The 114,075-nt window shown below is 72.5% G+C and carries 98 protein-coding genes, 2 pseudogenes and 2 riboswitches; of the genes and pseudogenes, 62 read left to right on the forward strand and 38 right to left on the reverse strand.

Translation table 11 applies throughout. From position 1 onward, the window contains the following. The 4 genes from ACSLTV_RS23325 to ACSLTV_RS23340 all read right to left on the reverse strand — a co-directional run. The coding region (locus ACSLTV_RS23325; RefSeq protein WP_435612818.1) for a maltotransferase domain-containing protein at nucleotides 1–861 on the reverse strand (861 nt) is incomplete at its 3' end. A gap of 187 nt (nucleotides 862–1,048) precedes the next feature. Beyond that, on the reverse strand, nucleotides 1,049–2,311 hold the full coding sequence (locus ACSLTV_RS23330; protein ID WP_435612819.1) for a S8 family peptidase: 1,263 nt from the start codon (nucleotides 2,309–2,311) through the stop codon (nucleotides 1,049–1,051). Nucleotides 2,312–2,459: 148 nt separating this feature from the next. After that, nucleotides 2,460–2,948 carry a hypothetical protein gene (locus ACSLTV_RS23335; RefSeq protein WP_432137915.1) on the reverse strand — a complete coding sequence of 163 codons (489 nt, stop codon included), beginning with the start codon at nucleotides 2,946–2,948 and terminating at the stop codon, nucleotides 2,460–2,462. 3 nt (nucleotides 2,949–2,951) lie between these two features. After that, nucleotides 2,952–3,587 (reverse strand): ATP-binding protein, encoded by a 636-nt coding sequence (locus tag ACSLTV_RS23340; protein ID WP_435612820.1) that lies wholly within the window; start codon nucleotides 3,585–3,587, stop codon nucleotides 2,952–2,954. Between ACSLTV_RS23340 and ACSLTV_RS23345 the strand changes: the two genes are divergently transcribed. Then, on the forward strand, nucleotides 3,526–4,869 hold the full coding sequence (locus tag ACSLTV_RS23345) for a hypothetical protein (protein WP_432157268.1): 1,344 nt from the start codon (nucleotides 3,526–3,528) through the stop codon (nucleotides 4,867–4,869). The genes ACSLTV_RS23340 and ACSLTV_RS23345 overlap by 62 nt on opposite strands. A gap of 245 nt (nucleotides 4,870–5,114) precedes the next feature. Further along, nucleotides 5,115–7,757 carry a glycosyltransferase family 1 protein gene (locus tag ACSLTV_RS23350; protein ID WP_435612821.1) on the forward strand — a complete coding sequence of 881 codons (2,643 nt, stop codon included), beginning with the start codon at nucleotides 5,115–5,117 and terminating at the stop codon, nucleotides 7,755–7,757. An 8-nt stretch (nucleotides 7,758–7,765) separates the two neighbouring features. On the opposite strand, the gene ACSLTV_RS23355 is transcribed toward ACSLTV_RS23350, so the two are convergent. From ACSLTV_RS23355 to ACSLTV_RS23370, 4 genes are all read right to left on the reverse strand, one after another. Next, entirely contained in the window at nucleotides 7,766–8,536 is a 771-nt protein-coding gene (locus ACSLTV_RS23355; RefSeq protein ID WP_432157266.1) for a DsbA family protein, read from the reverse strand. An 86-nt stretch (nucleotides 8,537–8,622) separates the two neighbouring features. After that, nucleotides 8,623–9,948 (reverse strand): MAB_1171c family putative transporter, encoded by a 1,326-nt coding sequence (locus tag ACSLTV_RS23360; RefSeq protein WP_435612822.1) that lies wholly within the window; start codon nucleotides 9,946–9,948, stop codon nucleotides 8,623–8,625. After that, nucleotides 9,945–10,547, reverse strand: coding sequence for a hypothetical protein (locus tag ACSLTV_RS23365; protein ID WP_435612823.1), 603 nt, complete (start codon nucleotides 10,545–10,547; stop codon nucleotides 9,945–9,947). The genes ACSLTV_RS23360 and ACSLTV_RS23365 overlap by 4 nt, the downstream gene beginning before the upstream one ends. A 65-nt stretch (nucleotides 10,548–10,612) precedes the next feature. Further along, entirely contained in the window at nucleotides 10,613–11,050 is a 438-nt protein-coding gene (locus tag ACSLTV_RS23370; protein ID WP_432137908.1) for a helix-turn-helix domain-containing protein, read from the reverse strand. 195 nt (nucleotides 11,051–11,245) lie between these two features. Here ACSLTV_RS23370 and ACSLTV_RS23375 point away from each other — a divergent pair, with 195 nt between their 5' ends. Further along, entirely contained in the window at nucleotides 11,246–11,764 is a 519-nt protein-coding gene (locus tag ACSLTV_RS23375; protein ID WP_432137907.1) for a hypothetical protein, read from the forward strand. 38 nt (nucleotides 11,765–11,802) lie between these two features. Then, entirely contained in the window at nucleotides 11,803–13,449 is a 1,647-nt protein-coding gene (locus tag ACSLTV_RS23380) for a S1 family peptidase (protein WP_432157262.1), read from the forward strand. A gap of 67 nt (nucleotides 13,450–13,516) precedes the next feature. On the opposite strand, the gene ACSLTV_RS23385 is transcribed toward ACSLTV_RS23380, so the two are convergent. The 8 genes from ACSLTV_RS23385 to ACSLTV_RS23420 form a co-directional block, all read right to left on the reverse strand. Continuing rightward, nucleotides 13,517–14,026, reverse strand: a complete 510-nt coding sequence (locus tag ACSLTV_RS23385; protein WP_432137905.1) for a DUF1990 family protein — start codon at nucleotides 14,024–14,026, stop codon at nucleotides 13,517–13,519. Between the two features lie 146 nt (nucleotides 14,027–14,172). Beyond that, nucleotides 14,173–16,221, reverse strand: a complete 2,049-nt coding sequence (locus ACSLTV_RS23390) for a M4 family metallopeptidase (protein WP_432137904.1) — start codon at nucleotides 16,219–16,221, stop codon at nucleotides 14,173–14,175. A gap of 317 nt (nucleotides 16,222–16,538) precedes the next feature. Then, nucleotides 16,539–18,404 (reverse strand): ABC transporter ATP-binding protein, encoded by a 1,866-nt coding sequence (locus ACSLTV_RS23395; protein ID WP_432137903.1) that lies wholly within the window; start codon nucleotides 18,402–18,404, stop codon nucleotides 16,539–16,541. Further along, nucleotides 18,401–20,218 carry an ABC transporter ATP-binding protein gene (locus tag ACSLTV_RS23400; RefSeq protein WP_432137902.1) on the reverse strand — a complete coding sequence of 606 codons (1,818 nt, stop codon included), beginning with the start codon at nucleotides 20,216–20,218 and terminating at the stop codon, nucleotides 18,401–18,403. Before ACSLTV_RS23400 ends, ACSLTV_RS23395 begins: the two co-directional genes overlap by 4 nt. 106 nt (nucleotides 20,219–20,324) lie before the next feature. Next, entirely contained in the window at nucleotides 20,325–20,906 is a 582-nt protein-coding gene (locus ACSLTV_RS23405; RefSeq protein WP_432137920.1) for an ATP-binding protein, read from the reverse strand. A 222-nt stretch (nucleotides 20,907–21,128) separates the two neighbouring features. Further along, on the reverse strand, nucleotides 21,129–21,896 hold the full coding sequence (locus ACSLTV_RS23410) for an enoyl-CoA hydratase/isomerase family protein (RefSeq protein WP_432137901.1): 768 nt from the start codon (nucleotides 21,894–21,896) through the stop codon (nucleotides 21,129–21,131). A gap of 77 nt (nucleotides 21,897–21,973) precedes the next feature. Further along, nucleotides 21,974–23,218 carry a L,D-transpeptidase gene (locus ACSLTV_RS23415; RefSeq protein ID WP_432137900.1) on the reverse strand — a complete coding sequence of 415 codons (1,245 nt, stop codon included), beginning with the start codon at nucleotides 23,216–23,218 and terminating at the stop codon, nucleotides 21,974–21,976. Between the two features lie 150 nt (nucleotides 23,219–23,368). Beyond that, nucleotides 23,369–24,598 carry an Ig-like domain-containing protein gene (locus ACSLTV_RS23420; protein ID WP_432137899.1) on the reverse strand — a complete coding sequence of 410 codons (1,230 nt, stop codon included), beginning with the start codon at nucleotides 24,596–24,598 and terminating at the stop codon, nucleotides 23,369–23,371. A gap of 151 nt (nucleotides 24,599–24,749) precedes the next feature. On the opposite strand from ACSLTV_RS23420, the gene glgX reads away from it, so the two are divergent. The 3 genes from glgX to ACSLTV_RS23435 all read left to right on the forward strand — a co-directional run bounded on the left by glgX (nucleotide 24,750) and on the right by ACSLTV_RS23435 (nucleotide 29,141). Next, nucleotides 24,750–27,047, forward strand: a complete 2,298-nt coding sequence (glgX, locus tag ACSLTV_RS23425) for a glycogen debranching protein GlgX (protein WP_432157257.1) — start codon at nucleotides 24,750–24,752, stop codon at nucleotides 27,045–27,047. A 106-nt stretch (nucleotides 27,048–27,153) separates the two neighbouring features. Then, nucleotides 27,154–27,960, forward strand: coding sequence for a polysaccharide deacetylase family protein (locus tag ACSLTV_RS23430; protein ID WP_435612824.1), 807 nt, complete (start codon nucleotides 27,154–27,156; stop codon nucleotides 27,958–27,960). Beyond that, a complete protein-coding gene (locus tag ACSLTV_RS23435; protein ID WP_432137896.1) occupies nucleotides 27,960–29,141 on the forward strand; it encodes a YncE family protein in 1,182 nt (393 codons plus the stop codon). Before ACSLTV_RS23430 ends, ACSLTV_RS23435 begins: the two co-directional genes overlap by 1 nt. Before the next feature lie 20 nt (nucleotides 29,142–29,161). On the opposite strand, the gene ACSLTV_RS23440 is transcribed toward ACSLTV_RS23435, so the two are convergent. Next, nucleotides 29,162–29,797, reverse strand: a complete 636-nt coding sequence (locus tag ACSLTV_RS23440) for an N-acetyltransferase family protein (protein ID WP_432157255.1) — start codon at nucleotides 29,795–29,797, stop codon at nucleotides 29,162–29,164. Between the two features lie 107 nt (nucleotides 29,798–29,904). Between ACSLTV_RS23440 and ACSLTV_RS23445 the strand changes: the two genes are divergently transcribed. Both ACSLTV_RS23445 and ACSLTV_RS23450 read left to right on the forward strand, forming a co-directional pair. Continuing rightward, nucleotides 29,905–30,117, forward strand: coding sequence for an EF-hand domain-containing protein (locus ACSLTV_RS23445; RefSeq protein ID WP_432137894.1), 213 nt, complete (start codon nucleotides 29,905–29,907; stop codon nucleotides 30,115–30,117). A 176-nt stretch (nucleotides 30,118–30,293) separates the two neighbouring features. Then, nucleotides 30,294–30,956, forward strand: a complete 663-nt coding sequence (locus tag ACSLTV_RS23450) for an NADPH-dependent F420 reductase (protein ID WP_435612836.1) — start codon at nucleotides 30,294–30,296, stop codon at nucleotides 30,954–30,956. 98 nt (nucleotides 30,957–31,054) lie between these two features. On the opposite strand, the gene ACSLTV_RS23455 is transcribed toward ACSLTV_RS23450, so the two are convergent. Next, on the reverse strand, nucleotides 31,055–31,963 hold the full coding sequence (locus tag ACSLTV_RS23455) for a PaaX family transcriptional regulator C-terminal domain-containing protein (protein WP_432137893.1): 909 nt from the start codon (nucleotides 31,961–31,963) through the stop codon (nucleotides 31,055–31,057). Further along, nucleotides 31,960–32,613, reverse strand: a complete 654-nt coding sequence (locus tag ACSLTV_RS23460) for an N-acetyltransferase family protein (RefSeq protein ID WP_432137892.1) — start codon at nucleotides 32,611–32,613, stop codon at nucleotides 31,960–31,962. The genes ACSLTV_RS23455 and ACSLTV_RS23460 overlap by 4 nt, the downstream gene beginning before the upstream one ends. Before the next feature lie 128 nt (nucleotides 32,614–32,741). On the opposite strand from ACSLTV_RS23460, the gene ACSLTV_RS23465 reads away from it, so the two are divergent. Then, nucleotides 32,742–33,785, forward strand: a complete 1,044-nt coding sequence (locus tag ACSLTV_RS23465; protein WP_435612825.1) for an alpha/beta hydrolase family protein — start codon at nucleotides 32,742–32,744, stop codon at nucleotides 33,783–33,785. A gap of 97 nt (nucleotides 33,786–33,882) precedes the next feature. On the opposite strand, the gene ACSLTV_RS23470 is transcribed toward ACSLTV_RS23465, so the two are convergent. The 4 genes from ACSLTV_RS23470 to gcvT form a co-directional block, all read right to left on the reverse strand. Beyond that, complete coding sequence (locus ACSLTV_RS23470) at nucleotides 33,883–35,250, reverse strand: L-serine ammonia-lyase (protein WP_432137890.1); 1,368 nt, start codon at nucleotides 35,248–35,250, stop codon at nucleotides 33,883–33,885. Between the two features lie 59 nt (nucleotides 35,251–35,309). Continuing rightward, on the reverse strand, nucleotides 35,310–36,572 hold the full coding sequence (gene glyA, locus ACSLTV_RS23475; protein WP_432137889.1) for a serine hydroxymethyltransferase: 1,263 nt from the start codon (nucleotides 36,570–36,572) through the stop codon (nucleotides 35,310–35,312). Between the two features lie 8 nt (nucleotides 36,573–36,580). Beyond that, on the reverse strand, nucleotides 36,581–36,958 hold the full coding sequence (gene gcvH, locus ACSLTV_RS23480; protein ID WP_432137888.1) for a glycine cleavage system protein GcvH: 378 nt from the start codon (nucleotides 36,956–36,958) through the stop codon (nucleotides 36,581–36,583). A gap of 107 nt (nucleotides 36,959–37,065) precedes the next feature. Further along, nucleotides 37,066–38,208 (reverse strand): glycine cleavage system aminomethyltransferase GcvT, encoded by a 1,143-nt coding sequence (gcvT, locus tag ACSLTV_RS23485; RefSeq protein WP_432137887.1) that lies wholly within the window; start codon nucleotides 38,206–38,208, stop codon nucleotides 37,066–37,068. 39 nt (nucleotides 38,209–38,247) lie between these two features. After that, nucleotides 38,248–38,362: riboswitch (glycine riboswitch) on the reverse strand. Beyond that, a riboswitch (glycine riboswitch) is annotated at nucleotides 38,363–38,456 on the reverse strand. Nucleotides 38,457–38,631: 175 nt separating this feature from the next. Between gcvT and ACSLTV_RS23490 the strand changes: the two genes are divergently transcribed. Then, complete coding sequence (locus ACSLTV_RS23490; protein ID WP_432137886.1) at nucleotides 38,632–39,309, forward strand: AAA family ATPase; 678 nt, start codon at nucleotides 38,632–38,634, stop codon at nucleotides 39,307–39,309. A 216-nt stretch (nucleotides 39,310–39,525) separates the two neighbouring features. On the opposite strand, the gene ACSLTV_RS23495 is transcribed toward ACSLTV_RS23490, so the two are convergent. Continuing rightward, nucleotides 39,526–40,311: an enhanced serine sensitivity protein SseB C-terminal domain-containing protein gene (locus ACSLTV_RS23495; RefSeq protein ID WP_432137885.1), complete on the reverse strand. Its 786-nt coding sequence runs from the start codon at nucleotides 40,309–40,311 to the stop codon at nucleotides 39,526–39,528. 206 nt (nucleotides 40,312–40,517) lie between these two features. Beyond that, nucleotides 40,518–41,285, reverse strand: a complete 768-nt coding sequence (locus ACSLTV_RS23500) for an enhanced serine sensitivity protein SseB (RefSeq protein ID WP_432137884.1) — start codon at nucleotides 41,283–41,285, stop codon at nucleotides 40,518–40,520. Between the two features lie 334 nt (nucleotides 41,286–41,619). Here ACSLTV_RS23500 and ACSLTV_RS23505 point away from each other — a divergent pair, with 334 nt between their 5' ends. From ACSLTV_RS23505 to ACSLTV_RS23530, 6 genes are all read left to right on the forward strand, one after another. Continuing rightward, entirely contained in the window at nucleotides 41,620–42,618 is a 999-nt protein-coding gene (locus ACSLTV_RS23505; protein ID WP_432137883.1) for an ABC transporter permease, read from the forward strand. A gap of 58 nt (nucleotides 42,619–42,676) precedes the next feature. Continuing rightward, nucleotides 42,677–44,431, forward strand: a complete 1,755-nt coding sequence (locus ACSLTV_RS23510; RefSeq protein WP_432137882.1) for an ABC transporter substrate-binding protein — start codon at nucleotides 42,677–42,679, stop codon at nucleotides 44,429–44,431. A gap of 68 nt (nucleotides 44,432–44,499) precedes the next feature. Further along, nucleotides 44,500–45,507 (forward strand): ABC transporter permease, encoded by a 1,008-nt coding sequence (locus tag ACSLTV_RS23515; RefSeq protein ID WP_435612826.1) that lies wholly within the window; start codon nucleotides 44,500–44,502, stop codon nucleotides 45,505–45,507. Beyond that, nucleotides 45,504–46,601: an ABC transporter ATP-binding protein gene (locus ACSLTV_RS23520; RefSeq protein ID WP_432137880.1), complete on the forward strand. Its 1,098-nt coding sequence runs from the start codon at nucleotides 45,504–45,506 to the stop codon at nucleotides 46,599–46,601. Before ACSLTV_RS23515 ends, ACSLTV_RS23520 begins: the two co-directional genes overlap by 4 nt. A gap of 32 nt (nucleotides 46,602–46,633) precedes the next feature. Further along, a complete protein-coding gene (locus ACSLTV_RS23525) occupies nucleotides 46,634–47,857 on the forward strand; it encodes an ABC transporter ATP-binding protein (protein ID WP_432137879.1) in 1,224 nt (407 codons plus the stop codon). A 63-nt stretch (nucleotides 47,858–47,920) separates the two neighbouring features. After that, the gene (locus tag ACSLTV_RS23530) at nucleotides 47,921–48,577 is read left to right on the forward strand and encodes a trimeric intracellular cation channel family protein (RefSeq protein ID WP_432137878.1); all 657 of its coding nucleotides are present in this window, start codon (nucleotides 47,921–47,923) and stop codon (nucleotides 48,575–48,577) included. On the opposite strand, the gene ACSLTV_RS23535 is transcribed toward ACSLTV_RS23530, so the two are convergent. Then, nucleotides 48,486–49,727 carry an alpha/beta hydrolase gene (locus ACSLTV_RS23535; RefSeq protein ID WP_435612827.1) on the reverse strand — a complete coding sequence of 414 codons (1,242 nt, stop codon included), beginning with the start codon at nucleotides 49,725–49,727 and terminating at the stop codon, nucleotides 48,486–48,488. The two genes, ACSLTV_RS23530 and ACSLTV_RS23535, sit on opposite strands and share 92 nt — an antisense overlap. Nucleotides 49,728–49,856: 129 nt before the next feature. On the opposite strand from ACSLTV_RS23535, the gene ACSLTV_RS23540 reads away from it, so the two are divergent. Further along, a complete protein-coding gene (locus ACSLTV_RS23540; RefSeq protein ID WP_432137876.1) occupies nucleotides 49,857–50,738 on the forward strand; it encodes a thioesterase family protein in 882 nt (293 codons plus the stop codon). Here ACSLTV_RS23540 and ACSLTV_RS23545 read toward each other — a convergent pair. Further along, the gene (locus ACSLTV_RS23545) at nucleotides 50,725–51,312 is read right to left on the reverse strand and encodes a TIGR03086 family metal-binding protein (RefSeq protein WP_435612828.1); all 588 of its coding nucleotides are present in this window, start codon (nucleotides 51,310–51,312) and stop codon (nucleotides 50,725–50,727) included. The two genes, ACSLTV_RS23540 and ACSLTV_RS23545, sit on opposite strands and share 14 nt — an antisense overlap. A 157-nt stretch (nucleotides 51,313–51,469) precedes the next feature. Between ACSLTV_RS23545 and ACSLTV_RS23550 the strand changes: the two genes are divergently transcribed. After that, complete coding sequence (locus ACSLTV_RS23550; protein WP_435612829.1) at nucleotides 51,470–52,495, forward strand: helix-turn-helix transcriptional regulator; 1,026 nt, start codon at nucleotides 51,470–51,472, stop codon at nucleotides 52,493–52,495. On the opposite strand, the gene ACSLTV_RS23555 is transcribed toward ACSLTV_RS23550, so the two are convergent. Further along, nucleotides 52,464–53,090: a TetR family transcriptional regulator gene (locus ACSLTV_RS23555; protein WP_432137872.1), complete on the reverse strand. Its 627-nt coding sequence runs from the start codon at nucleotides 53,088–53,090 to the stop codon at nucleotides 52,464–52,466. The two genes, ACSLTV_RS23550 and ACSLTV_RS23555, sit on opposite strands and share 32 nt — an antisense overlap. 160 nt (nucleotides 53,091–53,250) lie before the next feature. Between ACSLTV_RS23555 and ACSLTV_RS23560 the strand changes: the two genes are divergently transcribed. The 3 genes from ACSLTV_RS23560 (at nucleotide 53,251) to ACSLTV_RS23570 (ending at nucleotide 55,026) form a co-directional block, all read left to right on the forward strand. Continuing rightward, nucleotides 53,251–53,415 carry a hypothetical protein gene (locus tag ACSLTV_RS23560; RefSeq protein ID WP_432137871.1) on the forward strand — a complete coding sequence of 55 codons (165 nt, stop codon included), beginning with the start codon at nucleotides 53,251–53,253 and terminating at the stop codon, nucleotides 53,413–53,415. 14 nt (nucleotides 53,416–53,429) lie between these two features. Then, nucleotides 53,430–53,696, forward strand: a complete 267-nt coding sequence (locus tag ACSLTV_RS23565; RefSeq protein ID WP_432137870.1) for a DUF4190 domain-containing protein — start codon at nucleotides 53,430–53,432, stop codon at nucleotides 53,694–53,696. Nucleotides 53,697–53,856: 160 nt separating this feature from the next. Next, on the forward strand, nucleotides 53,857–55,026 hold the full coding sequence (locus ACSLTV_RS23570) for a cysteine desulfurase family protein (protein ID WP_432137869.1): 1,170 nt from the start codon (nucleotides 53,857–53,859) through the stop codon (nucleotides 55,024–55,026). A 98-nt stretch (nucleotides 55,027–55,124) separates the two neighbouring features. On the opposite strand, the gene ACSLTV_RS23575 is transcribed toward ACSLTV_RS23570, so the two are convergent. Next, nucleotides 55,125–55,820 carry an N-acetylmuramoyl-L-alanine amidase gene (locus ACSLTV_RS23575; RefSeq protein ID WP_432137868.1) on the reverse strand — a complete coding sequence of 232 codons (696 nt, stop codon included), beginning with the start codon at nucleotides 55,818–55,820 and terminating at the stop codon, nucleotides 55,125–55,127. An 82-nt stretch (nucleotides 55,821–55,902) separates the two neighbouring features. Between ACSLTV_RS23575 and mnmA the strand changes: the two genes are divergently transcribed. Further along, a complete protein-coding gene (mnmA, locus tag ACSLTV_RS23580; RefSeq protein WP_432137867.1) occupies nucleotides 55,903–57,036 on the forward strand; it encodes a tRNA 2-thiouridine(34) synthase MnmA in 1,134 nt (377 codons plus the stop codon). Nucleotides 57,037–57,297: 261 nt separating this feature from the next. Next, the gene (locus ACSLTV_RS23585) at nucleotides 57,298–57,546 is read left to right on the forward strand and encodes a hypothetical protein (protein ID WP_432137866.1); all 249 of its coding nucleotides are present in this window, start codon (nucleotides 57,298–57,300) and stop codon (nucleotides 57,544–57,546) included. Nucleotides 57,547–57,971: 425 nt separating this feature from the next. Here ACSLTV_RS23585 and ACSLTV_RS23590 read toward each other — a convergent pair whose 3' ends face one another. Next, entirely contained in the window at nucleotides 57,972–58,754 is a 783-nt protein-coding gene (locus ACSLTV_RS23590; RefSeq protein WP_435612830.1) for an alpha/beta fold hydrolase, read from the reverse strand. 38 nt (nucleotides 58,755–58,792) lie between these two features. Then, nucleotides 58,793–59,125, reverse strand: a complete 333-nt coding sequence (locus ACSLTV_RS23595; RefSeq protein WP_432137863.1) for a DUF427 domain-containing protein — start codon at nucleotides 59,123–59,125, stop codon at nucleotides 58,793–58,795. Nucleotides 59,126–59,178: 53 nt separating this feature from the next. Here ACSLTV_RS23595 and ACSLTV_RS23600 point away from each other — a divergent pair, with 53 nt between their 5' ends. From ACSLTV_RS23600 to gatB, 9 genes are all read left to right on the forward strand, one after another. Next, nucleotides 59,179–59,718, forward strand: coding sequence for a TIGR00730 family Rossman fold protein (locus ACSLTV_RS23600; RefSeq protein WP_432137862.1), 540 nt, complete (start codon nucleotides 59,179–59,181; stop codon nucleotides 59,716–59,718). A 7-nt stretch (nucleotides 59,719–59,725) separates the two neighbouring features. Further along, entirely contained in the window at nucleotides 59,726–60,424 is a 699-nt protein-coding gene (locus ACSLTV_RS23605) for an SDR family oxidoreductase (RefSeq protein ID WP_432137861.1), read from the forward strand. A gap of 116 nt (nucleotides 60,425–60,540) precedes the next feature. Continuing rightward, complete coding sequence (locus tag ACSLTV_RS23610) at nucleotides 60,541–61,548, forward strand: methionine synthase (RefSeq protein WP_432157242.1); 1,008 nt, start codon at nucleotides 60,541–60,543, stop codon at nucleotides 61,546–61,548. Nucleotides 61,549–61,563: 15 nt separating this feature from the next. Next, nucleotides 61,564–63,759 carry an NAD-dependent DNA ligase LigA gene (gene ligA / locus ACSLTV_RS23615; RefSeq protein ID WP_435612831.1) on the forward strand — a complete coding sequence of 732 codons (2,196 nt, stop codon included), beginning with the start codon at nucleotides 61,564–61,566 and terminating at the stop codon, nucleotides 63,757–63,759. A 272-nt stretch (nucleotides 63,760–64,031) separates the two neighbouring features. Beyond that, a complete protein-coding gene (locus ACSLTV_RS23620; protein ID WP_432137858.1) occupies nucleotides 64,032–66,299 on the forward strand; it encodes a putative bifunctional diguanylate cyclase/phosphodiesterase in 2,268 nt (755 codons plus the stop codon). A gap of 203 nt (nucleotides 66,300–66,502) precedes the next feature. After that, nucleotides 66,503–66,799 (forward strand): Asp-tRNA(Asn)/Glu-tRNA(Gln) amidotransferase subunit GatC, encoded by a 297-nt coding sequence (gatC, locus tag ACSLTV_RS23625; RefSeq protein ID WP_095936815.1) that lies wholly within the window; start codon nucleotides 66,503–66,505, stop codon nucleotides 66,797–66,799. Between the two features lie 5 nt (nucleotides 66,800–66,804). Further along, entirely contained in the window at nucleotides 66,805–68,298 is a 1,494-nt protein-coding gene (gene gatA, locus ACSLTV_RS23630; protein WP_432137857.1) for an Asp-tRNA(Asn)/Glu-tRNA(Gln) amidotransferase subunit GatA, read from the forward strand. Beyond that, nucleotides 68,295–68,534, forward strand: a complete 240-nt coding sequence (locus ACSLTV_RS23635) for a hypothetical protein (RefSeq protein ID WP_432137856.1) — start codon at nucleotides 68,295–68,297, stop codon at nucleotides 68,532–68,534. The genes gatA and ACSLTV_RS23635 overlap by 4 nt, the downstream gene beginning before the upstream one ends. A 15-nt stretch (nucleotides 68,535–68,549) precedes the next feature. After that, complete coding sequence (gene gatB / locus ACSLTV_RS23640; protein WP_432137855.1) at nucleotides 68,550–70,064, forward strand: Asp-tRNA(Asn)/Glu-tRNA(Gln) amidotransferase subunit GatB; 1,515 nt, start codon at nucleotides 68,550–68,552, stop codon at nucleotides 70,062–70,064. 108 nt (nucleotides 70,065–70,172) lie between these two features. On the opposite strand, the pseudogene ACSLTV_RS23645 reads toward gatB, so the two are convergent. Then, nucleotides 70,173–70,796, reverse strand: a pseudogene (locus ACSLTV_RS23645) (methyltransferase domain-containing protein); the annotation flags it as partial. Between the two features lie 223 nt (nucleotides 70,797–71,019). On the opposite strand from ACSLTV_RS23645, the gene ACSLTV_RS23650 reads away from it, so the two are divergent. The 7 genes from ACSLTV_RS23650 to ACSLTV_RS23680 all read left to right on the forward strand — a co-directional run bounded on the left by ACSLTV_RS23650 (nucleotide 71,020) and on the right by ACSLTV_RS23680 (nucleotide 78,833). Next, nucleotides 71,020–71,376: a hypothetical protein gene (locus ACSLTV_RS23650; RefSeq protein ID WP_432137854.1), complete on the forward strand. Its 357-nt coding sequence runs from the start codon at nucleotides 71,020–71,022 to the stop codon at nucleotides 71,374–71,376. A 227-nt stretch (nucleotides 71,377–71,603) separates the two neighbouring features. Then, nucleotides 71,604–73,841 (forward strand): MMPL family transporter, encoded by a 2,238-nt coding sequence (locus ACSLTV_RS23655; protein ID WP_435612832.1) that lies wholly within the window; start codon nucleotides 71,604–71,606, stop codon nucleotides 73,839–73,841. Next, complete coding sequence (locus ACSLTV_RS23660) at nucleotides 73,819–74,394, forward strand: GNAT family N-acetyltransferase (protein ID WP_432137852.1); 576 nt, start codon at nucleotides 73,819–73,821, stop codon at nucleotides 74,392–74,394. The genes ACSLTV_RS23655 and ACSLTV_RS23660 overlap by 23 nt, the downstream gene beginning before the upstream one ends. Nucleotides 74,395–74,429: 35 nt before the next feature. Further along, the gene (locus ACSLTV_RS23665) at nucleotides 74,430–74,990 is read left to right on the forward strand and encodes a hypothetical protein (protein WP_432137851.1); all 561 of its coding nucleotides are present in this window, start codon (nucleotides 74,430–74,432) and stop codon (nucleotides 74,988–74,990) included. A gap of 188 nt (nucleotides 74,991–75,178) precedes the next feature. Next, nucleotides 75,179–75,352, forward strand: coding sequence for a hypothetical protein (locus ACSLTV_RS23670; protein ID WP_432137850.1), 174 nt, complete (start codon nucleotides 75,179–75,181; stop codon nucleotides 75,350–75,352). Between the two features lie 57 nt (nucleotides 75,353–75,409). Beyond that, on the forward strand, nucleotides 75,410–78,448 hold the full coding sequence (locus ACSLTV_RS23675) for a helix-turn-helix transcriptional regulator (RefSeq protein WP_432157270.1): 3,039 nt from the start codon (nucleotides 75,410–75,412) through the stop codon (nucleotides 78,446–78,448). Between the two features lie 43 nt (nucleotides 78,449–78,491). Further along, complete coding sequence (locus ACSLTV_RS23680; protein WP_435612833.1) at nucleotides 78,492–78,833, forward strand: DUF6191 domain-containing protein; 342 nt, start codon at nucleotides 78,492–78,494, stop codon at nucleotides 78,831–78,833. On the opposite strand, the gene ACSLTV_RS23685 is transcribed toward ACSLTV_RS23680, so the two are convergent. Together ACSLTV_RS23685 and ACSLTV_RS23690 are read right to left on the reverse strand one after the other, a co-directional pair. After that, entirely contained in the window at nucleotides 78,830–80,023 is a 1,194-nt protein-coding gene (locus ACSLTV_RS23685) for a PQQ-dependent sugar dehydrogenase (protein ID WP_432137848.1), read from the reverse strand. The genes ACSLTV_RS23680 and ACSLTV_RS23685 overlap by 4 nt on opposite strands. Nucleotides 80,024–80,097: 74 nt before the next feature. Beyond that, on the reverse strand, nucleotides 80,098–81,099 hold the full coding sequence (locus ACSLTV_RS23690) for an aldo/keto reductase (RefSeq protein WP_432137847.1): 1,002 nt from the start codon (nucleotides 81,097–81,099) through the stop codon (nucleotides 80,098–80,100). Between the two features lie 75 nt (nucleotides 81,100–81,174). Here ACSLTV_RS23690 and ACSLTV_RS23695 point away from each other — a divergent pair, with 75 nt between their 5' ends. The 6 genes from ACSLTV_RS23695 to serA all read left to right on the forward strand — a co-directional run bounded on the left by ACSLTV_RS23695 (nucleotide 81,175) and on the right by serA (nucleotide 91,200). Beyond that, nucleotides 81,175–82,149: a 2-hydroxyacid dehydrogenase gene (locus tag ACSLTV_RS23695; RefSeq protein ID WP_432137846.1), complete on the forward strand. Its 975-nt coding sequence runs from the start codon at nucleotides 81,175–81,177 to the stop codon at nucleotides 82,147–82,149. 373 nt (nucleotides 82,150–82,522) lie between these two features. Further along, nucleotides 82,523–85,621: a putative bifunctional diguanylate cyclase/phosphodiesterase gene (locus tag ACSLTV_RS23700; RefSeq protein ID WP_432137845.1), complete on the forward strand. Its 3,099-nt coding sequence runs from the start codon at nucleotides 82,523–82,525 to the stop codon at nucleotides 85,619–85,621. Between the two features lie 217 nt (nucleotides 85,622–85,838). After that, complete coding sequence (locus ACSLTV_RS23705; RefSeq protein ID WP_432137844.1) at nucleotides 85,839–87,686, forward strand: acetolactate synthase large subunit; 1,848 nt, start codon at nucleotides 85,839–85,841, stop codon at nucleotides 87,684–87,686. An 18-nt stretch (nucleotides 87,687–87,704) separates the two neighbouring features. Next, on the forward strand, nucleotides 87,705–88,229 hold the full coding sequence (gene ilvN, locus ACSLTV_RS23710; RefSeq protein WP_205384320.1) for an acetolactate synthase small subunit: 525 nt from the start codon (nucleotides 87,705–87,707) through the stop codon (nucleotides 88,227–88,229). 119 nt (nucleotides 88,230–88,348) lie between these two features. Then, nucleotides 88,349–89,347 carry a ketol-acid reductoisomerase gene (ilvC, locus tag ACSLTV_RS23715; RefSeq protein ID WP_432137843.1) on the forward strand — a complete coding sequence of 333 codons (999 nt, stop codon included), beginning with the start codon at nucleotides 88,349–88,351 and terminating at the stop codon, nucleotides 89,345–89,347. Between the two features lie 263 nt (nucleotides 89,348–89,610). Further along, the gene (serA, locus tag ACSLTV_RS23720; RefSeq protein WP_432137842.1) at nucleotides 89,611–91,200 is read left to right on the forward strand and encodes a phosphoglycerate dehydrogenase; all 1,590 of its coding nucleotides are present in this window, start codon (nucleotides 89,611–89,613) and stop codon (nucleotides 91,198–91,200) included. Between the two features lie 66 nt (nucleotides 91,201–91,266). Here serA and ACSLTV_RS23725 read toward each other — a convergent pair whose 3' ends face one another. Then, complete coding sequence (locus ACSLTV_RS23725; protein WP_432157235.1) at nucleotides 91,267–92,787, reverse strand: MFS transporter; 1,521 nt, start codon at nucleotides 92,785–92,787, stop codon at nucleotides 91,267–91,269. A gap of 98 nt (nucleotides 92,788–92,885) precedes the next feature. Between ACSLTV_RS23725 and ACSLTV_RS23730 the strand changes: the two genes are divergently transcribed. After that, nucleotides 92,886–93,476, forward strand: coding sequence for a TetR/AcrR family transcriptional regulator (locus ACSLTV_RS23730; RefSeq protein ID WP_432137840.1), 591 nt, complete (start codon nucleotides 92,886–92,888; stop codon nucleotides 93,474–93,476). Between the two features lie 115 nt (nucleotides 93,477–93,591). Here the strand turns inward: ACSLTV_RS23730 and ACSLTV_RS23735 are convergent, their stop codons facing one another. Further along, the gene (locus ACSLTV_RS23735) at nucleotides 93,592–94,776 is read right to left on the reverse strand and encodes a PucR family transcriptional regulator (RefSeq protein WP_435612834.1); all 1,185 of its coding nucleotides are present in this window, start codon (nucleotides 94,774–94,776) and stop codon (nucleotides 93,592–93,594) included. A gap of 164 nt (nucleotides 94,777–94,940) precedes the next feature. On the opposite strand from ACSLTV_RS23735, the gene ACSLTV_RS23740 reads away from it, so the two are divergent. The 6 genes from ACSLTV_RS23740 to ACSLTV_RS23765 all read left to right on the forward strand — a co-directional run bounded on the left by ACSLTV_RS23740 (nucleotide 94,941) and on the right by ACSLTV_RS23765 (nucleotide 101,301). Then, nucleotides 94,941–95,867 (forward strand): proline dehydrogenase family protein, encoded by a 927-nt coding sequence (locus ACSLTV_RS23740; protein WP_432137838.1) that lies wholly within the window; start codon nucleotides 94,941–94,943, stop codon nucleotides 95,865–95,867. 39 nt (nucleotides 95,868–95,906) lie between these two features. After that, nucleotides 95,907–97,538, forward strand: a complete 1,632-nt coding sequence (gene pruA / locus ACSLTV_RS23745) for an L-glutamate gamma-semialdehyde dehydrogenase (RefSeq protein WP_432137837.1) — start codon at nucleotides 95,907–95,909, stop codon at nucleotides 97,536–97,538. 74 nt (nucleotides 97,539–97,612) lie between these two features. After that, the gene (locus ACSLTV_RS23750; protein WP_432137836.1) at nucleotides 97,613–98,500 is read left to right on the forward strand and encodes an alpha/beta fold hydrolase; all 888 of its coding nucleotides are present in this window, start codon (nucleotides 97,613–97,615) and stop codon (nucleotides 98,498–98,500) included. A 178-nt stretch (nucleotides 98,501–98,678) separates the two neighbouring features. Further along, nucleotides 98,679–98,810 (forward strand): hypothetical protein, encoded by a 132-nt coding sequence (locus ACSLTV_RS23755; RefSeq protein WP_432137835.1) that lies wholly within the window; start codon nucleotides 98,679–98,681, stop codon nucleotides 98,808–98,810. A gap of 101 nt (nucleotides 98,811–98,911) precedes the next feature. Next, nucleotides 98,912–99,955 carry a 3-isopropylmalate dehydrogenase gene (locus tag ACSLTV_RS23760; RefSeq protein WP_432137834.1) on the forward strand — a complete coding sequence of 348 codons (1,044 nt, stop codon included), beginning with the start codon at nucleotides 98,912–98,914 and terminating at the stop codon, nucleotides 99,953–99,955. Nucleotides 99,956–100,212: 257 nt separating this feature from the next. Further along, complete coding sequence (locus ACSLTV_RS23765; RefSeq protein WP_435612835.1) at nucleotides 100,213–101,301, forward strand: branched-chain amino acid aminotransferase; 1,089 nt, start codon at nucleotides 100,213–100,215, stop codon at nucleotides 101,299–101,301. A gap of 13 nt (nucleotides 101,302–101,314) precedes the next feature. On the opposite strand, the gene ACSLTV_RS23770 is transcribed toward ACSLTV_RS23765, so the two are convergent. Continuing rightward, nucleotides 101,315–102,754: a cytosine permease gene (locus ACSLTV_RS23770; protein ID WP_432137832.1), complete on the reverse strand. Its 1,440-nt coding sequence runs from the start codon at nucleotides 102,752–102,754 to the stop codon at nucleotides 101,315–101,317. A gap of 157 nt (nucleotides 102,755–102,911) precedes the next feature. Here ACSLTV_RS23770 and ureA point away from each other — a divergent pair, with 157 nt between their 5' ends. The 7 genes and pseudogenes from ureA to ACSLTV_RS23805 all read left to right on the forward strand — a co-directional run. Beyond that, nucleotides 102,912–103,616, forward strand: coding sequence for an urease subunit gamma (ureA, locus tag ACSLTV_RS23775; RefSeq protein ID WP_432137831.1), 705 nt, complete (start codon nucleotides 102,912–102,914; stop codon nucleotides 103,614–103,616). Nucleotides 103,617–103,815: 199 nt separating this feature from the next. Next, nucleotides 103,816–105,528 carry an urease subunit alpha gene (locus ACSLTV_RS23780; protein WP_432137830.1) on the forward strand — a complete coding sequence of 571 codons (1,713 nt, stop codon included), beginning with the start codon at nucleotides 103,816–103,818 and terminating at the stop codon, nucleotides 105,526–105,528. Nucleotides 105,529–105,559: 31 nt separating this feature from the next. After that, nucleotides 105,560–106,612 (forward strand): agmatine deiminase family protein, encoded by a 1,053-nt coding sequence (locus ACSLTV_RS23785; protein WP_432137829.1) that lies wholly within the window; start codon nucleotides 105,560–105,562, stop codon nucleotides 106,610–106,612. 41 nt (nucleotides 106,613–106,653) lie between these two features. Then, on the forward strand, nucleotides 106,654–107,259 hold the full coding sequence (locus ACSLTV_RS23790; RefSeq protein WP_432137828.1) for a TetR/AcrR family transcriptional regulator: 606 nt from the start codon (nucleotides 106,654–106,656) through the stop codon (nucleotides 107,257–107,259). A gap of 297 nt (nucleotides 107,260–107,556) precedes the next feature. Then, nucleotides 107,557–109,167, forward strand: coding sequence for a citramalate synthase (cimA, locus tag ACSLTV_RS23795; protein ID WP_432137827.1), 1,611 nt, complete (start codon nucleotides 107,557–107,559; stop codon nucleotides 109,165–109,167). A gap of 115 nt (nucleotides 109,168–109,282) precedes the next feature. Continuing rightward, on the forward strand, nucleotides 109,283–110,662 hold the full coding sequence (locus tag ACSLTV_RS23800; RefSeq protein ID WP_432137826.1) for a hypothetical protein: 1,380 nt from the start codon (nucleotides 109,283–109,285) through the stop codon (nucleotides 110,660–110,662). A gap of 196 nt (nucleotides 110,663–110,858) precedes the next feature. Continuing rightward, nucleotides 110,859–111,017, forward strand: a pseudogene (locus ACSLTV_RS23805) (YdeI/OmpD-associated family protein); the annotation flags it as partial. A 210-nt stretch (nucleotides 111,018–111,227) separates the two neighbouring features. Here the strand turns inward: ACSLTV_RS23805 and ACSLTV_RS23810 are convergent. Next, a complete protein-coding gene (locus ACSLTV_RS23810; RefSeq protein ID WP_432157228.1) occupies nucleotides 111,228–111,854 on the reverse strand; it encodes a YceI family protein in 627 nt (208 codons plus the stop codon). 322 nt (nucleotides 111,855–112,176) lie between these two features. On the opposite strand from ACSLTV_RS23810, the gene ACSLTV_RS23815 reads away from it, so the two are divergent. Further along, nucleotides 112,177–113,772 carry an acyl-CoA carboxylase subunit beta gene (locus ACSLTV_RS23815; protein WP_432137824.1) on the forward strand — a complete coding sequence of 532 codons (1,596 nt, stop codon included), beginning with the start codon at nucleotides 112,177–112,179 and terminating at the stop codon, nucleotides 113,770–113,772. Nucleotides 113,773–113,829: 57 nt separating this feature from the next. Beyond that, nucleotides 113,830–114,021, forward strand: a complete 192-nt coding sequence (locus ACSLTV_RS23820; protein ID WP_432157226.1) for an acyl-CoA carboxylase epsilon subunit — start codon at nucleotides 113,830–113,832, stop codon at nucleotides 114,019–114,021. The last annotated feature ends 54 nt before the right edge of the window (nucleotides 114,022–114,075 follow it).

A 114,075-nucleotide genomic window follows, 5' to 3' on the forward strand; every position in this document is an offset into this window, starting at 1 on the left:
GTCCTCCGGCCCCGGCGACAGCGTGTTGTTGCGGCCCTTGCGGAACGTCGTTCCGATCGGGTGGACGGGCGGCAGATACACCACGTCGAAGCCCATGGCGGCGATCGGCTCCAGCCGCCGGGCGGCCGTGCGGAACGTGCCGTGCGGGCGCTCGGGCGTGCCCTCCGAACGCGGGAAGAACTCGTACCAGGAACCGAACAGCGCCCGCTCCCGCTCCACCAGCAGCGGCAGCGGATCCGACGCGGAGACCGGATCCCGCAGCGGGTGCCGGGCCAGCACCCCGTCCACCTCCGGTGCCAGCGCCGCCGCGAGCCGGGCGGCGGCCGGCCGGGACTCGTCCCGCAGCGCCTCGACGGCGGCCACCAGCACGTCGCGCTCCGCTTCGGGCAGGTCGGCGGCGGCGCGCTCGTGCAGCCGCGCCCCCTCCTCCAGCACCAGCTCCGTGTCCATGCCGGCCGGGATCTTGATCTCGGCATGGTGCCGCCAGGTGGCGATCGGATCGCCCCAGGCCTCCACGGCGTACGACCACCGCCCCGGCGCGTCCGGGGTGACGGTGGCGCCCCAGCGGTCGGTGCCGGGAGCCAGCTCGCGCATCGGGGTCCACGGACCCGGGCGGCCGTCCGGCCCGGTGAGGACCACATTGGCGGCGACTGCGTCGTGCCCCTCGCGGAACACGGTCGCCGAGATCTCGAACGACTCTCCGACGACTGCCTTGGCGGGCCGCCGCCCGTGCTGGACCACGGGACGGACATCGAGAACCGGAATCCGGCCGACGGCCGTCACCGGCCCGGCGGGGCGGGTGTCGGGCGCCTCGGTACGGCGCGTCGGGGGTGCTGACGAAGGGTGGTGCTTGGCGGGCATGACCGCTCCTGTCCGCAGCAACGAGGGTGGGCGGATGGAAGTGGGAGATTGGTCCTGCGGTGGTGTCTTCCCACCCTATTCGGGTGGGCAATCCGGCACCTTGTTAACTACTCGCGCGTATGTCTTCACACCTGCCCCGCTCCGTCCCGGACGAACGGAGCGGGACGCTCCCACCGTGCCGCCACGCCTACGGCACCTGCAGAAGCTTGTTCGGCGAACCCTTCCCGGCGCCGGAGACCTTCCCGCGAACCGCCCCGGAGACCAGCGCCTTCTGCACCTGCGCCGGAGTGGCGGTCCGGTGGCCGGCGAGAAAGAGCGCCGCCGCGCCCGCCGCGTGCGGCGCCGCCATCGACGTACCCGAGTAGACGGCCCGGCCGGTGTCGCTCGTGTGCGACGCCGAGGTGATCGCCCCGCCCGGGGCGAACAGGTCGAGCGCCGATCCGTGGTTCGAGTAGGGCAGGCGCGCGTCCCGGGAGTCGGTCGCCCCGACGGTGACCGCCTCCCGGACGTCCGCGGGGGAGTGCAGGGCGGCCGCGTCGCCGTCGTTGCCCGCCGCGATCGTGTACGTGACACCCGCCCGGATCGAGGCGCGTACGGCGGCGTCGAGCTGCGCGTTGTACGGACCGCCCAGGCTGAGGTTGGCGACGGCCGGCTGCCGGGCGTTGCGGGTGACCCAGTCGATGCCCGCGATGGCCCGGGTGGTGGTGCCCGCGCCCGCGTCGTCGAGAACACGGACCGAGACCACCCGGGCGCGCCTCGCCACACCCACCGAGGCCCCCGCCACGGTGGCCGCGACATGCGTGCCGTGACCGTTGCCGTCGGACGCGTCGCGGTCGCCGCCCACGAAGTCCCAGCCGTGGCTCGCCCGCTCCCCGAACTCCTTGTGCGTGATCCGGATACCGGTGTCGATCACGTACACGGTCACCCCGGCACCGGCGGAGGACGGAGCGGAGTAGCGGCCGTCCAGGGGCAGCCGGGGCTGGTCGAGCCGGTCCGGCCCCCACGACGGCGGTGTGCGCCGGGTGACCGGGGTGGCGCCCGCGGCCCCGGCGGGCCGGGCGTGCACCGGGCCGGCCGGGACCGCCGGCGCTCCGCCGACGATCACCCGGGTGTCCTGGACGACCGAGGCGACCGCCGGGTCCGCGGCGAGCCGCCGGGCCTGTCTCGGGTCGGCCGTGACCGCGTAGCCGTTGAGGACCGAGCCGTAGGTGTGGCCGATTGTCGCCCCGTACCGGGCGATCAGCCGCCGGCCCCGCGCCGACGGGGCCGACACCTCCTCCCGCAACGTCACCAGATAGCTCCCGACGACGGAGCCGGCCGCCCCGGCGCCGACGACGGTGCCCTCCGGTGCGGCGTGCGCGGGCAGGGTGGCCGCCGACAGCGTCACGGCCGTGGCCGCCGCGATCAGGCCCGCCACCGCGCGCAGCCGCCGGGTTCGCGTCCGTGCCATGGTTCGAGTTCCCCTCCTCGACTCGACGCGTCCCGGGTGCGTGCCCGGGGGCGTCAGGGTGCAGCCTGTCGCGTGACGCGAAGCGGCACAAGACGGCCCATGGGGGCGAAACCGGCCGCATTGGCCGACAGGCCTACTTGACGGGGGATCAGTCGATCCGGTGTTCCCATCGGAGGGCTGGAACGCCGTCGACCCAGTAGGTATGTGACCTCTGGTTGACCTCCACACGCACCGCGTCGATGCCGGGGGCGCCGGCCTCCCGCCACGCCGCGACGGCCCCTTCGACCGCGTCCCAGACCGCGACCGGCCCGCCCTGGCGCACCGTCCACTGGCCGTTGTGCTCCCTGAGAGCCGCGAAGGACTCACGACCGGTGTCGAACAGGTAGACCGTCTCGCGGCCGTCGTCACCGACGGCTTGTAGGAACTGGGCCCCGGGCGCGCAGAGTTGGGCGAGGAACGCGGGGGTCCACTCGTCGAGCAGCGCCGGAGAAAGGGTGGTGCTCCGCTCGGTGTCGGCGTAGGTGGCGGCTTCCTTCTCGTCGTGGGGGCGTGGCTGGTCGCCGTCGCGGCGCGTGGACGCGGCGGGGCCGCTGATGGATGGACCCCGGCGGCAGGGGAGCGGACTCGACGGGTTCACTGCTCATCGGCCGCCCTCGACACGGAGTTCCGCCCAGACTTCCTTGCCCCAGGGGCGTCTCCCCGATCCTTTGAGGTCGTAGCCCCAGCGGTCGGCGATGGCGTCGATCAGGAGCAGGCCACGGCCCGACTCCTCGTCGTCACCGGCGGGGTGGAGTTCCGGCACGACCCACGGTGCCCGGTCCACCACGCCTACGCGCACCCACGCCGGGCTCGGGCGTCTGACCGTCAGCCGGATCAGGCGGCAGGACGTGTGCTTCGAGGCGTTCCCGACCAGCTCCGACGTGATCAGCGCGGCGCGGTCGGCGTGGCCGCTCAACTGCCAGGCGGCAAGCACGGCACGAACGAACGCACGGCCTGTCCGAGCCGTCTCCGGAGCGCACGGAAGGGTCTGGCTGTAGGCGGGGCAGTTGGCTGAGGTGGTCGGGATCAAGGTGCGGAGTCTCGTCATGGGCGTGCCTTCGTGGTCATCTCGGTGCGCGAACGGCCGGTAATCAGCCAACCGCCTTACGTGACCGGCCGGAACGGGGGACAGTTGGAGGAGGGTTGAACTGGTTGAACCGATCCGGGAGTTCTCCATGGCGCGACGTGACCGAACCCCGAACACCGCTCTCGCGGCCCTGATGACGGCGGGAGGCATCCAGAACGCGCAGTTGGCCAGGAGGGTGAACGCCGTCGGGCGGGAGCTCGGAGTGACCTTGCGGTACGACAAGACGAGCGTGTCGCACTGGCTCGGCGGCAGTGTGCCGAAGTCGGAGGCGCGGCCCGCCGTCGCCGAGGCGCTCTCGCGGTTCCTGGCCCGGCCCGTGACGTGCGCCGAGATCGGCTGGGAGAGCCCGGCGACCGATCCCGGCGACACCGTCTCCGGAGTGATCGACCTGAGCCGGGCGGACATGGACCCCTCCCGGCGCGGAGTGCTCAAGGGCGGTATGTACGCCGCAGCGCTGGCCGTGCCGAGATTCGACGACGTCACCGACCGCCCGGACCGTACCCGGGCCGCGGCGGCCGGGCGCACGGTACGCCTCGGCTCCGGTGACGTGGAGACCGTGCGCACGATGACGGACAAGATCGCCGACATCCTGGACCAGGTGGGCGCCGGCCACGCCCGCCCGATGGCCGCCGCGTTCCTGGTCAACAGCGTGGGTCCCTACCTGCGAGCCTCCGGCACCGAGCGGGTCCAGGCGGACATGAAAGCCGCCGCCGCCGACCTGGTGTACCTGACGGGCTGGATGGCCATGTACGAGAACCAGCAGGGCCTGGGACAGAAGTACTACCTACGGGCCCTCGACCTCGCCGGCGAAGCCGGGGACCACGTCACCTACTGCCGGACCCTGCGCGGCATGAGTCTCCAGGCCGGCCACCTGGGCCACGGCAAGAAGGCACTCGACCTCGCGGACTCGGCGGCCGAGGCGGCGCCGGCCTCGGGGCCGCGTCTCGTGGCGTTCCTGCGCGGGCAGCAGGCCGCCTCGGCGGCGATGACCGGCGACCGGCACACCGCCCTCACCCGGCTGCGGGAGACCGAGACCGCGCTTTCCCGGGCCGAGGACCGACGCGACGCCGTGGGCGGCTACGACCAGGCCGCCTACTTCTTCCACGAGGCACACGTGCGCTGGCACCTCAAGGACCCCGAGGGATCGATCAAGGCCCTGCGTCGGTCCAACGCGGCCCGCAGCCCGCTGGAGCGTCAAGGGAGGCTGCACTGCCTCGGCGTGATCGCCGAGCGCCAGTTCCGCACCGGGCACGTGGAGGCCGCCTGCCGGAGCTGGAACGCTTTCCTCGACGAGCACATGGCGATCTCGTCGGCCCGCGGCGATGAGCACCTGAAGGCGATGCTCAAGGCGCTCCCGCCGTACCGCGGGGTGGCGGCGGCGCGGTACCTGGAGGAACGGGCACGGCAAGTGGCCGCCGCCAAGGCGGCCTGACCTCCGCGCACGGAGTCGGCCCGACCGAGGGGTGGAGCGACCCGATACCCTGGGGCCGGCCCCGGGCCCCGCCGTAGCCCGCCGTCTCGAACAACTGGGCCACACTCTCCCCCCGGACATCGACTTCGTCGACGCCACTCACCCGGACACACCCACATCAACCCCCAAGTAACGGCTACCGTCGACACTGACGACGGGACGCACACCGCGGTGCGTCCCCCTCCGCACGCGCGACGAGGTGGAATGTGAAGGCGATCCGTCGATTCACCGTCCGGCCCGTTCTCCCCGACCCCTTGAGGCCCCTGAGCGATCTGGCCCGTAATCTGCGCTGGTCCTGGCACGCGGAGACGCGTGAGCTCTTCCAGTCCGTCGATCCCGAGCGCTGGGCGATCTCCGACGGTGATCCGGTACGGCTCCTCGGCAGCGTGCGCCCCGAGCGGCTCGCCGAGCTGGCCGAGGACCGCCGGTTCCTGCGTCGGCTGGCCGCCGCCGCCGGTGACCTGCACGACTATGTGACCGGCGACCGCTGGTACCAGGCGCAGGGCGGTGAGCCGCCCGCGGCGATCGCCTACTTCTCGCCGGAGTTCGGCATCACGGCGGCGCTGCCGCAGTACTCCGGAGGTCTCGGCATCCTCGCCGGCGACCATCTGAAGGCGGCCAGCGACCTGGGCGTCCCGCTGATCGGCGTGGGGCTGCTCTACCGGCACGGCTACTTCCGGCAGACCCTGTCCCGGGACGGCTGGCAGCAGGAGCACTATCCGGTGCTCGACCCCAACGAGCTGCCCCTGGTCCTGCTGAAGGAGGGGGACGGCACCCCGGCCCAGGTCGAGCTGGCCCTCCCCGCCGGCCGGACCCTGCGCGCCCGGATCTGGCTGGCCCAGGTCGGCCGGGTGCCGCTGCTGCTGCTCGACTCGGACGTCGAGGAGAACGAGTTCGGCGAGCGCGGGGTGACCGACCGGTTGTACGGCGGTGGCAGCGAGCACCGCCTGTTGCAGGAGATGCTGCTGGGAATAGGAGGGGTTCGGGCGGTACGGACGTACTGCCGCCTGACGGGGCATCCGCAGCCGGAGGTGTTCCACACCAACGAGGGCCACGCCGGCTTCCTCGGCCTGGAGCGGATCGCCGAGCTGTGCGACGGCAGGGGCGACAAGGGCACCGACGGCGGGCTGGACTTCGACTCCGCGCTGGAGGCCGTACGGGCCGGCACGGTCTTCACCACGCACACCCCCGTCCCGGCCGGCATCGACCGCTTCGACCGCGAACTGGTCGCCCGCCACTTCGGGCCGGACGCCGAACTCCCGGGCATCGACGTCGGCCGCGTCCTCGGCCTCGGCATGGAGACCTACCCCGGCGGCGAGCCCAACCTGTTCAACATGGCGGTGATGGGGCTGCGGCTCGCTCAGCGCGCCAACGGCGTCTCGCTGCTGCACGGGCGGGTCAGCCGGCAGATGTTCGCCGGGCTCTGGCCGGGCTTCGACCCCGAGGAGGTACCCATCACCTCCGTCACCAACGGGGTGCACGCCCCGACCTGGGTCGCCCCGGAGGTGTTCCGCCTCGGCGCCCGGCAGATCGGCGCCCAGCGCGCCGAGGACGCCCTGAGCGTCGGTGGCTCCGACCGCTGGGACTCCGTCGCCGAGATCCCCGACCAGGAGATCTGGGATCTGCGGCGCGACCTGCGCGAACAGCTGGTGCAGGAGGTGCGGCGGCGGCTGCGGGCGTCCTGGCGGCAGCGCGGCGCCGGCACGGCCGAGCTGGGCTGGATCGACGGGGTGCTCGACCCGGACGTCCTCACCATCGGCTTCGCGCGCCGCGTGCCCTCGTACAAGCGGCTGACGCTGATGCTGCGCGACCGGGACCGGCTCATGGAACTGCTGCTGCATCCGGAGCGGCCGGTGCAGATCGTCGTGGCGGGCAAGGCGCACCCGGCGGACGACAGCGGCAAGCGCCTGGTCCAGGAGCTGGTGCGGTTCGCGGACGACCCGCGGGTGCGCCACCGCATCGTCTTCCTGCCCGACTACGGCATGGGCATGGCGCAGAAGCTGTACCCGGGCTGCGACATCTGGCTGAACAACCCGCTGCGCCCGCTGGAGGCGTGCGGCACCTCCGGGATGAAGGCCGCCCTCAACGGCTGCCTCAACCTGTCGGTCCTGGACGGCTGGTGGGACGAGTGGTTCCAGCCGGACTTCGGCTGGGCGATCCCCACCGCGGACGGCGCGGCCACGGACGCGGACCGGCGTGACGACATAGAGGCGGCGGCGCTCTACGACCTCCTGGAGCAGCGTGTCACCCCGCGCTTCTACGAGCGCGGACGGCAGGGGCTGCCGGACCGCTGGATCCAGATGGTCCGCCAGACCCTCACCCTGCTCGGGCCGAAGGTGCTGGCCGGCCGCATGGTCCGCGAGTACGTGGAGCGGCTGTACACCCCCGCCGCGCTGGCCCACCGTTCGATGCGTCCGGACGCGGCGCGGGAGCTGGCCGACTGGAAGGCGCGGGTCCGCTCGGCCTGGCCGCGGGTCGCCGTGGACCACGTCGAGACCTCGACGAGCACCGCGACCGCCGAACTGGGCACCACCCTCGCGCTGCGGGTCCGGGTCCGCCTCGGCGACCTGCGCCCCGACGACGTGGAGGTGCAGTCCCTGTCCGGACGGGTCGACTCCGAGGACCGGCTCGCCGACGCCACGACGGTCGCCCTGAAACCCACCGCGGGGCCGGACACCGAGGGCCGCTGGCTGTACGAGGGCCCCCTCTCCCTCGACCGCACCGGGCCCTTCGGCTACACGGTCCGCATCCTGCCCGCCCACCACCTGCTGGCGTCCGGCGCGGAACTAGGCCTGCTGTCGGTGCCCGCGGAGGACCTGGCGGAGCAGTCGGGGGTGCTCCTGCGGTAGTCAGCGGCTCACCGCCCGGCCGCGGCGGCGTCGACCTGGCGGGTGAACCGGTCGGCGCCGACCGCCTTGCCGCTGTCGTCGATCACCGCGACGGGGGTGTCGCCGACCTTGACGGTCGGCGTGCCGGTGACGTCGCTGGTGTAGAAGGCGTCGGCGACCTTGTCGGCCCAGGCGAGGTACGTCCCCTCCTTCACGGCCTTGTTGAAGGCGGGTGTGCGCAGCCCCGGCACCTTCCCGGCGATCTCCAGCAGCTTGCCGGTGGAGCCGAAGGTGTCGGTGGTCTCGTCCTCGGGCTGGGCCGCGTAGAGGGCGGAGTGGTAGGCCTTGAACAGGGCGGGGCTCTCGTTCAGGGCGGCCCCGAGCGCTCCGAGCGCGGTCCGGGACCCCTTGCCGCCGAGCCGCTTGTCGAGGAAGGCGGCCAGGTGGAACTCCACCTTCGCCCTGCCGGAGGCGACGAGGGAGTCCACGGTCCCGCCGAGCTCCTGCTCGAAGAGGCCGCAGTACGGGCAGCGCAGATCCTCGTAGACGTGCAGGGTGACGGGGGCGCCGGCCCTGCCGTACGGGATGACGGTGCCGTCCTTGCCGGTGGTGTGCGCGGGGACGACCAGTGCGGCGGGTGCGGCGGCCGGGACGTCCGGGGTGGCGGCGGTGCCCGGGGAACCGTCGTCCAGGCCGAACCCGATGCCGATGCCGGCGGCCAGGCCCAGAGCGGTGGCCGCGCTGCCCAGGACGAGGGCGCGACGGCGGATGGCGGGGTGACGCGGGGGCTTGCTCTCCATGCGCCCGACGCTACGGAGCCCGCCGGCGCCGAGGAACGGCCCTGCGGTCCACCACCGCGGGGGCCTTGGGCCCGTCCGGGACCGCCTTAGGGCCCGTTGCGGTCCGCCGCGGTCCGCTGCGGTTCGGCCGTCCGCTGCGGTGCGGTGGTGCCGCGGTGCCGGAGCGGGCTCGGCGGCGGGTCCGGGATGTCCCGCTCACGGGCGGTGCCGGCCGGCACGGGCAGGGAGGCCGCGAGGTCGCGGACCACGGGGTGGCCGCAGTGGACGGCCACCCGTCCCAGCCACGCGGACGGATCGCCCCCGGGGCCGGCGGTGTCGCGCGGAGGCCGGGGGCGGGCGTCGGCCGGGGGTGCGGCGGGCTGTGCGGCGCGGGCCCGGCCGACCGCGTGGCGCAGGGCGACGGCCTCGGTGGCCGCCGCCAGCCGGGCACCGGTGAACCCGAGCGCGGCCAGCCGCTCCCGGGCCGTCGCCTCGATGCCGGGGTCGCGGAACCGGTCGAGGGCGAGCAGCGCGTCGCTGATCTCGATGGTGTACCGGTACAGCAGAAGGGCGGGCTCGGCGCGCAGCGGGGCCGGCAGCGGGAGGACGACCTCGGGCACGGCGCCGGTCAGCAGCCGCCACAGGGGTTCGAGGCGGCGCAGCGCGCGGCGGTCGGCGCGGGAGCGCCGTCGCTCGGCGAGGGCCGGCCAGGCGAATCCGGTCCCGGACAGCAGCAGGGTGACCGTCAGCAGGACCTGGGTGGTGGGCACGACGACGGCGTCGTCGAACAACGGCCCGCCGAAGCCGCGCAGCGCCAGGTAGGCCCAGCGGTGCAGCGCGTAGCCGGCGGCGGTCGCGGCGCCCGCGCCGATCAGGGTGAGCGAGGTGCGCAGGGGGCCGGGCGGCGCCTGCCGGCGGTGCCGCAGGCACATCACGCCGATCGCGTTCACGCCCCAGGTCACGTAGCCGAGGAACACGCTCCAGTAGGCGACGTGGGCGGGCGAAGAGGCGGCGGTCAGCAGGTGCTGCTCACCGGCCGGCCGGGGGGCCAGGAAGAACGCCGTGCCGAGCGCGGCGGCGGCCACGGGGAGCGGCAGCCACTCGCCGGGGCGGCGGCCACGCGTCGTGACGACGTCGGCGGGGGCGGACATCTGGCGCACGAAGGCGGTCAGGCAGGTGATCGCGGACATGCCGAGCAGATGGCCGACGAGGTTGGTGACGCTCTGCACACCGGTGGCGCCGTCGATCACCCGGCGCACCGCCGGCACCCCCACGGTGACCGACAGGGTGACGAGGGCGACCACCGCGGCCAGCGTCCGGGACGGCCGTGACTCCGGTCCGGCGCCGCCGCGCAGGCAGCGGCGGGCGGTGTACGCGGTGAGCGACCACATCGGCACCAGCAGGACGGCCTCGAAGGGTCGGATCGCCGTCATCGGGGGCGCTCCGCTCCGAGGGCGCGGGCCAGCCGGCCGAGGACCTCGGACCCGTCGGCGGCCGGCGGCAGGCCGTCCGGTCCGTGACCGGCCGACCGCTGGTGGATCAGCGTGGCCATCAGCTCGGCCTGCTGCTCCTGCAGTTCGGTGTAGTCGGTGCGGCCCCGGGCGAGCAGCCGCCGCACCATGGCGGGGTCGAGGTCGGGGAAGAGCGACTCCATGCCGGGCAGGTGCCCGACGCCGCCCCCGCCGCCGTCGCCGTCGTCCTCATGACCGGGGGTGGTGTGGTCGAGCAGGAGGTGGGAGAGCTCGTGCAGGATGATGTGCCGCTGGTGCAGGTCGCTGGTGGACGTCTCGTAGAAGATGTGGTCGGCGTGGCCGAGACTGATCCACAGTCCGCACAGATGGGCGGTGGCCCCCGCGTCTTCCGGCAGCGGCGACAGGGTCAGCGGTCTGCCGTGCCGGCGCTCGATCGCGGCGCACAGCGCGTCGATCGTCAGGGGCCGCGCCCGGGGCAGCGGCAGGTCGTCCAGGATGGCGTCGCACCGGTCCCGGAAGTCGGACCACGACCCCGCCCGTGCCCCGATGCCGTGAAGCACCCCGTTCCCTTCCCCCCGGCCCGATCGGCGGCGTGCCGCCCGGTCATGTCACGGGAGGGGAGACGCTAGTTCGGGCGGCCGGGTTCCCGCGGCCGGTCGGCGGACTGCTCGACGAGGCCGCGCACCACGTCCAGGCCGTGGGCGGAGAGGGTGGCCACCGCCGCCGCGCGCAGGGCGACCGCCTTCACGTCGTGGTCGCGCATGGCCTTGAGGAGGGCGAGCTGGGCCATGGTCCGGTCGGCGACGGCGTCGTCGACGAAGTAGCCGACCGGCACACCGAAGAAGTCGGCGAGCGCGCGCAGCGTCCCGACGGTGGGATTGGGTGCCTTGCCGTTGAGCAGCATCGACAGACGGCCCACCGAGAGCGAGACGCCTCCGGGCTCGTCGACCGCCTTGATGCCGTCGACCACCTCCTGAAGGGTGTGGCGTCTGCCCAGCGGCTGCACATGCTCGAAGAGGTACTCGAGACGGGCCGCCAGTCGCTCTCCCTCGGGCTCACTCACGCTTGCTCACCTCTCGCTGCATCCGGCGGTCCGAGCATTATCACGCCTGTCGCATGCGACTGCACATATAGGTGTGTCGGACGCGTCGAGGTAGCACGTCGAAGCAGGGATTCTTGCATGTGAACGGCTGCATCGCATGAGCCTCGGTGATCAAATGCTTTCACTAAAGTGAAACAGCCTGTTAAGGTCGCCCAGGTGAAGACACGAAAGCTGATTGTGCGAACTGTTGGCGCGGCCGTGGGGGCGGGCGCCTTGGCGTGGCTCGCGACAGCGGGCGGTACGCCGGGCGCTCAGGCCCCCGCCGGTGGCACGCCCGTGCAGGCCGTGGCCGACGAGGCCCCCGGCTACGCCGTGGAGGACTTCAACTACCCGGGCGCGGACCAGATCCTCGCGGAGAAGGGCATCACTCTCAAGCGCGGCGACGGCCACATCACGCTCGCCGACTGCGTGACGGGGACCGGCCAGCTGGAGGTCTGGGCCCGCAGCAAGGACAAGGTCTGCTTCGACGTCACCGGCACCTCGGGCTGGCTGACCCTGGAGATCCCCTCGGTGTACGGCGTGCGCGGCAACGACTACGCCACCCAGGTCGACATGACCACCGGCACCGAGGAGAAGAGCTTCGACGTCGCGAAGAACAGCTGGACCCCGGTCGGCGAGAGCGCGGACGAGCAGGGCCGCGAGTTCATGCTCGTCGAGATCCGGACCAGCGCGTGACTCCGCCGCACATCCGCAAGCCGACCGAAGGAAGAGACATGCTCGCATCCCGTCCGCGCCCGGCGCGGACCACGGCCCTGCTGATGACCGCCGCCGCCGCCGCGTCGGCCGGACTGCTGGCGCCCGCGCCCGCCGGGGCGGTGACGGGTCCGCAGGCCGCCGACGGGCAGCCGGCGTCCGTCGTGCGGCTCACCATCGGCGACGAGGCCGACGCCCGCGGCTGCACCGCGACCCTGATCGACCAGTGGTGGCTGGCCACCGCCGCCAGCTGCTTCGCCCAGACGCCCGGTGAGCACCTGGTGCCCGCGGGGAAGCCGGCCCTGCCGACCACCGCCACCCTGAGCGACGGGACGGCCGCGGCGGTCGTCGACCTCCGGCCGCGCACCGACCGCGACCTGGTCCTCGCCCGCCTCGCCGCCCCCGCCACCGGCTTGGCGGGGGTGCGCCGCGCCACCGCGAGCCCCCAGACCGGGAGCGAGCTGACGGCGGCCGGTTTCGGCCGGACCGGCACGGTGTGGGTCCCCGACCGGCCGCACACCGGCGCGTTCACCCTCGACTCCGCCGACGCGACCACGCTGTCCATCACCGGCAAGGGCACCGACGCGATCTGCAAGGGCGACACCGGCGGCCCCCTGCTCAACGCCCAGGGTGAGCTGGTGGGTGTCAACAGCCGCTCCTGGCAGGGTGGTTGTCTCGGCACGGATGCGACGGAGACCCGGACCGGAGCCGTGTCGGCCCGGATCGACGACCTGGCCGACTGGGTCCAGGACGTGCGGGCCCTGACCCCCGGCTGGAAGGCCGAGACCGTCGTCCAGGCCGGCACCGGCCTCTACCAGGGGATCCGGCTGGCCGACGGGTCGTGGACCGCGTTCACCGACGTCCAGTCGGAGGCCGGTGACATCGGCGGCGTGCGGGCGGCCGCCGTCGCCGGCATCAACGGCGACACCCACGTGGTGGCGCTCGGCGGCGACGGACACCTGCGGCACGTCGTACGGTCGGCGGACGGCACCTGGGGCACCTTCGGCGACGTCAACTCCCAGGCCGGCGCGCTGAACGACGTCACCCGGGTGTCGGCCGTGTCCATCGGCACCAGCCTGCACGTCGTGGCGGTCGCCGGCGGCAAGGTGTACCACACGGTCCGCGGGGCCGACGGCAGGTGGACCCGGTTCGGTGACGTCGCCGTCGCCACCGGCGGCCCGATCGGCACCGTCACCGCCGTCGCCACCGCTTCCGCCGGCGGTGAGCTCCAGTTGGTCGCCGTCAGCGGCGGCAAGGCGTACCACACCGTCCGCCGGACCTCCGGGGTCTGGACGGTCTGGGGCGACGTGGCCCGGGCGGCCGGCGCCACCGGTCCGGTCACCGCCGTCACCATGGCGGGCGCGGGCAGCGACGCCCACCTCGTCATCGCCACCGACGGCGGCAGCCGCCAGTACCACGCCATGCGGTACGGCAACGGCACCTGGGCGCAGTTCGGCGACCTGAAGGGCTACCTCGGCGCCGTGACGGCCACGTCCGTCGGCGCGGGCACCGTCGACGGGGAACTCCAGCTCGCCGTGACCACCGCCGACGGCCGGATCCTGCACATCGTCCGCCACACGGACAGGACCTGGTCCCCGGCCGAGACGGTCACCGTCCGGGGCGTGACGGGCACCCTCGGCCCGGTGTCCCTGGCCGGCACCCTCTGAGCCCGCTCCGGCTCCCCGCGCCGCCGCACGCCGCCGCGGGGAGCCGGACCCCGGGTACGGCGTGCGGTCAGCCGGCGTCGGCCGGCGCGCACAGCCGGCGCAGCACCGCGCCGCACCGGCGGGCGTAGGCGTGCTGGAGTCCCCGGGTCGCCGGGCCGCCCGCCTTCGCGTACCACTTGGCCGGGCGGCTGAAGGCCGACACCGTCAGCCAGACCGTCCCGTCGCCGGTGCGCTGCACGACGAACGCCTCCTCACCGCACTCGGGGTGACCGGGGAGCGTGCCGTACGCCCAGCCCGCGCGCCGGTGCTCCGCCACCGTCCACACCACGCGGCAGGGCGCCTTGATGACGCCGCCGAGGACGACCGTGACCTCGACGCCCTCCGCGGCCCGGTCCGCCGTGGCCTCGACCCCGACACCCAGGGCGCGGTGCATCTCCCAGGTCTGGACGGCGTCGGCGGCTCTGCGGAAGACGTCCTCACCCTCGCCGATGCGGGTGCGTACCAGCATCGGGTGGAAGCCGGGCGGGCAGAAGCCCGGCTCGCGGGTCGCGCCGACGTCGTCGTACGTGAAGGACATGGGGCCCAAGCGTACGGCGGCCCCCGGAGGCGCCCTGTCCGGGGTGGCCGCGAACGCGGACGGGCGCCGTTCCGGCGGGATTCGAACCCACCGGGACGGCGCCCTGCTCGGCGACTCGTGCCGTGTCCGTCGCTGCTACCGGCGGACTACGGGAAGGTCAGGCTCCAGCTGTTGATGTAGCCGGTGTCCCACGAGTAGTTGTCCTGCACGCGCAGCTTCCAGGTGCCGTTGGCGGTCTCGGAGGAGGCGTTCACCGTGTAGGTGGTGTTGATGTTGTCCGAGCTGCCACCGGTGCCGTAGTCCTTCAGCAGGTACGTCGTGCCGTCGGGGGCGACGAGCTGCACCCGGAGGTCACCGATGTAGGTGTGCACGATGTCGACCGCGACCTGGAGGTTGGAGGGCGCGTTGCCGGACCGGCCGGAGACGGTGATCGAGGAGGTCACGGCCGCGCCGTTGTCCGGGATCGACACGTCGGCGCCGTTCTCGAAGGTGGTGCCGCCGCCACCGCCGCCGCCGGAGCGGGAGCCGACCGAGACGCCGGCCCAGGCGTCCTGCACCGCCTTGTACTCGGCGGACGTCGTGCCGTACAGCTCACCGGCCGCCGCGAGGGTGCCGGTGCGGGCGCCCGCGTAGTTGGTGGTCGAGGTGAACTTCGTGGTCAGCGCGCGGAACCAGATCTTCTCCGCCTTGGCGCGGCCGATCCCGGTCACCGGGAGGCCGTCCGACGTCGGCGAGTTGTAGGTGACACCGTTGATGGTCTTGGTGCCGCTGCCCTCGCTGAGCAGGTAGAAGAAGTGGTTGGCCGGGCCCGAGGAGTAGTGCACGTCGACCGACCCGATACCGGAGTACCAGTAGTCCTTCGACGCGCCGTCCCTGCTCGGCTTGTCCATGTAGCGCAACGGGGTGCCGTCGCCGTTGATGTCGATCTCCTCGCCGATGAGGTAGTCACCGACGTCGGAGGAGTTGTTGGCGTAGAACTCGACGGCCGTGCCGAAGATGTCGGAGGTCGCCTCGTTCAGGCCGCCGGACTCACCGCTGTAGTTGAGGCCGGCCGTGTTGGAGGTGACGCCGTGGGTCATCTCGTGACCCGCGACGTCGATGGAGACGAGCGGGTTGCTGTTGCCCGAGCCGTCGCCGTACGTCATGCAGAAGCAGCTGTCGGACCAGAACGCGTTCACGTAGCTGTTGCCGTAGTGGACGCGCGAGTAGGCGGCCGCGCCGTCACCGCGGATGCCGCTGCGGCCGTGCGTGTTCTTGTAGTAGTCCCAGGTCAGCGCGGCCCCGTAGTGGGCGTCGGCGGCCGCGGACTCCGCGTTGGACGGGCTGCCGTTGCCCCAGACGTCGTCGGAGCCGGAGAAGAGCGTGCCGGTGCCGGAGGAGCCGTGGTTCAGGTTGTACGTCTTGTGCCCGCCGCGCGCGCCGTCGGTGAGGTTGTACGACGAACCCGACTGGGTGGTGGTCAGGTTCACCGTGCCCGAGTACACCGTGTTGCCGGTGCCGGTCTCGATGGCCTCCCACTGGTACAGCTGCGCGCCGGTGGTGGCGTCGGTGATGACGTGCAGTTCCTGCGGGGTGCCGTCGTGCTGGAAGCCTCCGACGACCGTCTCCCACGCCACGGTCGGAGTGCCGCTCGCGGCCCATATCACCTTGCGCGGGGCCCCGTTGACGTCCGGGCTCTTGGCGTCCTCGGCCTTCGCGGCGGACAGCGCCTGCCGCTCCGCCTTGGCGGTGGACACGGCGGTCGCGGTGGTGGCCGGCTTGATGGCGGCGCGGGTGGCCTTCACGACGCCGCGCGTCGCGCCGGCCTTGGTGGTCGTCACCACGAGGTCGCCGCCGAGGACCGGCAGCCCGGCGTAGGTGCGCTCGTAGCGCGTGTGGACCGTGCCGTCGCTGTCCTTGACGACGTCCCGGACGACCAGCTTCTCCTGGGCGCCCAGGCCCAGCGACCTGGCGGTGTCGGTCCGGTCGGCGTTCGCCTGCCCGATCAGCTCGGCGCGCTGCGACGGCGAGAGCTGGACGGCGTCGGCGCCGGGAACCGCGGCACCGGCCGCCGCGGGAGCGCTCTGCGGGGCGGCGGTCGCCGCACCGGACTGCACGGCGGCGGCGACCAGTGCGGCCACGCCCACCAGGGCGACGGCCGTGGTCCTGCGGTACGCGGGGTGGGAGGTGCGTCTGCGAGAGGGACTGCTGCTCAACACTGACTCCTTCTGCGGGCCGCGGGTCGCACGGCCATGGGGAGACCGGCCGACGGGTGGGCCGACCGGGCAGAACGGGGTGTACGGAGTGCGTGCGGGGTGGCCGGGTCCGGGGTGGGGCAAGTGGGGTTGCTGTGGACCGGCACTGGGAAGCGTGGCAGGAGACCGCGGTTTCTGTCAGGAGCGCGTCAGAAACTTGGCCGGAAACAGTCCGTTGTCCGGGAGATGGCATCCGGTATGCGGACAGTTGGGGCGAAGTTCACCTGCTGACGCTATGTCAGCAGGTGGGCCGGCCGAGGGGCCGGCGGGCGTGCGGTTCAGGCCAGGCTGTCCCGCCACGCCCGGTGCAGGTCCGCGAAGCGGCCGGTGCCCGCGATCAGTTCGGCAGGGGTGCCGTCCTCGACGATGCGGCCGCGCTCCATCACCAGCACCCGGTCCGCGATCTCGACAGTGGACAGCCGGTGGGCGATCACCACGGCCGTACGGCCCCGCAGCACCGTCGCCATGGCCCGCTGCACGGCCCGCTCACCGGGGATGTCCAGCGAGCTGGTCGCCTCGTCCAGGATCAGCACCGCCGGGTCGGCGAGCAGCGCCCGCGCGAACGCCACGAGCTGACGCTGGCCGGCGGAGATCCGGCCGCCCCGCTTGCGCACGTCCGTGTCGTAGCCCTCGGGCAGCGCGCTGATGAACTCGTGCGCCCCGATCGCCTTGGCGGCCCGCTCGATCTCCGCCCGGCCGGCGTCCGGCCGCCCGAGGGCGATGTTGTCGGCGACCGTCCCGGAGAACAGGAACGCCTCCTGCGTGACCATCACCACCCCGCGCCGCAGCTCCGGCACAGGCAGCTCCCGCAGGTCGACGCCGTCCAGCAGCACCCGCCCCTCGGTCGGGTCGTAGAACCGGGCCAGCAGCTTGGCCAGGGTGGACTTGCCCGCGCCGGTCGAGCCGACCACCGCGACCGTCTGCCCGGCCGGCAGGGTCAGATCGAACCGGGGCAGCACCTCGCCGCCGGTCCGGTAGCCGAAGGCCACCGAGTCGAAGACGACCTCCCGGCCCGGGAACTCCCCCCGGCGCGGCGGCAGTTCCCGCGCCACCGACGGCTCCGGGACCGACGGGGTCTGCGCCAGCAGCCCCGCGATCTTCTCCAGCGAGGCGGCCGCCGACTGGTAGGAGTTCAGGAACATGCCGAGCCGGTCGATCGGGTCGTACAGGCGGCGCAGGTACAGCACCGCGGCGGCCAGCACGCCGAGCGCCAGCGTGCCGTCCGCCACCCGGTAGGCGCCCCACAGCACGATCAGCGCCACCGCCGTGTTGGCGACCACCCGCGAGGTGACCACGTAGCGGGCCATCTCCAGCAGGGCGTCCCCGTTGGTCCGCTCGTGCCGCCGGTTCAGCTCGGCGAACTCCGCGTCGTTGACGGCCTCCCGGCGGAACGCGCGCACCGGCCGGATGCCGTTCATCGTCTCCACGAACTTCACGATCACCGCCGCGATCGCCGTCGACCGCGCCCGGTACACCCGCCCGGCCCGCCGCCGGTACCCCCGCACCAGCAGGTACAGCGGCACGAACGAGGCCACCGCCACGCCGCCGAGCCCCAGGTCCAGCCAGAGCAGCATCGCCGAGATGTACACGAAGGACAGCACGACGGTGACCAGCTCCTGCAGGCCCTCGTTCAGCAGCTCCCGCAGCGACTCCACGTCCGTCGTCGAGCGGGAGATCAGCCGGCCCGAGGTGTACCGCTCGTGGAAGTCGACGCTCAGCGCCTGCGCGTGCCGGAAGATCCGGCCGCGCAGGTCCAGCAGCACGTCCTGGTTGACCCGCGCGGACGCGACGACGAACGCGTACTGGAGCACCCCGGAGGTCAGCGCGCACAACAGGTACCCGGCCGCCACCGCCACCAGCGGCCCCGCGTCGTCGCGCTCGCGCAGCGCCGGCACGGCACGGTCGATGGCGTACGCCACCAGCAGCGGACCCGCCTGCACCGCCGCCTGCTGGAGCAGCAGCAGGAGCGTGGTCACCGCGACCCGGGCCCGCATCGGGGCGAGCAGCGAGCGCAGCAGGGCGGCGGTGGCTCCCGGCGGGGTCGGCAGGACGTCCCGGTCGAACGGGTCGCCGGCGCTCGTGCCCGCGGGGCTGCGGTCCTCCTCGTCCGGCGCGGCCGGGGCGGGTGTCGTCGGCGCGGTCATCGGCGGTGGACCTCCTCGTACCCGGCGGCGTCCCCGGCCCCGGACATCAGACGGGCGTACTCGGCGTTGCCGCGCAGCAGTTCCTGGTGGGTGCCCACGGCGGTGATCCGGCCGCCGGACAGCAGGGCCACCCGGTCGGCGAGCAGCACGGTGGACGGCCGGTGCGCCACGATCAGGGCCGTGGTCTCGGCCAGCACCTGGCGCAGCGCGGCCTCCACGGCGGCCTCGGTGTGCACGTCGAGTGCGGACAGCGGGTCGTCCAGCACCAGGAAGCGGGGCCTGCCCACGACCGCCCGGGCCAGCGCCAGCCGCTGCCGCTGACCACCGGACAGGCTGAGCCCCTGCTCGCCGACCTGGGTGTCCGGGCCCTGCGGCAGCCCGGCCACGAAGTCCGCCTGCGCGACGGCGAGCGCCCGCTCCAGCTCGGCGGCGCCCGCCCCACCGCCGGTCCCCATCAGTACGTTGTCCCCGACGCTCGCGGAGAACAGCGTCGGCTCCTCGAACGCCACGGAGACCAGGGAGCGCAGCTCCTGCCGCGGCATCCCGGCGATGTCCCGCCCGTCGAGTGTGATCCGCCCGGCGCTCACCTCGTGCAGCCGCGGCACCAGCGCGGTGAGCGTCGTCTTCCCGCTGCCCGTGGCACCCACCAGCGCCATCGACTCCCCGGGCCGGATGTGCAGATCGATCCGGTCGAGCACGGGGGGCGAGTCGGGCGCCGCGTCCGGGTAGCGGAAACCGACGCCCTCGAACCGGATGCCGTCGGGCCGGGCCGCGCCCCGCGGCGCCGGGCCGCGCGCCCCGCTCGCCGCCGGCCCCCCGCCCTCCGGCTCCACGTCCATCACCTCGAAGTACCGCTCGGTGGCCGTCGCCGCCTCCTGGCTCATCGCCAGCAGGAACCCGATCGACTCCACGGGCCACCGCAGGGCGAGCGCGGTCGACAGAAAGGCGACCAGCGTCCCCGCGGACAGCGCCCCGTCCGCGACCTGCACCACCCCCACCACCAGGGCCGCCCCGATCGCGGCCTCCGGCAGGGTGACGATGACCCCCCAGATCACCGCCAGCAGCCGGGCCTTGCGCAGCTCGGTGCCCCGCAGCGTCCCCGACAGCTCCCGGAACGCGCGCGCCTGGCTGCGGTGGCGCCCGAACCCCTTGATGATGCGGATCCCGAGGACGCTCTCCTCGACGACCGTCGTCAGATCGCCCACCTGGTCCTGCGCCCGCCGGGCCACCGCGGAGTACCGCTTCTCGAAGACCACGCAGGTCACCATCACGGGCACGGCCGGCCCGAGGATCACCAGCCCGAGCGTCCAGTCCTGCAGCAGCATGATGACCACGCCGACCAGGATGGTCACCCCGTTGACCAGCAGGAACGTCAACGGGAACGCGAGGAACATGCGCAGCAGCATCAGATCGGTGGTGCCCCGGGACAGCAGCTGACCGGAGGCCCACCGATCGTGGAAGGCGACCGGCAGCCGCTGCAGACGCCGGTACAGATCCGCCCGCATCTCCGCCTCGACGTGCGACAGCGGCCGCGCCACCAGCCACCGCCGCAGCCCGAACAGCAGCGCCTCGCCGAGCCCGAGCAGCAGCAGGAACAGCGCGCCGAGCCACACCCCGCCGGGGTCACGGTCGGCGACCGGCCCGTCCACGAGCCACTTCAGCACGAGGGGGATCACCAGCCCCGTGCAGGAGGCGACCACGGCGACGAAGGCGGCGGTGAACAGCCGCGCCCGCACCGGCCGCACATAGGGCCACAGCCGCAGCAACGTCCGTACGACGGACCGGTCCTCGCTGGTTGCACTGGTCGCAGACATCGGATCCGAGCCTACGGACAGCGCACCGGCCCGGCCCACCGAGTTTCGCCCGGTTCACCCTCCTCCGCTGGACCTACGTCCCGCGTCCGGGGCACCGCTCGGCCCGTCAGCGGTCGCCGACCCGCATCTCGAACCAGGTCGTCTTGCCGCGCGGCAGCAGATCCACGCCCCACCGGTCGGAGAGCTTGTCGACGAGGAAGAGGCCGCGCCCGCTGACGTCCAGCTCCTGCACGGGTAACAGACAGGGCAGTCCCCGCGAGGGGTCGCGGACCTCGACGCGGATGCGGCCCCGGGGGCGGCGCATCCGCAGCCCGAACACCCGGGCGCCGGTGTGCCGTACGGCGTTGCCGACGAGTTCGGAGACGAGCAGGACCGCGTCCTCGGTCAGCTTGGGCGACAGCCCCCAGTGGCGCAGCACCACCACCTGGGTGAGGCGGCGGGCGGTGGCCGCCGATTCCGGGCGGGAGGGGAGCGGAACCTCCGCCTCCGTCGGATCGCCGAACAACTCGATCGCCTTGAGCGCCCGTTCGTCCTCGATCGCGGGCGACCAGCGCGCCGCGTCCACACGCCCGGGCCCCCGCGGCTGTCCGATACCCTCCAGCCCCGCCATGCCCCCATCATGGCCGTCCCAGGACCGCTCCGTGGCCGTTCTGCCGTAATGCGCCCCCCGGAAGCGACCATTCCGGATCGTGTCGGCGGCATGTGCCGCAGGTATGTCGCGGGTGCGGCCGACACCTCTGACCTGCGGCGGCGACGCTTCACCGGCCCAAGGGCGGAGCCCCCCGACACAACAGGCTTAAGGTCGCCTTAAGGCTCCCATAAACCGCCCCATCGGGGGACCCGGGCCAGACGCCCCGTCAATTGCAAGGGCTCCGGCGGAGACGACGGCGGGAACGCGGCGAGACGCGTCTCACAGGAACTTCGCCTTGCCCGGCCCCTCCTCCACGAAGCTGCGCATCCCCCGCTCCCGGTCCTCGGTGGCGAACAGGCCGGCGAACCAGTTCCGCTCCACCGCGAGGCCCGTCTCGATGTCCGTCTCCAGACCCGTGTCGACCGCCTCCTTCGCCGCGCGCAGCGCGAGCGCCGGACCCTGCGCCAGCTTCGCCGCCCACGCGTGCGCCTGGGCGTACACCTCCTCGGCCGGTACGACGCGGTCCACCAGACCCAGCGCGAGCGCCTCGTCCGCCGTCACCATCCGACCCGTGAAGATCAGGTCCTTCGCCCGGGAGGGCCCGACCAGCCGGGACAGCCGCTGGGTGCCGCCGGCACCCGGGATCAGGCCGAGCAGGATCTCCGGCTGGCCCAGCTTGGCGTTCTGCCCGGCGATCCGGTAGTCCGCGCACAGCGCCAGCTCGCAGCCGCCGCCGAGCGCGTACCCGGTCACCGCCGCGACCACCGGCTTGGGAATCCGGGCCACCGCGGTGAAGGAGTCCTGCAGCGCGCGGGCGCGCAGGACCATCGCCGTGTGGTCCATCGCCTGCATCTCCTTGATGTCCGCGCCGGCCGCGAACACCCTCTCCCCGCCGTAGAGGATCACCGCGCGCACGTCCTCGCGGCGCGTGGCCTCCTCGGCGAGCTCCTTCAGCCGGTCCTGCGTGGCGACGTCCAGCGCGTTCATGGGCGGGCGGTCGAGGCGGATCGTGCCGACGCCCTCGGCGACTTCGAGATTCACGGTCATGCCAGCAGGTTAACGGCCACTAACGACAACGGGCCCGGTGCCGTGGGTCACAGCACCGGGCCCGGGGGAGCGGACGGCTACTTCGTCCACTCCTCCCACGGCATGTTCCAGCCGTTGAGCCCGTTGGACGCGGCGACCGTCGGGTCGGTGGAGTTCTTCACGACCACCACGTCACCGACCATCGAGTGGTTGAAGAACCACGCGGCCGGCACCCCGCTGTCGTAGCCGCCGCGCACGTCGCGCAGGCCGACGCAGCCGTGGCTGGCGTTGTAGTTGCCGAAGGCGTCGCCGCCCCAGTAGTTGCCGTGCACGAAGGTGCCGGAGTCGGTCAGCCGCATGGCGTGCGGGACGTCCTTGATGTCGTACTCGCCGTCGTAGCCGACCGTGTCGCCGTTCATCCGGGTCACCGCGAACTTCTCGCTGATGACCATCTGCCCGTTCCAGGTGGCGTACCCGGCCTTGCCGGTGGTCACCGGGAGCGTCTTGACGACCTTGCCCTCCTGCGTGACCTGCATGGTGAGCTTCTTGGCGTCCACGATCGAGACCTGGTCGCGGCCGATGGTGAAGGACACCGTCTTGGACTGCTTGCCGTACACCCCGTCGCGGCCCTCGACCCCGTCCAGGTTGAGCCTGACCGTGACCTTGGTGCCGGCCTTCCAGTACTGCTCGGGACGGAAGTCGAGCCGGTCGTTGCCGAACCAGTGGCCCTGGACGTCCACGGCCGGCTCGGTCTTGATCTCGATGGCCTTCTCCACGGCGTCCGGGTGGGTGATCCCCCGGGTGAAGCGCACCGAGAACGGCATGCCGACACCGACCGTGGAGCCGTCCTCCGGGGTGAAGGTGCCGATGAACGTGTTGGCCGGCGTCAGCGTGGTGAACGCGGAGTCCTCGGCGGCGGTCCGCCCCGCCGAGTCCTTCGCGACCGCGTGCACCTGGTACTTGGTGGCGGCGGCCAGGTGCGTGGCGGGCGTCCAGCCGCTGCCGTCGGCAGTGATCGTGCCGTCGACCCGGGTGCCCTCGTCGTCCTTGACGACGACCTCGGTGAGCCTGCCCTTGGCGGCGGTGACCTTCAGCGTGCCGCTGGTGTCGACCGACGTGGCACCGTTCTCCGGCGCGATGGTGACCACGGCCTCCGACTGTCCGCCTGCCGGCTGCGCCGACGCCTGCCCCTTGCCGTCCTGCGCCTCGGCTTCCGCCTGTGAGCCGCCGCCCCCGCCGCAGGCGGTCACCGCGAGCAGCAGACCGCCGACGAGCAGTGCCGTCCGGCCCCGGGCCGTGCGGCGCGCGCCAACCGACGCCCCCGATATCGGTCGCACCTTCACTTGTTCTCTCCCCTCGCCGGGCCCTGACCGGAACCCGCACCCCCGCGCGTCTCCCACGCGCACTGGCGCATATTAACCACAAGGTCAGGGGCCCGAAGAGGCCGCGAATGTCACCGTTCCGTCCCAACATCGACCTTGGTAACGAAGGGGTCACTTCGCCGCGCCGCCGGCCACCCAGGCGCGCCACGACATGTTCCAGCCGCCGAGCCCGTTGTCCGGAGCCACCCGCTTGTCCTCGCTGTGCACGACCTCGACGACGTCCCCGACGAGGCTGCGGTCGAAGAACCAGCCCGCCGGGGTGTCCGACCCGCCGCCCTTGACGTCCCGCAGGCCCACGCACCCGTGGCTGACGTTGGTCCGGCCGAAGGTGTCGTCGGCCGCCCAGTAGTTGCCGTGCAGGAAGGTCCCCGAGTCGGTCAGCCGCATGGCGTGCGGCACGTCCGGGATGTCGTACTCGCCGCCGAAGCCGACCGTACGGCTGTTCATACGGGTGACCTCCAGCATCTCGGTCACCACCATCTTCCCGTTGTACGTCGTCGTCTTCGGGGCCCCGGCCGTGACCGGCACCGTGGCCAGCAGATGGCCGTCGCGCCGCACCTCCATGGTGTGCCGGGCCGCGTCCACCAGGGCCACCTGGTGGCGGCCGACGGTGAACGAGTACGTCCGGTGCTGCAGCCCGTACACCCCCGGCGCCCCCTCCACGTCCCGCAGCCGCAGGTCGACGGTGACCCGGGTGCCGGGCTTCCAGTAGGAGCGGGGGCGGAAGTCGAGGCGGTCCCTGCCGAACCAGTGCGGCCGGATCTCCACGGCCGGCTTCGCTGTCACCCGCACCGCCCGCTCGACGGCCACCTGGTTCTCGATCTCCCGGTTGAACTCCAGGGAGACGATCATCCCGGTGCCGACCGTGGCCCGGTGCTCGGGGGTGACGTAGGCGACGAAGCGTTCCTCGGGGACGAAGGTGGTGAAGGTGGTGTGCCGGGCCGAGCGGTGGCCCTCGCCGTCGACGGCGACCGCGTCCACCGAGTAGCGGGCGGCCGGCGCCAGCCGGTCGTCGGCGGGCCGCCAGGTCCGCCCGTCGGCGGAGACGGCGCCGGGCACCTCGGTCTCCTGGGCGTCCTGGGAGCGCGTCACCCGCACCGACTCCAGCCGCCCGTCCGGCACCCGCACCCGCAGCCGCTGCCCGGCGCGCACGCCCCGGGCGCCGTCGTCCGGGGTGACCCGGATGAGCTCCTCGGCCGCCCGGTGCTTGCCGAGCATCCCGTCCAGTCCGCCGGGCGCGTCACCGGAACACCCGGCCGCCCCGCACATCAGTCCTGCCCATGTCAATACGGCGGCCAGTGCGGCCCCCGCGCGCCGCGCGCGCCCGTGTACGTACTTCACGCGGTGACCAACGACGGGTGTGCTCCGGGGAAACGTGAGTGCGACCCGCGCGATGGGCAGAACAGGGGGAGGGTGCCGCGACCGGGACCGGCGGCAGGGACGCCGCCGCCCCGTGCCCGCGTCACCACGAGCCGACCAAAGGGGCTGACAGGTGTCCAGCGCAGCCGAGCAGGAGGCGGTGGCGGGGCGACCCGCCACGCCGGCCGACCATGCCACGGCCGACCGCGCCACGTCGGCCGGCCCGCCCGCGCCCACCGGACCGGACGCGGCCGCGCCGAACGGCGCCCCGCGCCGGCTGCCCGCCGTCCCCGTGCGGCCCGGCGCGCCCACGCCGCTCGGCGCCCGCTACCGGGTCGGCCCGGACGGCGTCGCCGGCACCAACTTCGCGCTGTGGGCGGGCGGCGCGGAGGCGGTCGAGCTGTGCCTCTTCGACGAGCAGGGCAGCGAGACCCGGGCCCCCCTCACCGAACTCACCCACGAGATCTGGCACGGCTTCGTGCCCGGCGTACTCCCCGGCCAGCGCTACGGCTACCGGGTGCACGGCCGGTGGGACCCCTGGACCGGCGGCCGCTGGAACCCGGCGAAGCTGCTCCTCGACCCGTACGCCCGAGCGGTGGACGGAGAGTTCACCCTGCCGCCCGAGGTCTACGGCCATGTCCGCGACTGGCCCCAGCAGCACATCGCGGACACCGTGCGCGACGACCGGGACTCCGCGCCGCACGTCCCCAAGGGCGTCGTGGTCCACGACGACGACGACTGGTCCGACGACCGCCGCCCCAAGACGCCCTGGGCCGACTCGGTGATCTACGAGCTGCACGTGCGCGGCTTCACCAAGCTGCACCCCGACATCCCCGAGCACCTGCGCGGCACCTACGCCGGTCTCGCCCACCCCGCGGCGATCGAGCACCTGACGAAGCTCGGCGTCACGGCCGTCGAGCTGCTCCCCGTCCACCAGTTCGCCCACGAGGACCACCTGCTCGGCCGGGGCCTGCGCAACTACTGGGGCTACAACTCCATCGGCTACTTCGCCCCGCACGCCGGCTACGCCGCCTCCGGTACCACCGGACAGCAGGTCGGCGAGTTCAAGCGGATGGTGCGCGCCCTGCACGCGGCCGGCATCGAGGTCATCCTCGACGTGGTCTACAACCACACCGCGGAGGCCGGCGAGTACGGCCCCACGCTCTCGCTGAAGGGCATCGACAACCGCGGCTACTACCGGCTGCAGTCGGACGCGCGCCGGTACGCCGACTACACCGGCTGCGGCAACACGCTGCACGTCGTCCGGCCCCAGGTGCTGCGGCTCATCACCGACTCGCTGCGCTACTGGGTGACCGAGATGGGCGTCGACGGCTTCCGCTTCGACCTCGCGGCGGCCCTGGCCCGCTCCATGCACGACGTCGACATGCTCTCGCCGTTCCTCGCGGTGATCGCCCAGGACCCGGTGCTGCGCCGGGTGAAGCTGATCGCCGAGCCCTGGGACGTCGGTTCCGGCGGCTACCAGGTCGGGGCGTTCCCGCCGCTGTGGACCGAATGGAACGACCGCTACCGCAACGCCGTGCGCGACTTCTGGCGCCACGCGCTGCCCGACGTGCGCGAGATGGGCTACCGGCTGTCCGGCTCCAGCGACCTGTACGCCTGGGGCGGCCGCCGGCCCTACGCCTCCGTCAACTTCGTCACCGCGCACGACGGCTTCACCCTGCGCGACCTGGTGTCGTACGAGCGCAAGCACAACGAGGCCAACGGCGAGGGCAACCGGGACGGCACCGACGACAACCGGTCCTGGAACTGCGGCGCCGAGGGCGAGACCGACGACGGCCGGACCGGCGCCCTGCGCCGCCGGCAGGTCCGCAACCTGCTGACCACGCTGCTGCTGTCGACCGGCGTGCCGATGCTGGTCGCCGGCGACGAGATGGGCCGCACCCAGCGCGGCAACAACAACGCCTACTGCCAGGACAACGAGATCAGCTGGATCGACTGGGGTCTGCTGGCGGAGCCCGGCTGGCGGGCCCTGTTCGACCTGACCTCACGGCTGATCGCACTGCGCCACCGGCACCCGGTGCTGCGCCGCCGGGCGTTCTTCTCCGGCCGGGCGCACTCGGCGGACGGCCTGCGCGACCTCGCCTGGTTCACCGCGCGCGGCACCGAGATGACCGAGGGCGACTGGTACGCCCCCGCCGCCACCCTCGGCATGTACCTCTCCGGCCGCGACATCCCCGGCCGGGACGAGCGGGGCGCCCCGATCCGCGACGACAGCTTCCTCGCGGTGCTGCACGCCGGGGAGCGGCCGGTGAGCTTCGTGCTGCCCGGGCCGCCGTGGGCCCTGACGTACGAGGTGCTGGTCGACACGTCGGGGGAGGAGCAGGGGGCGGACGCGGGGGTGACCCACCGGGGCGGTACCGAGATCACCGTCCCGGCCCGGACGGTGCTGCTGCTGCGGGTGGCCGACTGAGGGAGTACGGGGCCGGCGGTCGGGGGCGTGGGCTGAGGCGCCGCGTCGGCGGCGCCCCTGCCCCCGGGTGGGTGAATGGCCCGTTTTGCACCGCTTTGCGCCTTAAATGGTGCGGGTGACTCCCACCGACCGCCGCACCGCCCTGCGGACCGGCGCCGGGCTGGTCGCCGCCGGCTCTCTCGCCGGCGGGTGCTCCCGAGCCGGGAGCGCCGGCGACCGCCGGGCCGCGCCCTCCGAGGCGTCCGCGGCCACCTCCCGGGCGCCCGCCCCGGCCCGCGCCCCGGCGGCCCTCGCCCCGCGCCGCTTCCCCGGGCAGCCCGGCCAGATCGACCACGGCCCGCGCGACCGTCCCCGGGTCGCCCTCACCTTCCACGGCGGCGGCGATCCGGGAACCGCCCGGGCCGTCCTCGCCGAGGCCGAACGGCACGGGGCCCGGCTCACCGTCCTCGCCGTCGGTACCTGGCTGGACGCCCACCCCGCTCTCGCCCGCCGCGTCCTGGACGGCGGTCACGACCTCGGCAACCACACCCACCGCCACCTCGACATCAACGCCATGAGCGAGGCCGAGGCCCGCGCGGAGATCGCCGGCTGCGCCGAGCGGCTGAGCCGCCTCACCGGATCCATCGGCACCTGGTTCCGGCCCTCGCGCGCCGTCCGCGCCTCCCCGCTCGTCACCCGCCTCGCCCAAGCCGCGGGCTATCCGCACGTCCTCTCGTACGACGTCGACTCCCTCGACTTCACCGCGCCCGGCGCCCCCGCCGTCACCCGCAAGGTCCTCGCCGAGATCCGCCCCGGATCAGTGGTGAGCCTGCACTTCGGGTACGCCGACACCGTCGCCGCCCTCCCCGACCTGCTGGAAGAACTCGACCGCCGCGGACTGCGCGCGGTGACCACCACGGAGCTGCTCAGCTGATGCGTCCCACCCTCCTCACCCGGACCCTGACCGCCACGGCCGCGCTCACCGCCCTCGCCGTGCTCGCCGGCTGCGGCAGCGAGACCCGGCACCGGACCGCCGAGGCCACCAGGGCCGCCGTGCCCCCGCCCGTCGAGAAGCCGGCCGTCCAGGGGCTGCCCGGCATGCCCCCGGTCCTCGACCCGAAGGACGTGTACGCCGCCGACCGGCCGAACCGGCTCTCCCCGGTGGTGAAGGACTTCCCCTCGCGGGTCTACGTCCCCAACACCGAGTCGGACACCGTCTCGGTCATCGACCCGAAGACATACAAGATCATCGAGACCATTCCGGTCGGCCGCCAGCCCCAGCACGTCGTGCCGTCCTGGGACCTGAAGACCCTGTGGGTCAACAACAACCGCGGCCACACCCTCACCCCCATCGACCCCAGCACGGGCAAGGCGGGCGACCCGGTGAAGGTGCACGACCCCTACAACCTGTACTTCACGCCCAACGGCAAGTACGCCGTCGTGATGGCCTCCCTCGACCGTGAACTCGTCTTCCGCGACCCGCACACCATGAAGCGGGTCAAGACCGAACCGGTCACCTGCTACGGCGTCAACCACGCCGACTTCTCGCTCGACGGACGCTACTTCATCGTCTCCTGCGAGTTCAGCGGCGAACTGCTGAAGGTCGACACCGAGAAGATGACGGTGGTCGGACAGCAGAAACTGCCGTTCAAGGGGGCCATGCCGCAGGACGTGAAGGTCTCGCCCGACGGCAAGCGGTTCTACATCGCCGACATGGTGGCCGACGGCATGTGGGTCCTCGACGGCGACACCTTCGCCACCCCCGAGCTGCTGCCCACCGGCAAGGGCGCCCACGGCCTCTACGTCAGCCGCGACTCCCGCGAGATGTACGTCTCCAACCGGGGCGAGGGCACGATCTCCGTCTTCGACTTCACGCAGAACAAGCTGACCAAGAAGTGGCGGCTGCCGCACGGCGGCAGCCCCGACATGGGCGGCGTCTCGGCCGACGGCAAGGTCCTGTGGCTGTCCGGGCGCTACGACGCCGAGGTGTACGCCATCGACACCCGCACCGGCGAACAGCTCGCCCGCATCAAGGTCGGCAGCGGCCCGCACGGCCTCGCGGTCTACCCGCAGCCGGGCCGCTACTCGCTGGGCCACACCGGCATCTTCCGCTGACCCGGTCCGGCCGGTCCGGCTCAGCGCGGGCGCAGCAGCGCCTCCGAGCCCACCGGACGGTAGCCCGCCGCCTGGAACGCCCGCAGACTGCGGGCGTTCCCCGGTGCCACCTGCGCCCACAGCGGCTCGGCGACCAGGTGCCGGGCCGCGGTCACCAGTGACCGCCCCAGCCCCCGGTGCCGTGCGTCCGCGCCGACCTCCACCGACACCTCCAGGCGGCCCGCCACGCCCCGGCCGATCACCAGCACCCCGCCCGCCTCGGCCGTCCAGGCGCGCACTGCGTCCCGCCGCCGGAGGGCGTACGCGATCCGCGGGTGCCCCGGGTCCGTGACCTCCTTCAGCACCACCGGCGGCTCACCCGCCAGCGGGGTGCCGACCAGCACCGCGTCCACGCACTCGGTGACCCGGCACGTCCGCTCCAGGAACGCGGCCAGGAACCGCGGGTTCATGCTCGCGGCGAGCGGATCGCAGTCGCTCGCGGCCAGCGCCCGGCGCACCCAGCGGGGGTCCTCGTCGGTGAAGACGACCGAGTGCGCGGTGAAGGACACCACCCCCGCGTCCCGGGCCGACGGCTGCGGCACGACCGTGATTCCTCCGTCGGGCTCGGGGAAGACGCCCCGCGCCGCCGCGTCCAGAATGCCCCGCAGGGTTTCCATCGCCCCTCCTCGACCGGGTGCCGTACGGCGGGTCCGCGCGGCCCGTTAATCTGACCTGCGGCAATCATGCCTGCACATGACAGTTACGGGATATAAGGGGCGGTTCGGTGGCGGACATCGAAGAAGCGCGCAAGCAGTTCCAGCGGATCGACGCGGACGGCGACGGGGTCATCACCGCCGCCGAGTTCAAGACCGCCCTGGCCCAGGGCGGTGACTGGAACGTCACCGACGAAGTCGCCGAGGCCATCATCAAGACCCGGGACCTCAACGGGGACAAGGTCCTCTCCTTCGACGAGTTCTGGGCGTACCTGAGCAAGTGACCGGTCGCCGGGGGGGCACCCGGCCGGGACGTGGACGTCCGGCCGGGTGACCCTTCCGGTGCCTTCTGGCGGCCGGCCCCGTCGTCGGTGGCGGACGGGGAATGCGCCGGGTACCCCTGGGGTTGACGAGTACCGTCCATTATATGCGCGTGCATGAAACCCCTGGAGGGACCGGCATGAAGATCGGCATCATCGGCGCGGGCAACATCGGCGGCAACCTGACCCGGCGGCTCACCGCGCTCGGGCACGACGTCTCGGTCGCCAACTCGCGCGGCCCGCACACGCTCAAGGATCTGGCGCAGGAGACCGGGGCCACCCCCCTCGACGTGGCGGACGTCGCGCGGGGCGCCGAGGTCGTGGTCGTCGCGATCCCCCTGAAGGCCGTCCCGGACCTGCCGAAGGACCTGCTCGCCGAGGCCGCCGACGGGGTCGCGGTCATCGACACCGGCAACTACTACCCGAGCCAGCGCGACGGCCGGATCGCCGAGATCGAGGACGAGGGCCTCACCGAGAGCCGCTGGACCGAGCGCCGCATCGGCCACCCGGTCGTCAAGGCGTTCAACGGCACCTACGCCCAGGACATCCTGGACGGCCCCCGCCCCGCGGGCGCCGCCGACCGCGGGGCGCTCCCCGTCGCCGGTGACGACGAGCAGGCCAAGGCCACGGTGCGCGCCCTCATCGACGAACTCGGCTTCGACACCGTCGACGCCGGCGGCCTCGACGACTCCTGGCGCCAGCAGCCCGGCACCCCCGTCTACGGCCTGCGCGGCGGCGTCGCCGAGGTCACCGCGGCCCTCGCCGAGGCGTCCCCGGAACGCCCGGCGGACTTCCGCGCCTGAGTGGGGGGCCCGGCCCTTGCCCAGCACCCGCAGCGGTCCGGCCATGTCGCGGGCTGTGGCGTCAGTGGCTGCGCTCGCTACTCGCCTCTTCCGGGGTTCTACCCGTCGTCTGCCGGGCCCAGCGCGTCGGAGTACAGCGCGAACAGGCGCAGGTCCGGGGTGTGGCCGGCCGGCCGGGGGGCGCGGAGACGGCGCCAGCAGTCGGCGGTCAGGCGGCGGGCGCGGCTGCCGGGCCAGGGCTGGGGCAGGAGTTCGGGAGGCAGGAGGGGATCGGGGGCCATCGCCGAGGTGAAGCGGGCGGCGAGTTCCACGGTGGTGGTGAGCCGTTCCGCGTCCGAGGGTTCCGGCCCGCGGGTGAGGCGGTCGAGGCGGGCTTCGGCGAAGGCCGCGAGGTGGGTGTGCCGGGCGGCGATCTCGTCCAGGGGCCACAGGGCGGCCGCGAGCGCCCGAGGTTCGGTGGTGTCGCCGATGCGTAGGTCGGTGGTCGTCAGGCAGGTGAGCGTGTCGAGGACGCCGAGGCGGGCGGCGTGAGCCCGAACGAGTTCGGCGACGGGGTTGGCGGTGACGTACAGGCCGCTCTGGACGGCTGCCGCGCCGAGGTGGAGGAGGTGCTCGCGCAGTGCGTCGCGGGCGGCGCGACGGGGTTCGGGAACGGCGAAGGCGAACAGGTGCCACGTGCCGGGCCATGGGGCGAGCCCGGCATCCTGCCGGTAGGCGTGGCGGACATACGCGGCGTCCGGTGCCAGGGACCCGCTGACGTCGGCGACGGCGCGCAGTGTGGCCTTGCGGCCACGGCCCTCCTGGGTGAAGCGTCCTTCGCCGACGAGGCGTCTGACGCAGAGTCTGACCTGCTGGTCGGTCATGCCCATCAGACGGGCGACGGTGTAGAGCTGTTCGGCGTCGACAGTTCCGTCCTCGCGGACGAGGGCGTGCACGAGCAGCCGAGTGGGGATCTCCGTCGGGCCGGCCGGGTCGTCGGCCGGGGGCGCGGGTGTGTGCGCGTTCACCGCTCTCGTCCTTCTTCCGTCGCGTCCGCCGATGTGATCTCACGGTGCATGGTCGTGACCGCACCGAAGCCCAACAGGCGCCGCAGGTAGGGGGTCTTCTCGGTGCGGACGGCGGCGAAGCCATGCCGTTCGTACAGTGCCCTGGCGCGGGGGTTGACGTCGATGACGTCCAGGCGGACCCGGCGGCAGCCGTTGTCGGCCGCCACGGCCGCGATCTCCTTCAGCAGCAGGCTGCCGATACCCCTCCCACGGTGTGTCGCGTCCACGGCGATTCCGTCCATGACCAGTTCACCGTCGGCAGGCGTCCTCTCGAACAGGGTGAGGACCGCGAGGCGGGGCAGGCCCCGGAACAGTCCGTAGGTCGACAGAACGTCCGTCACGCCACCGCCGGTCAACGCACGGCCGCTGAGCCGGTATCCGGCCACGCCGACCACCCGCTCCCCGTCGAGCGCGACGATGCCCCGGTCGTGATGCAGGTGGTTCGCGATGAACCGGCGCCCCACCGCAGGCGGGTCGAGGGCTGGCGCCAGCTTGCGGCCGAACGCTTCCCAGTACAGCGCCGACACCCGCTCCTCCTCGCCCCTGCGCACGTTCCGGCGCACCACCGGCCCGCCGGTTTCCGCCGTCGGCCTGCCTTTCGGCGTCTCCATGCCGCTCCTCCCGCAGTCGGATCACGGTGCACGATCCGCTTGCCTGATCGGATCAAGTACGTTCATTCTAGCAACGAGCGTTAAAGAAACAACCGATTCGAAGGCGGGGTCTGTTCGTGAGATTTCGGATGCCCAGGCGGCGCGCAGCGCGCCGGATGGTGTGGACGCTGGTGGGCGCTCTGGTGGTGACCGCCGCCCTAGCGGGGGTGGTGGCGTGGCAGAACACCTACGCGCTGCGGGAGGAGAAGGTGTCGCTGTGGCACGAGGGAAAGCTCCTGCAGGGCGTGCTCGCCCTGCCCGAGAGGGGTGACGGGCCGTTCGGCCTGGTCGTCTTCGTCCACGGCGACGGACCAGTGGACGCGACGCATGAGACGTTCTACCGGCCGATGTGGGAGGCCTTCGCCCGTGCCGGGTACGCCTCGCTGTCGTTCAGCAAGCCGGGAATCGGAGGTTCGCAGGGCGACTGGCTGGCCCAGAGCATGGAGGACCGGGCGGAGGAGACACGGGCCGCCGTGGCCTGGGCACGTGGCCGCCCGGACATCGACGGGCGGCGCATCGGTCTGTGGGGAGCGAGCCAGGCCGGCTGGGTGCTGCCCAAGGTCGCCGCGCGCGACCCCCGCCTGCAGTTCGTCATCGCCGTCTCCCCGGCGGTCAACTGGCTGCGCCAGGGCCGGTACAACCTGCTCGCCGAGCTGGACCGCGACGGCGCCACTGCCGAGGAGAAGGAAGCGGCACTGCGCCGCCGGGCGACCACCCTGCGCCTGCTGGAGCGTGAGGCGTCCTACTCCGAGTACCGGAGAGCGGTCGGTGACGTGGACGCGATGACGCCCGCACGCTGGTCGTTCGTCACCAGGAACTACAGGTCGGACGCGACCGCGGACCTGCGGGCGATGGGAGGCACGCCCGTCCTGCTGGTGCTGGCCGGCCATGACGTGAACGTGGACGTCGCCGAGACCGAGGCCGTCTACCGTGAGGCACTGCCGCCCACGTCCCTGAAGATCACGCGCTACCCCGGCGCCACCCACTCCCTGGTGGACCACGACGTGGAGAGATCCCAGTGGCGTCTGACCCTGACCGCGGTGTTCGCGCCCAGGAAGCTGTACGCCGACGGGTTCCTCGACGGCCAGGCCGCCTATGTCACGGGCCTGGGCATCCGGAAGGGGACGGCATGAGCGCCTGCCCGGTGGTGAGGTCGTCTGCCGGGAACCCATCAGTCGGCCCAGGCCTGTAACTGCCCCGGTACGGAAGCGCTGTCCAGAGCCCCTGCTCTCAGCACTCGATGATGTTGACCGCCAAACCGCCCCGCGCCGTCTCCTTGTACTTCACCGACATGTCGGCGCCGGTGTCCTTCATGGTCTTGATGACCTTGTCGAGGGAGACCTTGTGGGAGCCGTCGCCGCGCATCGCCATGCGGGCGGCGGTCACGGCCTTCACGGCGGCCATGCCGTTGCGCTCGATGCACGGGATCTGGACCAGGCCGCCGACCGGATCGCAGGTGAGGCCGAGGTTGTGCTCCATGCCGATCTCGGCCGCGTTCTCCACCTGCTCCGGGGAGCCGCCGAGCACCTCGGCCAGCGCGCCCGCGGCCATCGAGCACGCGGAGCCGACCTCGCCCTGGCAGCCGACCTCGGCGCCGGAGATGGACGCGTTCTCCTTGAAGAGCATGCCGATCGCGCCGGCCGCCAGCAGGAAGCGGACCACACCGTCCTCGTCGGCACCCGGCACGAAGTCGATGTAGTAGTGCAGCACCGCGGGGATGATGCCGGCCGCGCCGTTCGTCGGGGCGGTCACCACCCGGCCGCCCGCCGCGTTCTCCTCGTTCACGGCCATCGCGTAGAGCGTGATCCACTCCATGGCGTGCGCCAGCGGATCGCCCTCCGCCCGGAGCTGCCGGGCCGTCATCGCCGCCCGGCGGCGCACCCGCAGACCGCCCGGCAGGATGCCCTCGCGGGTCATGCCGCGCGACACGCACGCCCGCATCACCTGCCAGATGTCGAGCAGACCCGCGCGGATCTCCTCCTCAGTCCGCCAGGCCCGCTCGTTCTCCAGCATCAGCGAGGAGATCGACAGACCGGTCTCCCGCGTCAGCCGCAGCAGCTCGTCGCCCGTGCGGAAGGGGTACTTCAGGACCGTGTCGTCCAGTTTGATGCGGTCCGCGCCGACCGCGTCCTCGTCCACGACGAACCCGCCGCCGACCGAGTAGTACGTCTTCGACAGCAGCTCGGCGCCGGAGGCGTCGTACGCCCACAGCGTCATGCCGTTCGCGTGGTACGGCAGCGCCTTGCGGCGGTGCAGCACCATGTCGTCGTCGTAGGAGAACGGGATCTCGTGCTCGCCCAGCAGGCGCAGCCGCCCCGTGGCCCTGATCGCCTCCACCCGCTCGTCGGCCGTCTCGACGTCCACCGTGCGCGGCGAGTCGCCCTCCAGTCCGAGGAGCACCGCCTTGGGCGTGCCGTGGCCGTGCCCGGTCGCGCCCAGCGAGCCGTACAGCTCGGAGCGGACCGAGGCGACGCAGGACAGCAGGCCCTCGCCGCGCAGTCGGCGGGCGAACATGCGGGCCGCACGCATCGGGCCGACCGTGTGGGAGCTCGACGGGCCGATGCCGATCGAGAACAGGTCGAAGACCGAGATGGCCACGGGAACTCCTTAAAAAAGGGTGGGGGCACACGTCGTCGGGTGCCCCCACCGGGGAACTGCTACTTGCTCAGGCCGGGGTACAGCGGGTGCTTGTCGGCCAGGGCGGTGACCCGGGCCTTCAGGGACTCCACGTCGTAGGACGGCTTCAGGGCCTCGGCGATCACGTCCGCGACCTCGGCGAAGTCCTCGGCCGTGAAGCCCCGGGTGGCCAGCGCGGGCGTGCCGATCCGCAGGCCCGACGTCACCATCGGCGGACGCGGGTCGTTGGGCACGGCGTTGCGGTTGACCGTGATGCCGACCTCGTGGAGACGGTCCTCGGCCTGCTGACCGTCCAGCTCCGACTCGCGCAGGTCGACCAGGATCAGGTGCACGTCCGTACCGCCGGACAGCACGTTCACCCCGGCCTCGCGGGCGTCCGGCGCGGTCAGCCGCTCGGCGAGGATGCGCGCACCCTCCACCGTGCGCCGCTGGCGCTCCTTGAACTCCTCGCTCGCCGCGACCTTGAAGGAGACCGCCTTCGCCGCGATCACGTGCTCCAGGGGACCGCCCTGGAAGCCCGGGAACACGGACGAGTTCAGCTTCTTCGCGAAGTCCTTCTTCGCCAGGATGATGCCGCCGCGCGGACCGCCCAGCGTCTTGTGGGTCGTCGACGTCACCACGTCCGCGTACTCCACCGGGTTCGGGTGCAGCCCGGCCGCCACCAGACCCGCGAAGTGCGCCATGTCGACCCACAGGTAGGCCTCGACCTCGTCCGCGATCCGGCGGAACTCGGCGAAGTCCAGCTGCCGCGGGTACGCCGACCAGCCGGCGATGATCACCTTCGGGCGGTGCTCCTTGGCGAGGCGCTCCACCTCGGCCATGTCCACCAGGCCCGCGTCGTCCACGTGGTAGGCGACCACGTCGAACTGCTTGCCGGAGAAGTTGAGCCGCATGCCGTGGGTCAGGTGACCGCCGTGCGCCAGGTCCAGGCCCAGGATGGTGTCGCCGGGCCGGGCGAGGGCGAACAGGGCCGCCTGGTTGGCGGAGGCACCGGAGTGGGGCTGCACATTGGCGTACTCGGCGCCGAACAGCTCCTTGAGCCGGTCGATCGCGATCTGCTCGGCGACGTCGACGTGCTCGCAGCCGCCGTAGTAACGGCGGCCCGGATAGCCCTCGGCGTACTTGTTGGTCAGGACCGAGCCCTGCGCCTCCATGACCGCCAGCGGGGCGAAGTTCTCCGAGGCGATCATCTCCAGCGTGGACTGCTGGCGGCGCAGCTCGGCGTCGACCGCGGCGGCGACCTCCGGGTCGAGCTCGTGCAGGGGCGTGTTCAGGACGGACATACGTCTCCTCAGCCGGCGATGTGGGCGTCGTACTCGTCGGCGGAGAGCAGGTCGGCCGGCTCGTCCGTGACGCGGACCTTGAACAGCCAGCCGCCCTCGAAGGGGGCCGAGTTCACCAGCGACGGGTCGTTCACCACGTCCTCGTTGACCTCGGTGACCTCACCGCTGACCGGGGAGTACAGGTCGGAGACCGACTTGGTCGACTCCAGTTCGCCGCAGGTCTCACCCGCGGTCACCGTGGCACCGACCTCGGGGAGCTGGACGAAGACGACATCGCCGAGCGCGTTGGCCGCGTGCTCCGTGATGCCGATCGCCGACACGCCGTCCTCGGCGGCCGACAGCCACTCGTGCTCCTTGCTGTAGCGCAGCTGCTGGGGGTTGCTCATGGCCTGAATTCTCCTGTACGCGAGGGAGTGCTGATGAATGGGGGACCGCGAAACGCGGGGACGAGCAGCGCGGATGTGCCCAGGGTCACGCGGACCCGGGCCCGCGGCTACTTCTGACGCTTGTAGAAGGGCAGCGCCACGACCTCGTACGGCTCGTGGCTGCCCCGGATGTCCACACCGACGCCCGGCGTGCCCGGCGCGGCGTGCGCGGCGTCGACGTACGCCATCGCGATCGGCTTGCCCAGGGTGGGGGAGGGCGCGCCGGAGGTGACCTCGCCGACCACCTGGCCGCCGGCGACCACCGGGTATCCGGCGCGCGGCACCCGGCGCCCCTCGGCGACCAGGCCGACCAGGACGCGTGGCGGGGCGGAGGCGGCCCGCTCGGCGGCGGCCTCCAGCGCCGTACGGCCGACGAAGTCGCCGTCCTTCTCGAACTTCACCACCCGGCCGAGCCCGGCGTCGAAGGGGGTGAGCGAGGTCGTCAGCTCGTGCCCGTACAGCGGCATGCCCGCCTCCAGGCGCAGGGTGTCGCGGCAGGACAGACCGCACGGGATCAGACCGGCGCCCTCGCCCGCCTTCGTCAGCGCCTGCCACAGCTCCACCGCGTGCTCCGGCTTCACGAACAGCTCGAAGCCGTCCTCACCGGTGTAGCCGGTGCGGGCGATCAGCGCGGGGACGCCGGCGACCGTGCCGGGCAGTCCCGCGTAGTACTTCAGGCCGTCGAGGTCGGCGTCGGTGAGCGACTTCAGGATGCCGGGCGACTCCGGGCCCTGGACGGCGAGCAGCGCGTAGGCGTCCCGGTCGTCGCGCACCTCGGCGTCGAAGCCGGCCACCCGCTCGGTCAGCGCGTCCAGAACCACCTGCGCGTTGGAGGCGTTGGCCACCACCATGTAGGTCGGTGAAGCGGCCTCGGTCTCGTCCAGCCGGTAGACGATCAGGTCGTCCAGGATGCCGCCGTCGGCCTGGCAGATCATGGTGTAGCGGGCGCGGCCCACGCCCACGGAGGCGATGTTGCCGACCAGCGCGTGGTTGAGGAACGCGGCCGCCTCGGCGCCGGTCACGGTGATCTCGCCCATGTGGGAGAGGTCGAACAGCCCGGCCCTGGTGCGCACCGCGAGGTGCTCCTCGCGCTCGGACCCGTAGCGCAGCGGCATGTCCCAGCCGGCGAAGTCGGTCATCGTCGCGCCGAGCGAACGGTGCAGGGCGTCCAGCGCGGTGCGGCGCGGTTCTCGGGATTCAGTGCTGCTCATCGGACGGTCGTCTCCCAGGGCGATGACAAGTGAGGTCATTCCTCCCCATCTGTCATCGGAACCTGAGAGGTTCGCCGAAACCGCCACGGGGGCGATGCACGGCTTGCACCTTGGGTGGGGGCCCCACGGTGGGGGACCCGCTTTTCAGATGTGCCTCGCCCGCGCGGTAACGGGGCCTGAGAGATTCAAGGGAGGGACTTGCTCCTTCGGCGCCCCAGCCAGGCTGGGAACTCTCCCGCGCGGATTCAAACGGCCGGTATGCAGTTGGCGCGCCCATCATTGCACGCCGCCCCGCCTCGCGGCAGGGCCGCATCTGTAACCGGGCTGTGGCGGTACGCGTACGAAAACGCGAGGCACCGGGCATTACCTTCTCTTTACACTCGACGGGGAGGCCACCAGGTGACCTCAGGGGAGGACGATGACGTGAACAGGACCACGGCCTACGCGACCACGTCGGGCCTCACACTGCCCGAGCAGTCCACCGCCCCCGCCCTGGAGAACCCAGCGGTCGTCCGCGACCTGCGCTCCCGGGCCGGCCACAGCCCCCGCGCCCTGCTCTTCGGTCCCCACGACCTCGTCGTGATCACCGGCCTGCCGGGCAGCGGCAAGTCCACGCTCATGAGCCGCACGGTGCGCGGCCCGCGCATCGACTCCCAGGACACCCGCGACCGCTTCGACACCCGCGCCCCTCGCCTGCTGCCGTACGCCCTCTACCGCCCCCTGGTCCGCCTCGCCCACTACGCCGGGCTGCGCCGGGCCCTGCGCACCGGCGAGGGCCTGGTGGTGCACGACTGCGGCACCCAGAGCTGGGTGCGGGCCTGGCTGGCCCGCGAGGCGCGCCGCCGCGGCGGCCGGCTGCACCTGCTGGTCCTCGACGTCACCCCGGACGCCGCCCGCGCGGGCCAGCGCGCCCGCGGCCGGGGCGTCTCGCGCTACGCCTTCCTGCGCCACCGCCGGGCCGCCGCCCGACTGCTGCGCGCCATCGACCAGGGCCGGCTCCCGGCCGGCTGCGGCTCGGCGGTCCTCCTGGACCGCGACGCGGCCGACGCGCTCGTCCGCATCGGCTTCACCGGCTCGGGCACCCGGACCGCCCGGACCTAGGGCCTGTTGCGAAAGTCCCGTCTGCTTGGCGACGCCCGGCACGCGCGCTCGCCGCGTTGCCGGAGCGCCCACGTGACTCCGCCACGCGGGCGCTCCGGCGCCTTGCGATCGCACGCACCGGACGACGCCAAGCCCGCCCTTCGGGCGGACGACGGGACTTTCGCAACAGGCCCTAGCCGCCCGCGTGACGCGGCGGCGGGGCGGCCCGGCGCGGGGTCAGGCCAAACCCGGCGCCGGATAGCCGTAGCCGGCGGCGGGGACGGGGGCGTGGGCCTCGCGGTCGTAGAACGGACGGGCGTTGGCCCGCATCCACATCACCACCGGGTCGTAGTCGTCGGTCATCGCGACCGTCGACACCGGCAGCCCGTCGGGCACGGCGCCCATCGACTGCTGCATCATCGCCCGCACCGCGTCCACGGCCGCCGGCGATGCCTCGTACAGATCCAGGCCGAGGGCGAGGTACGGCGCGCCGAGCGCCGGCTGCACCCACGCGCGGCGCAGCGAACGCAGCGCCGGGGTGCGGTGGGCGTTCTGCGCGAGCAGCGCGTAGAACTGGGGGACCTCGATGGCCGGTTCGGACAGCCGCAGCGGGCCGGCCGGCCGGTGCTCCAGGCCGGTGGCGATCCGGCGCAGATCCAGCCAGGGGATGCCCACACCGCCGCCGGGCGCGTGCGGGTTGAGCCACAGTCCGTGGTGGTCGGGGTAGAGGGTGCGGGCGGCGTCCAGGCCGTCGATCACCTCGTAGGACCGGTTCCAGCCGCTGGCGGCGAGTTCCTGGGCGGAGGTGACGCACGGTACGTATCCGTGGCCGTCGACCTCCATGCTGCCGTACTGGGCGTCGGGGGAGCCGGCCTGGCCGTGCCAGAGCAGCATCCAGATCTGGCCGGTGGACGGAGTGGCGAGTGCCCGGAGGAGCGCCTCGTAGGCGTCGTAGCGCCCGGGCGTGACTTGGCGCAGCATGTGCTCGACCTGGCCGGTCGCGGCGGTGCCGCTCGCGCTCACGTTTTACCGCCCCTTCAGTTGCCCCGCGTTTGGGTCCAGCTTAAGCGCCCACGGCGGTATCCCCCGGTGTCCGTCTCACGGACACCGGTCGCGTATACCGGCCGGACCCCGGCTCGTCCCTTACCTCCGGGGCGGCCCCGGGACGGCGCCGCCGCGCATCGATGCCGCCCCGCTGCCCTGACGGCGGCTCAGGGCCGCCCGTACGGTCAGTGCCCCCTCGTATAGAAGGGCCGCACCTGCTGCCGCATCCAGTCGGCCACCGGGTCCTCCGCCACGTCCAGCACGATCAGGCTCACCGGCCACGGCACGGGGACCCGGCCTAGGGCACGGCCCAGCGCGTCGAGGGGCTGGGCTCGGGGGTCGCCTTCCCAGTGGGCGAGTTCCACGCCGACGAACAGGACCGGGTCGTCGGTCTCCACGGCGGCCAGACAGCGGCGGGCAGTGCGGACCGTACCCGTGGCGTCGAACTCGGCGGCTGCGGCGGAGAGGAAGTCCACCGGGTCGTCCTGCCAGTCCGGCTCGGACAGCCGGACCCGGCCGCCGGTCGCCGGACCGTCGAGGGGGGTGCGGCCGGCGCGGCACAGTTCGGCCACCGCGGGCGGGGGCAGCGGGACGCCGACCGTGCCGTCGGGGTTGACGACCAGTCCCACCTGCGGGGGCAGGCCCCGGGCGAACTCCACGGCCGGTGCGATGGCGTACGCCATGTGGGCGCCGACGACCTGGCGGAACTGCTCCTCCGAGCTGAAGACGGGAACGTAGGCCTGGCCCTCGATCTCCAGGGTGGGCAGGTCCAGCGGGACGCGGTCGGGCCCGCCTCCGCCCGGCAGCGGCACCCACACGAAGCTGCGGCCGAGGACCTCCACGATCCGGCCGCCGGCGCCGGGGACGCCGAGGGAGGCCGAGAGCACCTCTTCCAACTCGTTGCCGGGCCAGCCGCCGTGCGGTTGGGGGTGTGCCTGTGCCGGGAAGTCCATCTTCCTACCGCCTGTGTGAATCATGGTTCAGGGCGACAAGGCTATCCACTGCCGCCCCCGCGACGTGCGCCCCGAGTGCCTTCCACCGCGCCCGCTTCCACCGGCCGTCCGACCGGAGGACGGTCTCCCCTGTCCGGATAACGGATTCACCCGGTCGGCATCACAGTTGCGCATCCTTTCCCTGGCAGGTCTGGCGCCTGCTCAGCAGCGCGTTGAAGACTCGCCTCCCAGACAAAAGGCCAGCTGTTTCGCGCTTGCGCCGATCGGCGCACGACCAGGGCGGTTGGCAGGGTTGAGGGCCGGTCACCACCGGCGCGAGAGGGGTCAGGTCACTGTGACCGCACCGATTGAGACCACGGGAGCGGCGACCGAGGCACAGCCGGAAGCCGTGCTCTCCGGCGCCGGTAAGGCCAAGATCGAGGGCCGGTCCCTTGGGCAGATCGCATGGACCCGGTTCAAGAGGGACAAGGTCGCTGTCGCCGGTGGCGTCGTCGTCATCCTGCTGGTGCTCCTCGCGGTGCTGTCCCGCCCCGTGCAGGCCCTGCTGGGCCTGGACCCCAACGCCTTCAACCAGGACCTGATCGACCCCAACACCTCACTGCCCGCCGGGGACTTCGGCGGGATGAGCGCGGACCACCCGCTGGGCGTCGACCCCAAGTTCGGGCGCGACATCGCCACCCGCATCCTGGAGGGCTCCTGGGTGTCGCTGGTCGTCGCGTTCGGCGCCACGCTGCTGTCCAACACGATCGGCACGATCCTCGGCGTGGTGGCCGGCTACTACGGAGGGCGGGTGGACACCGTCATCAGCCGGATGATGGACACCTTCCTCGCCTTCCCGCTGCTGCTGTTCGCCATCTCCATCTCGGCGACGCTGCAGGGCGGCGCGTTCGGTCTGGAGGGGCTGCCGCTCCACATCGGCGTGCTGATCTTCGTCATCGGCTTCTTCAACTGGCCGTACCTGGGGCGCATCGTGCGCGGTCAGACCCTGGCCCTGCGGGAACGCGAGTTCGTCGACGCCTCCCGCGGCATGGGTGCCAAGGGGCCGTACATCCTCTTCCGGGAGCTGCTCCCGAACCTGGTCGGCCCGATCATCGTCTACTCGACGCTGCTCATCCCGACGAACATCCTTTTCGAGGCCAGCCTGAGCTTCCTCGGCGTCGGCATCCAGCCCCCGCAGGCGTCCTGGGGCGGCATGCTCAGGGAAGCGGTCAACTACTACCAGGTCGATCCGCAGTTCATGATCGTTCCTGGCCTCGCCATCTTCGTCACCGTCCTGGCGTTCAACCTGCTCGGCGACGGACTCCGTGACGCTCTCGACCCGCGCAGCCGCTGACGTGCACTCGCGCCGAGAGGCCATCAAGTTTCCAACAGTGGAGGGGAAGCAGACCATCATGCGAAGGTCAGCGCTGGCCGCGATCGCGGCCATCGGCACCGTCAGCCTGGTACTCACCGGCTGCAGCAAGGCCGATGACGGTAATGACAACGGCGGTAACAACAAGTCGGCTGGGGCCAACGCAGCGACCAAGGGTGTCGTCAACGCCTCCACCCAGAAGGGTGGGACGGTCACGTACGAGTACTCCGACGTCCCGGACTCCTTCGACCCCGGCAACACGTACTACGCGTACATGTACAACCTCAGCCGGCTGTGGGCCCGCCCGCTGATGACCTTCAAGCCCGGCGCGGGCGAGAAGGGCAACGAGCTGGTCCCGGACCTCGCGGCGGCTCCTGGTGAGTCCAGCGAGGGCGGCAAGACCTGGACGTACAAGCTGCGCGAGGGCCTGAAGTACGAGGACGGCACCCCGATCACGTCCAAGGACGTGAAGTACGCCGTCGAGCGCTCGAACTTCGCGCGTGACGTGCTCTCCCTCGGCCCCAACTACTTCCAGCAGTTCCTCGAGGGCGGCGACAAGTACAAGGGCCCGTACAAGGACAAGAGCGAGAAGGGCCTGGCGTCGATCGAGACGCCGGACGACACCACGATCGTCTTCCACCTCAACCGTGCCTTCCAGGAGTTCGACTACCTGGTCGCCACGCCGCAGACGGCTCCGGTGCCGCAGGCCAAGGACACCGGCGTCGACTACGTGAAGAACATCGTGTCCTCGGGCTCGTACAAGTTCGAGAGCTACGAGGAGGGCAAGCAGGTCGTCCTCGTCCGCAACGACAACTGGGACCCGAAGACCGACCCGCTGCGCAAGCAGTACCCGGACAAGGTCGTCGTCAAGCTGAAGGTCAACCCGGAGACCATCGACCAGGACGTCATGTCCGGCGAGGCCATCGACCTCGGCGGCACGGGTGTCCAGGCCGCCACCCAGGCGAAGGTCATCAACGACGCCTCGCTGAAGGCCAACACCGACAACACCTACGGTGGCCGCCTGGTCTACATGGCGATCAACACCAAGCTGGCGCCGTTCGACAACGTCGCCTGCCGCAAGGCCGTCGAGTACGCCATCGACAAGGTCTCGGTGCAGACCGCCGAGGGCGGTCCGGTCCGCGGTGACATCGCCACCACCGTCCTGCCGCCGGACATCCCGGGCTACGAGAAGTCGGACGCCTACGCCAGCGACGGCAGCAAGGGCGACGTCGCCAAGGCCAAGGAGCAGCTGCAGGCCTGCGGCAAGACGTCGATCAAGACGAACATCTCCGCCCGCAGCGACCGTCCGCAGGAGATCGACGCGGCCACCGCGATCATCGCCTCGCTGAAGAAGGTCGGCATCGACGCCAGCCTGAAGCAGTTCCCCTCGGGCAAGTACTTCACCGACGCCGCGGGTGTGCCGGAGTTCGACAAGAAGCAGAACATCGGCCTGCACATGATGCAGTGGGGTGCCGACTGGCCGTCCGGCTACGGCTTCCTCCAGCAGATCCTGCACAGCGACGCGATCGGCGCCTCCGGCAACACCAACCTGTCGCAGCTCGCCAACGCGGACGTCGACAAGATGCTGGAGACGGCGATCGCCACGGAGGACGCGGCCAAGCGCAACTCCCTCTACACCGAGATCGACAAGAAGGTGATGGACGAGGCGGCCCTCGTCCCGCTGACCTACTTCAAGGTCCTGCTGTACCGGCCGGCGAACTACACCAACCTGGTGTCCTCGGCGGCCTGGAGCGGTCAGTACGACTACCTCAACATCGGCACGACCAAGAAGTAGCCCCGGAAGGCAGGTGAAGGCATTGGTGCCCGCGGGCTCACCGCCCGCGGGCACCGGCGCCGGTTCCCGTGATCTCGTACATCCTCCGTCGGACGGTCGCGGCAGTGATCCTGCTGCTGGTCGTCAGCGCGGTCACCTTCGCGATCTTCTTCCTGCTGCCACGGCTCGCCGGCCAGACCGCCGACCAGCTCGCGCAGCAGTACATCGGAAAGAGCCCGACGAAGGCGGACATCGCCGCGGTCAAGCACAACCTGGGCCTGGACGAGCCGGTCTACGTCCAGTACTGGCACTTCATCAAGGGGATCGTCTCCGGCGCCACCTATGACCTGGGCCCCACGACGGCGCAGTGCAACGCTCCGTGCTTCGGCTACTCGTTCAAGACCCACGTCGAGGTCTGGCCGCAGCTCACCTCGCGGATCCCGGTCACGCTCTCGCTGGCTGGCGGTGCCGCCGTCCTGTGGCTGCTGTCCGGCATCACGGCCGGTGTGGTCTCCGCGCTCAAGCCCGGCTCGATCCTCGACCGCACCTTCATGGGCGTCGCCCTGTCCGGGGTCTCGCTGCCCATGTTCTTCACGGGCCAGCTCGCGATCTACCTCTTCCGCACCAAGTGGCCGATCTTCGGCAGCGAATACGTGCCCTTCACCGAGAACCCCTCCCAATGGGCCAACACCCTCTTCCCGGCGTGGTGTTCGCTCGCCCTGCTCTACTCCGCCATCTACGCGCGGCTGACCCGCTCCGGCATGCTGGAGACGATGAGCGAGGACTACATCCGCACGGCCCGCGCCAAGGGCCTCGGTGAGCGCACGGTCGTGGTGAAGCACGGGCTGCGTTCCGTGCTGACCCCGATCATCACCGTCTTCGGCATGGACATCGGCCTGCTGCTCGGCGGCGCCGTGATCACCGAGTACACGTTCTCGCTGCACGGCGTCGGCGAGTACGCGGTGAAGGCCATCCAGGACAACGACCTGCCGCCCATCCTCGGCGTCACTCTGCTCGCCGCCTTCTTCGTCGTGATCGCAAATCTCCTGGTGGACCTGCTGTACGCGGCCGCCGACCCGCGGGTGAGGCTCTCGTGACCGAACTGTCCAAGACCGGCGCGGCCGTCGGGGAGCCCGTGCGGGACTCCGCCGACGCGTCCACCGCCTTCCTCGACGTCCGCGACCTCAAGGTGCACTTCGACACCGACGACGGCCTGGTCAAGTCCGTCGACGGGCTCAGCTTCCAGGTGGAGAAGGGCCAGACCCTCTGCATCGTCGGCGAGTCCGGCTCCGGCAAGTCGGTCACCTCGCTGGCCGTCATGGGCCTGCACCGGCTCGGCGCCCGCGGCAAGAACGTGCGGATGGGCGGTGAGATCTGGCTCGACGGCAAGGAGCTGATCTCCGCCGACCCGGCCGAGGTGCGCCGGCTGCGCGGCCGCGAGATGGCGATGATCTTCCAGGACCCGCTGTCCGCGATGCACCCGTACTACACGATCGGCAGCCAGATCGTCGAGGCGTACCGCGTCCACCACGACGTCAGCAAGAAGGTCGCCCGCAAGCGGGCCGTGGAGATGCTGGACCGCGTCGGCATCCCCGAGCCCGCCAAGCGCGTCGACAGCTACCCGCACGAGTTCTCCGGCGGTATGCGCCAGCGCGCGATGATCGCGATGGCCCTGGTGAACAACCCCGAACTGCTCATCGCGGACGAGCCGACGACCGCCCTGGACGTGACCGTCCAGGCGCAGATCCTCGACCTCATCCGGGACCTGCAGAAGGAGTTCGGCTCCGCGGTCGTCCTCATCACCCACGACCTCGGCGTCGTCGCCGAGATCGCCGACGACGTCCTGGTCATGTACGGCGGCCGGTGCGTGGAGCGCGGTCCGGTCGACGACATCTTCGAGCGCCCGCGGCACCCCTACACCTGGGGTCTGCTCGGCTCGATGCCCCGCATCGACCGGGAGACCTCCGAACGCCTCAACCCGGTCAAGGGCCAGCCGCCGAGCCTCATCAACGTCCCCTCCGGCTGCGCCTTCCACCCGCGCTGCCCGTACGCGGACGTGCCCAAGGGCGACGTCACCCGGACCGTGCGCCCGGAGCTGGAACTGGTCGGCACCGGACACTGGTCCGCCTGCCACCTCTCGCCCGAGGACCGCACGCGGATCTGGACCGAAGAGATTGCGCCGAAACTGTGAGTGACGCCGAAGCCGTGAATGACGCCGAAGCTGTGCGTGAGACGAAGAAGACGGACGTGACGGTCCCGGCGCAGGCGTCGCCCCCCGACGAGCGCGAGGTGCTGCTCAAGGTCGAGGGCCTGACCAAGCACTTCCCGATCCGCAAGGGCGTGCTCCAGCGCCAGGTCGCCGCGGTCAAGGCCGTCGACGGCATCGACTTCGAGGTACGCAAGGGCGAGACCCTGGGCGTGGTCGGCGAGTCGGGCTGCGGCAAGTCGACGATGGGCCGGGTCATCACCCGGCTCCAGGACCCGACGGGCGGCACGATCCACTTCGAGGGCCAGGACATCACGCGGCTGAGCACGGCCCGGATGCGCCCGCTGCGGCGGGACATCCAGATGATCTTCCAGGACCCGTACGGCTCCCTGAACCCCCGGCACACCATCGGCTCGATCGTCTCGGCGCCCTTCCGGCTGCAGGGCGTCGAGCCCGAGGGCGGGGTGAAGAAGGAGGTCCAGCGCCTGCTGGACCTGGTCGGCCTGAGCCCCGAGCACTACAACCGGTACCCGCACGAGTTCTCCGGCGGTCAGCGCCAGCGCATCGGCATCGCGCGGGCGCTCGCGCTCAAGCCGAAGCTGGTCGTCGCCGACGAGCCGGTCTCGGCGCTGGACGTGTCGATCCAGGCGCAGGTCGTGAACCTGATGGACGACCTCCAGCAGGAGCTCGGCCTCACCTACGTGATCATCGCGCACGACCTGTCCGTCGTCCGCCACGTCTCCGACCGCATCGCGGTGATGTACCTCGGCAAGATCGTCGAGCTCGCGGACCGGACCGCGCTGTACGAGACGCCGATGCACCCCTACACCAAGGCCCTGATGTCGGCGGTGCCGGTCCCCGACCCGAAGCGCCGGGGCGCCAAGAGCGACCGGATCCTGCTCCGGGGCGACGTGCCCTCGCCGATCTCGCCGCCGAGCGGCTGCCGCTTCCACACCCGGTGCTGGAAGGCGACGGAGATCTGCAGGACCGCCGAGCCGCCGCTGATCGAGCTGCGTCCGGGCCAGCGGGTCGCCTGCCACCACCCGGAGAACTTCGAGGACCAGCAGCCCCAGGAAACGGTCCTGCTGACCGCCGCGAAGGAGGCGGCGCAACTGGTGTCCGAGGAGGGCGCGGAGTCCGCGGCCGAGCCGCCCGCCGAGTCGTCCGCCGAGCCTCCCGCCGAGGAGGGGCCGGTGAAGGAGACCGAGCCCAAGCCGGACGGCGAGCCCGAGGACAAGTAAGCGACGCCGAGCCCCCACCTTGCAATGTAAGGCGGGGGCTCGATGCTGGGTGAGAATGTGAGGGTGATCCAGCAGCTCTTCAGTCCCTCCGTCCAGCACACGCTCGACCTGATCGGCATCTTCGTGTTCGCCATCTCGGGTGCGCTGCTGGCCGTCCGCAAGAACTTCGACGTCTTCGGCATCGCCGTCCTCGCCGAGTTCACCGCGCTCGGCGGCGGGCTCTTCCGCGACGTGATGATCGGTGCCGTACCCCCGGCCGCCTTCACGGACCTCGGCTACTTCCTCACGCCGCTGGTGGCCGCCCTCCTCGTCTTCTTCCTCCACCCGCACGTGGAGCGCATCCAGGCCGGGGTCAACGTCTTCGACGCGGCCGGCCTCGGCCTGTTCTGCGTGACGGGCACGACGAAGGCGTACGACCACGGCCTCGGCCTGACCGCTTCGGCGGTCCTGGGGCTGGCCACCGCCGTCGGCGGGGGCGTGCTGCGCGACGTGCTGGCCAACGAGGTGCCCTCGCTGCTGCGCTGGGACCGCGACCTGTACGCGGTGCCGGCGATCGTCGGCGCCACCATCGTGGCCGTGTGCCTGCGGTACGACGTGCTGACCCCCCTCGCGAGCTCGCTGGCCGCGGTCACGGCCTTCGCGCTGCGCCTGCTCGCGATGCGCTACCACTGGCGAGCGCCTCGCGCCTGGAACCGCCGCTCGACGGTGCGCGAGGAGTAGCGCCCCTGCCGTCCGGTGCGGGCAGGCCCTGCTGCCCCAGCTGCGCGGTGAGCCACTCGAAGGCAGGCACCACCTGCGGCCGCCACAGCTTGACGGTGTGGCCGCCCGCGCTCTTCGGGAAGTGGACGACGTGCACGTCGGTCGGCGCCTTCGCCGCACGGGCCAGGGCCAGCCCGGCCTCGTACCCGTCGCCCGGCTGGCCGGAGAGGTAGAGAGCGACGGGCGGCGGGTCGGCCGCCCTGCGCAGCAGTACGTAGGGGTTGTTGGCGTCGCGCAGGGCCGGGGTCTCGGCGGCGAGTGAGCCGCGCTGCTCGATCGGGTCGTTGTAGCCGGACAGGCTCACCGCCGCCCGGAACCGGTCGGGGTGGGCCACCGTCAGCTTGGCCGCGCAGTGCGCGCCGGCCGAGAACCCGGCGACCGCCCAGCCTGCGGGGGCCGGCTGTGCCCGGAAGTTGTCCATCACCATCTTCGGCACGTCCACGCTCAGCCAGGTGTCGGCGTTGACCGTGCCGGTGATGTTGGCGCAGCCGGTGTCCACGCCCGGCAGCAGCGCGGTGCGCGGCGCCACCAGGATGAACGGCGCCACCTTGCCCGAACGCATCAGCGGCAGCAGTTGCTCGTGCGCGGCGAGGGCGCCGAACCAGGCCTTGGCCGAGCCGGGGAAGCCGGGCAGCAGCTCCACCACCGGGAACCTGCGGTCGCGGTAGGCGGGGTCGTCGTACTGCGGCGGCAGCCAGACGTAGACCTCGGCCTGGACGCCGGAGATCCGGCCCCTGAGCTCGGTCTCCCGCACCCCGCCGGCCGCGCCCATGCCGGGGCCCTCGGCGTCCGTGAACTCCTGGCGCACCTTCGGCAGCCGGCTCAGCTCCACGCCGCCCTTGCCGTCCGGGCCGAGGTCGGCGGCCTGGCGCACATGGCTGCCGGTGCCCAGCAGGTCGTCCCAGTCGTCGTACAGGTTGTTGGCGTTGTTGACCAGGACGAAGACCAGGGCGACGGCCGTGCCCTGGGCGAACAGCAGCATCAGCGTGCGCGCCAGGGCCCGCACGACCTTCGGACCGCGCAGGCGGGACCAGAGCGCCAGGGGCAGCGCCACCGCGGTGACGGCCAGCGCGGTCAGGGTGTAGAGGAACGGAGTCCCGGTGAGGCTCATGCCTCTACAGAGGGCCGGGCCGGGGCCCGGGTTGACGGACGAGTGCGGACACTTACCGAGAAATTGCCGACATCACACGGGCAGAACGGAAAGCTACCGCTTAGTAATCCAGTGTTGTACCGTTCATCCATGCCCGAAGCAGCAGCCACCGCCCGCCCCGCCGCACTCGGCGACAGCGAGTTCGTCAGCGAGTTCGTCAGCGAGTTCGACCGCGACACCACGCCCACCCCGCGCGCACCCGGCGTCTACGACGTCGACCTCCCGCAGGGCTGGACGATCTTCGGCGCCGTCAACGGCGGCTTCCTGCTGGCCGTCCTCGGCCGAGCCCTCGCCGACGCCCTGCCGCACGCCGACCCGTTCACGGTCTCGGCGCACTACCTCAGCGCCTCCCGCCCCGGCCCGGCCGTGGTCCGCACCGAGACCGTCCGCACCGGCCGCACCCTGTCCACCGGCCAGGCCTCCCTCCTCCAGTACGACGAGGAGGGCCGCGAGGTGGAACGCATCCGCGTCCTGGCCTCCTACGGCGACCTCGGCGACCTGCCCGACGACGTCCGTACCACGGCGAAGCCGCCCGCGCTGCCCCCGCTCGACCAGTGCTTCGGACCGGAGGACGGTCCGGCGCCGGCCAAGGACCAGCAGCCCATCGCCGAACGGCTGATGCTGAAGCTGGACCCGGCGACCGTCGGCTGGGCGCTCGGACAGCCGTCCGGCAAGGGCGAGATGCGGGCCTGGTTCGGCCTCGCCGACGGCCGCGACGCGGACCCCTTCTCCCTGCTGCTCGCGGTCGACGCCCTGCCGCCCACCGCGTTCGACCTCGGCGTCATCGGCTGGGTGCCGACGGTGGAGCTCACCGTCCACGTCCGCGCCAGGCCCGCCCCCGGTCCGGTGCGCGTGGCGATCACCACGCGCAACCTCGCCGGCGGCTTCCTGGAGGAGGACGCGGAGGTCTGGGACAGCGCGGACCGCCTCGTCGCCCAGTCCCGTCAGCTGGCCCGGATCATGCGCGGCTGAACGGTGCCCGGCCCAGCCAGGCGGCCAGCCGCGTGTGGGCGTCGGCGCCGTCGGGCGCCCGGCGCGCGTCGCCGAACGGCACCTCCTCGCCCCGCTCGGCGTCCGGCAGCGCGCGGTGGGCGGTGGCGAGCGCGAACTCCGCCAGTTCCGGGTCCAGTTCACGGGGGCGGCCCAGGGCCTCGTTGAGGTCCCAGGTGTGGGTGACGAGTTCCATCACGTACACCGAGAGGGCGCCGGCGCCGGGCACCTCGCCCCACGGCACCCGCACCTTCGCCGTCATCCGCTCGTCGGGCTCCCACGCCTTGAGCACGCGGGTCCGGGCCTCGTCGTACGCCTCCGGCCAGCCGTCGTCCGCGACGCCCTCGACGAAGGGGTGGACGGCCATCCCGTCGCCGCCCTCGCCGACGACCGCGTTCCGCAGTGTTCCGCCGACCACATGGCTCAGCAGCCGCCGTACGTCGAACTCGGAGCACGGCGTGGGGTCGCCGAGCCGGTCGGGTGTCACCGTCCGGATCAGGGCGGCGGCCTGCTCGGTGGCGCGGGCGTAGACGGGGCGCGGGTCGGGCTGCTGCATGGCGTACCTCTTCCTCGGTGTCCTGCACGGGCATCCGCCGGCTCGGCCGGAGCGTCCTGCTCGGCCTCGCCGGTGCGGTACGCCGATGTTCGGCCCCTAACCTGACAGCCGCCGTCAGCATTTGCCCAACGGGCTTGCGGGGGAGCAGCCTTGGGGTGTGAAGTCCGACCGCCTGCTGTCGATCCTGCTGCTCCTGCAGACCCGGGGCCGCGTCCCGGCGCGGGAACTCGCCGCCCGGCTGGAGGTGTCGGTGCGGACCATCTACCGCGACGTCGAGGCACTGTCGTCCTCCGGTGTTCCCGTCTACGCCGAGCGCGGCCGGCACGGCGGCATCGCGCTGCTCGACGGCTTCCGTACGGACGTCACCGGGCTGACCGCCGACGAGTCGCGGGCCCTGTTCATCGTGGCCGCGCAGGGCGCGCACGCCTCCCTCGGGCTGGACGCCGCCCTCGGCTCGGCGCTGCGCAAGGTGATGGCCGCGTTGCCCGCCCCGCACCGCCCCGCCGCCGAGGCCGCCGGCCGGCGCGTCCTGGTGGACCCCACCCGCTGGCAGCCCGGCCCGCGCCCCGAGGTCGACCTGGCCGCCCTCCAGGACGCGGTGTTCGCCGACCGCCGGCTGCGGCTGCGCTACCGGCACAGCGGTGAGCGGGAGCCGGTCACCTACACCGTCGACCCGTACGGCCTGGTCGCCAAGGCCGGGACCTGGTACCTGGTCGCCGACCGGCGGGGCCGGCCCCGGCTGTTCCGGGCCGACCGGGTGCGCTCGGCCGAGGTGCTCGACGACCCGGTCCGGCGCCGTTCCGGCGTCGAACTCGCCGACGTGTGGGAGGTGTTGCGCCGGCAGGTCGAGGAGCGGCCCGGGGGAGTGGCGGTGACGGTCGGGGTACGGCGCGACCGCCTGGACCTGTTCCTGCGCGTCAGCGCGCCGCACCTGGCCGAACAGCCCGACCCGGACCCCGAGGCGGTTCCCGCGGCGGAGTGCGCGGCGGACCGTGTGCCGGTGCGCCTGGTGTACCCGTCCGTGCGTGCCGCCCGCCAGCTCCTGTGCTTCGCCGACCAGGCGGAGGTGATCGACCCGCCGGAGGTGCGGGCGGAGCTGCGCGAGGCGGCGGCCTCCGTCGAGGCGCTGTACCGGGGCGCCGGACCCGCGGTCAGTCCAGCCAGTGGCGGCGGCCGATCGTGATGAGGCGGAGCTGCCGGGTGGCGAGCCGGGCGACCTGGTCGAGGTCGCCGTCGCGACCCTCCTGCGCCTCCAGGAACAGGGAGGCGGTGATGATCATCTGGTCCACGTAGAGGTGCGAGAGCATCAGCAGGTCGTCCTCGGGCCAGCCCCGGGCGTCGGGGTCCTTGGCCAGTTCGGTCTTCACCTCCCGGGCGAACCGCGCCAGTTGCTCGCGGATCGCCTCCCGGACCGGCTGCACCCCGCCGTGCCGCTCCCGGGCGATGAAGCGGACGTGCGCGGGGTACGCGGCCACATGGCCGGCGATGAGTTCGACGGCCCGGCGGATGCGTTCGTCGCTGCTGTCGGCGTCGGTGACCGTGGACCGGATCATCGGGTGCAGGCTGCCGAGCGCCTCCTCCACCAGGGCCACCCCGAGGTCCGCGGTGGAGCGGAAGTGCCGGTAGAAGGCGGTCGGGGCGACCCCGACGGCCCGGGTGACCTCGCGCAGGCCCAGACTGCTCAGGCTCTGCTCCTCCAGCAGTCCCAACGCGGCGTCCAGGAGCGCCTGTCGGGTCTTCTGCTTCTGCGCCTGCCGGATGCCCAGGGTGTGACTCATGTCATCCAGTTAACAACTGTTCTCTGGAATTGGAAACCCGTCGCGCGCGCTAGACTCGAAGTCAGTGAACAACTGTAACTACAACTGTTCACCGAAACGTCACGAGAGGTGCCAACTTCACGAGAGGCGCGCGAAGCGCCTCGGAGGGGGATCCCACCCAATGCTGTTCCTCGTCGCCGCACTCCTGCTGCTCGGCGTCGTCCTGGGCACCGTGGCCCACGCGCCGCTCGGCTTCACCCTCGTCGCCACCGCCGTGATCGCGGCCTGGCTCGGCATCTTCGCCGTCCGCGAGCGCCACGGCCGCCGTGGTGCCGAAAGCCGCTGAAGGAGCTGACCGCCATGCAACTCACCGCACCGGCCACAAGCCGCACCGGCATCCGCGACACCGACGGCATGGCCGTCGCGTCGTTCATCCTCGGCCTGGTGGGCTTCCTGGTCCTCAACGTCTTCCTGGGGCCCACCGCCATCGTCCTGGCCACCGTCGCCCTCATCCGCGGCACCCGCCGCAGGGGCCGCGCCTGGCTGGGCCTCGCACTCGGGGTCCTGGACCTGGTGGTCCTCCTGGTCTTCATGCAGGTGGACTCGACGATCTCCTGGAGCCTGTAGGCCCGTCCGCGGGCCCCCACGGACCCGCACGGACCACACGGGCGCCGACGGGCGCGCCGAGCCGGTCCCGACCCGGGACCCGGCGGGGCGCGCCCGGCCGGGCCCCCGGCCGACTCTCGCCTCGGGCCCCGGACCCCGGCCCCGTAGAATCGGCCCCACCATGGCATACCTCGACCACGCCGCGACCACCCCGATGCTCCCGGAGGCGGCAGAGGCGCTCACCGCCCAGCTGAGCATCACCGGCAACGCGTCCTCCCTGCACGCATCCGGCCGCCGGGCCCGCCGCACGGTCGAGGAGTCCCGCGAACTCCTCGCGGAAGCCCTCGGCGCCCGCCCCAGCGAGGTCGTCTACACCTCCGGCGGCACCGAGGCCGACAACCTCGCCGTCAAGGGCCTATTCTGGTCCCGCCGCGACGCCGACCCCGCCCGCACCCGGATCCTCGCGAGCCCCGTGGAACACCACGCCGTCCTCGACGCCGTCCACTGGCTCGGCGAGCACGAGGGCGCCACGGTCGAATACCTCCCGGTCGACTCCCACGGGCGGGTCCACCCGGACGCGCTGCGCGAGGCCCTCGCCCAGAACCCCGACGACGTCGCCCTCGCCACCGTGATGTGGGCCAACAACGAGATCGGCACCCTCATGCCGGTCCATGAACTCGCCGACGCCGCAGCCGAGTTCGGCGTCCCCCTGCACGCCGACGCGGTCCAGGCCGTCGGCCAGGTGCCCGTCGACTTCGCCGCCTCCGGTCTCGCCGCGATGACCGTCTCCAGTCACAAGATCGGCGGGCCCTACGGCGTCGGCGCGCTGCTCCTCGGCCGTGAGCACACCCCGGTGCCGGTGCTGCACGGCGGCGGCCAGGAACGCCATGTGCGCTCCGGCACCCTCGACGTCCCCGCCATCGCCTCGTTCGCGGTCGCCGGGCGGGTCGCCGCCGAGCGGCGCGCCTGGTTCGCCGCCGAGATCGGTGCCCTGCGGGACCAACTCGTCGCCGCCGTCCGGGACTCCGTGCCCGACGCGATCCTCGGCGGCGACCCGGCGCCCGAGGGCCGTCTGCCCGCCAACGCCCACTTCACCTTCCCCGGCTGCGAGGGCGACTCCCTGCTCCTGCTGCTGGACGCCCAGGGCATCGAGTGCTCCACCGGCTCCGCCTGCACCGCCGGAGTCGCCCAGCCCAGCCACGTCCTGCTGGCCACCGGCACCGACCCCGACCTGGCCCGCGGCACCCTGCGCTTCTCCCTCGGCCACACCTCCACCGAGGCCGATGTCGAGGCGCTCGCCAAGGCGATCGGACCGGCCGTGGAACGCGCCCGCGCCGCCGGGCTGACCTGACGGCATGCCGTCCGCATCGTCGCGCCGGGCTGGCGCCGTCCGCATCGTCGCGCCGGGCTGACCGGACAGGGCGACGTCCGCGCCCGCCGTGCCGGACGTCAGGCCGCGGCGGCGTGCGCCTCGCGCACCAGGCGCAGATAGCGGTCCCAGTCCCAGTGCTCGCCCGGGTCCGTGTGATCGGTCCCGGGTACCTCCACGTGTCCGATGACGTGCTCCCGGTCCACCGGTATCCCGTACCGCCGGCACACGCCCGCCGTCAGCCGCGCCGAGGCCGCGTACATCGCGTCCGTGAACGACGACTTCTCCTCCACGAACCCCTCGTGCTCTATGCCGACACTGCGCTCGTTGTACGACCGGTTGCCCGCGTGGTAGGCCACGTCCAGCTCGCGGATCATCTGCGTGACGTGTCCCTCCCGGCCGACGATGTAGTGCGCCGCCGCTCGGTGCCCCGGGTCCTGGAACACCTCCACCGCGCTCGCGAAGCTGCCCTGGGTGACATGGATGACGACCCTGTCGATCCCGTAGTCGTCCGGCCGGTCCGCCCAGCGGAAGTTCGCCTCGGAGGCCGCCACCCACCGCGCGCCGGGGAAGTCCACCGCCCCCTCCACCCGCGGCTTGCGCACCCCCGGCGTCCGCCACCACAGCCGCGCCAGCTGGTCCCGGGCCAGCGCCGCGGTGCCCACGGCCGCCGCCGCGCCGCCGACCAGCAGCGCCCGCCGCCCGATCCGCCGGTCCGAGTCCCGCTCCGCTCCCGCGGCCTTCGCCGGCCTGCCCGGCCGCCCCGCTTCCCCCATGCCCGGTCCCTCCTCGCCCCTCGTGATCGTGAACGAGAGGGCGCGGCCCGCGGTTCCCGCCGCCCCGTACTCTGGAAGGGTTATGACTGAGACCTCGCAGCGCCCCCGCCCCCTTCGCGTCCTCGCCGCCATGTCCGGCGGCGTCGACTCCGCCGTCGCCGCCGCCCGCGCCGCCGAAGCCGGGCACGACGTCACCGGTGTCCACCTGGCGCTCTCCGCCAACCCGCAGTCCTTCCGCACGGGCGCGCGGGGCTGCTGCACCATCGAGGACTCCCGCGACGCGCGCCGCGCCGCCGACGTCATCGGCATCCCCTTCTACGTCTGGGACCTCGCCGACCGCTTCCGCGAGGACGTCGTGGAGGACTTCGTCGCCGAGTACGAGGCGGGCCGCACCCCCAACCCCTGCCTGCGCTGCAACGAGAAGATCAAGTTCGCCGCGCTGCTGGACAAGGCGCTGGCGCTGGGCTTCGACGCGGTGTGCACCGGGCACTACGCGAAGGTCGTGGTGAACGCGGACGGCACCCGCGAGCTGCACCGCGCCTCCGACATGGCCAAGGACCAGTCGTACGTCCTCGGCGTCCTGGACGACAAGCAGCTCGCGCACGCGCTGTTCCCGCTCGGCGACACCGTCACCACCAAGGACGAGATCCGCGCGGAGGCCGAGCGGCGCGGCCTCGCGGTCGCCAAGAAGCCCGACTCGCACGACATCTGCTTCATCGCCGACGGCGACACCCAGGGCTTCCTCGCCCGGCGCCTCGGCAAGGCCGAGGGCGACATCGTCGACGAGTCCGGCAACCGGCTCGGCACCCACGAGGGCGCGTACGGCTTCACCATCGGCCAGCGCAAGGGCCTGCGGATCGGCACCCCCGCCGCCGACGGCAAGCCGCGCTACGTCCTCGACATCTCCCCGGTGGACAACACCGTGACGGTCGGCCCCGCCGAGGCCCTGGACGTCAGCGCCCTCACCGCGATCAAGCCCCGCTGGTGCGGCGCCGCCCCCACCGGCCCCGGCACCTACACGGCCCAACTGCGCGCCCACGGCGGCGAGACCGAGGCGACGGCGGAGGCCGTCGACGGCGAGCTGCGCGTGCGTTTCACCGAGCCGGTCCGCGGCGTCGCCCCCGGCCAGGCGATCGTGCTGTACGACGGCACGCGCGTGGTCGGCTCGGCCACCATCGCGTCGACCACGCGCGCGACGGCCGTACCCTCGGCCTGAGCGGCCCCCCCCCGGCTCCTCCGGGGAGGCCCCAACGGTCCCGCGGAAAGGGACTGTTCGCCGCACCGGCGAGGACCGTCAGCCGTACCCGGCCGGCCGCGCGTGGTGATGTGATGCCCACGCGCCCTCCGGCCCCGCCCGACGGCGCCGCCGGCGTGACCGGCACGGCCCGTCTCCGCCCGTGCCCGCCACGAGCGGCCGTTCGGCGTGCGCGGGGCCCGGGGGCGCCCCACGTGTCACAGAGCCGACAGGAAGCTGCCCATGCCCCGCCCAGCCCTCCTCGCCCTGTCCGCCTGCCTCCTCGCCACGGCGGCCGCCGCCGTCTCCTTCGCCCACGGCGCCTGGACGGGAGTCGTCTGGGTGCTGCTGGCCGGGCTGACCTCCAACGTGGCCTGGTACCACCTGCGCCGAGGCGGGGCGTACGGCCGCCGCGGCCCGGTGGCTCCCGCGGCGAGCTGCTCGGGCGACGGGGCGGGGTGCGGCGGCTGCGTCCGCAAGGCCTGCCCGTGACCGACGGCCACCACGGCCCCGCGCTGCGCGAGACCCCGGCGCTCGGCGCCGGGGCCGGGCGTCCGCGCACGGTCGCTGCCGGAGGAGATCACCGGAACCAGGACTGTGACGTCGGCGGCCGGGTTGCCGACCTCGGTGGCCATGCCGCCGACGTCGGCGGCTCGTCCGACCTGTTCACCGCCGCCGCAGGGCGTGCGCTCGGCCGGCCTCCGCCCGTCCGCCGAGCGCGGCCACGACGGCGCGTCGCCGACGACCGGCCGACCGCCCTCCCCTCCCGGCGAGCCGGGCAGGACCGACGGCGTCAGGCGCGAGCAGGCCCGCCTTCCCCGGTGGGCGGCCCGGACGGCGCGGCAGGGTGGCGGCTCCGGGCCGGTCGCACCGCTCGGGGGAGCCGGGCCGTCGGCACGGTGGCGGCCCCGGGCCGGTCACACCGCGAAGAACTCGCTCAGCACCGGGCCCAGCGCGTCCGGGTCCACCATGTGGGTCTGCGCCTCCAGCACCCGGTACGTGCCCTGCGGCAGCGCCTCCGCCACCGCACGCGCGGCCTCCCGCATCCACGCCGGACTCGCCCCGCCGGCCAGCGCCAGCACCGGCACGCCGACCGACGCCAGCCGCTCCCGGGGCACCAGCGAGTCGCCCATGACCAGGTCGTCGTGGGCGAGGCTGGGCGCGACGGACTCCATGCCCGCCCACATCGGCGACTGCCGGGCGCCCTGGATCATCGCCTCCGCCATGCCGGTCAACCGCAGGAACAGCTCCACCGCGTCCCCGCGCCGCCCCCGCTCCAGCGCCTCGGTCAGGTTCCGGCGGTACGCGGCGCGCTCCTCGGCGCCGCTCGGGGCGAAGTCGGCGTACGGCGTCTCGTACACCGCGGCGCGGCGCACCGGCAGCCCGGAGGCCAGCGCCTCCAGCACCAGCGCGCCGCCCGAGGACACCCCGAACAGCGCGGCGTCGCCCCCGACCGCCTCGACCAGCGCCGCCAGGTCCTCCACCTCGCGGCGCACCTCGTACGGCCGGGTGTCGCCGCTCTCGCCGCGGCCCCGGCGGTCGTACACCACGGCCTCGAAGCCGTCCGCCAGCCGGGCCGCCAGCGGGGCGAGGGTGCCGCCCGTCGACATGGCGCCGCTCACCAGGATCACCGCGGGACCCCGGCCGGTGCGCGCGTAGGCGATCGAGGTGCCGTCGCGGGAAAGAGTCTTGTCGTCCATGCCCGTGCAGACTGCCGCAGGGCGCGCGGCTCATCGCGCTACGACACGTCCAGCACCTCCGTGTCGTAGAAGCACAGGTGGTCCTTGACGGCCGCGACGTCCGGCTTCGGGTCGGGATACGCCCACACCAGGTCGGGCGCGTCCGGCAGCGACCAGTAGGAGGCGGTGCCCTTGAACGGGCAGTGGGTGTGGGTGTCGGACGGGGTCAGCAGGTCCGTGCGCACGTCCTGCGCGGGGATGTAGTACCGCACGGGACAGCCCGTCTCGCGCAGCACCAGGGGTCGGTCGCTCTCCGCCAGCACCCGTCCGGCGTGCACCACGCGCACGCGGACCCGGCCCTGCTCGATGGTGATCGTGTGTCCTTGAACCATGCTCAGCCACAGCGTTTGCGGGCGCCCGGTTCTTCCCGCGTACGGTGGGCGCCATGCGAATCTGCGTCTTCCTCTCCGCCGCCGACCTCGACGACCGGTACACCCTCCCCGCGCGGGAGTTCGCGAAACTGCTCGGCAAGGGCGGACACACCCTGGTGTGGGGCGGCTCCGACGTCGGGCTGATGAAGGTGGTCGCGGACGGGGTGCAGGAGGCGGGCGGCCGGCTGGCCGGGGTCTCCGTGGAGTTCCTGTCCGCCAAGGCGCGGCCCGGGGTGGACGAGATGGTCGTGGCGCGCGACCTCGCCGAGCGCAAGAGGCTGCTGCTGGAGAAGGCCGACGCGGTCGTGATCATGGTGGGCGGGACCGGCACCCTCGACGAGGCGACGGAGATCCTGGAGCTGAAGAAGCACGGCCACACCGACAAGCCGGTGGTGCTGTTGAACACGGCCGGCTTCTACGACGGTCTCAAGGAGCAGTTCCGCCGCATGGAGGACGAGGGCTTCCTGCCCCGGCCCCTGGCCGACCTGGTGTTCTTCGCGGAGGAGCCGGTGGGTGCGCTGGCCTACCTGGAGGAGAGCCGGGGCATCCGGTAGTGCGAGCATGGCGCGCATGGCTACTCATGTGATCACCGGGGCCGGTTCCGGCATCGGCGCGGCCGTCGCCCGCCGCCTGCACGCGCGCGGGGACGACCTCGTGCTCCACGCGCGCGACGCGGGACGCGCGAAGGAACTGGCCGCCGAGTTCCCCGGCGCGCGCACCCTGGTCGGCGACCTCGCCGACCCGGACCGGCTGTCCTGGGCCTTCTCCCACCAGACGCTTCCCGACCGGGTCGACTCCCTGCTGCACGTCGCGGGCGTCGTCGACCTGGGCCCGGTGGGCGAGCTGACCCCGAAGTCCTGGCGCCACCAGCTGAACGTCAACCTGGTCGCGCCCGCCGAACTCACCCGCCACTTCCTGCCCCAGCTGCGGGCGAGCCGCGGCCACGTGGTCTTCGTGAACTCGGGGGCCGGCCTGGCCGCGCACGCCGACTGGTCCGCGTACGCGGCGTCCAAGCACGGCCTGAAGGCGCTCGCCGACTCCCTGCGCCACGAGGAGCACGCGCGCGGCGTCCGGGTGACCTCGGTGTACCCCGGCCGCACGGCCAGCCCCATGCAGGCCAAGGTGCACCAGCAGGAGGGCAAGGAGTACGACGCCGCCCGGTGGATCGACCCCGAGTCGGTCGCCACCACGATCCTGATGGCCCTGGACCTGCCGAGGGACGCGGAGGTCAACGACCTCACGGTGCGGCCCGGCCGGTGACCAAGCCCGGCCGGTGCCGCCCCGGCCGGTGCCGCGCCGGCCCGGTCCGTGCGTCGCGCGGCGCCACGGCGTGCTCCGGCGGCTGGAGTCGCCCGCGGGTTCCGTAGGCTGATCCGGTGAGCGAAGACAGCCAGTTCAGCCTCGGAGCGGCCACGGGCGTCGGGTCCATGCCCGGCGGGGACGCCCGGGAGGCCGCCAAGACCGTCACCGGGTCCTTCGAGGACTTCCCGTATCTCGCCGAGCTGCCCGCGCGCGGACCCGGCGCCGACATGATCGGCCGGACCGCGGGGATGCTCGTCGAGCTGTACGCGCGCGTGGAGCCCAGCGGATGGCGGATCGGCGACCGGCCCGGCCGGGACACCAAGCGGGCCCGGTCCTGGCTGGGCGAGGACCTCGACGCGCTGGAGGAGTTCACCCAGGGGTACGAGGGCGCGCTGAAGGTGCAGGCCGTCGGCCCCTGGACGCTGGCCGCCGGCCTCGAACTGAAGAACGGCGAGGCCGCCCTGTCCGACCCCGGCGCCTGCCGCGACCTCGCCGCCTCCCTGGCCGAGGGCCTGCGGCTCCACCTCGACGAGGTACGCCGCCGGGTCCCCGGCGCCCACCTCGTCCTCCAGCTCGACGAGCCCTCGCTGACGGCCGTCCTCGGCGGCCGGGTGAAGTCCGCCAGCGGCTACCGCACCCACCGGGCGGTGGACCGGCAGATCGTCGAGCAGACCCTGCGCGACGTCGTCGGCGTCCACGCGGGCGGTCCGGTCGTCGTGCACTCCTGCGCCCCCGACGTCCCGTTCGCACTGCTGCGCCGGGCGGGCGCCGCCGCGGTCTCCTTCGACTTCTCACTCCTCACGGAACGTGACGACGACGCGATCGGAGAGGCCGTCGAAGCGGGTACCCGGCTGTTCGCCGGTGTCGTGCCGGGCGTGGACGGCCCGTTGTCAGACCCTGCCGGTAGCGTCATGGGTGTCAGGACGCTGTGGCGCAGGCTGGGGCTGCGACCAGGGCTGCTCGCACAAGCGGTCACGGTCACGCCGGCGTGCGGACTCGCGGGGGCATCCCCGGCGTACGCCCGCCAGGCCCTCGCCCACTGCGTCCGGGCGGCGAGATCCCTCGCGGACAACCCAGAGTAACGGGAGGACAACACGGTGGCCGGCGACAAGCAAGCGGAGACGACGGTGCCCGCCGAGGCGCGGGAGCAGCACGCCCAGCTCGCCGAACAGGTCGAGGAGCACCGCTTCCGGTACTACGTGAAGGACGCTCCCGTCATCAGCGACGCCGAGTTCGACCGCCTGCTGCGGTCCCTGGAGGCGCTGGAGGAGGAGCACCCGGCGCTGCGCACCCCCGACTCGCCGACGCAGAAGGTCGCGGGCGCCTACGAGACGGAGTTCACGGCCGTCCAGCACCGGCAGCGGATGCTCTCGCTGGACAACGCGTTCGACGCGATGGAACTGGCCGCCTGGGGCGAGCGCGTCCACAAGGACGTCGGCACCTCCGCCTACCACTTCCTGTGCGAGCTGAAGGTCGACGGCCTCGCCGTCAACCTCACCTACGAGCACGGCCGGCTCACCCGCGCGGCCACCCGCGGCGACGGCCGCACCGGCGAGGACATCACGCCCAACGTGCGCACCATCGCGGAGATCCCGGACCGGCTGCGCGGCGGTGAGGACGTCCCCGCCCTCGTCGAGATCCGCGGCGAGGTCTACTTCCCGATGGAGAAGTTCGAGGAGCTCAACGCCCGCCTGGTGGCGGCCGGCGACAAGCCGTTCGCCAACCCGCGCAACGCGGCGGCCGGTTCGCTGCGCCAGAAGGACCCGCGCGTCACCGCGTCCCGCCCCCTGCACATGGTGGTCCACGGCATCGGCGCCCTGGAGGGGTACGAGGGCCTCACCCGGCTCTCCGAGGCCTACGACCTGCTGGGGAGCTGGGGTCTGCCCACCTCCTCGCACAACAAGGTGGTCGACGGACTCGACGGCGTACGGCGGTTCATCGAGTACTACGGCGAGAACCGCCACTCGGTGGAGCACGAGATCGACGGGGTCGTCGTCAAGCTCGACGAGATCCCGCTGCAGGGCCGCCTCGGCTCGACGTCGCGCGCCCCGCGCTGGGCCATCGCCTACAAGTACGCGCCGGAGGAGGTCAACACCCGGCTCGTCGACATCCGCGTGGGGGTCGGACGCACGGGCCGGGTCACGCCGTACGCCCAGGTGGAGCCGGTGACGGTGGCGGGTTCCGAGGTCGAGTTCGCGACCCTGCACAACCAGGACGTCGTCAAGGCCAAGGGCGTCCTCATCGGTGACACCGTGGTGCTGCGCAAGGCCGGTGACGTCATCCCGGAGATCCTGGGCCCGGTCGTCGACCTGCGGGACGGTAGCGAGCGGGAGTTCGTGATGCCGGCCGAGTGCCCCGAGTGCGGTACGCCGCTGCGGCCCATGAAGGAGGGCGACGTCGACCTGCGCTGCCCCAACGCCCGCAGCTGCCCCGCCCAGTTGCGCGAGCGCCTGTTCTACCTGGCCGGCCGCAAGGCGCTGGACATCGAGCACTTCGGCTATGTCGCGGCGGCCGCGCTCACCAAGCCGCTGGAGCCGAAGGACCCGCCGCTTGTCGACGAGGGCGACCTGTTCGACCTGACCGTCGAGCAGCTGCTGCCCATCAAGGCGTACGTCCTCGACCAGGATAGCGGGCTGCCCAAGCGGGACCCGAAGACCGGCGAGGAGAAGATCGCCACGGTGTTCGCCAACCAGCAGGGCGAGCCCAGGAAGAACGCGCTCTCCATGCTGGAGAACATCGCGGCGGCCAAGGAGCGCCCGCTCGCCCGGATCCTCACCGGCCTGTCGATCCGCCACGTGGGACCGGTGGCCGCCGAGGCCCTGGCGCGCGAGTTCCGCTCCATCGACCGGATCGAGCGGGCGAGCGAGGAGGAACTGGCCGCCACCGAGGGCGTCGGGCCGATCATCGCGGCTTCCCTGAAGGAGTGGTTCGCCGAGGACTGGCACCAGGAGATCCTGCGCAAGTGGAAGGCGGCCGGGGTCCGGACGGAGGAGGAGGGGGCCGCGGAGGACGAGGGCCCGCGCCCGCTGGAGGGGCTGACCGTCGTGGTCACCGGCACCCTGGAGCACTTCACCCGGGACGGCGCCAAGGAAGCGCTGCAGACCAGAGGAGCGAAGGTGACCGGTTCGGTGTCGAAGAAGACCTCCTTCGTCGTGGTGGGTGACAACCCCGGATCGAAGTACGACAAGGCGATGCAGCTGAAGGTCCCGGTTCTGAACGAGGACGGCTTCGGTGTCCTGCTGGAACAGGGCCCGGAAGCCGCCGCCGAAGCCGCTCTGCCCGTCGAGGAATAGCGGTCGAAGGCCACCCGAACGGCGCATACCGGATGCTTACGGGTGACTGGGGCGCATTCGGGCGACCGTCGACGACCGCTGCCCGTGAAAGCCTTCCGCGGCCTACTGTTGAGATGTGCGCCCGCCGTGCCCGGTCTCGGTCGGGGGCACCCCTGTGGTCCTCGACGGGCTCGTGAGGGCCGGGGCAAGGGTTTTCCAACGCGGCGCCGTTTGATGGCTGTCGGGCATCGGGCCGCGGGGCGTGGGCACCGCCGGCTGTGAGAGGGACGGGAATGGAACCGACCGAGAGCGCCGCCCCGGACTCCCGGCTGTCCGGCCGCCGGGCCGGCGGTGCCTGGTGGGCGAGCCGCTGGGCGGCGTGGTCGGCCCGCCGTCCGGGCGCGGACGCACCCGCGCGGGGCACGGCGGCGCGCGGTGGTGCGCCCACCGCCGTGGACACCCGCCCGGCCGTACCGCTCACGGTGCCGTCCACGGCACCCGTCGCCGGGCTGCCGGGCGGCGAGCACGAGCGGCACCTGTCCTGGCCGGCGCTGCCCGCCGGCGTCGTCGCGGCGGCCGGCTTCACCCTGGGCGCCGGTTTCTACCGCGCCTTCACCGACCACCACGCGCTCTTCCCGTCGGGGGTGGCCGGCTGGTCGCTGGCCGTGCTGACCGGCATCATCGTCGGCCACCTCGTGATGCTCGGCCGCTCCCGCTGGTGGGGCGGCACCGGCTCCGGCGCCGCCCTCACCCTCGCCGTCCTGCTGCTGTACGGCTGGGTGCCGGCCGGCATGGTCAGCCTCACCGTCGTCGTCCTGGTCGGCATAGCCCGGCGCCACCGCTGGCGGCAGGGGGTGCTGCACGGCGCGGTGGACATCCTCGGCATCGGCGCCGGCGCCCTCCTGCTGGCCGCCTTCGGCCGGATACCCTCCGTGGAGATCCCCTGGGACCCGGCGACCTGGACGTTCTACACCGCCCCGCAGGTGATGCTGGTCGCCGCCGCCTACCTCAGCGTCACCCGGGTGCTGCTGTGGTACCTGCACGCCCCGCGCTCCGGGGGCCTGCCCACCGTCGCCCGGACCGCCCTGGTCAGACAGGGCCTGGTGGCCGTCGCCCTGCTGGGGATCGCCCCGCTGGTGTGCGTGGTGGCGGTGGCCAAGCCGATCCTGCTGCCGCTGTTCGCCATCCCGCTCATCGCCCTCGACTCCACCCTGTGGATAGCCCGGGCCCGGGCCGAGGAGCAATTGCGCGACCCGCTGACCGGGCTGCCCAACCGGCAGTGGCTGCTGGAACGCATCTGGACCGCGCTGGACGAGGCCGAGCGGATCGGTGCCCGGGCCGCCCTGATGCTCATCGACCTCGATCGTTTCCGGTCGGTCAATGACACACTCGGTCATCTCGCCGGTGACCGGCTACTGCTGCAGATAGCCGACCGGCTGCGCCTGGCGCTGCCGCGCGGTGCGGAGGTGGCGCGGCTCGGCGGCGACGAGTTCGCCGTCTTACTGCCGGTGGCCGACTCCACCACCTCCGCCACCCGGGTGGCCCGCGGACTGGTCTCGGCCCTCAGCTCCCCGCTCGACCTCGACGGCCTCACCCTCGTGCTGGAGGCCAGTGCCGGGGTCGCCGTCTTCCCCGACCACGCCCTCGACGCCGAAGGCATGCTGCGGCGCGCGGACGTGGCGATGTACCAGGCCAAGCGGGACCGCACGGGCGTGGAGGCCTACGAGTCCAAGCGGGACTCCAACACCCCCGACCGGCTCGGTCTGCTGGGCGATCTGCGCCGGGCGCTGGACGCGCACGAGGTGGAGCTGCACTACCAGCCGAAGGTGCGCTTCGACGGGCAGGTCGCCGGCCTGGAGGCACTGGTGCGGTGGGTGCACCCGGAGCGCGGGAAGGTGCCGCCGGACGAGTTCATAGCCATCGCCGAGTCGTCGGGGCTGATGCCGCACCTCACGGAGTACGTGCTGGAGACCGCGCTCGGCCAGGTCGCGCGCTGGCGGGCGCAGGGACTGTTCGTGCCGGTCGCGGTGAACGTCTCGCCGCGCGACGTGCACACCCCCGGCTTCGCCGGCTCGGTGGCGGCGCGGCTCGCGCGGCACGGGGTCCCGGCGGGGGCGCTGCAACTGGAGATCACCGAGCATGTGCTGCTGGAGGACCCCGAGCGGGCGGCGGACACGCTGAACGGGCTGACCGGGCACGGCGTGAAGATGTCGCTGGACGACTTCGGCACCGGCTACTCCTCGCTGGTGCACCTGCGGCGGCTGCCGGTGAGCGAACTGAAGATCGACCGGTCGTTCGTGGCCCGCCTCGCGGTCGACGCGCAGGACGCGGAGATCGTGCGGTGCACGGTGGACCTCGCCCACTCCCTGGGCCTGCTGGTCGTCGCGGAGGGCGTCGAGGACGACGAGACCTGGGAGCGACTGCGCGACCTGGGATGTGACGCCGTGCAGGGCTGGCTGGTCGCCGCGGCGATGCCCCCGGAGGAGACGACCGCCTGGCTGCGGGCGCGGGGCGCCCGGGGATGGCAGCGCCCGCGGGCGGCACTGCCGGCGGCCGAGTAGGCCCGGCCCCGCACAGCTCGGCCCTCCCGGCCGCCCCCTCCCGGCCACTCCGGGCGGGCGACTTCGCCGACTCCGCCGCCTCCGGCACGTACGCCCCGGCGAACCCGCCGCTGAAGCCGGGAGACGAACCGTTGCACGGCCACGGCCCCCCGCCCCATAGGATTGGCCCCTAACCACACTCACTCACCCCAGAGGAACGCTGCATGCCTGGCATCACGCGCGAGGAGGTCGCCCACCTCGCCCGGCTGGCGCGTCTGGAGCTGAAGCCCGAAGAGCTCGACCACTTCGCGGGACAGCTGGACGACATCATCGGCGCGGTCGCCCGCGTCAGCGAGGTCGCCGACCAAGACGTACCGCCGACCTCGCACCCGCTCCCGCTGACGAACGTCATGCGCGTGGACGAGGTCCGTCCGTCGCTCACCCCCGAGCAGGCGCTCTCCGGCGCCCCGGCCCAGGAGCAGCAGCGTTTCAAGGTGCCGCAGATCCTGGGGGAGGACTGATCACGATGACGGACATCATCAAGCTCACCGCCGCCGAGACCGCCGAGAAGATCGCCTCCGGCGAGCTGACGGCCGTCCAGGTCACCCAGGCCCACCTGGCCCGCATCGAGGCAGTCGACGAGAAGGTGCACGCCTTCCTGCACGTCGACCGCGAAGGTGCCCTCGCCCAGGCGCGCGCCGTGGACGCCAAGCGCGAGCGGGGCGAGAAGCTCGGCCCGCTCGCCGGCGTCCCGCTGGCGCTGAAGGACATCTTCACCACCGAGGGCATCCCGACGACCGTCGGCTCGAAGATGCTCGAGGGCTGGATCCCGCCGTACGACGCGACGCTCACCAAGCGGCTCAAGGACGCCGACGTCGTGATCCTCGGCAAGACCAACATGGACGAGTTCGCCATGGGGTCCTCGACGGAGAACAGCGCTTACGGGCCGACCGGCAACCCCTGGGACCTCACCAGGATCCCAGGCGGCTCCGGTGGCGGCTCCTCCGCCGCGCTCGCCGCGCACATGGCCCCGCTCGCCATCGGCACCGACACCGGCGGCTCCATCCGCCAGCCGGCCGCCGTCACCGGCACGGTCGGCGTCAAGCCGACCTACGGCGCGGTCTCCCGCTACGGCATGGTCGCGTTCTCCTCCTCGCTCGACCAGGGCGGGCCCTGCGCCCGCACGGTCCTGGACGCGGCCCTGCTGCACGAGGTCATCGCCGGCCACGACCCGATGGACTCCACCTCCGTCGAGGCACCGGTCCCGCCGGTGGTCGAGGCCGCCCGCAACGGCAGCGTGGCGGGCATGCGGGTCGGCGTGGTCAAGCAGTTCCGCGGCGAGGGCTACCAGGCCGGCGTCATCCAGCGCTTCGACGAGTCCGTCGCGCTGCTGAAGGAGCTGGGCGCCGAGATCGTCGAGCTGGACTGCCCGTCCTTCGACCTCGCGCTGTCGGCGTACTACCTCATCGCGCCCTCCGAGTGCTCCTCCAACCTCGCCCGCTTCGACGGCCTGCGCTACGGCCTGCGGACCGGCGACGACGGCACGCACTCCGCCGAGGAGGTCACCTCCCTCACCCGTGAGGCGGGCTTCGGCCCCGAGGTCAAGCGCCGCATCATGCTCGGCACGTACGCCCTGAGCTCCGGCTACTACGACGCGTACTACGGCAGCGCCCAGAAGGTCCGCACGCTCATCACGCGCGACTTCGAGCGGGCCTTCGAGCAGGTCGACGTGATCGTCTCTCCGACGACCCCGACCACCGCCTTCCCGATCGGCGAGCGCGCCGACGACCCGATGGCGATGTACCTCGCCGACCTGTGCACGATCCCGACCAACCTGGCGGGCAACGCGGCCATGTCGCTGCCCTGCGGCCTCGCCCCCGAGGACAACCTCCCGGTCGGGCTGCAGATCATCGCCCCCGCGATGAAGGACGACCGGCTGTACAAGGTCGGCGCGGCCGTCGAGTCGGCCTTCGTGGAACAGTGGGGGCACCCGCTTCTGGAGGAGGCTCCGTCGCTATGAGCAAGCTGTCCAAGGCCAAGAACTTCAAGAAGTCCAAGTCCGGTACGTACCTGTCCATGGCCACCACCGCGTTCGGCGCGGTGAGTGTCGTCAAGCAGATGAAGAAGGCGCGCCTGGAGAGCGACACGCTGCGGCTGATCGACGCCACCGTCTCCGCCGCCGCCATCGTCACCGGCCTCGCCATCCTGTACCGCGAGCTGAAGCGGCTGGGCGACGACGACGTCCTGCTGGGCTGAGAGGGAAGCTACACCGTGACCACCACGACCGACCTGGTGTCGTACGAGGACGCGCTGGCGTCGTACGACCCCGTCATGGGCCTTGAGGTCCATGTCGAACTCGGCACCAAGACCAAGATGTTCTGCGGTTGCTCGACCGCTCTCGGCCAGGACGCCAACACCCAGACCTGCCCGGTCTGCCTCGGCCTGCCCGGCGCGCTCCCGGTCGTCAACGCGACCGGCGTCGAGTCGGCGATCAAGATCGGTCTCGCGCTGAACTGCGAGATCGCCGAGTGGTGCCGCTTCGCCCGGAAGAACTACTTCTATCCGGACATGCCGAAGAACTTCCAGACCTCCCAGTACGACGAGCCGATCGCCTTCGACGGCTACCTCGACGTCCAGCTGGAGGACGGCGAGACCTTCCGCGTGGAGATCGAGCGCGCCCACATGGAGGAGGACACGGGCAAGTCGACGCACGTCGGCGGCGCCACCGGCCGCATCCACGGCGCGTCCCACTCCCTGCTGGACTACAACCGCGCCGGCATCCCGCTCATCGAGATCGTCACCAAGCCGATCGTCGGTGCCGGGGAGCGCGCTCCCGAGGTCGCGCGGGCCTACGTCCGTGAGCTGCGCGAGCTCATCAAGGCGCTCGGCGTCTCCGAGGCCCGGATGGAGATGGGCCAGATGCGCTGCGACGTGAACCTGTCGCTGCGCCCGAACGGCACCGAGAAGTTTGGTACGCGCTCGGAGACGAAGAACGTCAACTCGCTGCGTTCCGTGGAGCGTGCGGCCCGGTTCGAGATCCAGCGGCACGCGGCCGTTCTGAACAGCGGCGGCACGATCGTGCAGGAGACCCGCCACTTCCACGAGGACACCGGGTCGACGACCTCGGGCCGCGTGAAGGAAGAGGCCGAGGACTACCGGTACTTCCCGGAGCCGGACCTGGTTCCCGTCGCCCCCTCCCGTGAGTGGGTCGAGGAGATCCGCGCCGGTCTGCCCGAGCTGCCCCTGGCCCGCCGCAACCGGCTCCTCGCCGAATGGGGCATCTCCGCCACCGACATGCAGGCGATCCTGAATGCCGGCGCGCTGGAGCCGATCGTCGCCACGATCGACGCCGGTGCTGACGCGGCCTCCGCCCGCAAGTGGTGGATGGGCGAGCTGGCGCGCAGCGCCAACGAGTCGGGCAAGGCGCTGGACGAGCTGGCGATCACCCCGGCGCAGGTCGCCCGGGTGACCGAGCTGGTCTCCAAGGGCGACCTGAACGACAAGCTGGCCCGCCAGGTCATCGAGGGCGTCCTCGCGGGCGAGGGCACCCCGGACGAGGTCGTCGACAAGCGCGGCCTGAAGGTCGTCTCCGACGACTCGGCCCTGGGCACCGCCGTCGACGAGGCCATCGCCGGCAACCCGGGCGTCGCCGACAAGATCCGCGGCGGCAAGGTGGCCGCGGCCGGCGCGCTGGTCGGCGCGGTCATGAAGGCCACCCGTGGCCAGGCCGACGCGGCCCGCGTCAAGGAGCTGATCCTGGAGAAGCTCGGCGTCAGCGAGGGCTGACCCCACACCGCACCCCACACCGCCCGCAGGGGGCGCTTCGGGCATCCGGTCCGAAGCGCCCCCTGCGCGTCCGGATGTGCCGTACCCGCCGGCCCGGCCGGGCGCGTGTCAGCGGCGGCGGCCCACCATCCGGGCGAAACCGAGCGAACGGCCGGCGTCGGCGCGGAGGAGGTCCACGGAGTCGCGGGCCATGGTCGCCGTGAACTCGCTCGGGCTCTCCTCGGCGCAGACCTCGCTCCACAGCAGCCAGTCGCGCCACCCGTCCGGCTGCCAGTCGGCCGTCTCGACCTCGACGGCACCGGTGCGGGTCCAGTTGCGATGCCACCAGGCGGGGGAGTGGAACGCCCAGAACCCGGGGTCCCAGTGCTCCCCGAGGTGTTCCGGTGGCTCGGTGCCGGTCGGCTCCTCGCGCAGCGAGGGCACGACGACGCCGATCCGGCCGCCGGGCTTCAGCAGCCGCGTCAGGGTGGGAAGGTAGAGGTCGGTGGTGCCGAAGTACTGGTACGCGTCGACGGAGACGATCGCGTCGAAACCGCCCTCCGCGAACGGCAGGTCGTGCGCCTCGGTGTGCACCGGGAACACCCGGTCCGCGAAGCAGGCCTCGGCGACCCGGGCGGCGTTCTCGTCCGGCCTGATCCACAGGTCGGCCGCGGTGACCTGGACGTCGTACTCCCGGGCCAGGAACACCGAGGTGAGCGCCCGTCCGCAGCCCAGGTCCAGGACGCGCGCGCAGGCAGGGTGAGTCCGGTGGGTCCTGCGGATGGGGGGACCACGGCTGGCTCGGCGAGATCGGCACGGTCGGCGGGCATCGGTGACGGGGCTCCTTGCTCTCGGCGTTCTCGGCGTCTTCGGTGTCTTCGGCGTTTCTCGGAAACCATGTACGGGTCCGGGGCCGACACCCTTTCACCGGACGCGCCGATTCCGCACTCACCCGTACGAGGTACGCTCCCGCGCCATGAGTGGACGTACGGACTTCGACAGGCGCGAGGACACCGAGGCGGACGCCGACCCCACCGACGACACCGAGAACGGCCCCGACAACGCCGAGGACGGCACCGACGGCCCCGAAGACGCCCGGCGCGCCCGCTGGGCCGCCGTCGGCACCGGTGCTCTGCTCACCCTGGCCGGACTCGCCGCGGCCCTGCTGCGCCTGACCGGACCCGTTCCGGCCACCGTCCCGGCCGCCTACGCCCTCGGAGCCGCCGTCTGCGCGCTCGCCGCCGTTCTCGGCGCGCGGGGCCGCACCCGGCGCGCCCTGTGGCTGCTGATCGCCGGCGTGATGGTGATGGCCGTGGGGGACCAGCTCGACTGAGCGCGGGGGAGAGCCGGGCGGCCGGCGGCTGTGACCCGCCCCACGTCCGGGGGCTGTGACGTGCCTCCCATGTGCCCCCCAGCCATGTGAAGAAGCACACGAATGCCTCAATCGATCTCTTTGTCCTGCAAGAGTGGCAGCAGTTTGCTCATGCGTTCTTTGCGGGCTGTTCCGTCCATCGACGACTGTTCCCGGTCAAAGATCCCCAATCCTTTCGGGAGCACGTCGTGGCAGCACTAGCACGCTGGTGTGTCCAGCGCCGCCTTGTCGCCGTCCTGCTGTGGTTGCTCGCCTTCGGCGGGATCGCCGCCGGCGCCACGGTCGCCGGCACCGCGTACTCCAACGACTACCAGGTCCCCGGCACCGAGTCCGGCCAGGCCGGCCGGCTGCTGGCCGAGAGCTTCCCGGACCTCGGCGGCGACAGCGACACCCTGGTCTGGCACACCGACTCCGGCACCGTGCGCGCCGCCGACGTCGAGCAGACGATGAACGGCACCCTGCGGCAGATCGAGGACCTGCCCGGCGTCGCCACCGTGACCAGCCCGTACGACGATCAGGGCGGCACCGGCCGGATCAGCGAGGACGGCCGCACCGCGTACGCCACCGTCACCTTCGAGGACCGGGCCTCGGACATCGACAGGACCGAGGCCGAGGCCGTCGTGCGCACCGCCGAGGCCGCCGAGAGCGACGGCCTGCAGGTGGCCATGGGCGGCAGCGCGGTCGGGCTGACCGAGTCCAGCGGCGGACACCTCGCCGAGGTCATCGGCGTCGCCGTCGCCGCGGTGGTGCTCTTCCTCGCCTTCGGCTCGCTCGCCGCCTCCCTGCTGCCCATCGCCACCGCCCTGGTCGGTGTCGGCACCGCCTACGCCGGGATCGTGCTGCTCGGGCACGTCATGACCGTCGCCGACTTCGCGCCCATGCTGGGCATGCTCATCGGGCTCGGCGTCGGCATCGACTACGCGCTGTTCATCGTCACCCGGCACCGGCGCGGGCTGAAGCGGGGCCTGTCCGTGCCGGAGGCCGCGACACAGGCCGTGGCCACCACCGGGCGCGCGGTGGTCTTCGCAGGCGCCACCGTGTGCATAGCGCTGCTCGGCATGCTGACCCTGCGGCTCAACTTCCTCAACGGCGTCGCGATGGCCGCATCCCTGACCGTCGTCCTCACCGTCGCCGCCTCGGTGACCCTGCTGCCCGCCCTGCTGTCCTTCATCGGCCCGCGCGCCCTCAGCCGCCGCGAGCGCCGCCGGCTGACCGAGCTGGGCCCGGAGCCCGAGGTACCGACCGGGCTCGCCGCCCGCTGGTCGGCGTTCGTCGAGCGCCGGCCCAAGGCCCTCGGCGCCCTCGCCCTCGCCGTCATCGCCCTGCTGGCGCTGCCCACCATGGGCCTGCGCCTGGGCACCTCCGACCAGGGCAACGACCCGCAGACCAGCACCACCCGCCAGGCCTACGACCTGCTCGCCGACGGCTTCGGCCCCGGCGTCAACGGACCGCTCACCCTGGTGACCCACGTGGACGGCGCCGAGGACCGGCTCGCCCTCGACGGCCTGGACACCACCCTGCGCGCCACCGACGGCGTCGCCTCCGTCACGCCGGTCATCTACGACTCGCACGGGACGACGGCGTACCTGACCGTCGTCCCCGACTCCGCGCCGCAGTCCCGGGCGACCAGCGACCTCGTCGACCGGCTGCGCACCGAGGTGCTGCCCCGCGCCGAGAGCGGCACTTCGCTCGACGTCCAGGTCGGCGGCGTCACGGCCGGATACGACGACTTCGCGGACGTCATCGTCGGCAAGCTGCCCCTGTTCGTCGGGGTCGTCATCGGACTGGGCTGCCTGCTGCTCCTGCTCGCCTTCCGGTCGGTCGCCATCCCGCTGAAGGCGGCCGCGATGAACGTGGCCGCCGTCGCCGCCGCCTTCGGCGTGGTCGTCGCGATCTTCCAGTGGGGCTGGGGCAGCGAACTGCTCGGCCTCGGCCGCGCGGGCCCGATCGAGCCCTTCCTCCCGGTGATCATGGTGTCGGTCCTCTTCGGGCTCTCCATGGACTACCAGGTCTTCCTGATCAGCCGGATGTACGAGGAGTGGCTGGAGACCGGCGACAACCGGGTCGCCGTCCGCGTCGGCCTCGCCGAGACCAGCCGTGTGATCAACTCCGCGGCGGTCATCATGATCTCGGTGTTCCTCGCCTTCGTCCTCAGCGGCGACCGGGTGATCGCCATGTTCGGCATCGCGCTGGCCTCCGCCGTCGCCCTGGACGCCTTCGTCCTGCGCACCCTCCTCGTCCCGGCCCTGATGCACCTGCTCGGCGGCGCCAACTGGTGGCTGCCCGCCTGGCTGGACCGCCGCATGCCCCGCATCAGCATCGAGCCGCCCGAGTGCCGTGCAGCCGCCCATGAGAGGCTCACGGACGTCGTGGCGGAACTGGAGAAGGAGCAGGACCAGCGGGATGTACGCGAAATCCCTGGGTGAGGACGGCGCCGAACTGCGGCCCCTGGAGGTCTGGCACGCCGAGGACCTGCTCGCCAACATCGACCGGGGCCGGGAGTTCATCGGCCGCCACGTCGGCCTGCCGGACAGGATCACCGACCTGGAGACGGCCCGGTCCTACCTGCGGTCGTACGCCGAGAAGCGCGCCGCCGACGCCGGCAGCCTGCACGGGCTGTGGCTGGACGGCGAGCTCGTCGGCGGACTGCTGTTCCGGGTGTGGGACACCTCCCTCGGTGTCTGCGAGGCCGGCTGCTGGCTGGTGCCCGCGGCGGCGGGGCGCGGCCTCGTCACCCGCGGGATGCGGACCCTGCTGGACTGGGCGTTCGACGACCGCGGCATGCACCGCGCCGAGTGGTACGCCTCCACGGCCAACGAGGCCAGCCTCAACGTGGCCCGCCGGCTGGGCATGACCCGCGAGGGCGTGCTCCGCGAGAACTACCCCTACCGGGGCGTGCGCACCAGCACCGAACTGTGGGCGGTGCTCGCCCCCGAATGGCGTGAGGCACGCGCGCGTGAGGCACGCGCCGATCATTAAGGGGCCTCTCAGACAGCGTCCGTACGGTGCCGGGCATGGACACCAGGACTACCGCCGAGACCGCGGAGACTCCCGAGACCGCGGAGACTTCAGCGGCTTCCGTGACCGCCGAGACCCCCGCGACCGCCGAGACCCCCGCGACGGTCGGCGACGCCGAGACCGAGAACACCGTGAGCATCGACGCCGGCGAGAAGGGCGGCTCGTCGGAGGTCGGGCAAGGCGCCGGGGCCATCGTCTCCGTCGCGCTCGGCGTGGTCTCGCTCACCGGCGGCTGGACCGGCACCGTCGCCGCAGCCCGCGAGACCCTCGTCGGCCGGCTGGAGACCTCGTCGGGCGCGAGCGTCGCCCGGCAGATCCAGGAGGTCTACGGCGACGCCTGGCACACCACCGCGCTCTGGGCGGGCCTGTTCGCGCTGGCCGCTCTGGTCACCGCCGTCGTGGTGCTGTTGCGCCCCGCCTTCGGTGTCCCGGGCCGGCCCCAGTCCGGGTGGATCCGGTCGGCCGCCTGGGCGGGCGTCGCGCTGGGCCTCGTAGGACTGCTCCTGGCCGTCCTCACGTACAGCGACGCCCTGCTCGGACTGCCGTCGGCCGGCTGAGGCTGCCCCGGGGAGAGGCGGCCCCGTCTGAGGACCCGGGGCTCCGCTAAGTCCCCGCCGGCCCCGCCTAAGGACCCGCCCCGCCCCCCAAGATGCGGCACTCTCCCGATGCGACCGGCCCCCCTGGGAGACGAAGGTTGGGGCATCGCACACAGCGATGCCAGAAACCGTCGTCCGAGGGGGACACCATGTACGCCTACGAACTGCACCAGCACCGTTCCGCCGAGCTGATCCGCCGGGCCCGGCAGGACCGGCTGGTCCGCGAGGCCCTGCGCGCCCGGCGTCAGGCACGGAAGAACGCCGAGCCCGAGTCCCATACCCGGCGCCTCAGCGGCCGCCACCGGTTCGCGCGGGCGGCCTGAGCCGGCGCCGTTCCCGGTGATCCGATAAGGGATGGGGCGATGTCGGAAGCGTGTGCGATGCTCGGACCCGTGGAGACCAGGTCCGTCAGTCCCGTCTTCGTCGGCCGCGCCGCCGAGTTGGAGACCCTGCACGACGCGCTCGCCCGCGCCGCCGCGGGAGAGCCGCAGGCGCTGCTCGTCGGCGGTGAGGCCGGGGTCGGCAAGACCCGGCTCGTCGAGGAGTTCGCCGGCGCGGCCTGCCGCGCCGGCGCCGTCGTCGCCGTCGGCGGCTGCGTGGAGATCGGCGCCGACGGGCTGCCGTTCGCCCCGTTCTCCACCGCGCTGCGCGCCCTGCGCGCCGCCCTGCCGGGCGAACTGGCCGCCGCGGCGGCCGGCCAGGAGGAGGAGCTGGCCCGCCTGCTCCCGGAGTTCGGCGAGCCGCGCACCGGACGGCACGACGAGGAGGGCATGGCCCGTCTCTTCGAGCTCACCGCCCGGCTCCTGGAGCGCGTCGCCGCCGACCGCACCGTGGTCGTCGCCCTGGAGGACCTGCACTGGGCCGACGCCTCCACCCGCCACCTGCTGTCGTACCTGCTGCGCACCCTGCGCACCGGCCGCCTGGTCGTCCTGGCCACCTACCGCTCCGACGACATCCACCGCCGCCACCCGCTGCGCCCCCTGCTCGCCGAACTCGACCGGCTGCGCACGGTCCGCCGGATCGAACTCGCCCGGTTCAACCGGGAGGAGGTGGGCCGGCAGGTCGCCGGTATTCTCGCCGCCGAACCCGACCCCGCCCAGGTCGACGAGATCTTCGCCCGCTCCGACGGCAACGCCTTCTTCGTCGAGGAACTCGCCGTCGCGGGCCACGAGGGCTGCTGCACCGGTCTCACCGACTCCCTGCGGGACCTGCTGCTGGTGCGGGTGGAGGCGCTGCCCGAGCACGCCCAGCAGGTCGCCCGGATGGTCGCCGAGGGCGGCTCCACCGTCGAGTACCCGCTGCTCGCCGCGGTCGCCCGGCTCCCCGAGGACGACCTCATCGAGGCGCTGCGGGCCGCGGTCAACGCCAGCATCCTCACCGCGGCCCCCGTCGGCGACGGCTACCGCTTCCGGCACTCCCTCGTCCGCGAGGCCGTCAGCGACGACCTGCTGCCCGGCGAGCGCTCCCGCCTCAACCGGCGCTTCGCCGAGGCACTGGAAGCCGACCCCGCGCTGGTGCCCGCCGACGAGCGGGTCACCCGGCTGGCCAGCTACTGGTACCACGCCCACGAACCGGCCAAGGCCCTGCCCGCCGTCCTCGACGCGTCCGTCCAGGCCCGCCGCCGCCACGCCTACAGTGAGCAACTGAGCCTTCTGGAGCGGGCGATGGAGCTGTGGGACACCGCCCCGGAGAACGTCCGCGCCGGCCTGCGCCTGATCGACCACGCCGAGGTCTACCGCCCCTGCGGCTGCGACCCCGCCACCACCACGCTCAGCTATCTCGACCTGATGGCCGAGGCCGCCGTCGCGGGCCGCCTGTGCGGCGAACGCGACCGCGCCCTGAAGATCACCAAGAAGGCGCTGCGCCTGCTGGCCGACGACACCGACCCGCAGCGCTCCGCCTGGTTCTGGGTGCAGCGCTCCCGGCTGATGCAGGCCGTCGCCCGCAGCGACGGCTGGACCGAACTGGCCACCGCCCAGGACCTGGTCCGCGGTCTGCCGCCGTCCGAGGTGCACGCCGAGGTCCTCGCCGCCGTCGCGAGCTGGTGCATGCTGCACGAACCGGGCCCCGACGCCCTGACAGCCGCCGAACGCGCCGTCGAGTACGCGCGCATGGTCGACGCCCACGACATCGAACTCAACGCCCGCCTCACCCTCGGCGGCCTGCGCGTCGACTCCGGCGACACCGAGGCCGGCCTCGCCGAGATGTACGAGGTCAAGGCGCGGGCCGCGGAACTCGGCCTGGACAGCGAACTGGGCCGCGCCCTGGTCAACCTGCCGTCCGTGCTGGAGGGCGTCGGCCGCTCGGCGGACGCCGTCGCCCTGCTGGAGGAGGGCGTGCCCGTCGCGCGTCGGCTCGGACTGGTCGACGCCGAGGCGTGGATCTGGGGCAACCTCGCCGAGTCCCTGCTCTCCCTCGGCCGCTGGGACGATGCCGCGGCCGCCGCGGCCAACGCCCAGCGCTTCGAGCAGAGCGCCAAGCCGCGCACCGCCGGCTCGGTCCGCCTCGCCCAACTCGCCTTCGCCCGGGGTGATCTGACCGGGGCCGCCGGCCATCTCGCGACCGCCCGCGGCTCCTTCGGCACGCACGACGTCATGCCCCAGTACTCCCTGCCGATGAGCTGGCTCGCCCTCGGCATCGCGGCGGCCGAGGGCCGGCTGGACGGCGCCCGCGCCGAGCTGGAGCACGCCCTGGAGGCCGGCCTGCCGCCCGGCACCCAGCGCTACGGCTGGCCGCTGGTGCTCGCCGCCGCCACCGCCGAGGCCGACGCGCTGGGTGTGCCCGCCGCCGCGGCCGGGCGGGGCCGGATCCTCGACCTGCTGCGCACCACGGCGAAGGGCCTGGCCACCGGGGCCCCGCTGTGGCGCGCCCACGAACAGTGGGTGCGCGCCGAACTGATGCGCGCCGAGGGCCGGCTCGACCCCGACGAGTGGTGCGCGGCCCTCGCCGCCGTGGAACCGCTCCAGCGGCCGTACGACCTCGCGCGGGTGCGCCACCGGCTCGCCGAGGCCCTGCTGGCCACCGCCCCCGGCGACGACGAGCGGGCCCGCGCCACCGAGCTGTTGCGGCTGGCGGGCGCGGTGGCCGAGCATCTCGGCGCCCGCCCGCTGGCCGACGCCGTCAGCCGCCTCGCCCAGCGCGCCCGGCTCACCCTGAGCCACGCCACCCGGTCCGCGCCCACCCCGGCCGACGCCCTCGGCCTGACCAACCGTGAGCGGGACGTCCTGCGCCTGGTGTCCGCCGGGCGTACCAACCGCCAGATCGCCGAGGAGCTCTTCATCTCCCCGAAGACGGCCAGCGTCCACGTCTCCAACATCCTCTCCAAGCTGGGCGTCTCGGGCCGGGGCGAGGCCGCGGCCGTCGCCCACCGGCTGGGCCTGTTCCCGGCGGAGGTGGCGGCGGGAGCGGGCACCGGATGACGGGCACGCCGGCGGCTCCGCCGCGGCCCGGGAAGGAGCACGCGTGTTCAACGCCCTGGAAGAGCTGTTCGCGCCGGGTCGCAGGCACACCCGGGACGAGCGGAAACGGCTGGAACTGAGCCGCGAGGACGTCGGAGACAACGACCCGGGACGAGGACCGGTGGACCTCGACTCAGGCAAGGTCGTCGTACGGCTGCGGAAGCGGGCCCCCGCCGACGGCGAGGCGGACCCTCGGGCCACGCCCGGCGCGGACCCGGGCGGCGCGGCCCCGGGCGGCGGCGAGGCGGACGGTGACGCGACAGGCGGCGACGGAGCGGACGCCTTGGGGCAGGCGGGGGCGCGGCAGGCGGCGAGAGGCCCGGACGGCGCCGGGGACAGGCGCTAGCTCACCCGCAGCTCCAGGATGCGGTCGTCGCCCTTCCGTGGGTCGCCCCGGCCGTCGGTGTTGCTGGTGGCCACCCACAGCCGGTCGCCCCCGGCCGCCACCACGGTGCGCAGCCGCCCGTACTCGCCGGTCAGGAAGGCCTGCGGCTGCGCCGAGGTCTCCGTGCCCTTCAACGGGATCCGCCACAGCCGGTTGCCCCGCAGGCAGGCCATCCACACGGAGCCCTCCGCGTAGGCGATGCCGCTGGGAGAGGCCTCCTCCGGGCGCCACTGGGCGATCGGGTCGTGGTAGTCGCCGTCGCCGGAACGCCCCTCCACCTCGGGCCAGCCGTAGTTGTCGCCCGGCTTGATCGCGTTGAGCTCGTCCCAGGTGTCCTGGCCGAACTCGGAGGCGAAGAGCCGCTGCTTGCGGTCCCAGGCCAGGCCCTGCACGTTGCGGTGGCCGAGGGTGTACACCGGCGAGTCGGCCGACGGGTTGCCCGGGGCGGGCTCGCCCTCCGGGGTGAGCCGGAGGATCTTGCCGCCCAGGGAGTCCTCGTCCTGGGCGAGCCCCCGGTCGCCGGTCTCACCCGTCCCCACGTACAGCATCCGGTCCGGGCCGAAGGCGATCCGCCCGCCGTTGTGGATGACGCCCTTGGGAATCCCCTTGAACAGGGTGTCCGGTGCGCCGAGCTGCTCCCCGGCGGGCTTGTTCTCGTCGTAGATCATGCGGACCACGCGGTTGTCGGAGGCCGACGTGAAGTACGCGTAGATCATGTGGTCCGCGGCGTAGTCGGGTGACAGGGCGATGCCCAGCAGCCCGCCCTCGCCGCCCGGCTCGACCCCCGACACCTCGCCCAGCTCGGTCTTGCGGCCGGTGTCCGGGTCGACCCGGGTGATCGTGCCCTCGTCGCGGGAGGCGACCAGCAGGTCGCCGTCCGGGATCGGGGCGATGCCCCAGGGGCTGCGCAGGCCCTCGGCCACCGTGCGCACCACCGTCACCGTCCCCTTGGCGGGCGGAGTCTCCTCGGTCGCCCGGGGTGAGGGCGTGGCCGGCGCGGACGGGGCACCCCGCGAGGTGGCGCCGGGCGGGCCCGCGTCATCGGAGGAACAGCCGGCCGTCAGCAGCAGCGTGCCCGCGGCCAACACGGCCGTCACAGCTCGACGTCGCACGATCTTGGTCCCTTCGACGCGGTGATCTCTCCTTGTCATACACCGCTCGCGCCTCCCAGGTTCCCGATCACCGGAACTCCAACCGCCCGCCGTGAGAGCCGGTGCGGCGGTGCTCACTCCCAGGACCCCAGCGCGCCCGGCAGCGCCGCCACCTCCGCCAGGTCGCGCGAGGTCAGCCGCAGCTCCGCCGCCCCGGCGTTCTCCCGCACCCACCGCTCCTGCTTGGTACCCGGCACCGGCACCACGTGGCGGCCCCGGGACAGCACCCAGGCCAGCGCCACCTGCGCCGGGGTGACGTCCGGCCCGTGCCGGCGGGCGATCCGGCGCAGGCCGGCCACGATCGGCTGGTTGGCGGCCATCATCTCGGCCGTGAAGCGCGGATGCCGGGCCCGCATGTCCTCCGGCTCGAAACCCTGGCCGGGGGTCAGGGTCCCGGTGAGGAAACCGTTCCCCAGAGGCATCGCCGCGAGGAAGCCGACCCCGCGCTCCGCACACCACGGCAGCAGCGCCTCCAGCGCCTCCGGCGACCACACCGACAGCTCGGCCTGCACCGCGCTCACCGGAAACACCTGCTGCACCCTTCGCAGTTGGCGCAACGTCGCGTCGTACAGCCGGGCCCCGCCCGTCCGCCGCCCGCCACGCACCCCGACCGCGCACAGGCCCAACGCCCGCACCTTTCCCGCCTGGACCAGCTCGGCCATCGCCCCCCAGGTCTCCTCCACGGGGACCTCCGGGTCGGCGCGGTGCAACTGGTAGAGGTCGATCACGTCCGTCTGCAGCCGGCGCAGCGACGCGTCACAGGCCCTGCGCACGTAGCCCGGGCGGCCGTTGGCCACGATGTGCTGGTCGCCGGCCAGCAGGCCCACCTTCGTCGCCACGAACGCGTCCGCCCGACGCTCCTTGAGGACCCGGCCCAGCAGCAGCTCGTTGGTGAACGGCCCGTACATGTCGGCGGTGTCCAGCAGCGACGACCCCAGGTCCAGCGCCCGGTGGACCGCCCTCAGCGACTCCTCGCCCCGCCGCCGGGACGCGCTGTAGCCCCAGCTCATCGGCATGCACCCGAGTCCGACGGACCCCACCCCGAGTGCCCCCGCGCCGATCGTCCTGCACTCCACCTGCCCGTGACCCTCCCTGTGCCGACCACCAACCTAACCTCTGCACGCGCGCGTGCCTGACGTAGCCTCCCGGGCATGACGAACGACCTGGTGCGCGACGTGTGGCTGCCCATCCCGCCCGACGGCATCGACGGGCTGCCGGACGGTCTCAACTACCTGTTCTGGGACGGCGGGAAGGACGGTGACCAGCCCTATCCGGGCGACCCCGCCGACTGCGCCGTGTACGTGGTGCCGTACATGAAGCGACAGTCGGTGAAGGTGCGTCCGCTCCGTGAACTGCGCAACGTCCGGCTCGTACAGACCCTCACCGCCGGCGTCGACGACGTCAGCGCGAACCTGGCCGACCTGCGGCCGGGGGTGGCGCTGTGCAACGCGCGCGGAGTGCACGAGGCGAGCACCGCGGAGCTCGCGCTGACCCTCACGCTCGCCGCCCTGCGCGACATCCCCGGCTTCGTGCGGGCACAGCGCGAGGAGCGGTGGCTGACCGGGTTCCGGCCCGCGCTCGCCGACAAGAGCGTCCTGATCGTCGGCTACGGGGCGATCGGCGCCGCCATCGAGGACCGGCTCGCGCCGTTCGAACTTGCGCGGGTGGCGCGCGTCGCGCGCTCCGAGCGCACCACGGCGCGCGGGCCGGTGCACCCGATCACCGAACTGCCCGCCCTGCTCCCCGAGGCGGACGTGGTGATCCTCTCCACACCCCTGACGGAAGCCACCCGCGGCCTGGTGGACAAGGACTTCCTGGCGCGGATGAAGGACGGTGCGCTGCTGGTGAACGTCGCCCGGGGCGCGGTCGTGGACACCGGCGCCCTGCTCACGGAGCTGGAGAGCGGCCGCCTCGTCGCCGCCCTGGATGTCGTCGACCCCGAGCCGCTGCCGCCGGGCCACCCGCTGTGGAGCGCGCCCGGGGTGCTCATCACCCCGCACGTCGGCGGCCCCAGCTCCGCGTTCCTGCCGCGTGCCAAGCGCCTGCTGGCCGACCAGTTGGAGCGATTCGTGAACCGGGAGCCACTGCGCCACGTGATCCTCACGACGGGCGCGGCAACCGCGTAGTCCGCTTCGGGCACCCTCCGCAGCGCCCCGGACGCGGGCCGTGCGCGCCCCGCGTCGACCGTCACGGAGCGTAGAGGAACTATGTCCCTGAGTGACGAGACTGGTGTATCGTCCCGACAGGGGCTGCGCCGCGCACCGTTTCGGCGCCGGGGATGGACATTTCAGACTTGTGAGGGGGGCGACGGGCGATGCACGGCCTATGGACGACCGATCCGACGCGGTGGGGCCGCCGGCGGCGGCCCTGGCGCACGGCCGCGCGCAGACGCGGCCAGAACACCCACCCCATCCATCACCACCGCAGGCACGGCGTCCGCCGACGGCACGCGCACCGGTCCCGGCCGGCGCCCGGACCGGTGTCGACCGGGAGGGCCCGGTGACCGCGCCGCCGCCGACCTCCACGACCCTCCTCGACGGAGCGCCTCGGGCGCACCCCGTGGCCGGACCGGCCCCGGCCGGTGCGCCGCCCGCCGGCCCGGGGCGGTCGAGCCTGGTCCACCAACTGGTGCTGGCCCTGGTCTGCGCGGGATACGCCGTCGGATCCGCGCTCGGCTGGGGCTCCAGCGAACTCGCCCTCGTGATGGGTGACTTCGGGCTCAGCGCCGCGGCGGGCACCGCGGCCGTCTCCTGCTTCCTCTACGCGCGCACCCGACGCGTCCGCTTCCGGCCCGCCTGGCTGCTGTTCGCCCTCTCCTCGGCGATGGCGGCCCTGGGCAACGGCGTCTGGGGGTGGTACGAGGTGCTGCTGGAACGTCCCGTGCCCAGCCCCTCCTACGCCGACCTGTTCTTCCTGTGCTTCGCGCCGCCCGCGATCGTCGGCCTGCTGGTCCTCGCCACCCGGCCCGCGAACAAGGCCGGCTGGGTCTGTCTGGCGCTGGACGCCTGGCTGATCGCCGGGTCGCTGCTCACCCTGTCGTGGAGCCTGGCGCTCGCCCAGGCCGCCCGGTTCGAGGGGGCCAGCGTCGCGCACGCCGCGCTCTCCCTGGCGTACCCGCTGCTGGACATCGCCCTGGTGAGCATGGTGCTGGTGCTGCACTTCCGCCGCACGGCCGTCAACCGCACGGCCGTCAACACCGCGATCGGGGCGCTCGCCCTGACGGTGATGTGCGATGCCCTGTTCACCTCCCCTCTGCTCCACCATGCCTACCGTTCCGGCCAGTTGCTCGACGCCGGCTGGTTCGCCGGCTCGCTGCTGCTCGCCTACGCCCCCTGGGCCGCGCCCCGCCATCTCGGGCCCGGCGAGTCCGAGGGGCACACGCGCGTGGTGCACGAGCACCTGCCCCGACAGCGAACCGGTGCCCCCCAGTACACCGCCCCGACACCCTCCGTGTCCGGAGCACCCGGTGTGTCCGGCGTGTCGGCGCCCGGCGGGGAGTACCCGCGCATCCCGGCCACCCGGCCCGTCACCGGGTCGCTGGCCGCGCTGACGCCCTACCTCGCCGCCGCCGTCTGCACCCTGGGAATCCTCTACAACGTCCTCAACGGTCGCGACGTCGACCGGGTGGTCCTCCTGACGGCGGGCACCGTCGTCCTGGCGCTGGTCGTGCGCCAGGGCATCATGCTGCTCGACAACATGGCGCTCACCCACGAACTGGCGCAGAAGGAGAACCACTTCCGCTCCCTGGTGCAGGGCTCCAGCGACGTCATCATGATCGCCGCCCCCAGCGGGGTCCTGCGGTACGTCTCCCCGGCCGCCGCCGGTGTCTACGGCCGCCCGGCGGAGGAGCTGGTGGGCACCGAACTGGCCGGTCTCATCCACCCGGAGGACCTGGGCTGTGTGGTGCACGAGCTGCGCCGCTTCCTCGCCGCCAGCCCCCAGGACGAACCCACCACGCGCATCGAGTGCCGCTTCCGCTCGGGCGGTGGGGGCACCTCCCGCTCGGGCGACGCCGAGAGCGGGGGAGGCTGGCTGAACGTCGAGTCCACGGTCAACCGCCACCACGGCGGCCTCATCTTCAACAGCCGGGACGTGACCGAGCGCGTGCGCCTGCAGGCGCAGCTGCAGCACAACGCCGAGCACGACCCGCTCACCGACCTGCCCAACCGTTCCCTGTTCACGCGCCGGGTCCAGCAGGCTCTGTCCGGCCGGCGCAGCTCCGACCGGGGCACCGCGCTGCGCAACACCGCCGTCCTCTTCATCGACCTGGACGGCTTCAAGGCGGTCAACGACACCATCGGGCACCAGGCCGGCGACGAACTGCTGGTCCAGGCCGCCCGGCGGCTCCAGGAGGCGGTCCGCCAGGGCGACACCGCCGCGCGGCTGGGCGGCGACGAGTTCGCGGCCCTGATCGTCGGCGACCACACCCGGGACCGGTCCGCCCGTGAACGGCACATCCTGGAGCTGGCCGACCGCCTCCGGCTCACGCTCTCCCAGCCCTACACCATCGACGGCAACGAGGTCCGGGTCGCCGCCTCCATCGGGGTGGCCTTCGCCGAACCGGGTCTCGGCGCGGGCGAGCTGCTGCGCAACGCCGACCTGGCGATGTACCGGGCCAAGGCCGCCGGTAAGGGCCGGGTCGAGCTGTACCGGCCGCAGATGCAGCAGGACGTCGTCCGCAGGGCGGAGCTGGCCGGCCGGCTGCGCGCCGCGCTGCACGACGGCGAGTTCACACTGCTGCACCAGCCCGTCGTGCGCCTGGACGACGGCGCGATCACCGCGGTCGCCGCGCACGCACGCTGGCGGTCCTCGCAGGGCGTGCTGTTCACCCCGGCGGAGTTCCTGCGGGTCGCCGACGAGGGCGACCGGACGTCCGAGCTGAGCCGCTGGGTGCTGGAGGAGGCCGTGGAGCAGGCCGCCGAGCGCGCCGCGAGCGGAGTGGTCCTCCCCGTGGCGGTGCGGATGAGCGCGCGCCGGCTACTGGACCGGTCGCTGCCGCTCGGCTCGGTCGAGGCCCTGCTGACCCGCCACGGACTGCCGTCCGGAGCGCTGGTGGTCGAGCTGTCCGACGCGGACCCCGGGATCGCGCTGGACGAGCTGGAGCGCCGCCTGGGCGCCCTGCGCCGACTCGGGGTACGGATCGCCCTCGACGGCTTCGGCAGCGGCTATGCGGCGCTCACGGCGCTGCGCAGACTGCCGGTCGACATCATCAAGCTCGACCGAGGCCTGGTGGAGGGCGTCGTGGAGTCCGCCCGGCTGCACAAGATCACCAGCGGGCTGCTGCGCATCGCCGGCGACCTCGGGCTGCAGTCCGTGGCCGACGGCGTGGACCTGCCCGAGCAGGTCGTCGCGTTGCGCGCGATGGGCTGCACCCACGGGCAGGGCATGGCGTTCTCCGGTCCGCTGGACGAGTACCGGCTGCGCCGGGCGCTCGGATCCGGCCACTACCCGGTGCCGCACGCGTCGGCCGAACCGGCGTTCGCGGGCGGGGGCGCGGCGGTGTACAGCGGGAGTGTGCCGGCCGTGCTGCAGGGGGGCACCCTGGGCGCCACCACGACCCTCCGTTCACATAATGAGACCCCCGTCCCACCCACTTGACAGTGGGTGCGTGCCGGGGGGAGGGTCAGTGCCATGCGCACCCGAATTCTCGTACTTGGAAAGCGCGTCGGCTGACGCTGAGCCCTGATCGCTCAGCGACCCCACCGGCGCGCTCCCCTCGCTTGCCCTACGGCACGAGGGGTTTTTTGTTGCACCAGCACCAGTCGTAGTTCGCCCAAACCCTCGCAAAACCCTCAGCATCGAGAAGAGAATGCCGATGACCGAGCAGGCCACCGGGGCCCATCCGCAGCCGCGGCCCCGATCCGGAGGACACAACTCCGCTCCCGTCGAGCACGTCACGGGCGCGCAGTCCCTCATCCGTTCTCTCGAGGAAGTCGGCGCCGACACGGTATTCGGCATTCCGGGCGGTGCGATCCTCCCCGCCTACGACCCGCTGATGGACTCCACCCGGGTCCGCCACGTCCTGGTCCGCCACGAGCAGGGCGCCGGCCACGCGGCCACCGGCTACGCCCAGGCCACCGGCAAGGTCGGCGTCTGCATGGCCACCTCCGGCCCCGGCGCCACCAACCTGGTCACCCCGATCGCCGACGCGCACATGGACTCCGTTCCGATGGTCGCGATCACCGGCCAGGTCGCTTCCAAGGCGATCGGCACGGACGCCTTCCAGGAGGCGGACATCGTCGGCATCACCATGCCGATCACCAAGCACAACTTCCTGGTCACCAAGGCCGAGGACATCCCGCGGGTGATCGCGCAGGCGTTCCACATCGCCTCCACCGGCCGCCCCGGCCCGGTCCTGGTCGACATCGCCAAGGACGCCCTGCAGGCGCGGACCACGTTCTCCTGGCCGCCCACCATGGACCTGCCCGGCTACCGTCCGGTGACCAAGCCGCACGCCAAGCAGATCCGCGAGGCCGCCAAGCTGATCACCGCCGCCAAGCGGCCCGTGCTGTACGTCGGCGGCGGTGTCCTGAAGGCGAAGGCGACCGCCGAGCTGAAGGTGCTCGCCGAGCTGACCGGCGCGCCCGTCACCACCACCCTGATGGCGCTCGGCGCCTTCCCCGACAGCCACCCCCAGCACCTGGGCATGCCCGGCATGCACGGCTCCGTCGCGGCCGTCACCGCCCTGCAGAAGGCCGACCTGATCGTCGCCCTCGGCGCCCGCTTCGACGACCGCGTCACCGGCAAGCTGGACAGCTTCGCCCCGTACGCCAAGATCGTCCACGCCGACATCGACCCGGCCGAGATCGGCAAGAACCGGGACGCCGACGTGCCGATCGTCGGCGACGCCCGTGAGGTCATCGCCGACCTGATCCAGGCGGTGCAGAAGGAGCACACCGAGGGCCACCGGGGTGATTACGGCGCCTGGTGGACGGACCTGAAGCGCTGGCGCGAGACCTACCCGCTCGGCTACGACCAGCCCGACGACGGCTCGCTCTCCCCGCAGCAGGTCATCGAGCGCATCGGACAGCTCGCCCCGGAGGGCACGATCTTCGCCGCCGGCGTCGGCCAGCACCAGATGTGGGCCGCGCACTTCATCGAGTACGACAAGCCCGCCACCTGGCTCAACTCCGGCGGCGCCGGAACCATGGGCTACGCGGTCCCGGCCGCGATGGGAGCCAAGGCCGGCGCCCCGGAACAGACGGTGTGGGCCATCGACGGCGACGGCTGCTTCCAGATGACCAACCAGGAACTGACCACCTGCGCCCTGAACAACATCCCGATCAAGGTCGCCGTCATCAACAACGGCGCCCTCGGGATGGTCCGCCAGTGGCAGACCCTGTTCTACAACCAGCGCTACTCCAACACCGTCCTCCACAGCGGCCCGCACGACGTCAACCCGGACGCCCGGGGCACCCGCGTCCCCGACTTCGTGAAGCTGTCCGAGGCCATGGGCTGCTACGCGATCCGCTGCGAGTCCCCCGACGACCTCGACAAGGTCATCGAGGAGGCGAACTCCGTCAACGACCGCCCCGTCGTCATCGACTTCGTCGTCCACGAGGACGCCATGGTGTGGCCGATGGTCGCCGCCGGCACCTCCAACGACGAGATCATGGCCGCCCGGGACGTCCGCCCCGACTTCGGCGACAACGAAGACGACTGAGCGAGAGAGACGAAAGACATGTCCAAGCACACGCTCTCCGTCCTGGTGGAGAACACCCCGGGCATCCTGGCCCGGATCGCCGCTCTCTTCTCCCGGCGCGGCTTCAACATCGACTCGCTCGCGGTCGGCGTCACCGAGCACCCCGACATCTCCCGCATCACCATCGTGGTCAATGTCGAGGACCTGCCGCTGGAACAGGTCACCAAGCAGCTCAACAAGCTGGTCAACGTGCTCAAGATCGTCGAGCTGGAGCCGTCGCAGGCCGTCCAGCGGGAACTCGTTCTGGTGAAGGTGCGCGCCGACAACGAGACCCGCTCCCAGATCGTCGAGATCGTCCAGCTGTTCCGGGCCAAGACCGTGGACGTCTCCCCGGAGGCCGTGACGATCGAGGCCACCGGCAGCAACGACAAGCTGTCCGCCATGCTCAAGATGCTGGAGCCGTACGGCATCAAGGAGCTGGTCCAGTCCGGCACGATCGCGATCGGCCGCGGCGCCCGGTCCATCACGGACCGCTCGCTGCGCGCCCTCGACCGCAGCGCCTGACCCGCCGTACGGGCGGCCCCCCGAGGGCGGGCCGCCCGTATACCGAGACCCTGAGACCTTCCCTCCCCCCGCCGTCATACGGTGGGTCGCAACACCAGAACTCCAAGGAGAGACCCAAAGTGGCCGAGCTGTTCTACGACGCTGACGCCGACCTGTCCATCATCCAGGGCCGCAAGGTCGCGGTCATCGGCTACGGCAGCCAGGGCCACGCCCACGCGCTGTCGCTGCGCGACTCCGGTGTCGACGTGCGGGTCGGTCTGCACGAGGGCTCGAAGTCCAAGGCGAAGGCCGAGGAGCAGGGCCTGCGCGTGGTGACCCCGTCTCAGGCCGCCGCCGAGGCCGACGTCATCATGATCCTGGTGCCGGACCCGATCCAGGCCCAGGTCTACGAGGAGTCCATCGCCCCGAACCTGAAGGACGGCGACGCGCTGTTCTTCGGCCACGGCTTCAACATCCGCTTCGGCTTCATCAAGCCCCCGGCCGGCGTCGACGTCTGCATGGTCGCCCCGAAGGGCCCAGGCCACCTGGTGCGCCGTCAGTACGAGGAGGGCCGCGGCGTTCCGTGCATCGCGGCCGTCGAGCAGGACGCGAGCGGCAACGCCTTCGCGCTGGCCCTGTCGTACGCCAAGGGCATCGGCGGCACCCGCGCGGGCGTCATCAAGACGACCTTCACCGAGGAGACCGAGACCGACCTGTTCGGTGAGCAGGCCGTGCTGTGCGGCGGCACCGCCGCGCTGGTCAAGGCCGGCTTCGAGACGCTGACCGAGGCGGGCTACCAGCCGGAGATCGCGTACTTCGAGTGCCTGCACGAGCTGAAGCTGATCGTCGACCTCATGTACGAGGGCGGTCTGGAGAAGATGCGCTGGTCGATCTCCGAGACCGCCGAGTGGGGCGACTACGTCACCGGCCCGCGGATCATCACCGACGCCACCAAGGCCGAGATGAAGAAGGTCCTGGCGGAGATCCAGGACGGCACGTTCGCCCAGCAGTGGATGGACGAGTACCACGGCGGCCTGAAGAAGTACAACGAGTACAAGTCGCAGGACTCCGAGCACCTGCTGGAGACCACCGGCAAGCAGCTGCGCAAGCTGATGAGCTGGGTCGACGAGGAGGCGTAGGCCTCACCCCGAGGGGGCCGGAGCGAGCGCGTTCCGGCCCCCTCGGCGAACCTCGGGTAACGTCGGTGACATGGCGTTGTCCACCCCGTCCACCCACGGATGGGTGATCCTTCCGTGGAGGCGCAATGCGACCTCTCTTGCGCCACTAGACTGCTGAACAACACGCGTCAGGCCCACAGCGTCGTGCGTCTTCCGCGGTAGCCCCTCCCTCCACCGCCTGCGGCCGTCGGGACGGCCGTCCGCATCGCACATGTGAGGACCACGTGAGCTCGAAACCTGTCGTACTCATCGCTGAAGAGCTGTCGCCCGCGACCGTGGACGCGCTTGGCCCGGACTTCGAGATCCGGCACTGCAACGGAGCGGACCGAGCCGAACTGCTCCCCGCCATCGCCGACGTCGACGCGATCCTGATCCGCTCGGCCACCAAGGTCGACGCCGAGGCCGTCGCCGCCGCGAACAAGCTGAAGGTCGTCGCGCGCGCCGGCGTCGGCCTGGACAACGTCGACGTCTCCGCCGCCACCAAGGCCGGCGTGATGGTCGTCAACGCCCCGACCTCCAACATCGTGACCGCCGCCGAACTGGCCTGCGGTCTGCTCCTGGCCACCGCCCGCAACATCCCGCAGGCCAACGCCGCGCTGAAGAACGGCGAGTGGAAGCGCAGCAAGTACACGGGCGTGGAGCTGGCCGAGAAGACCCTCGGCGTCGTCGGCCTCGGCCGGATCGGCGCGCTGGTCGCCCAGCGCATGTCCGCCTTCGGCATGAAGGTCGTCGCCTACGACCCTTACGTGCAGCCGGCCCGGGCCGCCCAGATGGGCGTGAAGGTGCTGTCCCTGGACGAGTTGCTGGAGGTCTCCGACTTCATCACCGTCCACCTGCCCAAGACCCCCGAGACGGTCGGTCTGATCGGCGACGAGGCGCTGCGCAAGGTCAAGCCGAGCGTGCGCATCGTCAACGCCGCGCGCGGCGGCATCGTGGACGAGGAGGCGCTGTACTCGGCGCTGAAGGAGGGCCGGGTCGCCGGTGCCGGCCTCGACGTGTACGCGAAGGAGCCCTGCACGGACTCCCCGCTGTTCGAGTTCGACCAGGTCGTGGCCACCCCGCACCTCGGCGCCTCCACCGACGAGGCCCAGGAGAAGGCCGGTATCGCCGTCGCCCGCTCCGTCCGTCTCGCCCTCGCCGGTGAGCTGGTACCGGACGCGGTGAACGTCCAGGGCGGCGTCATCGCCGAGGACGTCAAGCCGGGCCTGCCGCTCGCCGAGCGCCTGGGCCGGATCTTCACCGCGCTCGCCGGCGAGGTGGCCGTCCGCCTCGACGTCGAGGTGTACGGCGAGATCACCCAGCACGACGTGAAGGTGCTGGAGCTGTCCGCGCTCAAGGGCGTCTTCGAGGACGTCGTCGACGAGACGGTGTCGTACGTCAACGCCCCGCTGTTCGCGCAGGAGCGCGGTGTCGAGGTGCGGCTGACCACCAGCTCCGAGTCGAGCGACCACCGCAACGTCGTCACGGTGCGCGGCACGCTCGGCACCGGCGAGGAGGTCGCGGTCTCCGGCACCCTGGCCGGCCCGAAGCACCTCCAGAAGATCGTCGCGGTCGGCGAGTACGACGTCGACCTGGCGCTCGCCGACCACATGGTGGTGCTGCGCTACGAGGACCGTCCGGGTGTCGTCGGCACCGTGGGCCGGATCCTCGGGGAGGCCGGCATCAACATCGCCGGCATGCAGGTCGCCCGTGCCGCGGTCGGCGGCGAGGCGCTGGCCGTGCTCACCGTCGACGACACGGTGCCCGCCGGCGTGCTGACCGAGCTGGCGGCGGAGATCGGCGCCACGTCGGCCCGCGCGGTGAACCTGGTCTGACGCACACACGGCGCGACGCCGGGCGGGCTGGAGCACCCAGCCCGCCCGGCGTCGTCGTACCGGCGCTCAGGTGCCGGCCCGCTCCCGCGCCGGCTGGGGCTCCGGGGCCGGCGCGGGTGCCTCGACCTGGCGCAGCAGGACCGCGGCCACCGCCGCCGCCCCCGCCAGCAGGACCGCGCCGGTGAGCGCCGCGCCGTGCATCCCGTGGGTGAAGGCCCCGCGGGCGGTGGCCGCCAGGCCCGGGAAGCGGTCGGCGACCGCGAGCGCGCCGCCGAGCGTCTCGTGGGCGGCGCGCGGTGCCGCGGCCGGGATCTCGTCGCGGTACAGCGCGGTGCCGATGGACCCGAGGACCGCCATGCCGAGGGCACCGCCGAACTCGGCGCCGGTCTCCAGCAGGGAGGAGGCGGAACCGGCCCGCTCGACGGGAGCGCCGCTCAGCGCGAGGTCGGTGATCTGGGACATCACCACCACCATGCCGCAGGCCAGGACCCCGCACCCGGTCAGCACCAGCCACAACGCGTCCGTCCCGGCCAGGGCGAGCAGTCCGTAGCCGCCCGCCGCGACCGCGAAGCCGCCGGCCACGACGTGGGCGCGGTGCACGCCCTTCTTCACCAGGGCGGCCGCCACCGGGGCCGCCATGCCGATCGGCACCGACGGCAACAGCGACCACAGGGCGGCCTCCAGGGCGTTCTTGCCGAGCACGGACTGCAGGTACTGGGTGGTGAAGTACGCCGAGCCCATCACCGCGAACGCGGCCACGAGGTTCAGGGTGACGGCGGGGGCGAAGCCGCGGCCGCGGAACAGCGCAGGGTCGATCATGGGCGAGACCGTGGTGCGCTGCCGGTGCACGAAGAGCAGCGTGAACAGCAGGCCGACGGCGATCGAGACGACGGGGCCGGCATGCCGGCCGTCGGCCGCGATCTCCTTGAGCCCGTAGATCACGGGCAGTACCGCCGCCATGGACAGCGGGACGCTCGGCCAGTCGAAGCGGCCGGGGTCAGCACTGCGGGACTCCGGCAGCAGGACCGGGCCGAGGAGCAGCAGCAGCGCCATCGCGGGCAGGTTGACGAGGAAGACCGAACCCCACCAGAAGTACTCGACGAGCACCCCGCTCAGGACCGAGCCGAGTGCGATCCCGGCCGTCATCACGCCGGACCACAGCCCGATGGCCTTCGTCCGCTGGGCGGGGTCGGTGAACATCGTGCGCACCATGGCCATCGTCGACGGCATCAGCGTGGCGCCGCCGATGCCGAGGGCGGCGCGGGCCGCGATCAGCGTCCCGGCGCTGTTCGCGTACGCCGCCACCAGTGAGGCGGTGCCGAACGCGGCGGCGCCGAGCAGCAGCAGCCGGCGGTGGCCGACGCGGTCGCCGAGCGAGCCCATCGTCATCAGCAGGCCGGCGAGCACGAACCCGTAGACGTCGAAGATCCACAGTTGCTGCGTGCCGCTGGGCTCCAGGTCGGCGCTGATCGCCGGGATGGCGAAGTAGAGGACGGAGACGTCCATCGAGACCAGGAGCAGCGGGAGCATCAGCACGCCGAGGGCGGTCCATTCACGGCGGCCGGCGCGCGTCGGGTCGGTTGTCATGCCGAGAAATATACGCACGTATTAAACGCTCGTCTAGGACGAGTGTATGGATCGCTTGTATGAGACGCCTGTATGGGCGGACGGGTAGGGTGGGGCGCATGGGACACCGTGAGGATCTGCTCGAAGGTGCCAAGCGCTGCTTGCGGGCCAAGGGGTTCGCGCGGACGACCGCGCGCGACATCGTCAAGGAGTCGGGGACCAATCTGGCCTCGATCGGCTACCACTACGGCTCGAAGGGCAAGCTCCTGGCCGAGGCCTACGTCGCCCTGGTCGGCGAGGTGTCCGAAGACTGGGAACTGCCCGGCACCCTCGACGCCGGCACGGGTACCGAGCCGGGCTCGCTCGACCGGTTCCACGAGGTCTGGTCGAACATCATCCGCACCATGCGGGAGCCCGACTCCATCTGGCACCTCAGTGTCGAGATCATCGCCATGGGCGACCAACTGCCCGAGGTGCGTGACCACTTGGCGCGGGCGCAGCGCGAAGCCGCCCGAGGGATCATCCCGCTGTTCATGGGCGGCCGGGAGGAGGACGTCGCCGAAGAGGACGTGGACTCCGTCGGGCAGCTCTACAACACCCTGATGACGGGCCTCATCGCCCAGTGGACCTTCGACCCGAGGACCGCGCCCACCGCGGAACAGCTCACCGAGGGCCTGCGCCGGGTCACCGAGGGCGTGAACCGGAGCTGATCCGCCCGGCCCGCGTCCGAAGGCGTGCGACACCCACGGAAAAGGGAGCTGAACCGCCCGGCCCGCGGCCGAGGGCGTCGACCGGACATGATCCGCCCGGCCCGTGTCCCACCTCCTACAGCCGCGCCCCCTTCAACGCCATGTGCAGCAGCAGCCGGTCCTCCCCGTCGTCCAGGTCCAGGCCGGTGAGCTGTTCGACCCGGGAGAGGCGGTAGTACAGCGTCTGGCGGTGGATGCCCAGCTCGGCCGCCGCGCGGCCGGCCTGGCCCGCGCAGTCCAGGTACACCTCGGCGGTGCGGGCCAGCTCGCGGTGGGCGGGGCCCAGCAGCGGGCCCGTGACCGGGTCGCGGACCGAGCCGAGCGAGGTCAGCAGCCGGTACGGGCCGATCCGGGACCACTCGGCGACGGGGCCCAGCCGGGGTTCCGCGCGGGCCGCGCGGGCCGCCCCCGACGCCTCGTGCCAGGCCGCGCCCAGCTCCAGCAGTCCCGTACGGGCCGCCGCCACGCCCGCCGCCGCGCCGCCCGCGCCCGCCCGCTCCACCAGCCGGCCGGCCGCCGACACCGCCGGGGCAACCACGTCCCCCGACCGCAGCCGCACCAGCACCGCCAGGCACTGATCCGTGGTTCCCCACGGCACCGTGCACAGCGCCGTCGCCCCCGGCAGCGTGCGCACCGAGGGCGCGTCGGCCGGGTCGGCCGACGGCCACGGCGCCACGCACACCACCGTGTGCGGGCCGTCCGCGCGCTGCCCGAGCGCGCTGCGCAGCTCCGCCACCGCCATGTCCCGCTGCCAGCCCTGCTCGGCGGTCAGCACCGCCCGCAGCTCCCGGGTCAGGTCCGCCCCGTGCTGCACCTCGTCGGCGAGCAGCGCGCCGATCCGCGCGGTCACCTCCATCGCCGCGGCCAGTTGCCCGTCCGACGGGCCGGGCTCGCTCTCCAGCAGCCACACGTAGCCGAGGACCACACCCCGGTGCCGGGTGGGCAGGCAGATCCGGCCGCGGTAGACACCGGCCTCCGGGGTCGGCGGGATCCGCACCGGCCCCGTCGCCCGGGTGATCCCGAACCCCTCGAACCAGGAGCGCACCGCCGCCGTGGAGCGCCGGGTGAGGATCGAACGGGTGCGGACCGGGTCCAGCGCGGACGGATCGAGGTCCACCTCGCTGTCGTACGCCCCGAAGGCGATCAGCTCGAAGTCGCGGTTCTCAAGGGTCGCGGGGGCGCCCAGCAGCTCGGACAGCTCGTCCACCAGCTCCTGGTAGTCACCCTTGCAATCCGACGTCACCGGGTCATTCTCCCGCATTCCGCGGCGGCCTTCATACATATGTCTGAGATCTGCGGCACGGATGCGTGACAGCTGTCGATGGCAGACGATCGGAGGGATCCTTAGGTTTCACGGTGGTTCTCCGTGCCGTGCCCCAATCATGGGGTGATGGCCATCAATGGCAGGTTCTGTGGAGGTGCCCCGTGCTGGGTCCCGTGATTCTCGCCGCGTCGCGCAGCGACCGGATGCGACGCCTGGTCTCGGCGGCCCCGGTGACCAAGCAGGTCGTCGACCGCTTCATCCCCGGCGAGACCGTCGACGACATCGTCCCGATCGTGCGGGAGCTCACGGGCAAGGGCCTGGAGCTGACCATGGACGTCGTGGGCGAGGACATCACCACCCCCGGGCAGGCCGCCCTCGCCCGGGACGCCTACCTGCTGCTCGTCGAGCGCCTGCGCGATCTCGACCTCGGCGAACGCGTCGAGATGTCCGTCAAGCTGTCCATGTTCGGCCAGGCGCTGGACGGCGGCCACGAGCTGGCCCTCGCCAACGTCCGCCCGGTCGTCGAGGCCGCCGCCGCGATCGGCACGACGGTCACCCTGGACGCCGAGGACCACACCACCCTCGACTCGATGTTCGCCATCCACGACGAGCTGCGGAAGGACTTCCCGCAGACCGGCTGCGTCATCCAGGCCTACCTGTTCCGCACCGAGGCCGACGCGCGCCGCCTCGCCGCGAACGGCAGCCGCGTACGCTTGGTGAAGGGCGCCTACAAGGAGCCCGCCGAGGTCGCCTACCAGCAGAAGCACGAGATCGACAAGGCGTACGTACGGATCCTGCGCACCCTGATGGAGGGCGAGGGCTACCCGATGATCGGGTCCCACGACCCCCGCCTGATCTCCATCGCCCAGGAACTCGCCCGCAAGGCCGGCCGCAAGCTCGACGAGTACGAGTTCCAGATGCTGTACGGCATCCGGAGCGACGAGCACCTGCGGCTGGCCGCCGAGGGCCACCGCATGCGCGTCTACACGGCCTACGGCACCGACTGGTACGGCTACTTCATGCGCCGCCTTGCGGAGAAACCGGCCAACCTGCGCTTCTTCGTCCGCAGCATGATCACCAAGGGCTGACCCCGCACACCCGCTCACCCCCAAGGAGTTACGGATCCCATGGACGCTGTGACCCAGGTCCCCACCCCCGTCAACGAGCCGGTGCACGGCTACGCCCCCGGCTCGCCCGAGCGCCAGCGCCTGGAGGCCAAGCTCAAGGAGCTGGCCGAGAACCCGATCGACCTGCCGTGCACCATCGGCGGCGAGCGGCGGATGGGCGGCGGCGAGACCTTCCAGGTCGTCCAGCCGCACAACCACAAGGCCGTGCTCGGCACGTACCGCAACGCCACCCGGGCGGACGCCCAGGACGCCGTCGACGCGGCCCTGGCCGCCGCGCCGGCCTGGCGTGCGATGTCCTTCGACGACCGCGCGGCGATCATCCTGCGCGCCGCCGAGCTGCTGGCCGGCCCCTGGCGCGAGACCCTGGCCGCCTCCACCATGCTCGGCCAGTCCAAGACCGCCCAGCAGGCCGAGATCGACACCCCCTGCGAGCTGGTCGACTTCTGGCGCTTCAACGTCGCCTACGCCCGCCGGCTCCTCGCCGAGCAGCCCCCGGCCAACGCCCCCGGCGTCTGGAACCGCCTGGACCACCGCCCGCTGGAGGGCTTCGTCTACGCGATCACGCCGTTCAACTTCACGGCGATCGCCGGCAACCTGCCGACCGCCCCGGCCCTCATGGGCAACGTCGTCGTGTGGAAGCCGTCCCCGACGCAGACCCACGCCGCCGTGCTGCTGATGCAGCTGCTGGAGGAGGCCGGCCTGCCCAAGGGCGTCATCAACCTCGTCACCGGCGACGGCATCGAGGTCTCCAAGGTCGCCCTGGTCCACAAGGACCTCGCGGGCATCCACTTCACCGGCTCGACCAAGACCTTCCAGTACCTGTGGAAGACGGTCGGCAACAACATCGAGAACTACCGCACCTACCCGCGCCTGGTCGGCGAGACCGGCGGCAAGGACTTCCTGGTCGCCCACCCGAGCGCCGACCGCGCGGTGCTGAAGACCGCCCTGACCCGCGGCGCCTTCGAGTACCAGGGCCAGAAGTGCTCGGCGACCTCCCGCGCGTACATCCCCGCGTCGATCTGGAACTCCGGGTTCAAGGAGGAGTTCGCGGCCGAGGTCGACTACCTCACCATGGGCGACGTCACCGACCTGTCCAACTTCATCGGCGCCGTCATCGACGAGCGCGCCTTCGCCAAGAACAAGGCCGCCATCGACCGCGCCAAGGAGGACCCCACCTGCACGATCGTCGCGGGCGGCACCTACGACGACTCGGTCGGCTACTTCGTCCGCCCCACCGTCGTGGAGTGCACCGACCCGGAGAACGAGGTGTTCACCACCGAGTACTTCGGCCCGTTCCTCGCCGTGTACGTCTACGACGACGACAAGTACGACGAGATGCTGGAGCAGATGGAGTCGGTCTCCGCCTACGCGCTCACCGGCTCGGTCGTCGCGGGCGACCGCGCGGCGGCGGCCCACACGATGGACAAGCTGCGCTACGCGGCCGGCAACTTCTACATCAACGACAAGTCGACCGGCGCCGTCGTCGGCCAGCAGCCCTTCGGCGGCGGCCGTGCCTCCGGCACCAACGACAAGGCCGGTGCCCCGCAGAACCTGATGCGCTGGACCCTGACCCGCGCCATCAAGGAGACGCTGGTCCCGCCGACCGACTACACCTACCCGCACATGGGCTGACGGCCCGGCAGGCGCCGACGGGCCGGGTCTCCCACAGGGGACCCGGCCCGTCGGTGTGCCGTGACAATGGGCGCATGACCGTTCTGACCGACGACGGGGTGCGCCTGTGGGCCGCCGCCTGCGGGCGGGGCGAGCCGCTGGTGCTGTGCCACGGAGGCCCCGGCCTGTGGGACATGTTCGGGGACGTGGCCGGGATGCTCGGCGACGCCGCCACCGTGATCCGCTGGGACCAGCGCGGCTGCGGCCGCTCCGAGCGGTGCGACGGGCCCTGGACGGCCGAGCGCTTCGCCGCCGACCTCGACGCGGTACGACGCCACTTCGGCCTGGAGCGCATGGCACTGCTCGGCCACTCCTGGGGCGCCCAGCTGGCCCTGGACTACGCGCTCGCGCACCCGGAGCGGGTGAGCACGCTGGTCTACGTGGCCGGAACGGGCATCGACCCGGTGTCCTCGTGGCACGGCCGGTATCAGGAGAACTTCCTGGCCAGGCTCACCGAGGTGCCCGAGCGGGCCGCACGGTGGCGGGATCTGCCGAACGGGGACCCGGAACAGGCGATCCTGCGGTGGTCGGCCGACTTCGCGGACCGGGAGCGGGCGCTGGAGCTCGCCGAGCGGATGGCGGACCCCTGGTTCGGGATCAACTTCGCGTGCAACAAGGCCCTGAACGCCGAGACCCGTAACACCTGGGGCACTCCCGGGCTGTACGCGGCCTGTCGGCGGCTCGACGTGCCGGTGCTGATCGTCGACGGTGCGCGGGACATCCGGCCCCGCTCGGCCGTCGACTCCCTGGAGCGGGCGCTGCCCCGCGTGCGCCGGGTGGTGTTCCCGGACGCCGGTCACCTGCCGTGGGCGGAGGAGCCGGACGCCTTCCGGGCGGCCGTGGTGGCGGCCCTCCAGCATGAAAGCCCAGGTCGGCGAGGTGTGACCCGGTCCGCCGTCTCAGATAGTAGGAAGTCCGAGTAATTGTGGAGACAGGCGGGCCCCGCTCCCTTAGTTTTGTAGGAGCCGAACGTCTCGCTCGACCAAGCGAAGGACGTCGAGAGCCGTGACCCGTGCAGGAAACCCCTGCGGTGACGGCCTCCGTCCCATCCGGCGTCTCCCCTTCCGTGCTCCCGGATTTTCCAGAAGGAGTCGATTCCCCATGGCCGAGACGACCGTCCGCCGCCGAGTCCGCCACCTCTCCCGTGCGAGTGAGTCCGACCGCAAGCAGGCCGCCGCCGCCCTCCAGCGCGCCCTCGACCGCCGTGACAACGGCGGCCAGACCGGCCACTGAACCCCTCGGCCGGGAGCCGCACCCCGGGCGGGCGACACGGCGCTGTCCGTATGGCGGACGGTGCCGTGTCATCCCCTGGGACGAGGAGTAGGGTGCCGGGCATGTCTCGCAGCATCGATCTCGCAGTGATCCCCGGTGACGGCATCGGCCAGGAGGTCGTGGCCGAAGGTCTCAAGGTCCTCTCCGCCGTCCTTCCGCAGGATGTGAAGCTGGAGACCAAGGAGTACGACTTCGGCGCCCGCCGGTACCACGCCACCGGTGAGACCCTCACCGACGCCGACCTCGAAGCGCTCAAGCAGCACGACGCCATCCTGCTCGGCGCCATCGGCGACCCCAGCGTCCCCTCCGGTGTCCTGGAGCGCGGCTTCCTGCTCAAGCTCCGCTTCGCCTTCGACCACCACGTCAACCTGCGCCCGAGCAAGCTGCTCCCGGGCGTCGCCACGCCGCTCGCCGGCCAGCCGGAGATCGACTTCGTCGTCGTCCGCGAGGGCACCGAGGGCCCCTACACCGGCAACGGCGGCACCATCCGCAAGGGCACCCCGCACGAGGTCGCCACCGAGGTCTCCGTCAACACCGCCTTCGGTGTCGAGCGGGTGGTCCGGGACGCCTTCGCCCGCGCGCAGGCCCGCCCCCGCAAGAAGCTCGCGCTGATCCACAAGAACAACGTGCTGACCTTCGCCGGTCACCTGTGGACGAACATCTTCAACAAGGTGGCCGAGGAGTTCCCCGAGGTCACCACCGAGTACATGCACGTCGACGCGGCGACCATCTACCTGGTCACCCAGCCCGAACGGTTCGACGTGATCGTCACCGACAACCTGTTCGGCGACATCGTCACCGACCTCGCCGCGGCCGTCTCCGGCGGCATCGGCGTCGCGGCCTCCGGGAACATCAACCCCGGTGGCGAGTTCCCGTCCATGTTCGAGCCGGTCCACGGCTCGGCCCCGGACATCGCCGGCCAGGGCAAGGCGGACCCCACCGCCACCGTCCTGTCGGTCGCCCTCCTGCTGCGCCACCTCGGCTACGACGCCGAGGCGACCCGCGTCGAGGAGGCCGTCGCCGTCGACCTCGGCGAGCGTGCCGGCAAGCCCGCCCGCTCCACCTCCGAGACCGGCGACGCGCTCGCCGTACGCGTAGCCGGCTGACCCGCCGCGCCACGTCACCACACGAAGCCGCCGGGTCGCATTCCGCACCCGGCGGCTTTCCGTATGCGGCGCCGGGTGCCACCATCGAGCCCTGGGCCGCTCTCACCCCGATTCCTTCCGGCGCCACCCCCGCGCGATAATCGAACGCGGAGCCGCGGAATGAGGGAAAGCTCGGACGTCCTAGCACTGGCCGGAAACGGTCGGCGCCGGGTATGAGCCGCGGCCCGTCACAACCAACCGGTGAAGGACAACCACTGATGACGACGCCCACGATCGAGCTCAAGCCCTCCGCCCACCCGCTCTCCGCCGCGGAGCGCGAAGCGGTCCTGGCCAACCCCGGCTTCGGACGCCACTTCACCGACCACATGGTGACGATCAAGTGGACCGAGGGCCGCGGCTGGCACGACGGGCAGCTCGTCCCGTACGCGCCGCTCTCCCTCGACCCGGCCACCATGGTCCTGCACTACGCCCAGGAGATCTTCGAGGGCCTCAAGGCCTACCGCCGGCCCGACGGCTCCGTGGCCACCTTCCGCCCGGAGAAGAACGCCCTGCGCTTCCAGGCGTCCGCCCGCCGCCTCGGTATGCCCGAGCTGCCGGTCGAGACCTTCATCGAGGCCTGCGACGCCCTGGTCCGCCAGGACGAGGGCTGGGTCCCGGCGCACGGCGGTGAGGAGTCCCTCTACCTGCGACCCTTCATGATCGCCACCGAGGTCGGGCTGGGCGTCAAGCCCGCGGGGGAGTACCTCTTTCTGGTGATCGCCTCACCGGCCGGCGCCTACTTCCCCGGTGGCGTCAAGCCGGTCTCCATCTGGGTCTCCGAGGACCACGTCCGCGCCGTCCCCGGTGGCATGGGCGACGCCAAGACCGGCGGCAACTACGCCGCGTCCCTGCTCGCCCAGGCCGAGGCCGCCGCCGAGGGCTGCGCCCAGGTCTGCTATCTCGACGCGGTCGAGCGCAAGTGGGTCGAGGAACTCGGCGGGATGAACCTGTACTTCGTGTACGGCGACAAGATCGTCACCCCGTCCCTCACCGGTTCCATCCTGGAGGGCGTCACCCGCGACTCCCTCCTCACCGTCGCCCGCGACCTCGGCTACGAGGCCGAGGAGGGCCGCGTCTCCGTCGACCAGTGGCAGCGCGACTCGGAGGACGGCACCCTGACCGAGGTCTTCGCCTGCGGCACCGCCGCCGTGATCACCCCGGTCGGCACGGTCAAGCGCACCGGCGCCCAGTGGCAGCAGAGCGGCGGAGAGCCCGGCGAGGTCACCCTGCGCCTGCGCCGGGCTCTGCTGGACATCCAGCGCGGCACCGCCGAGGACAAGCACGGCTGGATGCACAAGCTGGCCTGACGCCGGCCGGGCCCTAGAGCTCGCTGCCCGCCAGGACCGCCCCGGAGTGTGCCTCCGGGGCGGTCCCGCCGCTTTCCCGGCCGCGCGTCAGCGCCAGGTACACCGCGCCGCCGACCAGCCCGGACAGCAGGAAGCTGCAGTCCACCCCGCCCGTCAGCGCCAGCAGCGGACCCTCGTACCGCGGCAGCGACACGGCGAGCAGGCCGACCGCCGCGCCGAGCGCCCAGGACACCGTCGCGGGGATGTTCCAGCCGGCGTGGAACCAGTAGATCCCGCCCCGGGCGCGGCGGTTGAAGACCTGCAGGGCATCCGGGTCGTACACGCCGCGGCAGCGGGCGAAACCGATCAGCGTGATGACGGCCCACGGGGTGCCGACAGCGGTCAGCAGCAGCACGAACGACGTCATGGCGTCCTGCGCGCTGGAGGCGTAGTGGCCGGCGAAGACGCAGGCCGTCGCCACCACGGCCACCGTGTACGTGGCCCGCGCCCGGGAGGCGCGCGGCAGGATCGCGTCCAGGTCCAGCCCCATCGAGTACAGCATCAGCCCGGCGTTGCCGACCGAACCGGCCGAGGCGGCCAGCAGCAGCGGGAGCAGGTACCAGGCGGGGGACGCGTCCACGAGCGGCCCCGCGTAGTCCAGGGCGGCGCGCGCCGCGTAGGCCGTGAACGTGCCGAAGAGCTGGGGCACCAGCAGGCCGAGGACCAGCCCGAGCCAGGTGGCGTGCAGCACCGTACGGGAGGAGTGTCGGGCCGGGGAGATGTAGCGCGTGTAGTCGCCGAGCAGCGTGATGAAGGCGATCGGCCCGGACAGTCCGGCCGCGACCATGGCGAGCAGCCAGGTCGGCCAGTAACCGCCCAGCAGATAGCCGCCGGCGTCCGGCAGCGCGGCGGTGGTGAAGCCGGGGGCGTACGCGATCACACCGAGGACCAGCAGCGCGGTCATCCCCACCGCCAGCACCCGGGACATCGCCAGCAGCACCCGGTAGCCGTAGACCGCGCCCGCGACGGTGGCCGCCGCGAGCAGCGCGTAGATCACGCCGTACGACACCCCGTCCGCGGGCAGGCCGAACAGCCGGCCGAGGACACCGACCATCACATCACCGCCGATCCACACCGTCAGCGCGGTGTAGCCGAGGGCCAGCAGCAGGCCGACCACCGAGCCGACCAGCCGGCCGCGGACGCCGAACTGGGCGCCGGAGGAGGTCGACAGGTTGGTCGCGGTGCGCAGCGAGATCAGCGCCAGCGGGGCGGTCAGAGCGGTGCCGGCCAGTGTGCCGACGACGACCGAGGTGACCGACGACCACCAGTCGAGGCCGAAGGACGGGGGCAGCCAGCCGAAGACGATCACGCCCAGGCAGAGGTTGGAGCCGAGCAGGATCGACACCAGGTCACGGGGTCCGCTGGTGCGTTCCTCCTCGGGGATGGTGTCGACTCCGCGCTGTTCCATCGGCATGGCAGGTCTCCTTCGGTCGGCCGCCGTCGGCATGTTAGAGCGACGTTCAATGTGAGTCATCATGGGACGGTGGTCAACAGGTGAAGCGCCTCAATCTATGGCTTCCTTGGTTTAGATTCATGTTCTAAGGTGGCCCAGGCAAGGAGGTGCCCGGAGCATGAGACTGACCCCCACCGAGCGTGACCGCCTGCTGCTCTTCGGAGCCGCGGAGCTGGCCCGCGCCCGCCGCGCCAGGGGGCTGCGGCTGAACGTCCCCGAGGCCACGGCCCTGATCGCGGACACGGTCTGCGAGGCCGCCCGCGACGGCGCCCGCCTCGCCGAGGCCGTCGAGCGGGCCCGCGCGGTGCTCGGCCCGGACGACGTCCTGCCGGGCGTCGCCGACGTGGTCACCGAGGTCCATGTCGAGGCCGTCTTCGACGACGGCTCACGGCTGGCCGTGGTGACCGCCCCGATCGGCGGGGGCCTCGGCGGGGACGCCCCCGGCGCGCTGCTGCCCGGCCCCGGATACACCGAACCGGCGGCCGCCGTACGGCTCACCGTCACCAACACCGCGACCGTGCCGGTCTCCGTCACCTCCCACTTCCACTTCTTCGAGGCCAATCCGCGCCTGGACTTCGACCGCACCGCCGCCTACGGCATGCGCCTCGCCGTCCCCGCCGGTTCATCGGTCCGCTTCGGACCGGGCGACAGCGGCGAGGTCGGGCTGGTGCCGATCGGCGGCGACCGGATCGCCATCGGCTTCGCGGGTCTCGTCGACGGCCCGCTGGACGCCCCCGGCGCCCGCGAAGAGGCCCTGCGCCGTGCGGCGGCCTGCGGTTACCTCGGCGTTCCCGCGATCGTGGGCGAGGAGGCCGGGCGATGAGCCGCCGAGGAGGTCGCCCGACCGGCACCCGGCGCTCGGCGCGAACCGGGCGGGGCGGGGTCCGGGGTGCGCGGGCCGGCTTCGCCGGCGGCCCGCCGACAGTGCCCGACGCCCCGCCGACCGTGCCCGACGCCCCGCGCCGTGCCGCCGCCCGTGGCTGCCCGAGCGTTTCCGTGACACCCGGCGAGGAGGCCGAGCGATGAGCCGTCCAGGAGGACATCCGGCACCGGCGCGGCGCCTCACGCCGTACGAGTACGCCGCCACGCACGGCCCGCGCGCCGGGGACCGGGTCCGGCTCGGGGACTCGGGGCTGACGATCCGCGTCGAGTCGGACGCCCAGCGACCCGGCGACGAGTTCCTCGCCGGGTTCGGCAAGACGGCCCGCGACGGACTGCACCTCAAGGCCGCAGCCGTCCGCGACACCTGCGACGTGGTCATCAGCAACGTCGTGGTCGTCGACGCCGTGCTGGGCATCCGCAAGGTGTCCATCGGCATCCGCGAGGGCCGCATCCACGCCGTCGGCCGGGCCGGCAACCCCGACACCCTCGACGGGGTGGACGTCGTCGTCGGCACCGGCACCTCCATCGTCTCCGGCGAGGGACTCATCGCCACCGCCGGCGCCGTGGACACCCACGTCCACCTGCTCTCCCCGCGGATCATGGAGGCCTCGCTGGCCTCCGGTGTCACCACGGTCATCGGGCAGGAGTTCGGGCCGGTGTGGGGCGTCGGCGTCAACTCACCCTGGGCGCTGCGGCACGCGTTCGGCGCCTTCGACGCCTGGCCGGTCAACATCGGCTTCCTCGCCCGGGGTTCGTCCTCCCACGCGGCGCCCCTCGTCGAGGCCCTGGCCGAGGGTGGCGCCTCGGGCTTCAAGGTCCACGAGGACATGGGCGCCCACACCCGCGCCCTGGACACCGCCCTTCGGGTCGCCGAGGAGCACGACGTCCAGGTCGCCCTGCACAGCGACGGCCTCAACGAGTGCCTGTCCGTGGAGGACACCCTGCGCGTCCTGGAGGGCCGCACCATCCACGCCTTCCACATCGAGGGCTGCGGCGGCGGACACGTCCCCAACGTCCTGAAGATGGCCGGCGTGCCGAACGTCATCGGCTCCTCAACCAACCCGACCCTGCCCTTCGGCCGGGACGCCGTCGCAGAGCACTACGGCATGATCGTCTCCGTCCACGACCTCAAGACCGACCTGCCCGGCGACGCGGCCATGGCCCGCGACCGCATCCGCGCCGGCACCATGGGCGCCGAGGACGTGCTGCACGACCTGGGCGCCATCGGCATCACGTCGTCCGACGCGCAGGGCATGGGCCGGGCCGGCGAGACCGTCCGCCGCACCTTCGCCATGGCCGGCAAGATGAAGGCCGAACTCGGCGCCCCCGACTGCGGCCACGACAACGACCGCGTCCTGCGCTACATGGCCAAGCTGACCATCAACCCGGCCATCGCCCACGGCCTCGCCCACGAGGTCGGCTCCCTGGAGGCCGGCAAACTCGCCGACATCGTGCTCTGGCGCCCCGAGTACTTCGGTGCCAAGCCGCAGCTCGTCCTCAAGGCCGGCTTCCCGGCGTACGGCGTGGTGGGCGACCCGAACGCGGCCACCGACACCTGCGAACCCCTCGTCCTCGGACCCCAGTTCGGGGCGTACGGCGCCACCCCGGCCGACCTCTCCGTGGCCTTCGTCGCGCAGGCCGCCGTCGACCGGGGCCACGACGCGATGCCGACCCGCCGCCGCCGGGTCGCCGTGCGCGGCACCCGCGGCATCGGCCCGGCCGACCTGCGCCTGAACTCCCGTACCGGAGTGGTCGACGTCGACCGGAGTACCGGGCTGGTGACGCTCGACGGCGAACCGCTGCGCTCCGCGCCCGCAGACTCGGTCTCCCTCAACCGCCTCTACTTCCTCTGAAGGGCACCCCTTTCCCGTGAAGGACACCCGTATGACGACCCCCGCCGCCGACGGCTTCCGCATGCCCGCGGAGTGGACGCCGCACGAACGCACCTGGATGGCCTGGCCGGGCCCCAACCCCACCTTCGACGACCCCGGGGCGCTGGCGGCCGCGCGCACCGCCTGGGCGGCGGTGGCTCGCGCGGTCCGCCGCTTCGAACCGGTCACGGTGGTGTGCGGACCGGGCCAGTCCGCCGACGCGCGCGCCCTCCTCGGCGAGGGCGTCGAGACGGTCGAACGCGACCTCGACGACGCCTGGATGCGCGACATCGGCCCCACCTTCCTCACCGGCGCCCGCGGCGAACTCGCCGCCGTGGACTGGACGTTCAACGGCTGGGGCGCCCAGGAGTGGGCCCGCTGGGAGCACGACGCGAAAATCGCCGCCCATGTCGCCGACCTCGCGGGCTGCACGACGACGTACGCCTCGGACCTCGTCAACGAGGGGGGTGCGATCCACGTCGACGGGGAGGGCACCGTTCTGCTCACCGAGACCGTGCAGCTCGGCCCCGAGCGCAACCCGCACTGGACGCGGGAACAGGTCGAGACCGAGATCCACGCCATGCTCGGCACCCGCAAGGCGATCTGGCTGCCGCGCGGCCTCACCGGCGACTACCCCCCGTACGGCTTCGGCACCCTCGGCCACGTCGACATCGTCGCCGCCTTCGCCCGTCCCGGCGTGGTCGTCGCCCACGTCCAGCCCGACCCGGCGCACCCGGACCACGAGGTGACCAAGGAGATGGTCGGCCTGCTGCGCGCACAGACCGACGCCCGCGGCCGCCGCCTGGAGGTCGTTGAGGTCCCGGCGCCGACCGTCCTGGAGGCCGACGGGCACTGGGCCGACTACTCCTACATCAACCACTACCTCTGCAACGGCGGTGTGGTGCTCTGCGCCTTCGACGACCCGCGCGACGAGATCGCGGCCGGAATCTTCCGCCGGCTGTTCCCCGACCGCACGGTCAGCCTGGTCGACGCCCGCACCGTCTTCGCGGGCGGCGGCGGCATCCACTGCATCACCCAGCAGCAGCCCAAGGCGCCGGTCAGGTAGAACATACGGGTGAACGTTCCCGCTTCGCCCGGCGCCGCCCTATGAGCACGCCCCGCCGCACCCCGGCCCCCGCGCGCGAGCAGATCCTCGCCGCCGCCATGGCGATGATCGCCGAGCGCGGTCTGGAGAAGCTCACCATGGCCGCCCTCGGCCGCGAGGTCGGCATGAGCAGCGGACACCTCCTCTACTACTTCCGCTCCAAGGACGAACTGCTGCTGCAGACCCTGGAGTGGAGCGAGGGTCGGCTGGGCGCCGAGCGCGGGCGCCTGCTCACCCGGGACCTGTCCGCCCGCGAACGGCTCGACGCCTACGTCGACCTGTACGTCCCCGACGGCCACCGCGACCCGCACTGGACGCTCTGGCTGGAGGTGTGGAACCGCTCGCTGAACGCGGACGGCGACGCCCGCGACCGCCAGGCCGCCATCGAGGGCGCCTGGCACCGTGACCTGGCCGCGCTGCTCGCCGAGGGCGTCTCGCGCGGCGAGTTCCGCCCGGTCGACGCCGACCGCTTCGCCGCCCGGCTGCGCGCGCTGCTGGACGGGTTCTCCATCCACGTGGCGATCGGCCTGCGCGGCACCGACCGCGAGCAGGTTCTCGGCCACGTCGGGGAGTTCATCGCCGGCTCCCTGCTGGCGCGGGACGCCTGACCGCATCCTGAGACGGACGGTGAGCGCGGGGACACTTTGTGCCAGACTGCCCCCGTGCTCTCGTTCGCCATGATTATTGGCAGCAGGCGCGCCGGTCCGCAGTGACCGCCAGGTACGACCACGTACGGGCGGACACCGTCGTCCTCGACCCGCGCGCAGACCTCTCGCACCCGCGAGGGGTTTTTCGCTTTTTCTGGCCCACCCACAGCCGGGAGCGAGAGCGCGAGGGACCATGGGGGGACGGTGGAGCCGGTCATTCCGGTAGACCGAGATCTCAGTTTCAGGAGCCTTGAGACCATGACCGAGACGGCAAGCAGCGAGCTCGACGATTCCTTCCACGTCTTCGACACCACCCTGCGCGACGGCGCGCAGCGCGAGGGCATCAACCTCACCGTCGCCGACAAGCTCGCGATCGCACGGCACCTGGACGACTTCGGCGTCGGCTTCATCGAGGGGGGATGGCCCGGCGCGAACCCCCGCGACACCGAGTTCTTCGCCCGCGCACAGCAGGAGATCGACTTCAGGCACGCCCAGCTGGTCGCGTTCGGCGCCACCCGCCGCGCCGGCGCGAAGGCCGTCGACGACCCGCAGGTCAAGGCGCTCCTGGACTCCGGCGCCCCGGTGATCACCCTGGTCGCCAAGTCCCACGACCGGCACGTCGAACTGGCCCTGCGCACCACCCTCGACGAGAACCTGGAGATGATCCGCGACACGGTGTCCCACCTGCGCGCCCAGGGCCGCCGCGTCTTCGTCGACTGCGAGCACTTCTTCGACGGCTACCGCGCCAACCCCGAGTACGCCAAGGCGGTCGTCCGCGCCGCGTCCGAGGCGGGAGCGGACGTCGTGGTGCTCTGCGACACCAACGGCGGCATGCTCCCGGCGCAGATCCAGGCGGTGGTCTCCACCGTCCTCGCCGACACCGGCGCCCGCCTCGGCATCCACGCCCAGGACGACACCGGATGCGCGGTCGCCAACACCCTCGCCGCCGTCGACGCCGGCGCCACCCACGTGCAGTGCACCGCCAACGGCTACGGCGAGCGCGTCGGCAACGCCAACCTCTTCCCCGTCGTCGCAGCCCTGGAACTGAAGTACGGCAAGCAGGTCCTCCCCGAGGGCCGGCTGCGGGAGATGACCCGGATCTCGCACGCCATCGCCGAGGTCGTCAACCTCACCCCCTCCACCCACCAGCCCTACGTCGGCGTCTCCGCCTTCGCGCACAAGGCCGGCCTGCACGCCTCCGCCATCAAGGTCGACCCGGACCTGTACCAGCACATCGACCCCGAGCGGGTCGGCAACACCATGCGGATGCTGGTCTCCGACATGGCCGGGCGCGCCTCGATCGAGCTCAAGGGCAAGGAACTCGGCGTCGACCTCGGCGGCGACCGCGAACTGGTGGGCCGCGTCGTCGAGCGGGTCAAGGAGCGCGAACTCGAGGGCTACACGTACGAGGCCGCCGACGCCAGCTTCGAACTGCTGCTGCGCTCCGAGGTGCAGGGCCGGCCGCTGCGGTACTTCGCGGTCGAGTCCTGGCGTGCCATCGTCGAGGACCGCCCCGACGGCACCCACGCCAACGAGGCCACCGTCAAGCTGTGGGCCAAGGGCGAGCGCATCGTCGCCACCGCCGAGGGCAACGGCCCGGTCAACGCCCTGGACCGCGCCCTGCGCGTCGGCCTGGAGAAGATCTACCCCGAGCTGGCCAAGCTCGACCTCGTCGACTACAAGGTCCGCATCCTGGAGGGCGTGCACGGCACCCAGTCCACCACCCGCGTCCTGATCTCCACGACGGACGGCACCGGCGAGTGGTCCACGGTGGGCGTCGCCGAGAACGTCATCGCGGCCTCCTGGCAGGCCCTGGAGGACGCGTACACGTACGGGCTGCTGCGCGCGGGGGTGGCCCCGGCCGAGTAGTCCGGCGTCGGCGCGTACGTCGGTCGGGGCCGGCCGGGCGGCCGGCCCCGGCGGACTCGCTCCTTGACTTGCCGCCGAATGTCCGTATTGGGGCGTATTCAGGTAGCTTCGAGGTATGAAGGTCGCGATACCGGTCCGCGCCCTCGCCGGACTGCTGCTCGCGCTGGCGCTCGCCGCCCTGGCCCTGCTCCCGGCGATCGCCCCGCAAGCGCGCGCGGCGCCCGGTGCGCCCGCGCAGACCAGCGTCTCCGCCATCGCCGCGGCCCTGCGTGAGGATCCCGTCTACGTCGACCCGGCCGCCACCGACCAGCTGTCCCCGTCCGAGGTCCAGGCGCTGAGCCGGCGCATCGAGAACGCCGACAAGCCGCTCTTCGTCGCCGTCCTGCCCGCCGACCAGCCCACCGAGCGGCTCTTCGCTGACCTGCGCACCGCCACCGGCATCACCGGCCTGTACGCCGTCCGCCTCGGCGACCGCTTCGACGCCCGCGCCGACTCCGCCGTCCTGTCGAACACGGCCGTGCGCAACCTCGTCGACAGCGTCCGCGGCGAGAGCGACGCCGCCACCCAGCTGACCGAGTTCACCGACCGGGCCGTTGCCAACATGGGCGGATCCGCCCCGGCCTCCTGGTCCGGCGGCGACGGCACCGGCGTCTCCGCGACCGCCCTGATCACCACAGGCGCGGTCCTCGTCGCGGGGGGCGCCGGGGCGTACGCCCTGATCCGGCGCAACCGCCGCCGCCACGAGGAGGAACGGCGGGCCGCCCTGGAGAGGCTGCGGGTCGTCGTCGACGAGGACATCACCGCCTTCGGTGAGGAACTCGACCGGCTCGACTTCCACCCCGCCGAGGCCGGTGCCGACGACGCGATGCGCGCGGACTACGAACGAGCGCTGGACGCCTACGACCAGGCCAAGTCGGCGATGGCCGCCGCGGCCCGGCCGGAGGACGTGCGGCCTGTCACCGAGGCCCTGGAGGACGGCCGCTTCAGCCTGGCCCAGCTGGCCTCCCGCCGTGACGGGCGTCCGCTGCCCGAACGCCGGCCGCCCTGCTTCTTCGACCCCCGGCACGGCCCCTCGGTCGCCGACGCCACCTGGTCCCCGCCCCGCGGGGCGCCCCGCGAGGTCCCGGTCTGCGCCGCCGACCGGACCCGGCTGGCCGACGGCCGCGACCCGGTGATCCGCGAGGTCGACAGCGACGACGGCCGCCGCCCCTACTGGGAGGCCGGCCCCGCCTACGGCCCGTGGGCCGGCGGTTACTTCGGCGGCGGCCTCCTGCCCGGCCTGCTGGTCGGGACCATGCTCGGCGGCATGATGGCCACCCCGTCCTACGCGGCCGACTACGGCACCGGCTACGGCGACTTCGGCGCCGCCGGCTACGCGGGCGGCGACGTCTCCGGCGCGGACTTCGACCCCGGTGACTTCGGCGGCGGCTTCGACGGCAGCGGCTTCGACGGCGGCTTCGGCGGCGGGGGAGGCGACTTCGGCGGGGGCTTCTGACCCGCACGGAACCGAGCGGAGGCCCGGGGAGCCGACACCGGGCCCGGCACCCCAGGCCGCGGTCGTCGGCGCCCCGCTCCTGCGGCACCGGGCCCCCGGCACCTCAGGCCGCCGGTCGCCGGTGCCCCCGCCCAGGCACCCTGGCCCTGGCGCCGGCCCTACCCCGCACCCGGCACGTCTCTCCGGGCCCGCCGAGGTGGCGGCGGCGCGGGCGGACGGGCCCTGGGCGGCGGCGTACGAGCAGCGCCACGCGGCCGTCCCCGACGACCTCGCCGCCGCGTTGGCCCGTCGGCCGCGTGCCCGGGCGGCCTTCGAGGCGTTCGGCCGCGCCGGCCGCTACCGGGTCACGCTCGGCCTGTTCCGGGCCCCGCACCCGCACCCCGCCGCCCGCGAGGCCCGGTCGTCCGGGCGCCGGGCAAGCTGGAGGCGGTGCTCGCGCGGGCGGTACCGGGCGCACGGACCCCGGACGCGCCGAGCGCCCGCCTTCCGCGGGGGAGGGGAAGGCGGGCGCGCTCGGGGTGACGCCGACGCGGCTCGGGCGGAGGCCCGGTACCGGGGGTGCGGCTCAGCCGGCGTTCCGGACGGCCGAGATGTCGAAGTTCAGCTTGATCTTGTCAGAGACCAGTACACCGCCCGTCTCCAGCGCGGCGTTCCAGGTCAGGCCCCACTCGGAGCGAAGGATCTCCGCCTTGCCCTCGAAGCCGACGCGCTCGTTGCCGAAGGGGTCCTTGGCGGAGCCGTTGAACTCCAGGTCGATGGTGAGCGGCTTGGTGACGCCGAGGATGGTCAGGTCGCCGGTGATCCGGTAGTCGTCGCCGCCGAGGGCCTCCGCCCGGGTCGAGCGGAACGTCATCGTCGGGAACTCCTCGGTCCGGAAGAAGTCCGCGCTCTTCAGGTGCCCGTCACGGTCGGCGGACCCGGTGTCGATGCTGTCCATGGTCACGTCGAGCGAGGCCGCGGAGCGGGCCGGGTCGGTGCCGTCCAGCCGCAGCGAGCCGGTGAACTCGCTGAACCTGCCCTTGACGTTGGTCACCATCGCGTGGCGGGCGACGAAGCCGATCGTGGAGTGGGCGGGGTCGATGGTGTAGTCGCCGGTCAGGGCGGCGAGGTCGGCGGCGCCGACGGGGGTGGCGGCGGTCAGGGTGGCGGTCCGTGCGGTGGTGTCGTCGCTCTTGCGGCCGAAGATGCCCATGATGTGCTCCTTTGTGGGGACGGGAGACCCGGCCCGTTGAATGTTCAACGACTTCAACGGTTTCGACCCTAGACCTATTCCGTTCAATGTTCAACATCTGTGTCCGGTGGGCCGGCCGGAGCGGTTAGGCTCAGCGGGTGAACCGTGCCGCGCCGTCGCACCCCACCCCCACTTTGTGCGACTCCCACAACGCACACGCCCTCTGAGCAGTCGGAAAGCCTGCATGCCCCTCGGGTTCTGTTCAGGGGTACCAGGAAAACGGGCCGGAGACTGTACGGAGTCGACGGCTCGCTTTCCTTGGTGGTCTTCGTAAGGTCGCTACATGACCGTTTTGGAAGAGACGACGGGCGAGCCGACCGGGGAGCCGACGGACGCGCGCGGGCGGGTCGCCGAGCTGCACGAGATCCGTGCGCAGGCACTGGCCGGCCCCAGCGAGAAGGCGACCGCGGCGCAGCACGCCAAGGGCAAGCTGACCGCCCGCGAACGGATCGAGCTGCTGCTGGACCCGGGTTCCTTCCAGGAGGTCGAGCAGCTGCGCCGGCACCGCGCCACCGGCTTCGGCCTGGAGGCGAAGAAGCCCTACACCGACGGTGTGATCACCGGCTGGGGCACGGTGGAGGGGCGCACGGTCTTCGTCTACGCCCATGACTTCCGCATCTTCGGCGGCGCGCTGGGCGAGGCCCACGCCACCAAGATCCACAAAATCATGGACATGGCCATCGCGGCCGGCGCGCCCCTGGTGTCGCTCAACGACGGTGCCGGGGCCCGTATCCAGGAGGGCGTCTCCGCGCTCGCCGGCTACGGCGGCATCTTCCAGCGCAACACCAAGGCGTCCGGCGTCATCCCGCAGATCAGCGTCATGCTGGGCCCGTGCGCGGGCGGCGCGGCCTACAGCCCCGCCCTGACCGACTTCGTCTTCATGGTCCGCGAGACCTCGCAGATGTTCATCACCGGCCCGGACGTCGTCAAGGCCGTCACCGGTGAGGAGATCACCCAGAACGGGCTCGGCGGCGCCGACGTCCACGCGGAGACCTCCGGCGTCTGCCACTTCGCGTACGACGACGAGGAGACCTGCATCGCCGAGGTGCGCTACCTCCTCTCGCTGCTCCCGCAGAACAACCGCGAGAACCCGCCGCGCGTCGAGTGCTCCGACCCCGCCGACCGCCGCTCCGACGTCCTGCTCGACCTGGTCCCGGCCGACGGCAACCGGCCGTACGACATGGCCAAGGTCATCGAGGAGATCGTCGACGACGGCGAGTACCTGGAGGTCCACGAGCGCTGGGCGCGCAACATCATCTGCGCCTTCGGCCGGCTCGACGGCCAGGTGGTCGGCATCGTCGCCAACCAGCCGCAGAGCCTCGCGGGCGTCCTCGACATCGAGGCCAGCGAGAAGGCCGCGCGCTTCGTGCAGATGTGCGACGCCTTCAACATCCCGATCCTCACCCTTCTGGACGTACCCGGCTTCCTGCCCGGCGTGGACCAGGAGCACGGTGGAATCATCCGGCACGGCGCCAAGCTGCTGTACGCCTACTGCAACGCGACCGTGCCGCGCATCTCCCTCATCCTCCGCAAGGCGTACGGCGGCGCCTACATCGTCATGGACAGCCAGTCCATCGGCGCCGACCTCACCTACGCCTGGCCGACCAACGAGATCGCCGTGATGGGCGCCGAGGGCGCCGCGAACGTCATCTTCCGCCGTCAGATCGCCGACGCCGAGGACCCCGAGGCCATGCGGGCCCGCATGGTCAAGGAGTACAAGGCCGAACTGATGCACCCGTACTACGCGGCGGAGCGCGGTCTGGTGGACGACGTCATCGACCCCGCCGAGACCCGCGAGGTCCTGATCAAGTCCCTGGCGATGCTGCACACCAAGCACGCCGACCTGCCCTCCCGCAAGCACGGCAACCCCCCGCAGTAACCCAGCGGACTTTCCGCGGCACCCCCGCGGAAACCTCTTCCACGGAGACTGACAGCCATGAACACGCCTGACATCCGCGTAGAGAAGGGCCACGCCGAGCCCGAGGAGGTCGCCGCCATCACGGCTCTCCTGCTCGCCCGCGCCGCCGCCCGCCCCGCCGAGACCCCGGCGCACCGCGGCCGTGCGAAGGCCGGCTGGCGCCGCCTGGAGCGCGAGCCGGGCTTCCGGGCGCCGCACAGCTGGCGCTGACGCCCCGCCCGACACAGCACTGGGGGCCCCCTCCCCCAAGGAAGGGGGGACAAA

Source organism: Streptomyces sp. bgisy159 (assembly GCF_965341775.1).
In the GTDB taxonomy this organism is placed as follows: Bacteria; Actinomycetota; Actinomycetes; order Streptomycetales; family Streptomycetaceae; genus Streptomyces.

Excerpts from the sequence above, each read along its gene's own strand:
- ACSLTV_RS23360 (WP_435612822.1), bottom strand. The coding sequence starts at position 9,948 with ATGACGGCGATCCGACCCTTCGAGGCCGTCCTGCTGGTGCCGATGTGG.
- ACSLTV_RS23620 (WP_432137858.1), top strand. The coding sequence starts at position 64,032 with ATGGAACCGACCGAGAGCGCCGCCCCGGACTCCCGGCTGTCCGGCCGC.
- ACSLTV_RS23665 (WP_432137851.1), top strand. The coding sequence starts at position 74,430 with ATGGACACCAGGACTACCGCCGAGACCGCGGAGACTCCCGAGACCGCG.
- ilvN (WP_205384320.1), top strand. The coding sequence starts at position 87,705 with ATGTCCAAGCACACGCTCTCCGTCCTGGTGGAGAACACCCCGGGCATC.
- ACSLTV_RS23555 (WP_432137872.1), bottom strand. The coding sequence starts at position 53,090 with ATGAGTCACACCCTGGGCATCCGGCAGGCGCAGAAGCAGAAGACCCGA.
- ACSLTV_RS23815 (WP_432137824.1), top strand. The coding sequence starts at position 112,177 with ATGACCGTTTTGGAAGAGACGACGGGCGAGCCGACCGGGGAGCCGACG.
- ACSLTV_RS23560 (WP_432137871.1), top strand. The coding sequence starts at position 53,251 with ATGCTGTTCCTCGTCGCCGCACTCCTGCTGCTCGGCGTCGTCCTGGGC.
- ACSLTV_RS23685 (WP_432137848.1), bottom strand. The coding sequence starts at position 80,023 with ATGACAAGGAGAGATCACCGCGTCGAAGGGACCAAGATCGTGCGACGT.
- ACSLTV_RS23575 (WP_432137868.1), bottom strand. The coding sequence starts at position 55,820 with ATGGGGGAAGCGGGGCGGCCGGGCAGGCCGGCGAAGGCCGCGGGAGCG.
- gcvT (WP_432137887.1), bottom strand. The coding sequence starts at position 38,208 with ATGAGCAGCACTGAATCCCGAGAACCGCGCCGCACCGCGCTGGACGCC.
- ACSLTV_RS23600 (WP_432137862.1), top strand. The coding sequence starts at position 59,179 with ATGCGAATCTGCGTCTTCCTCTCCGCCGCCGACCTCGACGACCGGTAC.
- gcvH (WP_432137888.1), bottom strand. The coding sequence starts at position 36,958 with ATGAGCAACCCCCAGCAGCTGCGCTACAGCAAGGAGCACGAGTGGCTG.
- ACSLTV_RS23410 (WP_432137901.1), bottom strand. The coding sequence starts at position 21,896 with ATGACCGTGAATCTCGAAGTCGCCGAGGGCGTCGGCACGATCCGCCTC.
- ACSLTV_RS23725 (WP_432157235.1), bottom strand. The coding sequence starts at position 92,787 with ATGACAACCGACCCGACGCGCGCCGGCCGCCGTGAATGGACCGCCCTC.
- ACSLTV_RS23755 (WP_432137835.1), top strand. The coding sequence starts at position 98,679 with ATGGCCGAGACGACCGTCCGCCGCCGAGTCCGCCACCTCTCCCGTGCG.
- ACSLTV_RS23730 (WP_432137840.1), top strand. The coding sequence starts at position 92,886 with ATGGGACACCGTGAGGATCTGCTCGAAGGTGCCAAGCGCTGCTTGCGG.
- ACSLTV_RS23330 (WP_435612819.1), bottom strand. The coding sequence starts at position 2,311 with ATGGCACGGACGCGAACCCGGCGGCTGCGCGCGGTGGCGGGCCTGATC.
- gatA (WP_432137857.1), top strand. The coding sequence starts at position 66,805 with ATGACGGACATCATCAAGCTCACCGCCGCCGAGACCGCCGAGAAGATC.
- ACSLTV_RS23340 (WP_435612820.1), bottom strand. The coding sequence starts at position 3,587 with ATGCCTCCCGCCGTCATCAGGGCCGCGAGAGCGGTGTTCGGGGTTCGG.
- ACSLTV_RS23770 (WP_432137832.1), bottom strand. The coding sequence starts at position 102,754 with ATGCCGATGGAACAGCGCGGAGTCGACACCATCCCCGAGGAGGAACGC.
- ACSLTV_RS23440 (WP_432157255.1), bottom strand. The coding sequence starts at position 29,797 with ATGGAAACCCTGCGGGGCATTCTGGACGCGGCGGCGCGGGGCGTCTTC.
- cimA (WP_432137827.1), top strand. The coding sequence starts at position 107,557 with ATGACCGAGACGGCAAGCAGCGAGCTCGACGATTCCTTCCACGTCTTC.
- ACSLTV_RS23810 (WP_432157228.1), bottom strand. The coding sequence starts at position 111,854 with ATGGGCATCTTCGGCCGCAAGAGCGACGACACCACCGCACGGACCGCC.
- ACSLTV_RS23510 (WP_432137882.1), top strand. The coding sequence starts at position 42,677 with ATGCGAAGGTCAGCGCTGGCCGCGATCGCGGCCATCGGCACCGTCAGC.
- ACSLTV_RS23800 (WP_432137826.1), top strand. The coding sequence starts at position 109,283 with ATGAAGGTCGCGATACCGGTCCGCGCCCTCGCCGGACTGCTGCTCGCG.
- ACSLTV_RS23695 (WP_432137846.1), top strand. The coding sequence starts at position 81,175 with ATGACGAACGACCTGGTGCGCGACGTGTGGCTGCCCATCCCGCCCGAC.
- ACSLTV_RS23790 (WP_432137828.1), top strand. The coding sequence starts at position 106,654 with ATGAGCACGCCCCGCCGCACCCCGGCCCCCGCGCGCGAGCAGATCCTC.
- pruA (WP_432137837.1), top strand. The coding sequence starts at position 95,907 with ATGGACGCTGTGACCCAGGTCCCCACCCCCGTCAACGAGCCGGTGCAC.
- ACSLTV_RS23345 (WP_432157268.1), top strand. The coding sequence starts at position 3,526 with ATGGCGCGACGTGACCGAACCCCGAACACCGCTCTCGCGGCCCTGATG.
- ACSLTV_RS23565 (WP_432137870.1), top strand. The coding sequence starts at position 53,430 with ATGCAACTCACCGCACCGGCCACAAGCCGCACCGGCATCCGCGACACC.
- ACSLTV_RS23675 (WP_432157270.1), top strand. The coding sequence starts at position 75,410 with ATGCTCGGACCCGTGGAGACCAGGTCCGTCAGTCCCGTCTTCGTCGGC.
- ACSLTV_RS23545 (WP_435612828.1), bottom strand. The coding sequence starts at position 51,312 with ATGCAGCAGCCCGACCCGCGCCCCGTCTACGCCCGCGCCACCGAGCAG.
- ACSLTV_RS23605 (WP_432137861.1), top strand. The coding sequence starts at position 59,726 with ATGGCGCGCATGGCTACTCATGTGATCACCGGGGCCGGTTCCGGCATC.
- ACSLTV_RS23660 (WP_432137852.1), top strand. The coding sequence starts at position 73,819 with ATGTACGCGAAATCCCTGGGTGAGGACGGCGCCGAACTGCGGCCCCTG.
- ACSLTV_RS23430 (WP_435612824.1), top strand. The coding sequence starts at position 27,154 with ATGGTGCGGGTGACTCCCACCGACCGCCGCACCGCCCTGCGGACCGGC.
- ureA (WP_432137831.1), top strand. The coding sequence starts at position 102,912 with ATGAGACTGACCCCCACCGAGCGTGACCGCCTGCTGCTCTTCGGAGCC.
- ACSLTV_RS23500 (WP_432137884.1), bottom strand. The coding sequence starts at position 41,285 with ATGGACTTCCCGGCACAGGCACACCCCCAACCGCACGGCGGCTGGCCC.
- ACSLTV_RS23570 (WP_432137869.1), top strand. The coding sequence starts at position 53,857 with ATGGCATACCTCGACCACGCCGCGACCACCCCGATGCTCCCGGAGGCG.
- gatC (WP_095936815.1), top strand. The coding sequence starts at position 66,503 with ATGCCTGGCATCACGCGCGAGGAGGTCGCCCACCTCGCCCGGCTGGCG.
- ACSLTV_RS23355 (WP_432157266.1), bottom strand. The coding sequence starts at position 8,536 with ATGGAGAGCAAGCCCCCGCGTCACCCCGCCATCCGCCGTCGCGCCCTC.
- ACSLTV_RS23670 (WP_432137850.1), top strand. The coding sequence starts at position 75,179 with ATGTACGCCTACGAACTGCACCAGCACCGTTCCGCCGAGCTGATCCGC.
- ACSLTV_RS23595 (WP_432137863.1), bottom strand. The coding sequence starts at position 59,125 with ATGGTTCAAGGACACACGATCACCATCGAGCAGGGCCGGGTCCGCGTG.
- ACSLTV_RS23385 (WP_432137905.1), bottom strand. The coding sequence starts at position 14,026 with ATGTCCTTCACGTACGACGACGTCGGCGCGACCCGCGAGCCGGGCTTC.
- ACSLTV_RS23535 (WP_435612827.1), bottom strand. The coding sequence starts at position 49,727 with ATGAGCCTCACCGGGACTCCGTTCCTCTACACCCTGACCGCGCTGGCC.
- ACSLTV_RS23635 (WP_432137856.1), top strand. The coding sequence starts at position 68,295 with ATGAGCAAGCTGTCCAAGGCCAAGAACTTCAAGAAGTCCAAGTCCGGT.
- ACSLTV_RS23750 (WP_432137836.1), top strand. The coding sequence starts at position 97,613 with ATGACCGTTCTGACCGACGACGGGGTGCGCCTGTGGGCCGCCGCCTGC.
- ACSLTV_RS23705 (WP_432137844.1), top strand. The coding sequence starts at position 85,839 with ATGACCGAGCAGGCCACCGGGGCCCATCCGCAGCCGCGGCCCCGATCC.
- ACSLTV_RS23585 (WP_432137866.1), top strand. The coding sequence starts at position 57,298 with ATGCCCCGCCCAGCCCTCCTCGCCCTGTCCGCCTGCCTCCTCGCCACG.
- ACSLTV_RS23435 (WP_432137896.1), top strand. The coding sequence starts at position 27,960 with ATGCGTCCCACCCTCCTCACCCGGACCCTGACCGCCACGGCCGCGCTC.
- glyA (WP_432137889.1), bottom strand. The coding sequence starts at position 36,572 with ATGTCCGTCCTGAACACGCCCCTGCACGAGCTCGACCCGGAGGTCGCC.
- ACSLTV_RS23820 (WP_432157226.1), top strand. The coding sequence starts at position 113,830 with ATGAACACGCCTGACATCCGCGTAGAGAAGGGCCACGCCGAGCCCGAG.
- ACSLTV_RS23760 (WP_432137834.1), top strand. The coding sequence starts at position 98,912 with ATGTCTCGCAGCATCGATCTCGCAGTGATCCCCGGTGACGGCATCGGC.
- mnmA (WP_432137867.1), top strand. The coding sequence starts at position 55,903 with ATGACTGAGACCTCGCAGCGCCCCCGCCCCCTTCGCGTCCTCGCCGCC.
- ACSLTV_RS23765 (WP_435612835.1), top strand. The coding sequence starts at position 100,213 with ATGACGACGCCCACGATCGAGCTCAAGCCCTCCGCCCACCCGCTCTCC.
- ACSLTV_RS23540 (WP_432137876.1), top strand. The coding sequence starts at position 49,857 with ATGCCCGAAGCAGCAGCCACCGCCCGCCCCGCCGCACTCGGCGACAGC.
- ACSLTV_RS23380 (WP_432157262.1), top strand. The coding sequence starts at position 11,803 with ATGCTCGCATCCCGTCCGCGCCCGGCGCGGACCACGGCCCTGCTGATG.
- ACSLTV_RS23450 (WP_435612836.1), top strand. The coding sequence starts at position 30,294 with ATGAAGATCGGCATCATCGGCGCGGGCAACATCGGCGGCAACCTGACC.
- ACSLTV_RS23465 (WP_435612825.1), top strand. The coding sequence starts at position 32,742 with ATGCCCAGGCGGCGCGCAGCGCGCCGGATGGTGTGGACGCTGGTGGGC.
- ACSLTV_RS23785 (WP_432137829.1), top strand. The coding sequence starts at position 105,560 with ATGACGACCCCCGCCGCCGACGGCTTCCGCATGCCCGCGGAGTGGACG.
- ACSLTV_RS23590 (WP_435612830.1), bottom strand. The coding sequence starts at position 58,754 with ATGGACGACAAGACTCTTTCCCGCGACGGCACCTCGATCGCCTACGCG.
- ACSLTV_RS23650 (WP_432137854.1), top strand. The coding sequence starts at position 71,020 with ATGAGTGGACGTACGGACTTCGACAGGCGCGAGGACACCGAGGCGGAC.
- ACSLTV_RS23460 (WP_432137892.1), bottom strand. The coding sequence starts at position 32,613 with ATGGAGACGCCGAAAGGCAGGCCGACGGCGGAAACCGGCGGGCCGGTG.
- ACSLTV_RS23395 (WP_432137903.1), bottom strand. The coding sequence starts at position 18,404 with ATGACCGCGCCGACGACACCCGCCCCGGCCGCGCCGGACGAGGAGGAC.
- ACSLTV_RS23735 (WP_435612834.1), bottom strand. The coding sequence starts at position 94,776 with ATGCGGGAGAATGACCCGGTGACGTCGGATTGCAAGGGTGACTACCAG.
- ACSLTV_RS23780 (WP_432137830.1), top strand. The coding sequence starts at position 103,816 with ATGAGCCGTCCAGGAGGACATCCGGCACCGGCGCGGCGCCTCACGCCG.
- ACSLTV_RS23400 (WP_432137902.1), bottom strand. The coding sequence starts at position 20,218 with ATGTCTGCGACCAGTGCAACCAGCGAGGACCGGTCCGTCGTACGGACG.